The organism is Shinella sp., assembly GCF_035998705.1.
Classification (GTDB): domain Bacteria; phylum Pseudomonadota; class Alphaproteobacteria; order Rhizobiales; family Rhizobiaceae; genus Shinella.
The window spans coordinates 571,832-686,803 of the sequence record NZ_DASYHH010000027.1; the positions used below are offsets into that span (position 1 = coordinate 571,832).

Genomic DNA, 114,972 nt, shown 5'->3' on the forward strand with positions numbered 1-114,972 from the left:
GCGAGCGTCTCGCGGCACTTGAAGCGGAAAACGCCGAACTGAGAGCCCGGGCCGACTGAATTGCGCCGGCTTCATCTCTCCAGGCCTATTTCCGCGAGCATCAGCCGAGGCTTCTAGCGTTCTCGGGCAACAAGCCTACAAGCGCTATCTCCCGGACGCCCAGGTTCTTGATACGGGCCGCTTTGCACTTGAAACCCATGCCGACGAAATCGCTGACGCGATCAGTGTCTTTCTCAGGGCCTGAGATAGCGGCGAGCGCCAGCCCTTGGCCGGCGCTCGTTGCCCATCAGAGGCCGAGCGCGATGCCGTCCTTGCGCGATTCGGAGCCGCCGGTCAGCGTGCCGTTCTCCCAGTCGATGCGGATCGCCTGCGCGCCGCCGATGGGATCCTCCGCCGGGGCGATCGTGAAGCCGCGTCGGCGGAGCTCTTCGGCGGTCGCCGCCGGCAGCGTGTGTTCCGCCTCGACAAGCGTGCCGTCGGATTTCGGGATCAACCGCGGCAGGTCGATCGCCTCCTGCAAATCCATGCCGTAGTCGAACACCTTGGAAATCAGGTGCGCATGGCCCATCGCCTGGTAGTAGCCACCCATCACGCCGAAGGGCATCTCGACCCTTCCGGCGCGCGTGACCATGCCGGGGATGATCGTGTGCAGCGGCCGCTTCAGCGGCGCCACCACGTTCCGATGGCCGGGTTTCAGCGAGAAACTCTGGCCGCGATTGTGCAGGACCACGCCCGAGCGCGGCGCAACGAGACCAGTGCCGAAACTGTCGAAGACCGAGTTGATGAAGCTGACGGCATTGCGATCGCGGTCCACCACGGAAATATAGACCGTGTCGCGATGGAGCGGCATGTCGAAGGGCGGCAAGTCAGTCAACGCGCCGCGAAGGTCGATCATGCCGGCCAGCCTGTCGGCCAATGCGTCCGACAGTAACTCTTCAACCGGCACATCCGCCTTGTCCGGATCGGCGAGCCAGGCGTCGCGCGCGGCATAGGCGAGCCGCGTCGCCTCGATCTCGATATGCAGCCGGTCGGGCGATTGCGGATCGCCCTTCGCCTCGAAGCGGCTCAAGATGTTGAGGATCAGGAGCGCGATGATGCCCTGGCCGTTCGGCGGGCATTCATGAATCGTGTATCCGCGAAAATCGGTGGTGACCGGCGTGACATAGGCCCCGCGCGCCGTCGCAAAATCCTCCATCCTGTGCAGTCCGCCGAGCGAACGGAGATAGGACACCATGTCTTCCGCGACGGGCCCGGTGTAGAAGCCGTCGCGGCCATCGACTGCGATCCGCTTCAGCGTTTCGGCGAGTTCCGGCTGACGGTGGACCTCGCCGATTTTCGGCGCGCGACCGGCGGGCAGGAAGATGCGCGCGGCGGTCGGATCGGCCGCCAGCAACTCCTCCTCCAGCGACCAGTCGCGATGCACCCGCGGCGTGATCGCATAACCTTCCGCGGCAAAGCGGATTGCCGGGGCCAGGACATCGGCGAACGGAAGTCGGCCGTGATCGGCGTGGAGTTGCACCCAGGCATCGATGGCGCCGGGAATGGTCACCGCCGCCGGCGACTGGCGCGGCACCTCCGTCAGGCCCCGCTCGATAAACCAGTCGAGTGTCAGCGCCACCGGCGTGCGGCCGGAACCGTTAAAGGCGACGACCCTGTCGGAGCCCTCCGGCGCGAACAGCACGAAACAGTCGCCGCCGATGCCGGTCGAGCCCGGCTCGACGGCGCATTGCACGGCGGACGCGGCAATGGCCGCATCCATGGCATTGCCGCCGGCCTCCATGATCTGCAATGCCGTCAGCGTCGCGGACGGATGCGATGTCGCCGCCATCGCCTGGCGGGATACGGCGACGGACCGTGTCGGCTTCTCGAAATTGCGCATGCTGTTCCTCTTCTTCGTGGCCAGCCGCTGGAATCAGCGCCGGCTCGGGGTCGCGAAATCGGCCAGCAGGGGCGCCGTGCCGAGAATATGCTCCTGCATCACCTGTTCGGCGTGGCGCGCATCGCCCGAACGTAGCGCCGCAATCAACGCCGCATGCTCCTCCCGGGCGGAAAGCGGCTTGTCGACATAGTCGAACCAGATGCGCATGTAGGGCTCGATGACCACATGCAGCGCCGAGATCTGGTGAATGAGTTTCGGCCGGCCGCTCAGCGCATAGATCCGGCCGTGAAACTCCTGGTGGCGCACGACCCAGTCGCTGCTGCCGCTCTGGCCGGCGCGTTCCATGCGCGCGAGCAACCGTTCGAGTTCATCCAGCATATCCTCGTCGATGCGGGGAACCGCGAGGCGCACGGCAAGTCCCTCCAGCACGGAGCGCATCTCGAAGGCTTCGTACAATTCGTCGAGCGTGAGGCCGGCGACGATGCAGCCGCGATTGGGACGCAGAACCACGAGACCGTCCGAGGCAAGCCGCCGGAAGGCCTCGCGAACCGGCATGCGGCTCATGCCGATCTCGGCGGCAATATCCTCGGGGATCAGCCGTTCGCCCGCCTTGTAGCGGCCAAGACGCAGCGCCTGCTGGATATGGCGATAGGCTTCCTCCTCCGCGGTCGCGGCGGCATTCGGCTGGCTGGAGAAACCTGCGGACATGGCATGGAACCAAAAAGTATTTTTGTATCCACTTATCCAATCACTGCCGATGTGCACCGTCAAGCCGGCGCGTGCCGAAATAATCAGCCGGCGTTCGCTGTCGGCACAAAACCCTTGCCGAACCGTTCCCGCACCCGGCTGGAGAAGGCAGAAACGGTGGCGCGGTTGGCCGAGGCCGCGGTGACGAGCACGAACTCGACATCCTCCAGAACAGGCAGGTGGGGCGGGACGATCTCGCGAAGCCCGGCCGGGGCGAGGCTGCGCGGCTGGACGAGCACGCCCATGCCGGCCCGCGCCGCCGCGGTCAGCCCGCTGAGGCTGTGACACGAGCAAACGATGCGCCAAGGCATGCCGCTGCGTTCCAGCGCCTCCATCAGCAGCACACGCGTCACGCTCGGCGGCGGGAAGACGATCAGCGGCAGGGCGGGTTTCGCAAGCACCGCTTCGGGATCACTCGCCAGCCAGACAAGCGGCTCGCGCAGCACCCCGTCGCCCCTTTTGTCGCCGATCCGACGCTTGGCCATGACGAGATCGAGCTCGCCGCGATCCTGCATTTCGGCGAGCGACTTCGACAGCGCGACCGAAAGCTGGAGATCGACCGAGGGATAATCGGCGATAAAATCCTCGAGCAAGCCCGGCAGCTGTCCGCTCACCAGATCCTCGGAAACGCCGAGCCGGAAGACGCCGCGCGGCGTTTCGGCCTCGAACTGCGCGACGGCCTGGCGTTCCAGGGCGAGGAGCTGTCGGGCGTGCGGCAACAGGGCTTCCCCGTCGGCGGTGAGCCGGACCGTGTGCGTGTCGCGATGGACGAGGCGTCGGCTCAGGCTGCGCTCCAGCCGTTGCAGATGCTGGCTGACGGTCGACTGGCCGAGGTCCAGCCGTTCGGCGGCGAGCGTGAAGCTCTTGAGCTGGGCCACCGTCACGAAGCTGCGCAACTGCACCATGTCAAGCATATCGCGATCCTCGATAACTGTTATTCCTTGCATTGTGAATCAGGATATCAAAGATCGGCAGCCTGTCGAGACTGATGGATTCCGGACCGTCCCATGAAAAGCCTTCTCCCCGATACCTTCACCCTGCTTCTCATCGCCGCCGTGGGCCTTGCCTCCCTTCTGCCGATTTCCGGCGAGCCGGCAGCGTGGTTCGGGATTGCCACCAATATCGCGATCGCCGGCCTGTTCTTCCTGCATGGTGCGCGCCTTTCCACCGACGTGGTGATTGCCGGCTTCCTGCACTGGCGATTGCAGATCTTCATCCTGGCGACCACCTTCGTGGTGTTCCCGCTGCTCGGCCTCGGGCTCGGCATCCTGTCGCCCTGGCTGATCACGCAGCCGCTCTATCTCGGCCTGCTTTTCCTGTGTGTGCTGCCGTCGACGGTGCAATCGTCGATCGCCTTCACCTCGATTGCCGGCGGCAACGTGCCGGCGGCGATCTGCGCCGCCTCGACTTCCAACATTCTCGGCATCTTCCTGACGCCCGCCCTTGTCGCCATGCTGTTTTCGGCCGGCGGTCATGTCGGCGTGTCGTTCGACATGGTCTGGAAGATCATGCTCCAGCTCTTCCTGCCCTTCGTGGCCGGCCAGCTCTTGCAGCCCTTCATCGGCAAGTGGGTGCGCGCGCGCAAGTCACTGCTCACGCCCTTCGACCGCGGCTCCATCCTGATGGTCGTCTATCTCGCCTTCTCGGATGCGGTGACGGAGGGCGTCTGGCACCAGCTGGAGGCACAGGACCTGGCCATGCTCGTCGCGCTGGACGCCCTGCTGCTCGTGGTCGTGCTCCTCGTCACCAGCCTTGGCGCAAAGCTCTTCGGCTTCAACCGCGAGGATCGTATCACCGCCGTCTTCTGCGGCTCGAAGAAAAGCCTGGCGAGCGGCGTGCCGATGGCGGGCGTGATCTTCGCCGGCCAGCCGATCGGTGCGATCGTCCTGCCGCTGATGCTGTTTCACCAGATCCAGCTGATGGTCTGCGCCTGGCTCGCCCGGATCTACGCCGAGCGCAAGGCGACCGCGATACCCGACGCCGTCTAGCGGATTTCGCGGCTTAGCGCTTGCAGCCGGGTGAAGGCATCGTATCGCTTGGCGTGTTGGGCAGCCGTTTCGCCTTCCGCCGGGTGATAGGTCCGATCGGTCCTCGAAAGGGCCGCCATCGCCGAGCGCGCATTCGGGAAGGCGCCGCCCGCGACGCTGCCGAGAATGGCGGCGCCGAGCAGGACGGGTTCTTCGGCGCGCGTTGCCAGCAACGGCTTGCCCGTCGCATCGGCCAAAAGCTGGCGCACGAGATCGAGCTGGCCGGCGCCGCCGCTGATCACGATCTTGTCGATCGGCGCACCGGCCGCGGTCTGTGTCTCGATGATCTGGCGCAGGCCGTAGCCGATGCCGCAGAGGCCGGCAATGTAGAGCGAGATAAGGTTGTCGAGATCACGCTCCATGCCGAGGCCGACGATCGCCGCGCGGGCGTGCGGATCGGCGAAAGGCGCACGATTGCCGAGGAATTCCGGCACGACATGTACGCCGTCGGCCAATTCCACCACGGCTGACAACGTTTTTGCCTTTTCAGCCGCCAGTTCGGCGAGCAGAACCGGCAGCGAGAGGCCGCGTGTCTTTGCCAGTGCGGCCGCTTCACCGGCCGCCGGATGGAAGGAGAGGAGTTGTTCGATCGCGGCGCCGGCCGCCGACTGCCCACCCTCGTTCAGCCACATGCCGGGCACCATGGCGGAAAAGTAAGGCCCCCAGACGCCCGGCACGAAGACCGGCTCATGGGTCGAGGTCATGGTGCAGGACGACGTGCCGAAGACGTAGCCGAGATTGTTTTCCGGCGGGCCATCGACACCCACCGTGCCGATACCACCCGCATGGGCGTCGATCATGCCGGCGCCGACCGGTGTGCCGGCGGCAAGGCCGAGTTCTTCCGCCGCGCGCGCGGTGAGGCCGTTGCCGAGCGGTGTGCCGGGCTCGACGACCTGCTGGCCGATGCGGGAAAAATCCTCGTCCGCCAGAATGCCGAGACCGATCTCGCGGAAATAGCTCGGGTCCCAGCGCTTCTCATGCGCCAGATAGGTCCATTTGCAGGTGACAGTGCAGGTGGAGCGGGCGAGATCGCCTGTCGCGCGCCAGGTGAGGAAATCCGCCAGGTCGAAGAACTGCCAGGCGGCGTCGAAGACATGCGGACGGTTTTCCTTGAGCCAGAGCAGTTTCGGCGTTTCCATCTCCGGCGAGATGCGGCCGCCGACATAGCGCAAAACCTCGTGGCCAAGCGCATTGATGCGCTCGACCTGATCGACGGCCCGGTGGTCCATCCAGACGATGATGTCGCGCTCGGGATTTTCCGACGGCCCGACGGGCAGCGGCGCCCCTTCCTTGCCGAGCACGACCAGCGAGCAGGTCGCATCGACACCGATGCCGGCGACTTGCTCCGGTGCCACACCCGCCTTGGCGACGGCCTCGCGCACCGATGCGCAGACGGCCGCCCAGATTTCCGTGCTCGACTGCTCGACCATCGCGCCCGCCTCGCGAAACAGCGAAATGTCGCGCTTGCCCGAGGCCAGCATGCGGCCGTTGAGATCGAAGAGGCCGGCTCTGGCGCTTCCCGTGCCGACGTCGACGCCGACCAGGTAGCGTTCGGAGGAAGGGGTGTTCATGGGGCTACCGCCTGCAATCAGAAATGTTTCCGGCAAACGGCCTCATGCCGCCCGCCGCTTGTTTAGAGATCGACGCTGTTGGGCAGGATCACCAGGTCGCGGATCGTGACATTACGCGGCCGGGTCAGCATGAAGAGCACGGCATCGGCCACTTCCTTCGGCTGCATCAGGCTGCCATTGGCCAGCGCCTCGTCCATCTTTTCCTTCGGCCAGTCGTCGAGCAGCGCCGTCACCACCGGCCCCGGCAGGACCGCGCCGACACGCACGCCATGCTGCGACACCTGGCGGCGGGTCGAGTGCACGAAGGCCTGCACGGCGAACTTCGAGGCCGTGTAGATCGGCTCCCAGATGACGGGCACGACGCCGGCAATCGAGCTGGTGAACAGGATATCGCCCGTCTTCTGCTCGATCATGTAGGGCAGCACCGCATGGACCGAGCGGAAGGCCGCGTTGATGTTGAGGTTCAGCATGCGGTCCCAGGCATCCGGATCACCCTCCGCCACCGGGCCGCCGATATAGGCGCCGGCATTGGCGTGAAAGACGTCGAGCCCGCCGGCAATGTCGAGGATGCGCGGCAGCATGCCGGACACCTCGGACGGTTTCAGCAGATCGACGACGAGCGGCAGGGCGTTCGGGCCGAGCTCCTTGCAGAGCTGTTCCAGCTTGTCCTGCGCCCGGTCGACGAGCACCACCTTCGCGCCTTCGGCAAGCAAGGTCCTGGCGCATTCGAGGCCGATGCCGGATGCGGCACCCGTGATGGCGGCAATCTTGCCCTTCATGAGGTCAGCCATGGTCTAGAACTCCATTCCAGTATGTTAAGCGCGACCGTGGCTGACACGGGAGCGACGGGCAAGCGAATCGACGATAACCGCGATGGCGAGAACGCCGCCGGTGATCATATAGCGCAGAGACGACGAGAGGTTGAGCAGCGTCAGGCCGTTCGAGATCGCCTGGATGACGATGATGCCGAGCAGCGCGGAATAGGCGCTGCCGCGTCCGCCGAACAGGCTGGTGCCGCCGATGACCGCTGCGGCGATCGCATTGAGGTTGACGTCGCCCGTGCCGGCCTGCTGGCTGGACGAGGCAAGCCGCGAGGCCGAGAGGATACCGCCGAGCGCCGCGAGCGTCGAGCAGAGCATGAAGGCGCTCATATAGATGCGGCGGACATTGATGCCGGAGCGGCGCGCGGCCTCTTTGTTGCCGCCGACGGCGAACATCGAGCGGCCCCATTTGGTGCGCGTCAGCGCGTAGTTGAGGATCACGGCGAGCGCGATGAACAGCGCGAACATCCACGGAATGCCGCGGCCGAGATTGAGGTAGAACACGGCCGCTTCCAGCACCACCGTCAGCACGACGGCCTTCAGGATCAGCGCCCGCATCGGCTGGGCGGAGAGGTTCGCGGCAAGGCGCTGGGTGCGCGTGCGCAGTCCCCGGCCGATCATCACGAGGCCCGGCACGAGCGCCAGCGTATAGGACAGCCAGTCCGGCATGATCAGGATCTGGCCGAAGCGCACGAGCGGCGAGGCATAGGGCAGGTTGATCGAGCCGGTCGGGCCGAGGATATAGAGTTGCAGGCCAAGCAATGCCAGCAGGCCGGCAAGCGTCGCGACGAAGCTCGGCATGCCGAGGCGGTTGTAGAGCATGGCGTAAAGCATGCCGACGCCCGCACCGACCACCAGCGCGACGATGATCGCACCCGCGACCGGCCAGCCCATATTGACCCAGATGACGCCGACCAGGGCCGAGGCGAGCCCGCTCATGGAGCCGACGGAGAGGTCGATTTCGCCGAGCACCAGCACACAGACGATGCCGAGCGAAATGACGCCGACCGTGGCGCAGTCGAACAGCAGGTTCACCAGGTTGTTTGGCGCCAGGAAGATCGGGTTCAGCGCCGAGAAGACGATGGAGATGACGACGAGGCCGACGGCGACCGGCAGCATGCCGAGGTCGCCGGAGCGCACGCGATCGATGAACCCTTTCGCCATGGCGGAAAGGCTGTCGTCGTGGCGCACGCGCTCGTCGCTGCGGTCGAGTGTCGGCTGGGAAGGATTCTGGCTCATGCGGCACCCCCGTGATTTTCCTGGACATGCGACTTGCGTTCAGCGCGGCGCGAGACGGAATTGTCGGTGGCACCGGTGATGGCGGAGACCAGCTCCTGATTGGAGGATTCGGGCGTGAAGACGCCGTTGTTCTTGCCCAGCCGCAGCACGACGATGCGGTCTGCGACGGCGCGCACGTCTTCCATGTTGTGGCTGATGATGATGACGCCGAGGCCGCGGTCGCGCACGCGCTCGATGAGGTTCAGCACCTCCGCCGTCTGCGCGACGCCGAGCGCCGCCGTCGGTTCGTCCAGCATGATGAGCCGCGGATTGAGCAGCAGCGAGCGCGCGATGGCGACCGTCTGCCGCTGGCCGCCGGAGAGCGAGGCGATCGGCTCGCGCACGGAGGGAATGCGCGCGGCAAGCTCGCGCAGCAGCGTCCAGGCGCGCACTTCCATGGCGACTTCGTCGAGCGCCCAGGGCGACATTTCGTGGCCGAGAAACAGGTTCGCCACGACGTCGAGATTTTCACAGAGTGCCAGGTCCTGGAACACGGTGGCGATGCCGAGGTCCAGCGCCTTGGCGGGACTGTCGAGCGTCACCTGCTCGCCACAGAATTCGATCGTGCCGGAGGATGCCTGGTGCACGCCGGCGAGCACCTTGACCAGCGTCGACTTGCCCGCGCCGTTGTCGCCGACAAGGGCGACGACTTCGCCGGCCTTCACGTCGAGATCGATATCCGTCAAGGCGGACACGGCGCCGAAATTCTTGGATATGCCGCTCAGGCGCAGCACGGATTCTCCCTTGGCGGGGATGTTTTGAAGCGTGGCTGTCATGGCCTCTGGAACCTCTGGGGCTGACCTCGACTGATCGGGTGTCCGGCCGCGTCAAACGGCCGGACACGATGGGCAGGTTAGTTGATGATGCCGAGTTTACGGCAACCTTCAACATATTCGCCGGTGCAGACTTCTTCCGGCTTGTTGATGCCCTTGTCGAAGATTTCGGCCTTGATGTTCTCCGCCGTCACGACAGCCGGCACGAAAAGCTGCGAGGGCGTTTCGTAGAGCTTGTGGGTCGCTTCCGGAGTTTCGCCCTTGAGCAGCTTCACCGCAACGCCGGCCGCAGCCGCCGCGACGATTTCGGAGGGCTTGGAGATCGTGTTGTACTGGTCGCCCGAGATGATCAGCTGGAGGGCCGCGATCGTCGCGTCATTGCCGGTGACCGGCGGCATTTCCTTGACGCCGGCCGCCTTCAGCGCCGCGATCGCGCCGCCACCCGTGCCGTCGTTCGCCGCGACGATGCCGACGATCTGGTCGCCGAAGCGGGTGATCTGGCCGGCCGCCCATTCCTGCGCCTTCGGCGGCGCCCAGTCCGGCGTGTCGAATTCGGCGAGCGTCTTGTAGGGCGAGGCGTCGAGCGCGGAGTCGATGCCGTCGCGGATAAGACCGGCGGCCGCATCGGTCGGCGAGCCGTTGATCTGGAGCACGCCCGCACCATCGGCAACGCCCTTGGCTTTCAGATGGTCGACCAGCGACTGCGCGATGGCCTTGCCGATGCCCTGGTTGTCGAAGGAGACATAATAATCGGCCGGCTTGTCGGGGATCGGGCGGTCATAGGCGATGACCTTGACGTCCTGTGACTGGGCGATTTCGACCAGTGCTGCGGCCGCGGCGGAATCGACCGGATCGAGTATGACGACCTTGGCGCCCTGCGCGATCACCGAGTTGAACTGCTGCTGCTGGAGGGCGACGTCGGCATTGGCATTCTGGTAGATCACGGTGCAGCTCGGGCACAGCTTTTCCATCTCGGCCTTGAAGCCGGGATAGTCGTGCTGCTCGTAGCGGGTCGAGGCCTGGTCGGGCATCAGGAAGGCGACGGTCGCCCCTTCCTGGGCAAGGGCGGCGCTGCTAAGCGACAGGACGAGGCCGGTCGATGCGAGCAAATAGGTAAGCGTCTTCATTGGGTTCCTCCACGGTTGATTTTTCGCCAGCGTCCTCAAGCCGACAAGGGCGACAGGACCGACGCCTTCCGCGCACGCGAGGCGCGCAGATCATCGTTCGCTGCGGCACTGCCGCAACGTCCGGTTCGTCGATGCTCCGTCTGACTCCTCCCTTGGGTCAGCCTTGCTGTTCAGGCAACTTCATCGATGAAGCAAGCCTGCTCAATCGATGAAGCAAGAATTGCCACCAATCATCATTGGTGTCAAGGTGGCTCTCGAAACGGAGAGGAAATGTGAAGCGGACGACGCAGACGAAAAGGACGACCATCTATGATCTGGCAGAGCTGGCGGGCACCTCGGCCAGCGCCGTCAGCGCCGTTTTGAACGGCAACTGGAAGAAGCGCCGCATTAGCGTGAAGCTCGCCGAAAAGATCACCAAGCTCGCCGAGGAACAGGGCTACGCGCTCAACATGCAGGCGAGCGTGCTGCGCCGCGAGCGGTCGAAAATCATCGGCATGATCGTGCCGAAATACGACAACCGCTATTTCGGCTCGATCGTCGAACAGTTCGAGGCGCTGGCCCGCGAACGCGGCCTGTTTCCGATCATCACCTGCACGATGCGCGACCCGGCTCTGGAGCTGGAAGCCGCGCGCACCATGCTGTCCTACCAGGTCGACTGCCTGATCGCGACCGGCGCCACGGATCCGGACCGCGTCATGGAACTGTGCGCTGCCGCCGGCGTGCGCACCATCAATCTCGACCTGCCCGGCGCGCGCGCGCCCTCGGTCATCTCCGACAATTACGGCGGCGCGCTGGCGCTGACGCGCCGGGTGCTTGCCAATTGCGAGAAGGAATATGGCGAGAAGACCCCTCTCCTCTTCGTCGGCGGCCGCGGCACCGACCACAACACGGTGGAGCGCGTGCGCGGTTTTCGCGATGCCCATGCGGAGGCCGGCGTCGCGTTCGACGAAACGCTCGTGCAAGCGGTCGGATATGCCCCCGAAAAGGCGGAAAACGCCATGCGGCAACTCGCCGAGCGCATGAGCCCGCTGCCGCGCGGCATGTTCGTCAACTCGACGATTTCGCTGGAAGGCGTCATGCGCTGGATCCGCCGCTCCGGCCACTATGCCGACCGCGTGCCGCAACTCGGCTGCTTCGACTGGGACCCCTTCGTCGCCATGCTCGGCGATCATATCGAGATGGTGCGCCAGGACGTGCCGAAAATGCTGGAAGCGGTCTTCGGAATCATCGATTCAGGGGCGACGGAGCTGACCGTCGTGCAGATTCCGCCGATCGTCGAGAAGATGGGCTGACCTTTAGAGTGTGTCAGGGAAAAGCGGGAACCGGTTTTCCCGAAAAGACAAACGAAAACAAAAGAAACCAGAGTATGTCCGGTTCAGTCTGAACCGGACATACTCTAGTTGCCAGCCGCTGCCGTCGCACGCACCACCTCGAAACCCGGTCGTTTTGCGGTCTCGGTTTCGCTGTCGGCAACGACGTCGAACGCGGCCTTCAGCAGGTCCTGCGTATACTGCTCCTGCGGCACCGAGAAAATGCGCTCCGCGGGTCCGCGTTCGACGACCTTGCCCGATTTCATCACGATGATCTCGTCGCAGAGCGCCTTCACCACCTTCAGGTCGTGGCTGATGAAGAGATAGGCGAGGTCGTGTTTCTTCTGGAGATCGCGCAGCAGGTCGATGATCTGGGTCTGGATCGACATGTCGAGCGCCGAGGTCGGCTCGTCCAGCACGACGAAGCTCGGCTTCAGGATCATCGCCCGGGCGATCGCGATGCGCTGGCGCTGGCCGCCGGAGAATTCGTGCGGGAAACGGTGGCGGACGGCGGGGTCGAGACCCACCTCGTCGAGGATCGCCGCGATCATGGCGTCGCGCTCGGCCTCCGAGCTCCCGATACCATGGATCCTCAGGCCTTCGCCGATGATGTTCGCGACCGATTTGCGCGGGCTCAGCGAGCCGTAGGGGTCCTGAAAGACGATCTGGACTTCCCGCCGCAGCGCCCGCAATTCCTCGCGGGATAGGCCCTGCACGTCCCTGCCCCGATAAAGGATGGAGCCCTGCGAATTGACGAGGCGCAGGATGGCGTTGCCGAGCGTCGACTTGCCGGAGCCGCTCTCGCCGACGACACCGACGGTCTGCCCGCGCCGCACCGTCACGTCGATGCCGTCCACCGCCTTCACATGGTCGACGACACGGCGCAGGAACCCGCCCCGGATCGCGAACCAGACCTTCATGTCGCGCGCTTCCAGCACGACCGGCGCGTTGGGACCGGGCTTTACGGGGCTTCCCTTCGGCTCGGAATCGAGCAGGTGTCTGGTATAGGCATGCCGGGGCGCATCGAAGATCTGCGCCGTCCTGCCGGCCTCGACGATCACCCCCTTGTTCATCACGCAGATCCGGTCCGCCATCTTGCGCACCACGCCGAGATCGTGGGTGATGAGGAGCAGCGCCATGCCGAAGCGCTTCTGGAGGTCTTTCAGGAGCTTGAGGATCTGCGCCTGCACGGTGACGTCGAGTGCTGTGGTCGGCTCGTCGGCGATCAGCAGGTCGGGCTCGTTGGCGAGCGCCATGGCGATCATCACGCGCTGGCGCTGGCCGCCCGAAAGCTCGTGCGGATAGGCGTTGAGCCGCTTTTCCGGCTGCGGCAGGCCGACGAGATGCATCAGTTCGAGGATGCGCTTGCGCGCCGCCTCGCCGCGCAATCCCTTGTGCAGCGCCAGCACCTCGCCTATCTGCTTTTCCAGCGTCTGAAGCGGGTTGAGCGAGGTCATCGGTTCCTGGAAGACCATGGCGATCTTGTTGCCGCGCAACCGCTCCAGGTCGCTTTCCGCCGCACCGATGATGTCGCGACCGGCAAAGCGGATGGTGCCGGCGATCCTGCTCTTCACCGCATAGGGCAGCAATTGCAGGATCGACAGCGCCGTGATCGACTTGCCCGAGCCGGATTCGCCGACCAGCGCCAGCGTCTCGCCCTTTTTCAGGCTGAACGACACGTCCTTCACGGCCGAAACCTCGCCGTCGATCGTGATGAAATCGACGCTCAGGCCGTGGATGACGAGCAGATCGTCAGTACCCTTTTCAGGTGCCATTGTTTTAAACCTCTTTGTCCAGCTTCCACCAATCACTGGCGATGGGCAACCAGAATGGCGTCCGTTGCGGCGTCCAGCTTGGCGCTCGCCGTCGCTATGCGGGCATTTTCAGCGCGGTGCCAGCCAAGACCGCTGGCAAGCCTGCCGCGCGCGACCTCGACCATGCGGTCGATCTCGCTGGGCGCAACGCTGCCGACCGTCATGCGGGTCTTCACGAAAATATCGGGATCGAGCGCCGTGCGCAGCATTGTCTCGTCCATGCCGAGCCTTCGCCCGAGGGTCTCCTCTGCCGCACGATCGAGAAGCTGCGCGGTAACGGTCTCCGGCGTGATCTTCTCCGCAAGCGCTATCCGCACGAGTCTCGCGACGGCGTGGTGGACCTGGCGGAAGGAAAGGCCGGTCTCGCGCACGATGACATCGGCTAGGTTGCTTGCCGTGCACCAGCTGCCGTCGAGGGCGGCGCGCATGCGCTTCTCGTGCACGATCAGCGTCTCGATGATGCCGGTGAAGAGATCGAGCACGCCCTCCACCGTATCGAAGGCGTCGTCGATGAGCGGCAGGTCGCGCACCGCCTGGTCACCGGTGCCTTCCGCGCGGAAGGTGGCGAGCGCCGTGGCAAGCCAGGTGATGGCGCCGCCCGCCGCCTTCTTCACGGTTTCGAGGCCGGCGGGATTCTTCTTCTGCGGGAAGATGCTGCTCGTGCCGCAATAGGCATCGTCCGATTCGACGAAACCGAATTCCGTGCTCGACCAGATGTGCAGGTCGGTCGCAAGGTCGTTCAGCGTCGACATGACGAAGGAAAGGGCGGCGATCGCCTCGGCGGCGTAGAAGGCCTCGCGGCCGAGCTTCGAATTGTCGATGAGGCCGCCGAAGCCCAGAAGCTCCGTCGTGCGCCGGCGGTCGAGCGGCCAGGACGTGCCGGAAAGGCCGACCGCGCCGAGCGGATTGAGGTTCACCCGGGCATAGGCTTCGACCAGCCGGTCGAAATCATCATCGAGCCGGCTGACGATGCTGAGCAGATAGTGCCCGAAGACCCAGGGCTGCGCCTGCTGCATATGGGTGTAGCCCGGCATGATGGCATGCGAATGAAGGGCCGCCTTGTCGATGAGCGCCGCGCGAAACCCGTTCATCCGGTCGAGCACGGCGAGAAGCCGGTTGCGCTTGTAGAGCCGGCGCACGGTCGCTCCCTGGTCGATGCGGCTGCGCCCGGTATGCATCTGGCCGCCGACATCCTCGCTCATGCGCGCGAAGAGGAAGGATTCGATCTGCAGCAGAAAACTGCCTTTCATCGGATCCATCGGGAAGGTCTCCGGGTCCATGCCGCGGATCTCGACAAGACCCTCAAGGATAAGGCCGGCCACCGCGGGCGGCAGGATGCCCTGTTCGGCGAGCATCACCGTATGGGCCCTGTCGACCGCGTTGAACTCGCGGAACTGGCGCTTCTCCCGGGCAAGCGCCGGAATGTCGTGGTATTTGATCAGCGCCTGCGAGGGAGGCGTGCCAAGGCGGGCCTCGGTCAGAAGGGTCTCGTGCTCGCCCACCGGCTTGTTCATCGTCATCTCAAATCCAGCATCTGTATTCGGCAAAGGCATGGCTCCGCCGTCGGCGGCCACGACGGCCCCGATTGTTTCTCTTCTGAAACCCGCCGCGGGCCGAAAGCGCGGCGGATCGGTTTAGGTTTTGATGCCGGGCGGCCTATTCTTCCTTGGTAACCTGGTCGAGCCGCACGATCTCGTCGCCGAAGATCTCGAGGCCCTTGATGCCGGGCCCGACCCCGATCAACTGCACCTGGTCGAAGAGCGAAAGCGCGTTCGGCGCCTCGTTCCAGACGATCGCCTGCACGTCGCCATAGGCTTTCATGCGGGCGTCGTAGTTCATCTCGGTCGCCGCCATGTCCATCAGCGCGTCGACCCTGGGATTGTTGTAGCCCGTGAGGTTCGAGCTGTCGGAGGAGTAGAACTTGCGGTGCAGGCGCCAGTCGGCATTGGTGACGCCCGTGCCGAGCAGCCACATGTTCGCTTCGTTCGTCCCCTTGCCGGTTCCGCCTTCCTCGGCCCGGTAGAGCGTCTTCTGGTAGGTCGCCCATTCCCAGACCTTGAACTCGGTCTCAAGCCCGATCGCGTTGAGATAGCTCTGCACGGTCTCCGCCACCTCCTTGTCCTTCATGTAGCGGCCGGCGCTGGTCCAGATGACGACCTTCTCCTTGAAACCGCCGGGGAAGGCTTCCGCGAAGATCGCCTTCGCCTTGTCGGGGTCGTAGGCATAGGCGGCCTGCTGGACACGACCCTGCACGCCTTCCGGGAATATGCCTTCCGGCACCTTGCCGTAGCCGCCGAGGATCTTGTCGATGATTGCCTGGCGATCGATGGCTTGGTTGATGGCGAGGCGCAGGCGCGGATCGTTGAAGGGCGGCTTCGTCGTGTTGAGTTCGAAGAAGATCTGAAACGAGCTCGGCGCCTCGACAAGCGTCGCACCGTCGCCCTGTTTCAGCTCGCCCGCCGATTCCGGCGCGATGTTGAGCGCGATATCCGCATTGCCGGTCTGAAGCTCGATCAGCCGTGCGCCCGCTTCCGGAACCGGCCGGAAGGTCATGGTCTCGACCTTGCCGGGCGTGCCGAAATAGTCGGGGTTGCGCGTCAGCGTCAGGCTCTGGCCCGGGATCCATTCCGAAAACACATAGGGGCCGGTGCCCACGGGCTTGCGGGAATAGGCCCGGCCGGCGCCCTTGACGGCCGTCGGGCTGTTCATCGACGAATATTCGTCGGCCAGCGTCTCGAGCAGGATCGGCGACGGCTCCTTCGTCTCGATTTCCACCGTCAGCGGATCGACCACGGTCACCCTGGAAATGCCGGTGAACAGCGACCGGTTGGGCGAGCCGAGTGCGGGATCGAGAATGCGCTCGATGTTGAACTTCACCGCTTCCGCATCGAAGGGCGTGCCGTCGTGGAATTTCACGTCCTTACGCAGATTGAAGGTCCACTTCAGGCCGTCCTCGCTCCTCGTCCAGGATTCCGCCAGGTCCGGCACGAGTTCGGTGAGCTTGGTGTCTTTCCAGCGCACGAGTGTCGAGAAGATATTGTTGAAGACGAGCTGCGACGGCGTCGAGCGCGAAACCGCGGGATCGAGCGTATCGACGTCGGCGCCCTGGACGATGCGCAATTCGAGGCCCTGCTGGGCTGCGGCACCGATCGGCAGCGCAACGGAGGCGAAGAGCGCGAGCGCCAGCTTGATATGGGTTCGGCGTGTCATGGAGAATGGATTGGACATGGTTCCCTCTTTTCTTGGTTTGATATGCGGTTGGTCTCAGAGCGCCTTCTTCGAGCGCGGATCGATGTAGTCGCGCAGCGCATCGCCCACGAGGTTGAAGCTCAGGATCACCAGGAAGAGCGCAAGGCCGGGCACGAGGATCACGTGCGGATGGCTCGTGATATGCGCCCGCGAGGCGGCGATCATCGCGCCCCATTCCGGCGTCGGCGGCTGTGGCCCGAGGCCGAGGAAGCTCAGCCCCGCCCCGATCAGGATCGCTTCGGCGAGCGACAGCGTGCCCTGGATGATGACCAGCGACATGGTGTTCGGCAGGATGTGCGAGAAGAGAATGCTCGAATCCTTCGCGCCGAGCGCCTTGGCCGCCGTCGTGAACTGGCGGCGCTTCAGCGCCAGCACCGGGCCGCGGAAGAGCCGCACATTCGCCGGCACCGTGGAAATGCCGATGGCGAGGATGAGGCTGACGACGCCGGAGCCGAAGATCGTCACGATGATGATCGCGAAGAGCGTACGCGGAAAGGCGATCATGAAGTCCATCAGCCGCATGACGGTGCTGGAGAGCCAGTTCTCGTAGTAGCCGCACAGCGCGCCGACGACGACGCCGACCACCATGGCGATCGCAACACTGACGACGCCGACGACGAGCGTGATGCGGGCGCCCCAGACCAGGCGGGCGACCATGTCGCGACCGAGTTCGTCGGTGCCGAGCGGATAGGCCATCGAGAGCGGCAGCAGGGCCTTGTCGAGCACCACGCGGGTCGTCGTCTCCCAGTCGTAGAGGAGCGGTGCGGCGAGTGCGGCGGCGACGAAGACGACCATGACGGCGGCGGCGGCGAGCACCGTGTAGTTCCTGCGGCGGATGAGGTAGCCGAGGAAACCCTGACGCCGCCTGGGGTCAGGAGTAGACGATGCGAGGGTCAAGGGCGCCATAGATAACATCCACCAGCAGATTGATGACGACAACGGAGGCGGCGAAGACGAGGATGGTCCCCTGCACGACATAGATGTCGCGGACCATGATCGCATCGACCATGTAGCGGCCCATGCCGGGCCAGGCGAAAACCTTCTCGACGATCACCGCGCCGCCGAGCAGGCGGCCGAAATCCAGCCCCAGCATCGTGACGAGCGGGATCGAGGCATTGCGCAGCGCATGGCGATAGGTGAGCTTGCGCCAGGAGAGGCCCTTGGCGCGCGCCGTGCGGATGAAGTCTTCGGAAAAGACATCGAGCATGCTGGAGCGCGTCAGCCTTGCGAAACTCGCCACATAGGGCAGGCCGAGCGTAAGGCTGGGCAGGACGAGATGGGCAAAACTCCCCCGCCCCGTCGGCGGCAACCAGTTGAGCATCGACGCGAAGACCAGCATCAGGACGAGGCCGAGGAAAAAGCCCGGCATCGAGATGCCCAGCACCGCAAGGCTCGTGACCAGCCGGTCCGCCGTGCCGCGCGGATGGAGCGCGGAATAGATACCGATCGGCACGCCGAGAACGACCGCGATCAGCATGCCCGCCACGGCGAGTTCGAGCGTTGCCGGAAAAGTCCGGGCGATGCCTTCCGTCACCGGTGCGAGTGTCTGGAAGGATTCTCCAAGATCACCGCGAATAATCTTTTCCAGATAGATGCCGTACTGAACGACAATCGGCTTGTCGAGGCCATGATTGACGCGGATTTGCTCGATGTCGGCCTCGCTCGCATCCGGTCCGGCAGCCATTCGTGCAGGATCACCTGGAATGAGATGCAGAACGAGAAATACAGCGACCGATACTCCCAGCAGCATCGGTATCAGCATCAGAAGGCGTCTGATTATATAGTTCGCCATACTCGGCGCCCCTTCTCTTATTTTTCAGCTTGATGACAGTTTTATTGAGAGCGCCCGTCTGTTCAACTGCAGGAGTCCTACTGCCTCCATAACAAAATGTTATGCGGATAGGATGAAATGCCACGGCAAGCTCTTGTATTCGCTTCGCTTATCGCTGCTTCGCGCCGGCCGGGCTGTCGCCGGGATTCCCGCCTATGCCGCGTCGCCGGCAGACGAATTCGCGGCATGAATCTGCCTGAACAACACCCGTGTGATGCGGACGAACTCGTTGCTCAATCTGGAGTTATGATGATGGCTCGGCGTGACGGCCAGGATGTCGAAAGTCAGGGCCGGCCGGAAAGGCCGCATGACGAAGCGGTCGCTCGCGAAGGCGGTTGCGGAGAAAGGATCGACAACCGAGACGCCCAGCCTCGACGTCACGAAGGCGACGACGCTTGCCGCGAGCGAGGTTTCGAGAATCTCGTGCCGGCGAACGCCGGCGGCCTCGAAGGTCCGGTCCACCTTCAGGCGGAAAGGACTGTTCTTGCCAAGCGAAATGAAGGGCAGGTCGCGCAAATCCTCCGGCACGATGACCGGCTTCCTGGCGATCTCATAGTCGGCGGGAATGACGCAGACCGCCTCGACGGGCGGCATGGGGCTCAGGTCGACGCCCGGAAATTCCCCGCCCACCTGCGCAAAGCCGATGTCGAAATGGCGGCCGGCGACGAGTTCGAGGATCGACAGGGAATTCAGGCTTTCGAGCGTCACGTCGACGGCCGGCCGGTCCGCATGGAATTGCCGGATGGCCTCCGTCATGCAGCTCAGGGAAAGCGAGCCGATCGCCGCGATGCGCAGCGACCCGGATCGGGTCTGGCGCAGATTGGCCGCGATCTTCTCGATCCGGTCGAAGCCGGCGAAGAAGCGGTCGACCTCGGCAAAGAGGATCGTTCCCTCCTGGGTCGGTATCAGCCGGTTGCCATCGCGCCGGAACAAGCGGAATTCGAGATCGGCTTCGAGGTCCTTGATCAGGCGGCTCACCGCCGGCTGGGTGATGCGCAGCAACTCGGCCGCGACCGTCATGCTCCCGGTCATCATCACGACCCGGAATGCTTCGATCTGCCTTGGATTGAGATGCATCGACGCTTTCCCTGGTCACGCAAGCCGCGGGCGAATCCTATTGCCAAGCCCGATGGATACCAACAACTTTGGGCATTGTCGCGGCGAGCGGCAAGCTCATTATCGGGGCAAAGGACCGCTCGCAAGAGATGCAACCGGCCTTTTATTTATGCAAAGAAAACAATTGACTACAAAGCGGCCGTATTCTAGCTTTTTCTTCGAAAACGGCAGAAACTGCCACGGCAAACGAGCCCCGATACCGCAGGTCCTGCGGTGCGGGGTTTTTTTGTTTCGGGCACTCCGCTGATCTCATGCGTCGAGGCGCAAGCGTGGACGGGAACCGGGCAATGAAGCCATGGGACATGCCGATGAACGCGGAATGGAGCGGGCAGCCGCTGCCGAGCGGACGGTCGCGATGAAGCGCGAGACCGTGCCGGTTTCCATCCTCTATTCGACGACCGGAGCCTATGCGGCCGTCGGCCGGGAAGCCGTTGCCGGCGCCTTTGCGGCCATATCCGAGATCAATGCGGATGCCGCCTTCTCCTTCCGCATCGAGCCGAAGATCGACGACCCGGCCGGGCGGGCGGAGCGCTATACGCTGCTTTCCGAGGCGGCGATCCGCCAGCACGGCTGTCGCCATGTCATCGGCACGATCACCTCGTGGAGCCGCAAGGACGTGCTGCCGGCAATCGAGCGCCATGGCGCGCTTCTCTGGTATGCCTTTCCCTATGAGGGCTACGAGGCGAGCGACAGCGCCATCTATCTCGGCGCCTGTCCCAACCAGCATCTGCTGCCGCTGTTCGACCATGTCCTGCCGCGCTATGGGCGCCGCCCCTTCATTGTCGGCTCGAACTACATCTGGGGTTGGGAAATCAGCCGCATTGCCCGTGAGATGACCGAAGCGGTCGGCGGCCAGGTGGTGTCCGAGCGCTTCGTTCCGCTCGGTTCCGTCGAGGTCGATCACCTGATTGCGGAAATCGCGCAGAAGAAGCCTGACTTCATCCTGAGCAACCTGGTCGGTGAATCGGCCACGGCCTTCCTTGCCGCCTATGACCGGCTGCGCGACGGAGATCCGTCCGCCGCGCCGGTGGTCGCCTGCAACCTTTGTGAGATCGAGCTTGGCGGCCTCACATCTTCGGCCTCTGCCGGGCACATTTCGGCATCGCCCTATTTCAATCGGCTGGACACCACCGAAAACCGGGATTTCAAGGCGCGCATGGCGCCGCGTCACGGCAGCGACCACCGGCTGACGACGCCTTTCGTGGCCGCCTATATGAGCGTCTCGATCCTTGCCCAGGCCATGCAGGATGCGGCGACCGACGCGCCGGACGCGATCCGCCGCGTCGTCACCTCCCGGCTGTTCGACACGCCGCTCGGCCCCATCGCCATCAATCCGCGCACCCACCATGCGGCGCTACGCCCGCACCTGGCGATCTCGAATGCGGACGGCGAATTCGAGATTTTCCACAGCGCCGCAAACCCGGTCGAGGCCGATCCCTATCTGGTGCATTCGCTCAGCCAGCCGCTTGCCGCCGACGGGGCGGACGCCGTCGGCGGAACACCAGCCGACAACATCTTGAAGGTGATCAAATGAGCCGCGCAGACCGCCCTGCCTTGGCGACATGGCGCGCCGTCATCCTGCACCGGGAGCACCCCTCCGTGGATGCCCTGAAACGGCAGCTCGAACTGCTGCACATCCGCGTCAACGTCGTCTGGCCGCAGATCGACGGGGCGGATGCGGCAAGCGATATCGTCTTTTTCGATGCGGATATGGGCCATGACGGCCAGTTCCCCTGGCCGCCCGGTTTTGCGCCCATGCCGATGATCGCGCTCATCGGCTCCGAGGCGCCCGGCCGCATCGAATGGGCGCTGGCGCAGGGCTCCAATGCCCATCTGCTCAAGCCCATCGGCTCCACCGGCGCCTATAGCGCGCTGCTGATCGCCACCCATGCCTACCAGATCGCCCGCAACCAGGCCGACGACATCCGCGCCCTTGAAGACAGGCTGCGCCAGCGGCCGATCGTCGTGCGGGCGATCCTTCGGCTGTTGCAGCAGGATGGGCTCGACGAGGCCGGCGCGTGGAAGCGCCTGCGCAAGATCGCCATGGATTGGGGCATGACCATCGAAGAGACGGCAGACGCCATCTGCCGCGACGACCGGCGCACGAAAAGCGGCGCCTGAAGGACAAGGGAGAAGGAGCATGACGCGTGTCGATCACTGAAGGCTACGCCCCGTACGGGGACTACAAGACCTGGTACCGCATCACGGGGGATCTGACCTCCGGCAAGCCGCCGCTCATCGTCGCCCATGGCGGACCGGGCTGCACGCATGACTATGTCGACAGTTTCAAGGACATAGCCGCGACCGGCCGCGCCGTCATCCACTACGACCAGGTGGGCAACGGCAAGTCGACCCACCTGCCGGAAAAGGGTGGTGACTTCTGGACGGTCGATTTCTTCCGGACCGAGCTGCACAACCTGATCGACCATCTCGGCATCCGCGATGCCTATTGCCTGCTCGGCCAGTCCTGGGGCGGCATGCTGGGGGCCGAGTTCGCCCGGGAGCGCCCCGCGGGCCTGAAGGCGCTCGTCATCGCCAACTCGCCGGCCGCCATGACGACTTGGGTCTCGGAAGCCAACCGCTTGCGCGACGCCTTGCCGCCGGAGGTTCAGGCGACGCTGCTTCGCCACGAACAGGCCGAAACCACCGACAGCGCCGAGTACATGGAGGCGACGGAGGTCTTCAACCAGCGCCATGTCTGCCGCGTCGTGCCCATGCCGCCGGAGGTCAAGCGCACCTTCGATGCCATTGCCGACGACCCGACCGTCTACCACACGATGAACGGCCCGAACGAATTCCACGTCATCGGCACGATGAAGGATTGGTCGATCGTCGGCCGGCTTGCGACCATCGAAGCCCCGACGCTGCTGATCTCCGGCCGCTTCGACGAGGCGACGGAGGCCTGCGTCCAGCCCTATGCGGACGAGATCCCGGACGTGCGCTGGCGCATCTTCGAACAGTCGAGCCACATGCCGCATGTCGAGGAGCGCGAGGCCTGCATGGCCGAAGTCGCCGGCTTCCTCGACGAAAAGGCACCCTGACCATTCCAGAAGAAGAAACCGCGCGCCCCAAGGGCGCGATCACCGACCACCAGAAAACCAGAGGGAAACCGCATCATGACCATAGATCTGAAACCTTCCATCCGCCGAGCCGGCCTCCTTGCCGCCGGCATCCTGCTTGCGCAGACGGCGCTCTCCAGCCCCGTTCTGGCCGACGAGCGTGCCGACCTGATGGCCAAACACCGCGGCGGCACGATGACGCTCGCCGCCGTCTCGGCCGCCGGCACGATCGATCCGATGATCAACTACACCGCCCAATACTGGCAGATCTACCAGATGACCTATGACGGCCTCGTCAAGTTCAAGCAGGCCGGCGGCACCGATGGCTTCGAGATCGTGCCCGCGATCGCGGAAGAAATCCCCCAGCCGACCAATGACGGCAAGACCTATGTCTTCAAGATCCGCAAGGGCATCAAGTTCTCCAACGGCAAGGACGTGACGCCGGCCGACGTGGTCGCCTCCTTCCAGCGCATCTTCAAGGTCAAGGGCCCGACCACCGGCAGCTTCTACAACGGCATCGTCGGCTCCGACAAATGCATCGCGGATGCCGCGACCTGCACGCTCGACGGCGGGGTGGTGGGCGACGATGCGGCCGGCACGGTGACGATCAACCTCACCGCGCCGGATTCGGAGATCTTCTCCAAGCTCGCCGTTCCGCACGCCTCCATCCTGCCGGCCGATGCGCCGCTGACGGATGCCGGCACGACGCCGATTGCCGGCACGGGCGCCTATTATTTCGAGAGCTACAACCCCACCGAACAGCTCGTCATGAAGCGCAATCCGCACTTCAAGGAGTGGAGCGCGGATGCCCAGCCGGACGGCTATGCCGACGAGATCATCTACAAGTTCGGCCTGACCGAGGAGGCGATGATCAACGCGATCATCAACGGCCAGATCGACTGGATGTACGACACGCCGCCCTCCGACCGCCTGCCGGAAATCGGCGCGAAATATGCCAGCCAGGTCCATATCGACCCGCTTGCCGCCTTCTGGTACGCGCCGATGAACACCAATCTCGCGCCCTTCGACAACATCAAGGTGCGCCAGGCGGTGAACTACGCGCTCGATCGCGATGCGCTGGTCGGCCTGTTCGGCGGCGAGGTCCTCGCCCAGCCGACCTGCCAGATCCTGCCGCCGGATTTCCCCGGCCATGTCGACGATTGCCTCTACACCACGGAGGCAAGCCCGGAATGGATCGGCGCCGACATGGAGAAGGCCAAGCAGCTCGTCGAGGAATCCGGCACGAAGGGCCAGAAGGTCACGGTCATTGCCGAGGATAACGCGACCTCGCGCGGCGTCGGCACCTATATCCAGAGCGTGCTGTCGGAGCTCGGCTACGATGCCTCGATGAAGGCCGTCTCGCCGAACATCCAGTTCACCTACATCCAGAACACCAGCAACAACGTCCAAATCAGCATCTCGCAGTGGTACATGGACTATCCGGCCGCTTCGAACTTCCTGAACGTGCTGCTCTCCTGCGCCTCGTTCACGCCGGGCAGCGACGCCTCGATCAACATTTCGGGCTACTGCAACAAGGAACTCGATGCCAAGATGAAGGAAGCGATGACCCTTGCGCTGACGGATGCCGATGCGGCGAATGCCAAATGGGCGGAGGTCGACAAGGGCTTCATGGAACAGTCGCCGATCGCACCGCTCTTCACGCCGAAAAGCGTGAACTTCACCTCGGCACGGCTCGGCAACTATCTGTTCAACAAGCAGAACCGCTGGATCACCTCGCAGTCCTGGGTGAAGTGAGGCCCACCTGAAAAAGCCTCGGCGGGCGGCAAGACAATTGCCGCCCGCACGCCGCATCGAGCCGATCAGGAAACAGATGACCGATATCACAGAGGCAACACGCATCGACGCGCCAGCCGTCTCCTCCCGCCCGTCCTCGGGCCCCTGGCGGCGCGCCTGGCATATCCTGAAGCGTGACCGCGCGACGCTGCTCGCAGCCGCGGTGTTCGTGCTGATCATCCTGTCGACCCTCGCTGCCCCCCTCTATGCCAGCTACGTCTCCGGCACCGATCCGTTCCGCTCCAATCTCAGCGCGCGCATCATGGTCGATGGCAAGCGCGTGAAGGTGATGCAGGCCTCGACGGAGGGGCTCGGCCTCGGCGTCACGCCGATCGGGCCGACCTGGGGGGCGCAATATATGCTCGGCGCCGACACGCAGGGCCGCGACGTCGCCGCCCGCCTGCTTTATGGCGGGCGCAACTCGCTGCTGATCGCCGCATCCGCCACCGTCATCTGTCTCTGTCTTGCCGCCCTTGTCGGCATTTCCGCCGGCTTCTTCGGCGGCTGGGTGGACAAGATCCTGTCTCGCATCCTCGATATTCTCTGGGCGTTCCCGGTCTACCTGCTGGCGATCTCGCTCTCCATCGTGCTGATTTCCCAAGGCATCGTCATCGGCCCGATAGAGATCGGCTCCGACAGCCTGCTGTTGCCGATCTTCATCATCGGCATCATCTACGTGCCCTATGTCGCGCGCCCCTTGCGCGGCCGCGTGCTGTCGTTGAAGCAGAGCGAATTCGTGCTGGCGGCGCGCGGGCTCGGCATTCCGGCCTGGCGCATCCTGCTGCACGATATCCTGCCCAATGTCTCGACCATGCTCATCGTCTTCGTCCCACTGATGATGGGGCTCAACATCATCACGGAATCCTCGCTCTCCTTCCTGTCGATCGGCGTGCAGGCGCCGGATGCGAGCTGGGGCACGATCATCCAGGACGGCCAGACCCTGCTCTACACACGGCCCGTCGTGGCATTGGCGCCCGGCATCGCCATCGTCCTGACGGTGCTGTCTCTCAACGTCTTGGGCGACAGCCTGCGTGACGCGCTCGATCCGCGCACGAAACTGGTCTGAGGAGGCTTTTCATGTTTTTCGCCATCCTGCAGCGCCTCGGCCAGATGCTTTTCGTGATGTTCGGCATCTCCGCGCTCGTCTTCCTCATCTTCTTCGCCACCCCCGGCTCCGACCCCGCCGCCCGTCTTGCCGGCCGCAATGCCTCGCAGGAGACCGTCGAGGCCATCCGCAAGGAATTCGGCTTCGACCGTCCGCTCCCCGTGCAATATGTGGTCATGATGAAGCGGCTCTTCGTGACGCAGGACCTCACCTCCTTCGTCAACCGCGGCTATCGCATCGTGCCGGCCGTGGTCGCCGCAGCGCCCGTCACGATCTCGCTCGTGGCCGGCGCCGCCATACTCTGGATCGTCGGCGGCATCTTTGTCGGCGTGATCGCGGCCCTGACGCGCGACACATTGATCGATCGTGGCCTGATGGCACTCGCGCTGATCGGGGTGTCCATGCCGGTCTACTGGCTGGGCGAGGTGATGAACCTGATCAGCCAGAGCCGTTTCCACGACACCTGGATGTTCTCCTGGGTGCCCGCACTCGGCTACAAGCCGCTGATGGAAGATCCCGCCGGCTGGTTCAAGACGCTGGTCATTCCATGGTTCACGCTGGCCGCCCTCTATATCGGCATCTACGGCCGGGTGCTGCGCGCCAACCTCGTCGAGGCCTATCAGGAAGACTTCATCCGCACCGCCCGCGCCAAGGGCCTGTCGCCAGCGCGCGTCATGTTCCGCCATGCGCTGCGCACGTCGCTCATTCCCTTCGTCACCATGTTCGGGCTCGATTTCGGCGTGCTGGTCGGCGGCGCCGCCTTGTTGACGGAGGTCGTCTTCGGCCTCAACGGCGTCGGCCGCCTCACCTACCAGGCGCTGCTCAATCTCGACCTGCCGATGATCCTCGGCACCGTGATGTACGCCTCGTTCTTCGTCGTCGTCGCCAATGCGCTGGTCGACGTGGTCTATGTGCTGATCGACCCACGGGTCAGGGGAAACTGACGCATGGTGCAGGACAAACCAATCCTCCTCGACGTCAACGGGCTGTCGGTGTCCTTTGCCAGCGATCGCGGCCTGGTACAGGCCGTGCGCGACGTCTCGTTCCGCGTCCATGAGGGCGAAATCCTCTCGATCGTCGGTGAATCGGGCTCCGGCAAATCGGTGACGCTGCTCTCCCTGCTCGGCCTGCACGACAGGAAATCTACCCACGTGGAAGGTGCGGTGTCCTTTCGCGGAAAGACGATCCTCGACCTGCCGGCAAGCCAGATGCGGGCGATCCGCGGCAGGGAGATCGGCCTGATCTCGCAGGACCCGATGACGGCGATGACGCCGGTCTACACGATCGGCTGGCAGATCGCCGAACAGATCCGCGCGCACGAAAATATATCGGCCCGAGCCGCCCGCCGCCGCGCCATCGAACTGCTCGGCGAGGTCGGCCTGTCCAATCCGGGCGAGGCGGTCGACCGTTATCCGCATCAATTGTCCGGCGGCATGCGCCAGCGCGCCGTCATCGCCATGGCGCTCTCCTGCAATCCGGTCCTCCTCGTTGCCGACGAGCCGACCACGGCCCTCGACGTGACCGTGCAGGCCCAGGTGATCGACCTGCTTCTGCGCCTGCGCAAGGATTTCGGCTCCGCCATCATCCTCATCACCCACGACATGGGCGTCGTAGCCGAGGTCGCCGAACAGGTGGCGGTGATGTATGCCGGGCGCATCGTCGAGCGCGGGCGCACCGAGGAAATCTTCTCGGCGCCGCTCCACCCCTACACCTGGGGCCTCATGGCCTCCATTCCGCCGCTGACCGGGCCACGGCTCACCAAATTGCGCTCGATCCCCGGCATGCCGCCGACGCCCGAGACGGTTCCGGACGGCTGCGGTTTTGCACCGCGCTGCGCCTTTGCCCGGCCCATCTGCGCCGAGAGGCCGCCACTGCGCAAGGTCGGCGGACAGTCGGCACTTTGCGTTATCGACGATGACGAGCGACCTGCACTCCGCCGCGCCGCCCTTCCGCAGGAGGAACTCGCATGAGGTCCGAAACCCCTGCATTGCTTTCCGCCCGCAAGCTCACCAAGAATTTCGTCGTCGGCAAGACCATGCGCCCCGGCTCGGGCCGTGTCCTGCATGCGGTGGATGCCATCGATCTCGACGTCTACCCCACCGAAACTCTCGGCCTCGTCGGCGAATCCGGCAGCGGAAAATCCACGCTGGGCCGGTGCCTCACCCGGCTCTACGACATCACGTCGGGCGACCTCACCTTCGACGGGCAGGACATTGCGAAGGCAGACGCGGCAACCCTGAAGCCGGTGCGACGCAAGATGCAGATGATCTTCCAGGATCCCTCCGCCTCGCTCAATCCGCGCCGACGCATCCGCGACATGCTGTCCGAGGTGCTGCACGTGCACCGCATCCGCGAAGGGGCTGCTGTCGAGGAGCGGTTGCAAGAACTCATGGAACTCGTCGGCCTGCGGCGAGAGTATCTCGACCGCTACCCGCACGAGTTTTCCGGCGGCCAGCGCCAGCGCATCGGCATTGCGCGCGCCCTTGCCGTGGAGCCGAAGCTGATCGTCGCGGACGAACCGGTCTCCGCACTCGACGTTTCGGTGCAGGCGCAGGTGGTGAACCTCTTCGACGAGTTGCGCGAACGGCTGAACCTCACCTATGTCTTCATCGCCCACGACCTGGCCGTGGTACGCCATGTCTCGACGCGGGTGGCGGTGATGTATCTCGGTTCGATCGCCGAGACGGGCGAGACGGACGCGCTCTATGCAAAGCCGCACCACCCCTATACGCGCGCGCTGCTGTCGGCCATTCCGCAGCCCCACAACCGGGGCAAGCGCGAGCGCATCCTGCTTTCGGGCGAAATTCCAAGCCCGCTCTCGCCGCCCCCCGGCTGCAAGTTCTCCACCCGTTGTCCCTACGCGAAGGACATCTGCCGGGAACAGCGCCCCGAGCTCGCCGCCATTGCGACGGGCCGCAAGGTGGCCTGCCATTTTCCGCTGGACTGACCCCCTCGGCATCAGGAAAGCCAGAAAGGATATCCGATGTGCGTCACCTGCACCCACACCATCCACCGCGCCCGGCATCATTTCGGCTGGAACCGGGACTTTGAACCGGCAATCGTTGCGAAATCCGGCGAAACGATCCTGTTCGAATGCCTCGATTCTTCCGGTGGCCAGATCGGCCGCGATGCAACGCTCGAAACCCTGACGGCGCTCGATTTCGCCCGCATCAATCCGGTCACCGGGCCCGTCTACGTGGAAGGGGCCGCACCGGGGGACGCCCTGAAGATCACGCTGCGCGCCTTCCATCCCTCGGGCGGAGGCTGGACCGCCATCATCCCCGGTTTCGGTCTGCTCGCCGATCAGTTCAAGGAGCCCGCGCTGCATGTCTGGTCCTACGATTCCGGCACGCTGGCACCTGCCGCCTTCGGGCCGAAGGGGCGCGTGCCGCTGAAACCCTTCGCCGGCACCATCGGCGTCGCGCTGGCCGAACCGGGCCTGCATTCCGTGGTGCCGCCGCGCCGCGTGGGCGGCAACCTCGATATCCGCGATCTCTCCGCCGGCGTGACGCTCTATTTGCCGGTCGAGGTGGAGGGCGGGCTGCTTTCCATCGGCGATACGCATGCGGCCCAAGGCGATGGCGAGGTCTGCGGCACGGCGATCGAGAGCCGCATGGATGTCGAAGCGACGGTCGAGCTCGTCAAGGATCCCCGCCTGCCCGCGCCGCGCTTCACCACGCCCGGCCCGGTCACCCGCCATCTCGACGGCGCCGGCTACGAGGTGACCACCGGCATCGGCCCCGACCTGATGACCGCTGCGCGCGAGGCCGTCATGCGCATGGTCGATCTCCTCTCCGCCGAACACGGCCTCGATCCGAACGACGCCTACATGCTCTGCTCGGTCTGCGCCGATCTCCGGATCAGCGAGATCGTCGACCTTCCCAACTGGGTGGTCAGCTTCTATTTTCCGAGGATCGTCTTCGACTAGAAAGAAGCGGCCGCCACCCTGGCGTCGAAGCCCGTTATCGCCACATGCGCAACCGCTTCCAGTTCCGCGCGCCCGGCCCCGTCGCGCGCCAGAATGGACATGCCGAACTGGACGGTCTGGATGAAACGCGCCAGCGCCGGAACGTCGGCAGCGATGGGAACTTCACCATCTGCCACCGCTTGTTCCAGCCGCGCCTCGATACGCTCGAACGTGACCGCACGGGCGGAGCGGATCAACTCACCCAGTTCCAGGTGGCCCTGGCTGCCGACAGACGACAGGGCCACCATGCAGCCGGTTGGAATGTCTTCAACACCGCCGGTCAGGACCGCGGCCGAATCCAGCAGGAACGCCGAAATGGCTTCGCGCGCCGTTTCAGCGCGCTGGAATTCACCCCAGACGAAGGCCTCGTAGCTCTCACGATAAAAACCCACCGCTTCTACATAGAGCGCTTCCTTCGAACCGAAGGCGGCATAGAGGCTGGGCGATCCGATGCCCATTGCCTCGGTCAGGTCCGTCATCGACGTGGCCTCGAAGCCCTTGAGCCAGAAGAGCCGGGTCGCCTGCGCCAGCGCAGCCTTTCGATCGAACGCGCGTGGGCGCCCCCGCCGGCGGGTCGGCGAGGATTCAAGGACTTCAGGGGCTTGGTCCGATTTCTGCATCGATCATTATATAAACCTCCCAAGCCATTTCGACAACGCTTCGCATTTATTGTGCCGATCGATACATAAATCCCTTGACGCGCTGCGCCCGCATCCCCAGCTAATTCTATGTCGATCATTACAGAAAGGTTCAATCCATGAATGAATTGTCGGGAAAGCGCGCGCTCGTCACAGGCGGGTCGCGTGGCATCGGCGCCGCGATCGCATTGGCGCTGGCTGAAAAAGGGGCGGATGTGGCGATCACCTATGAGCGTGCAGCCGATCGCGCCGCAGAGGTCGTGCGCGAAATCGAAAAGAAGGGGCGCAAGGGGCTGGCCATACAGGCGGACAGTGCCGATCCCGTCGCGGTGAAGCGTTCCGTAGAGGAGGCGGCCGACGCACTGGGTGGCCTCGACATCCTCGTCAACAATGCCGCCATCGCGCTCTACGATACGATCGCCAATATCAGTGCTGAGCAGATCGATGCGCTGCTGGGCGTCAATGTGCGGTCGCCCATCCTCGCCTCACAGGCCGCCATTCCGTATCTTAAAGCGGGCGGCCGTATCCTCACGATCGGCTCGGCCGGCGCCGAACGCATCGTCGGCGACACCGGGACGGTGTATTTCATGACGAAATCCGCGCTCCACTCGTTCAACCGGGGCCTTGCGCGCGAACTCGGACCTCGGGATATCACCGTCAACCTGGTGCAGCCGGGATCGACGAACACGGATATGAACCCCTCCAACGGTGAATTTGCCGACTTTCAACGCGCCCTGATACCGCTTGGCCGATATGGCGCGCCGGAAGACGTGGCAGCCGCCGTAGCCTTCCTAGCCAGCCCCGCCGCCCGGCACATCACGGGAACCATCCTCACGGTGGATGGCGGCATGACGACCTGATTGGGCAATCCCGCCGTTAAGAGCGGCGGGATATTCTACTCGCCGACAACCCTGACCGACTTAACCCCATAATATTTTGCGTAGCATCTGTTCTCCCAATAGTCCGGGTCGGTGGTCAACTCGGGCTTGAAAAACAGGCGTGGAGGACGGGACAACCTCTTGAAGGTGAGATCTGCGTCATCAGGCGCATTTCCAATTTCTGTTTTGCGCGCCTCGATGACCGGGCGATATTCGGCAAAATTGAACCGAAGATCGTTGATCGCGGCCGATGTGTTCGGTGCAGCGATCAGGCTCACCGACAACAGGAGCAACGCGATCGAAGCCGTTTGTCTGGGCCAATTGGCAGGCCCCATCGATCTGCTGCTCAGCCATCTGAGAGCGGGCGGAAGCAGAAGCAGGATTGACGCGATAAACACCGCAAAGAGCACATTTGACACACGGCCCGGCAGGATAGTCCCCTGCGCGAAGGAAACGACAAACCTTCCGCAGAACCACGCGAGCAAGGCAATGCAAAGCAGAACGGGAAGATGCAGCATCTTGTGTTCCCCGCTCGGCCCGCCGGGCGGCCAGCTTGCTTGAGTGCCTTCTCTGCCCATATGAGCCAGGAGTGCGATCGTCAGAAAAATGAGCGCCGGATTTATCATCCAGGCAATGAATGAGTGCTCCGGATCGTAGAGAAACGCCAGAACTGCCGGCACCAGACGCATGGAATTTGGAAACTCGCCGGCCGAACGCACGGCGTTTCCTGGCGCGGACACGCAAATATACCAGGCGACGACAGCCACTGAAAACACGATAGCGAATAGAACCGTGGCGCGCCTGTCGCTCCGGATGATCGCCAGCATCAGTTGCAACGCGCAGAACGCAACGAAATAAAGCCCGAGAAGCTCGTTCAAGCCGCTCAAGGCGACCGCGCTCACCATCGCCAAGCCCGCGAGAAGCAGGTCCACGTTTTTCGAATAAAGACCTCTCGTCACGGCGAGAAGCGATGCCGACGCTATGACCAGGAGAAAGAACGGGAGCTGGTATTCGACAATGCCCGTCGCCCAATACCATAGCTCACCGATTGACGGCATATAGGCCCAGAATATCGCCGTGATCGCGAGCGAGATGAAGAACGACGTGGTTCTATTGATAAGCGGTGACAGGATAACGCGGGCCATGATGTAAAACGAGGCAACGGACATCAGCGGCGCGAGCAGCAAAAATATGCTGTAGTTTATCGTATCGATCCCGAGGCGTGGGAAAAAATAAGGATAGATCGACATGGCGAGCCAGCGGCCCGTCCATTGAGAATATTGCAGCGCCGCATAGGAATGCCAGAAGCCCGCCGTTTGCGGCAAACTCGCACTGCAATAGTCATCCGCGGAAGCCTCCGCGAGGAAAGTATAGGTGAGCGAAAGTATCATCACCAAAACGCAGGAAATTACGATCGCGGCCAATGAAAGCAGGTAAAAAACGTCCGCTTTCTTCGTTGAAAAATCGCGCATTTTACGCCTCTTGCCGCCAACGGTTTCGCGGTCAGATTTTTTGACGAAATCCTGCCGGGAAAACCGGTCCGCTTTGGTTGGCAGCCGACCTCCGCACGATGTATCGCGGCCTCATCTTTGTCTCTCGGTAAATTCTTCCGATATACTCGCCGATAATTCCGATACCGAGGATTTGAACGCCGCCAAAAAACATGATCGCGGCGAAAATCGAGGGATACCCTGGAACGCTGTTACCGAAAAAGAGCTTGTCCAGAACAATCCACGCACCATAGATGAAGGCGATCGTTGAAATGAACAGGCCGATATAGGTCCATATTCTCAAAGGCATGGTCGAAAAACTCGTGATGCCTTCGAGCGCCAGGTTCCACAGCTTCCAGCCGTTGAACTTTGTCGTTCCGGCAACGCGCTGCGCGCGTCTGTATTCGACGACTTCAGTGCGCCCACCGACCCAGGAGAGAAGGCCCTTCATGAAGAGGTTTCGCTCCGGCAGGAGCAAAATTTCGTCGACGATCGGGCGGGATATCAATCGGAAATCACCGACATTCTCCTCGATCCTGGTGTCGCTGATGAAGTTGTGCACGGCGTAGAACGCTTGTGCTGTCCTTCGCTTCAAAAAATTGTCGCTGGATCTGTCCTGGCGCTTGGCGAGCACGACTTCCGCACCGCATCTCCACTTTTCCAGCATTTTCGGGATGAGCTCGATAGGATCTTGCAGATCCACATCGATGGGGATCACCGCATCGCCTTTTGCATAGGCCAGGCCCGCGAATAGCGCCGGCTCTTTTCCGAAGTTTCGAGTGAAGTCGACAAGCTGGACCAGCGGATCGGTGCTCATGATCTGCTGGACGATTTCTGCGGAATGGTCCTTGCTGCCGTCATTGACGAAAACAATCTCGATCGATTCATTCTTCAACGTGTCTTCCGACCTTACAGCCGCGTAGAAGATCGGGATTGTCGCCTCTTCATTGTAAATGGGTACAATAAGGGAAATAGACACGCGTCACCTCATCTGAACACGAGAAAACGAGAACAGGCATAACCTGTGACCAAGCTTATTGCGGAGAACGTCACGAGTGCCACGACGGCCGGCAGCGCCAGATAGTCTGTAAGGCCACCGATCGAATAGGCGATCAAACCGAGAGAGCCGAAATACAAAGCAAATCTTTTGGGTGAAGAGTCGGTTTGGAACGTTAGTCGAGCGTTGGCGAAAAAACTGAAGGTGACTGCCAGGGCGAATGCCGAAACATTCGACCAACTCTGCGGCATTCCAACTCCCGCATAGAATATGGAGAACGTCGTCCAGTGAATGGCCGTATTCAGCACGCCGACGGATGCATATTTCAAAAACGGCGTCAGCATTTTCGACCAGCCTTTGTCATCCGTTACGCCACACTTTGCGGGGCGCCCCGCGGTAAGCCGCCGTCGTTCAAGTTGTCTCGGTGCCTGCGTGCCGGTCGCATGCCGGCGTATAGAAGGCCGGGAATGAGGAACACCGCCATGTGTACCCAGGCAATGACGATCTCATTTGTAAAATGCGTAATGGCAAGCATCGCCGGCGTCGCGGAGAGCATGTAGAGGAGTCGCATGGAGGTGTTGCCCTGCATGGCGCAGAAATAGATCCAGCTTAGAATACCTGCCATGAGTGCGAATTTCAGGCAGCCGAAATAAGAGAACGACGCGAAGGAATCCATCATTCCGGTCGGCGTCGTGCCCGGCGCGGGATCGTAATCCCTCGAATAGACCGAGGGTGTATCGATGTAGAGGCTCTCTTTGATCTTCGACCCGACGAGTTGCGCGGGGACATACACGAACACGACCGAGTTCCAATGCGATATGCCAAAATCATACGCCTGGTTTTCCGAGATCGACGCCATGGAAAACACCAGGTTTCGAAATTCCGGCCCTCCCTGCTTCAAAAGCTTTTGCCAATTCTCGACGGGATTTATTTCAAGAACCGCGCGCCAATCGGGCGCGCCGTTGTAATAGGTCGCGGCTCGATACTCTCCAACGCTGACCAGGCCGGCCATGGCGAACACCAGGCTGAGGGATACGAGGGACCGCGGCACCGCCCACCCCCTGTGAAACCAGAAGGCAAGGGCGACCATCAGCCCCAGTTCAGCGGCTTCCGAACGGCGGCCCGCGATCACGATGCGATCGAAGTAAAAGGCAAGACCGAAAAGGACGATGCAGAGTGCAAGGGTGGAGCGGCGACGTGCGAAACACAACAGCGCAATCGCAAGACCGTAGGTCAGCAATTTGGCGAAGAACAGATAGGCCACCGCCGTCCCTGTCAGAAAGCCACGAAGGCGCTCCTCATCGGCAAGCTGGCCGAACCGATAAAAGAAGTAGGCTCCCACCAGTGATAAACCAGCAGCGTAATACAGCAGCCGCTTTTCGCTGAAGACCAGATCCGGACCCAGTTTCGAGTGTTTGCCAAGCCACCACCCGACAGAGCACATGACGAGGCAAAGCCAGGAGAAAAAGACAGCACGCGCCAATGCGGAATTCTGCGGCAGGAAACGGTCGTCGATCAGGCCGGGTATCTGCGGCAGGACGAATGTCAGGAACATCGCTGCGGCGAGAAAGGGAAAACCGAAGAACCCTCCGCGTCTCCACAGGCCCGAGACGAGCATGGCGATGGACGTGATGAACAACAGAACGACCGCAAGCCATGCCATGTCAGCCCCTCGACCCCTAGGACCCGCATGCTGGCCATGACCACGGACTTAAGCAACTTACTCATCAGGCGTAGACAGTTCTCGGGGGCAAAGCCCTGCGCGTAGTCTCGGCAAATGACGCAAGCGCAATCACCTTTTGATGGAAGGTCTCTACCGCTTTTGGATGAGCATACTGCCACAGCGATCCGCTCTGTCGCCGGCTGGAATATGGCTATCAACCAACCGTCGCGGTGGGAATGTAAACGGGCTTAAGCCCTCCAAGGCTGTCGGCGAGGATGTCCTCCTGCACTGTCAACCTCTTGCGGAAATCGGCGTTTACGCCGAGTATGTGGCTGCGAATTGCTGCTCGATCACCGAACATCCGCTGGAATTGCTGCTTCAAAAGGTCGAGGTCCAGATCCTCGATATGCTGGCAAAAATCTCCCAGGCCCATTTCATCCATCAGGGCCCGGTTCTTTTGTGAATATTCGATCGAGATTGCGGGGCGGCCGAGCTTCAGGGCACTGACCAGATTGTGATAGCGCGTCACGACGACGGCGCTCGTCTCGTTGATCTCATCCATCAGGCCACGCAGATCGCTGGTTCGCACCGCCGTGACGCGTTCGAGCCCGGAATGCACTATTGCGTCGGATGAGGCGATCCGCTTGCGCAGATCTTCGACGGCCGGCCAGTCGCCGACATCCCCCGTCAGAAGCCTGATATAGTAGCCCTGGTTGAGCAGCCAGACGATGAACGCCTCCAGTTTTTCCAGGTATGTCTGGTAGATACCCTCGCCGTTCGCGTTTGCCTTGAGCCAGCCGAAATAGGACATGACGCCAACGCCGACGACACGGGGGTCGTTGGCAGGATAACGCTCCAGGCCCGATGGCAAGCTGAAGACGATGTCCGGGTATACACGGTCGTCGCTCACATCGAGGCCGAGGCTTTGCATGAATTGCCACGAGTTCTTGTCGCGATAGGATCGGTAGCTCGCCATGCGCGCCACGCTGACCAGGAAGAACCGGCTGAGCGGATGCCGGATGGGACCCGCCCCGATACTGACCAGGAAAATCTTCCGCCGCCAGATCCAGGCGGCCAGGCACCACTTGAACGCCATGAACGGCCAGCCGAAAGGGTTGTCCTGAAAGTCGTCCAGAAAACCCGTCCCCGGCACGATCAGGATATCTACTGTGCGGGCAGATCGAAACGCGTACCACACGCCCATGACCCGGCGCGGCAAGTGCCAAAGGAGGCCGTCCATCCAGCGGGATATTGACGTTGCAAAGCCGGCGGGGCTGCTTTCAACGGACGGAACACCGTGATCGCGCGCCACAGCGCCGGGATTCGGGCAAATGCAGGTTATGGAATCGACGGGGCAAAAACGGCGCAGGAAAATCAACATCGAATCCAGGGATGCATCGTTACCGCTGTTGCCGCATCCGAAGAGCCCAAAAAGCCCGATTTTCATGCCGACCTCCAAGCGGAACGTCAAACTCGCCATTTGCGGTCGGCAAGCACGTTCCTGGCGCGCAACACTTCGTATAATAAGGCTTTGCTGAAATGACCACCTGTCCTTTCGGCGAATGGTCGAGCGCGCGAAAAGGCACCGCGGGCTGCGCCATAACTTGTTGATTTCAAATGTGTTCAGGCAGAATCTCTGCAAGGGTATTTCGCAAGAGGCGGCTAACCGCCGACTGTTTCCCCTACTCCCTATGGCCGCGTTCCCGTTGGGGCCAGTTCATATACTCTGACATGCTCGCAGCCATTGAGGGCATTGCAAGAATGATACGGGTTCGCAGCGCATTTCTGATGGCGACGCTTGGGCAGTATCTCGCGCTGGTGGTCAGCTTCGTGACCATCGCCGTCGTTTCTCACCTGATGACGCCAGCCGAGATTGGTCTTTCGGTGATTGGCGCCAGCGCTGTAACGATGATCTTCTCGTTGCGCGAGTTCGCCACATCCGATTTCCTGATTCAGCTCGACACCGTTGAACGCAATGATGTGCAGACCGCCATGACCATGATGGTCATCCTGACGGTCCTGCTGTCCCTCGCCTTGATCATGGCCCTTCCCTGGCTCGCCAATTTCTACAAGAGCGACGTGCTGAAGTCGTTCTTCCTGCTGATGATCCTGGCGGTCGCTATCGAGGGCGTCTCGTTTCCGGGCATGGCGCTTTTGCGCCGGGAGATGTTGTTTGGCAAGGTCACGGTCATCAAGACCGTCGCGGCAGCGGTCAATGCCGCAGTCACGATCCTGTTTGCCGTGCTGGACTGGGGCGTCGTCAGCTTTGCGCTTGGTGCGATCGCCGGCAGCGTCACGATCACAGGGCTGACACTCATCACCAGAAAGGACTGGTGGAGTTTCAAGCCGTCGCTGAAGTCACTTGCCGCCGTGACCGAATTCGGGCGCTACAAAGGCGCCACGAACGTCGTCGACCGGTTCTACGATGCCCTTCCGCAGATCCTTCTCGGCAGCATCATGCCTTCCGCCGCGGTCGGCAAATACAGCAGGGCGGTCACCATTTCCGGCCTGGCGGATCGCCTGGTCCTGTCGGCGGTCTTTACGGTGGCATTTCCGGCGCTGGCAGCCGCGGTTCGCCAGAAGGTCGACATTCGACAGTCGTATTTGCGCGCGATCAGCTTCATTACCGTCGTCTACTGGCCCGCGCTGCTCATGCTGGTCATCCTGATCACGCCCATCTCCGAACTCCTTCTCGGCGCCGGCTGGGACGAGGTCATCCCGGTCGCCCGCCTTTTGGCCCTGTCGGCCGTGTTCTGGTTTCCCGTCGTCTTGACCTATCCCGTGCTGATCGGGCTCGGCGCCAATCGTTCGGCCTTCACCTTCAACATCGTGTCGCGCTCCCTGTCCGCGATCATCATCTGCGGTGCCGGCTTCTTCGGGCTCATGGCGATCGCCTACAGCCAGTTCTTCGCTCTGCCGATGCAGATGATGCTCGCGCTGATCTATGTGCGCCGCCACGCCTACTTCGCCTGGTCGGAACTGTTCGCGGTTCTGTGGCCGAGTTTCGTGGTTTCGCTCGCGACCATATCGGGGCCTGCCACACTCATCGCATGTCTTGGCTTCCGGCTGAATTTTTCAGGCGCCGAGGCGATCTACATCAGTTTCCTGGGCGCTGTCGGCTGGTTCGCTGGCATCCTGCTGACGGCCCATCCCTTTCGCAACGAGATCCTGGCGACGATGGGCGATGGCAGTCGATGGCTGCGCGGGTGGTCGCCGTCGTCTTTGCGAAGTGCGCCGTCGGAGGTTGGCGAGCGCACCAGGATAGGAGGGTAGAGCCGTGGCGCGCTTGGACATAGCGATACCGAACTACAACTACGGCCGTTTCCTGCATGATTGCATCAAAAGCGTCTATCGGCAGGACATCGACGACATCCGCATCCTCATCATCGACAATGCTTCCACGGATGAGAGTGCCGCAATAGCGCGCGGCCTTGCGGCTAAAGACCCGAGGATTGAACTGTGCCTGCGTCCGGAAAACCTCGGCCAGCACGCTTCTTTCAACACCGCCGTCGATTGGGCGCAGTCGGACTACTTCGTCATCCTGTGCTCCGACGATTACCTGCCGGATGGCGCGCTGGACCGGGCGGTAGCGGCACTGGATCGGCACCCCGAGGCACATCTGGCATTTGGCGAGACGCTTTTCCTCGAGGATGGCTCGATGCCGCCGCGCAGCGACCGGGCGACGCTGCCGGCCGACGAACGGCTGTGGAGCGGCGAGCGCTTCCTTCGAACATCCTGCGAGAGAGGCCGCAATCTCATTGGCGGCCCGATGGCGGTGGTGCGAACGAGCGCCCAGAAGCGCGCCGGGCATTTTCGACGGGACCTGCCGCATACGGACGACATGGAAATGTGGCTGCGCTTCGCGGCCATCGGCGCCGTTGTCGAGATCAAGCATATCCAAAGCATCGTGCGCATCCATGGCTCGAACCAGTCCGCCGTGGTGTCGAACGTTCACCATTGGAACGTCGCGTCCGAGGCTGCGTTCGAAGCCTTCTTCTCGGATTTCGGTCGCAGCCTGCCGCAAGCACGTGAGCTTCTCGCGCTCGCCCGGCGGAGCCTCAGCGACAGGGCCTACTGGTGCGCGGTCTCGCATGTCCTGCGGGGAGAACCGGGCGTGCGGGACCTTGCCAGATATGCGGTAAAACTTCGACCGGCGAGCGCCGTCTTTCCGCCGCTCGGCTACGCCTGGCGCAAGGCGGGCCTATGGCAGCGGATGGCCCTCGCGCTATCCGGCAAGACACGCTTTCATACCCAACAAGCCGAGCCTTGATCGATCCACTTCAGACTGAGCCGCTATGCGTAACGGCGCCACGATGTGCCGCCATCCACATTGTGTGCATCCGCCAGTTCGCTTATGGCCAGCCCAGACTTCTCGAGGATGAAGTACGCATAGCGTTCATCATCGACGAGATTGTCCTTGGGCCGAAGGGAAACGTATCTCGGCGTAAACGCGGCCGTTTCCGCCCTGCGCCAGAAATCGTCGATCGGATAGGTCGTCATGTTCGCCAGGTTTCTGCGATATCCCCACTTTCGCGATTGCGTGCGGCGTTCATGCGTTTGGTATTTTATCTGGATGATCGCAAACCCGCCTGGCCGCAAAAGCTTGTAGGCCAGGTCCAGAATGCGTTGGCCGTATTCCTGTGAGGGAAGCAGTTCGAAAACATAGGTGCATAGAAAGACGTCGGCCGTTGCAATTAGATCTTCGGCAGATTTTTCCGGCTCCGAAACATCGACCAGCAGTCGCGAAAAATTGTCCTGCCCGACGCTTCGCAACACGTTTTCGCACTCGTCGAGAGACGCACTCGACACATCGACGCCGACGAACGACTTGGCAAGCGGAGCGAAATGCACCGCATTCGCGCCGCCCCCGCACCCCCACTCGATGATCCGCTCCAACGGAGCCGACTGGCCGCGAATTTTCATATACTCCTGGAGAAGCTGGACATGGGGCCTGCCAAGTTCCGACCAGACCTCTTCGCGCAGCCCTCCGCTACCCTTCCAGTGAGAATTCGATTGAAACGCCGTTTGCGCCGGATCCTCCCAGTATTTTTGAGCGTCGTGGGCAAGGCTCAGGTCTGACGGCGATCTGGGGAGGCGCTCAAGCAGTTGATAACCCGCCCGTCGAAGCGCCCGGAATATCTTTCTCATCTCGCGTCCTTTCGCAGCCAAACCCATTGGTGGGCATTCGCGCGCCTGCCTTCAGGCAGAAGACCAGCCTAATCCCCTGCAAATGCCGGTAAAGATGGACAAAATGGAGAGCCACCGTCCTCTCTAAGCCGAAAGGTGGTGTCGTATCGGGCAAACGCGCGCCTCGGCACAGCGTTCGGGAATGGCCCAACGCATTCACGGCGCAAACGCGCCGTGAACGAGGATATGGGATGATTGCGGACGACCCGCTCGCCTCAGGCGTCCTTCAGATAGGGTGCGATGAGGGCGAGATCGGCGTCGCTCAGGCGATCGTTTGCCGTATTCCTCTGGTGCCAGTAGGGGTATTGAAGCCAGGGCTGGCTGATCTTGTCGAGCCTCGCGCGCTCTTCGTCGGTCAGCTTCAGTTCGGCGGACGCGAGATTGTCCTGGAACTGCGCTTCCGTGCGGCCGCCGATGATGACCGAGGTCACGCCCTTGCGGCCGATCAGCCAGGCGAGCGCCACCTGCGCCGCGGACACGCCGCGACCGTCCGCGATCTCCACCAGCGTCTCCACGATATCCCATAGCCGGTTTTCGTCGCGGATCGGCGGTTCGGTCCAGCCGGCGAACTGGCGCGTGCCTTCGGGTGCTGCATGATCGCGGCGATGTTTACCGGACAGCAGGCCGCCGGCGATCGGGCTCCAGACGAGGATGCCCAGACCCTGGTCGATGCTGATCGGAACCAGTTCGTTCTCCGCGTCCCGGGTTTCCAGCGTGTAGTGGATCTGCTGGCTGACGAAGCGCTGGAAGCGTTCGCGCTCGGAAACGCCCAGCGCCTTCATGATGTGCCAGCCGGAGAAATTCGAGCAGCCGATATAACGCACCTTGCCCTGGCGCACGAGCGTATCGAGCGCCTCCATGGTTTCTTCGAGCGGTGTCTGACCGTCCCATTCATGCACCTGGTAGAGGTCGATGACATCGGTCTTCATGCGCTTCAGGCTGGCCTCGCAAGCCGCGATCAGATGCTGGCGCGACAGGCCGCTCTGGTTCGGACCATCACCCATCGGAAAGCGTGCCTTGGTGGCGATCAGCACGCCGTTCTTGCGCGGCCCACCGATGATCTCGCCGAGGATTTCCTCGCAGACACCCTGCGAATAGGCATCCGCCGTATCGATCAGGTTGACCCCGGCATCGAGGCATATGTCGACCAGACGGCGCGCGTCGTTGACGCCGAGATCTCCCACGGTCTTTGCCCAGCCGACGCCACCGAAGGTCATCGTGCCCATGGTGATCGTCGAAACCTTAAGGCCGGAGCGGCCCAGCAAACGGTATTCCATTATCGCTCTCCTTGCGTAAGTCAGGGGTCGTCAGAGCAGTTCAATCGCAAATGTCCTGGCGGCGAAATCCTATCAGGCCTCGCTTGCGACACCGCGCCAGAGATCGATGCCGCCTTCCGTGGCGTGGGTATCGATTTCCTTCAACTCGTCGTCGGAGAAGGCGAGGTTGTCGAGCGCATCGAGCGAATCGTCAAGCTGCGCGATGTTGCGCGCGCCGATCAAGGCGGATGTCACACGGGCATCGCGCAGAACCCAGGCGATCGCCATCTGCGCCAGCGACTGGCCGCGCCGCTTGGCGATCTCGTCGAGCGCCCGCACGCGCGAAAGATTGTCGTCACTGAGCAGCTTCTCGTTGAAGGACCCTCCCCGCGCCGCGCGGGCATCCTGCGGGACGCCGCCGAGATATTTGGAGGTCAGCAGGCCCTGCGCCAGCGGCGAAAAGGCGATGCAGCCGACACCGAGTTCGCCGAGCGTATCGAGAAGCCCGTCCTCGATCCAGCGATTGAGCATGGAATAGGATGGCTGGTGGATGAGAAGCGGAACGCCTTCGGCGCGCAGGATGGCCGCTGCCTCGTGTGTGCGTTCAGGACCGTAGGACGAGAGGCCGACATAGAGCGCCTTGCCCTGGCGCACCATTTGTACCAGTGCCGCCATGGTTTCCTCCAGCGGCACGTCCAGCGTGGGGCGGTGGGAGTAGAAGATATCGACATAGTCGATCCCCATTCGCTGAAGGCTCTGGTCGAGCGATGCCATGAGATGCTTGCGCGAGCCGCCACGGCCATAGGGACCGTCCCACATGTCCCATCCGGCCTTCGACGAAATGACGAGCTCGTCGCGATGGTGCTGGAAATCCTTGGTCAGGATGAGGCCGAAATTCTCCTCTGCCGAGCCATAGGGCGGGCCGTAATTGTTGGCGAGGTCGAAATGCGTGACGCCACGGTCGAAGGCCCGGCGGATGACGCTGCGGCCGGTCTCGAAGACGTCGGCGCCGCCGAAATTCTGCCAGAGACCGAGCGAGATCGGCGGAAGCTTGAGGCCGGAACGACCGGTGCGGCGATAGTCGATGCCGTCATAGCGGCCGGGATTGGCAAGATACATGGTCGTCTCCATTGCAGTACGGCCGGCGTGAAAAGCTTTCGGCTGCTCGCAACAAGGAGTACGCACCGGCGATCATTGAATCAATCGCCACCAATTCAACGGATCATTGATCTCAATTCAACGATCCGTTCGCTGCGCTTCCCGGATGCACTGGATCAGCACCTGCAGGCCGTAAGGCAACTGCCGGCGGCTCGAATAATAGAAGGCCAGCGGCGGACCGACGGACGACCATTCCGGCAGCACGAGTTCCAGACGACCCGCGCGCAGGTCCGGCTCCGCCAGCCTTTCCAGGCAATAGGCAATGCCCATGCCCGAAAGTGCGGCCGAGAGCGAAATGTCGGTGGAACCGGAAATGAGGGAACCCGGCACATCGATCTGGCGCCGCTCGTTGCCCCGGTCGAACTCCCAATGATAGATCTGCCCTCGCCCCGTTCGAATGCGCACACAGTTGTGAGACAGGAGATCGTCGGGTTTGGCGGGCCGTCCGAAGCGTTCCAGATAGGCCGGCGAGGCAACGGCGACCCAGTTCAACGGCTCCGTCACCGGAACGGCGATCATGTCTTCCGGGATGGTCCCCGCATATCGGAGACCGGCATCAAAGCCTTCCGCGGTGACATCGACGAAATAGTCGTCGGACGCGACTTCCAGCTCGATATTCGGAAACCGTTCGCGAAACAGCGGCAGGACCGGCGCCAGCAGGAGATCGACGGCATCGCGCAGCACATTGATGCGAACGCTGCCCGAGATGCCGCGAAACTGTCCCTGGAGCTCTTCGAGACCCGTTTGGATGAGATCGAGGCCGGCCGCGACCTTCTCCGCCAGCGCCGACCCGGCGGCGGTCGGCGAAACGCTTCTGCTCGTACGATTGAGCAGCCGGACACCGAGGCGCGCCTCAAGCGCCTTCATGCGGTGGCTCAGAGCCGAAACCGAGATTTCGAGCTGATCGGCCGCCTTGCGGAAGCTTCTGTGCCGGACGATCTGGAGGAAGACGGCCAGATCGGAAAGCTCGTTTCGGTTGGAGACCATGTTCACCGCCACTCCATCGCTCCCCGTCATAGAGGGAGCGGCGCAGCCCGTCAAAGAGGGCTCGTTACTGCTTGGCGGTCCGTTGAGGACGGTCTGGATCCGATCAAGCGAAGGTGAACAGTCTTTTGCGGAAAGACAGGCCAACGCACCGTATAGTCTGCGCAAACCATAACCGCCGCGGGTATCGTCGCGGCGTCAAAGGGAGAAAGCGTTTGTCCCATAGCCGCTTCATCGTCGGGTTCTGCCTGTGCCTGGCGATCCTCACAGGGTCCGCCGTTGCCCAGACGCCGGACGCCGGGAGCCGACAGCAGCCAACCTCGGAAGCGGGCATCTTCAGCCTCATTCCCGGCGATTCCGTCACGGAACACACGCTGGGAACACAGGACGGTCCGCTTTCCTACACGGCGACGGCCGGCACGCTCGACCTCTACGGCCAGGACGGCAACCGGACGGCGAAGGTCTTCTACACCGCCTATGTCGCCGGCAAAACCGATCCGGCACGCCCGATCACCTTCGTTTTCAACGGCGGACCGGGTGCGGCGTCGGCCTATCTTCATCTCGGCCTCGTCGGCCCGAAAGTACTGGAATTCGGTGAAAGTCGCGACGACGGCACGCGCCCGTCACTCAAGGACAATCCGGACAGCTGGCTTGCCTTCACGGATCTTGTCCTGGTCGATCCCGTGGGCACGGGCTGGAGCCGTGCAGCGAATGACGATGCGGCAGGCCAGTTCTACGGCGTGCGGCAGGATGCCGAAAGTCTTGCCAAGGTCATCGCGCTCTACACGCAGAAGAACGGGCGCATCGCCGCCCCCATCTATTTGCTCGGCGAGAGCTATGGCGGATTTCGCACGGCGAAGGTGGCCTCGGCGCTGAAGGAGACACAGGGCATTCTCGTCTCGGGTGTCCTGATGGTCTCTCCGCTGGTTGAAGGCCGCTTCCTCTTCGGCGCGGCCGACGATCCGCTGAACGCCGCCCTCCAGCTTCCGGCCCTTGCCGCCGCCGAGATGGAGCGGCGAAACGCTTTCGATCTAGACAAACTTCGGGAAGCCGAACGCTTCGCCATGACGGACTATCTCGTCACGCTTGCCGGCCCCGCCCCATCCGGCCCGCAGGCCGATGTCTTCTACCAGCGTGTTGCAGACCTCACCGGAATTGCCAAAGCGGATGTGGCGCGGGCGCGGGGTTTCCTGGACGGCCTTTACGCCAAGCTGTCCGGTGAAGACGGCCGGGTCGTCAGCCCCTATGACGCCGCCTACTCGGTGCCCGACGCCTATCCGGAATCGAGCACGAGCCGCAATGACGACCCGATCCTCGACGGCTTCACCCGCGCCTATGGTGGCGCCTTTGCGGATTACGCGCGCAACACGCTCGGCTTTCATACCGAGATGACCTATTCCCTGCTCAGCACAGGTGTTAACCGCCGCTGGGAGTGGAACGGCGGAAGAGGTGGAGACGGACGGGCAAATGCCAGCGCCACCGGCGATCTGCGCGACCTGCTTTCGACCATTCCGCGGTTCCGGCTAGCGATTTATCACGGCTACAGCGACGCGCTGACCCCTTACGGATCGAGCCGCTACGTGCTGGACCACCTGCCGCCGAGCCTCGCGGCAGGGCGCACCGAACTCAGGATCTATCGTGGCGGCCATATGTTCTACGTCGATCCCGCCTCCCGGCGGCAGATGATGATCGACGCGCGGAGGTTCTACGACGCGCCGGGGACCGACTGATCGACACCTCTCCCTCCTCACGAAACGCCAAATCGCTCCAGCATCTTCTTGAGCTGAGCATTCTGCACGAGGAGCGCATCTGCCAATTGGCGCCTGAGCCGCCGGACCTCCGCATCCACATCTTCCACGCCGGTCTGGAAGGCGTCCTGCGTTTTTTCGGCGTTTTCTGCCTGGTTCTTCGGCGCTTCGACGCTTTGCGCTATCGTGTCGATCGCAGGCTTCTTCGCCCGGCCAGCGCGCTTCGTGCGCGTTGCGACCTCTTTGACAGCCACGTTTCGTTTCGATGTCGCACGGGCGTTGGAACGGGCCTGAAGAGGCCGCTCAGGTGCCGGCGCCGGCGCCTCGTCTGCCGGACTTACTGCGCCCGCCTCTCCCGGTTCCGTTTGGCCTTTCGGCGAAACGTCATCGGCAGATGGCAGGCGCACTGTACTTTCCTGCGCTCGGTCCGGGCGTGCCCTTGCTTCGTCATCACCTGAATTCCGGCCGTCTTCCGGGCCCGCTGACCCGCCCCGCGAGAACAAGTTCCCGATAAGCTTCCATGGTGATTTCATCGTGCTTCAACCTCGAGCATCTGCGTCACGACGAGTGTGACGCACCTATCCGACTCGCGACGTGAGCCTGAGCGCATTTTCGCTACCGACGATGTCATGGCTAGGGCTGATCTTATCCGGGTGCCCGTATATCTTTCCGCCGGCTAGGCGAGACCAAGCTTTTTGCGAAGGTCGGCGTTTTCAGCACGAAGCTTATCAGCCAGCGTCTTGCGAAGCCGCTTGTTCTCTTCCTCGAGTTGAAGAAGATCGGCCATTTCATCGCTGGCCGAAGCAGGCGCCTTAACGACAGCTGCGGGCTGCTTCTTCGTAGCAACATTGCGTCGACGCTTGGCCGCAACGGGCTCGACTGCGACCGCAGGCGTCGCCTCGACAGTCTTCGCGGCGCGCTTCTTGCGCCCGACGGAGACCTCTGCCGTCTTGGCGGGGGCCGATTTTACCTTGGCTTCCACGGCTGCTTTTTTTACTCTCGGCGCGCGCTGCTTCCTGGCCGCTGGCGCGGTCGCGTCAGGAACCACCACTGCAACGTCGGAATTGGTGCCGGGAATTTGTTCGTCAGCCATCGGTTACCTCCTATGATCGCTCAAGCTATGTTTCAGGTGCGCTGGTCAGGGAGTCAATATCCGACCATCATCCAGAGCGTTATTCCGAGGTCAATCTCATGTTTTCGACCGTAAAAACGGTTTTCCGGCAAGTAGAACCCGGCTTTATGCCCAGCAGCTAGGCAAGCCTGGCGGCGAACCGTTCGAGCAGGCGGTCGATCTTCAGGGGTGCAAAGGTGTTTTCCATCACGAGATAGGCGGCGCCGAACAGGGCGCTGTCTTCCTGCGCGGTGGAAAGCACGATGGAAAGGTCGCGCGTCGCCAGCGGAAGACAGCGCTGGTAGACGAGTTCGCGGATGCCCGACAGCAGGAAATCGCCGCCGCGCGCCAGCGTACCGCCGATGACGATGAGGCTCGGATTGACGATGCTGACGGCGTCGGAAATGACCTCGCCGATGGTCCGCCCGGCGGCGCGCAGCAGCATCAGTGCCTCGGGCTTGCGCTGTTCGACGAGGTCGATCACGTCGCGCGCCGTCTCGGCATGGAAGCCGCGTGCGGAGAGATCGCGGGCGATCGCCCAGCCGGCGGCGCGCGCCTCCACGCAGCCGAACTTGCCGCAGCGGCAAAGGGGTGCGTCATCCGACAGGAACTGGATGTGGCCGATATCCCCGGCAGCGCCCTGCGCGCCGCGGAACATGCGCCCGCCGGCAATCATGCCGCTGCCGATGCCGGTGCCCACCTTGACGAACAGCATGTCGTCGACGGTCGGGAACCGGCGCTTGTGCTCGCAGATCGTCATGAGGTTCACGTCGTTTTCGACATAGACCGGCACCGCGAAACGCGCCTGCAACTGCCCGATAATGTCGAAATCGTCCCAGCCGTGCAGTACCGAGGGACCGACGACGCAGCCGCGCTTGAAATCGACGGGCGTCGGCAGGCTGAGGCTGATGCCGATGAAGAAGCCGTGGGTTTTTTCCGCCTCCGCCGCAAGCGACGCGAAGACATCCCCCACCTGCGCGAGGGTCGCCTCCGGCCCGCTCGTCACGGAAAAGGGCAAAGTCGCCTGGGCGATGATGGCCGGCGTCAGGTCCATGGCGGCCAGGTGAATGTGGGTTTCGCCGATATTGGCGACCAGCAGGAAGCCGCTTGCCGCATTGATGGCGAGAACCCGCGTCGGCCGCCCGCCGCTCGGCAGGGTTTCCTCGGTCTCGCGCACCAGGCCGCTCGAAAGAAGCGCATTCAGCCGCTGGGTGACGGTGACACGCGAAAGGCCCGACGCCTGCAGCAACTCGGCCCTCGACAAGGCCTGGCCTGTCGCGATCAAGGAAAGAATGCCCCCCGCGCCGTCCAGCGTCGGCCCCTCATGCCCCTGCTCATGCCGTCCCATGCAAAACTCCTGTTGCCTCCCCGCTTTAGCGGCAAAGCACAGCGAGATAAAGCGGCAGTTTCCAACGCGACCCGCACTTATGTATAACATAATACATAAGATTGCGAATTATGTTTTATTTTGTATATATGCACCGTACGGTCAGACGGAGACGCCCCTTGGACACCTACCTTATCGGATTGGATTACGGCTCGGAATCAGCGCGCGGCGTGCTGATCGAGGTCGTAACCGGAATGCAGGTGGCAAGCCATGTCCATGCCTACCGGCACGGCATCCTCACCCGGGCGCTGCCCGACGGAACGCCCCTGCCGGCGGATTTCGCCTTGCAGAACGCCGACGATTATACCGAAGCGGCCTTCGAAATCCTCTCGCGGCTGGGGCGGGACCGCAAAGTCGAGGGCATCGGCATCGGCTTCACCGCCAGTTCCCCGCTGCCCGCCCGCGCCGATGGCGCGCCGCTCTCCCGCCTCCGCCCGTCCGATCCGCATGCCTATGTCAAGCTCTGGAAGCACAATGCCCAGGCCTATGCCGACGCGATCAATACCAAGCCGGCGCCCTTTCTCGCCAATTTCGGCGGGCGGCTTTCCGGGGAGTGGCTGCTGGCCAAGGCCGCGCAGATCGCCGCGGAGGCGCCCGCCGTCTGGGCCGAGACGGACCGGTTCATCGAAGGCGGCGACTGGCTCGTCTGGCAGCTTACAGGCAGGGAGGGGCGCGGTCTCGGCTTTGCCGCCTACAAGGCGCAGTTTTCCAGCGATGCGGGCTATCCGCAGGGCGTGGTGTCGGGCCTCGAGCGGCGCCTTGCGACACCCCTTCCCGTCGGGTCTGCGGCCGGCCCGCTTTCGCCGGAATGGCGCGACCTGACCGGCATTCGCGGCCGCGCGACCGTCGCGGTCGCCGTCATCGATTCCCACGTGGTGCTCCCGGCGATCGGCGCCGTTTCGCCCGGCTGCTTCGTCGGCGCGCTCGGCACCTCGGCCGCCTATCTCTACCTCAGCGACATTCAGCGCCCGCTGCCGCCCGGCATCGAGGGCATGGCCTTCGACGGCTCGATGCGCCAGCTCTGGTGCTACGAGGCGGGCCAGCCGAGTTTCGGCGATACGCTTGCCTGGTTTGTAAAGACGTTCCCGCGCGGCGGCGACATGCAGGAGAGTTTTCGCGCCTATAACGCGGAGGCTGCCACGCTTGCGCCTGCGGCCGGGCGGGTCGTCGCGCTCGACTGGTGGGGCGGCAACCGGGTTCCCTTCGCCGACGGCAATCTTTCCGGCCTTTTGGCAGGGTTGACACGGCGGACCACAGCGGCCGAGATCTATCTCGCCCTGCTGGAAGGCCTCTGTTTCGGCGCAAAAGCGATCTTCGACCTCTTCCCCGAGAGCGGGCTCGTGCCGGAGCGCGTGCTGATGGCAAGCGGCCTTGCCCGCGCCAATCCGCTGCTCATTCAGATCCTGGCCGATGTGCTCGACCGCCCCGTCGACATCCCGGAGATCGCCAATGCGACCGCCGTCGGCGCCGCCATCCACGGCGCCGTTGCCGGCGGTACGGTCAGCACCTATGCGGAAGGCGCGGAGCGGTTCGGCGCGCGCGACATCGGCCGCGTCCTGCCGCGGCGTGATCATATCCAGGCCTACCGCTCGGCCTACGCCATCTACCGCGATCTTTCCCGCCAGAAACCCGTCCATGCCGCCATGCATGCGCTACGCCGCCTGGAGGGTTGACCTGACAAAACGGGGGCCAGCCATTTATGAATAAAAATATACAAAAGAGAAGTTATTACTATTTGACTTTATCCAAAAGGAGTGCCCTAATCCATCATGGCCTTTGAGGAGAGGCCGGCCCGCCCAGAGCCAAAGGCTCGGCGGTATCGTAGATTTTGGGAGGATTTCATGACGTTTCATCGCATTCGCACGTCCACACGTTCCAAAGCTCTCCAGGCCGGCATCAGCGCCCTCGGCCTGATGCTCGGTGTCGCCTTCGGCGCTGGCTCCGCCTCGGCGCAGGAGGTCATCGTCGGCCTCGTCACCAAGACGGAGGTCAACCCGTTCTTCGCCAAGATGCGCCAGGCCGCAGAAGCCCGCGCCAAGGAAAAGGGCGTGAAGCTGATCGCCCGCGCCGGCAAGTTCGACGGCGACAACGAGGGCCAGGTCGCCGCCATCGAGGATCTGATCAGCGCCGGCGCCAAGGGCATCCTGGTGACGCCGAACAACTCGTCGGGCATGCTCGACATCATCAAGAAGGCCCGTGAGGCCGGCGTGCTGGTGATCGCGCTCGACACGGCGACCGACCCCGCCGACGCGGTCGATGCCACCTTCGCGACCGACAATTTCGAGGCCGGCGTGCAGCAGGGCGCCTATGCCCGCAAGGCGATGGGCGACACGAAGGCGGTCGTCGCCATGCTGGACGGCACGCCCGGCGGCACGGTCGATACGTTCCGCCACGACGGCTACCTGAAGGGCTTCGGCATCGCCGAGGGCGACCCGTCGATTGCCGGTGCCGCCATCACCAACGGCGCGCAGGACAAGGGCCAGGTCGGCATGGAGAACCTGCTCTCCAAGAACGGCGACATCAACGCCGTCTATACGATCAACGAGCCGGCGGCGGCCGGTGCCTATGCGGCGCTCAAATCCTTCGGCAAGGAAAGCGACGTGATGCTGACCTCCATCGACGGCGGCTGCGCGGGCGTGCGCGACGTCAAGGACGGCAAGATCGCCGCAACGGTCATGCAGTTCCCCTACAAGATGGCGGCCATGGGCATCGATGCCGTGGCGGAATATGCCGCGACCGGCAAGAAGCCGAGCGGCTTCGTCAACACCGGTTCCTTCCTGATCACCGACAAGCCCGTCGAGGGCCTGGAATCGAAGGACACGGCCTGGGGCCTGGAAAACTGCTGGGGCGATTGAGCGCCCTTCTCCCGGCGGGATCACGCATGGTCCCGCGCCTCTTTTGGCGCGGTGCCGTCGTGATCCCGAACGGGCGTCCAACGGTCACGGCGCGACAGCGCCACGGCAATCCGTCGGGGTGCGGCGCCCCCGAAGCATGAGGTTCCCATGAACACAGCCACCGCCTCTCCGCCCGAGACATCCCCGAGCCTGAAGGCCCGCATCATCGGCGCCCCTTCCGCGGGGCCGCTGCTGGTTCTCATCGGCTTCTGCGTGATCTTCTCGCTCACCAATCCGCGTTTCCTCGCCACCCACAACCTGTCGATCATCCTGCAGCAGACGGTCATCATCGGCGTGCTGGCGATCGGCCAGACGCTGGTCATCCTGACGGCCGGCATCGACCTTGCCGTCGGCGCGATCTGCGTGCTCGGCACCATCATCGCCGGCAAGCTGGTCAATCTCGGCTATGATCCCGTCCTCTCTATGGGTTTCGCCGTGCTGGTCTGCACGGCAGCCGGGCTCGCGGCGGGCGGCCTCGTCAGCGGGCTCAGGCTGCCGCCCTTCATCGTCACGCTCGGCATTCTCGGCATTCTGACCGCGGCCTTGCGCCTGATCTCCGAAGGCGGGGCCTTCGCCGTGCGCGACCCGTTCCTCTCCTGGACCGGCAACACGATGAAGCTCGGCGGCTTTGTGCTGACCTACGGCGTGCTCATCATGTTCACGCTCTATGCCGTGGTCTGGTATTTCCTGAACCAGACCAAGTGGGGCCGCCACGTCTATGCCATCGGCAACAATCCGGAGGCCGCCCGCCTCGTCGGCATCCCGGTGCGCCGCCACCTGCTCTCGGTCTATCTCGTCGCCGGCCTCATCTACGGCATCGCCGCCTGGCTGGCGCTCGGCCGCATCCCGAATGCCGATCCGAACGCGATGCAGACCGCCAACCTCGATTCCATCACGGCTGTCGTCATCGGCGGCACCAGCCTGTTCGGCGGACGCGGCGGGCTGATCGGCACGCTGATCGGCGCCCTCATCGTCGGCGTGCTGCGCAACGGCCTGACGCTCGCCGGCATCGACCCGCTCTGGCAGGACCTCGTGACCGGCATCCTCGTCATCATCGCCGTCGCCCTCGACCAGATGTCGCGGAGGAGGAGCTGATGTCCTTCGAAACCAACACCGAGACGCCTCATATCGTGCTGGAAGCGCGCAACGTGGTGAAGACCTACGGCCATGTCACGGCGCTCGCCGGCGTCGACTTCGAACTGCGCGCCGGCGAAATCCTCGCCGTCGTCGGCGACAACGGTGCCGGCAAGAGCACGCTCATCAAGGCGTTGACCGGCGCGCTGCATCCGACGAGCGGCGAAATCCTGCTCGATGGCGCGCCCGTCCACTTCCGCGGGCCACTCGATGCGCGCCATGCCGGCATCGAGACGGTCTACCAGGATCTCGCCATGGCGCCGGCGCTCGACATCGCCTCCAACCTCTTCCTCGGCCGCGAACTGCGCGCACCCGGCATCCTCGGAAGCGTCTTCCGTCGCCTCGACAAGAAGCGGATGCGCGAGGAAGCCCGGCGCGCCATGAGCGAATTGAAGTTCCGCCTGCCGTCGATCGACAATGCGGTGGAAGCGTTGTCCGGCGGCCAGCGGCAGGGTGTCGCCGTCGCCCGCGCAGCACTCTTCGCGCGAAAACTCGTGATCATGGACGAGCCGACGGCGGCGCTCGGCGTGCGCGAGACCGGCCAGGTGCTGGAGCTCATCCGCTCGATCCGCGAACGCGGCCTCGCCGTCGTTCTCATCAGCCACAACATGCCGAATGTCTTCGATATCGCCGACCGCATCCACATCATGCGGCTCGGCCGCCGCGCCGCCGTGGTGACCCCGAAGACCCATTCCATGAACGACGTGGTCGCCATCATGACGGGGGCCGCCACCGCCTGATCCTTCCCGTCCGGTTCCCGACGGGCCGGACCATACCGAACGGAGCCAATCCATGTATCGCCTCGACCAGAAGCTCGCCCGCATCCGCGCCGGAAAATACACCCGCAACGACTTCATCATCGCCGACGCCAAGGACGGCGACATGGGGCCGAGCATCACCTCCTGCGGCCCCAGGCGGGCGAAGGACGGCACATGGTCGCGCCACTATACCCGCCCGGAATTCCTCGAGAACATCCGCGCCGTCGTCGAGCAGGACATCGTCGACATCATGCTGACCTCGGCCTCCAACATGGAGGCGCTGATCGATATGGGCGTCTATCGCGGCAGCGCCGTGAAGCCGGCGATCCGCGCCAACGACACGACCGACGTCTGGGTCTGCCGCGGCGCCACCTATTCACAGCAGGCCTCCCGCCCGTTCCGCAGCGCCTCGCTGTCGCGCGTCGCCACCGGCACCATCGATCCCGCCCCCGGCGCGCCGATCACCGGCACGGATCTCGGCCTCTACTCCATCACCTTCAACAACGATCTCGACCGCGACTACCAGGCGCTGGAAGCCTTCGGGGCGTTTCGCGAGGACGCGGCGCGCAACAATTTCAAATACTTCCTCGAAGTCTTCAATCCCAATGTCGATTCTCGCATCGCGCCCGAGACCGTGCCGCATTATGTCAACGACGTGCTGATGCGCTGCATTGCCGGGGTCACAAAAGCGGACCGCCCGCAATTCCTGAAGATCCCGTTCAACGGCGCCAAGGCGATGGAGGAGCTTGCCTCCTACGACCCGAGCGTCATCGTCGGCGTGCTCGGCGGTGGTGCGGGCACTACCCGCGACTGCTTCGAGCTGCTGCACCAGGCCGAACGTTTTGGCGCACGCGTGGCGCTGTTCGGCCGCAAGATCAATCTGGCGGAGGACCCGCTGGCGATGGTGCGCTTCATGCGCGAGGTGGCCTCCGGCAATATTTCCCCGGCTGAAGCCGTGAAGGCCTACCACGCGACACTTGCTAAGGACGACATCACGCCGATCCGCGAATTTGCCAAGGACAACGAGGTGACGGAAGCCGTCCTCAAGCCGGAGCAAAGCAAATGACGAGCGCGCGGCGAGGTTTCCTCACCGGCGGAACGTGGTGCGCCGACTATAATCGCAGCGTCAGCCACTGGCCGGGTGAGGACGGCCTTGCCGAGCTCTTCGAGGAGGAGCGCCACGGCGGCGGATCGAGCTGCAATCTCGCACTCGACATGAGGCGTCTCGATCCGTCGATGCCGGTCGAGACCGTCGGCCTCGTCGGCGACGACGACGACGGTCGCTACCTGAAGGCGACGGCCGAGGCGGCGGGTATCGACACGCGCCAGATGGTGACAACCGATGCCGCCGCAACTCAATTCTGCGATGCCTATGTCTCGCGCAAGTCGCACCGGCGCACTCACATCTTCCATGCCGGCACGGGCGCGCTGCTGACGCCGGACCATTTCGACTTCTCCACGACCCGCATGCGCTATCTCCATCTCGGCCTGCCGGGCGTTCACAGGACGCTCGACAGCCCTTGGCATGATGATCCCAACGGGTGGGTCACGGTGCTCAAGAAAGCCCGCGCCGCAGGGCTTGAGACGAACCTAGAACTGGCCAGCATCGAAAAGAGCCTGATGGCCGCGCTCGTGGCACCCTGCCTGCCCCATCTCGATTTCCTGATCGTCAACGACATGGAGATCGGCGCGATTGCCGGCGTGGAGACCATCGGTGCGGAAGCCACCGACAGGCAGGCCTGCGAGCGCGCCGCGCGCATAACGCTCGAACGCGGCGCCATGAAAATGGTCGCCGTGCATTGCCCCGCCTTCGCGATCGCCGTCACGCGCGACGGAGAGACCGCGACGCTGCCGCCCGTGGCTATCCCGCAGACGGAAGTCTTGGGGGCGAATGGTGCGGGCGATGCCTTTGCAGCCGGCATGCTCTACGGCATTCACGAGGGCTGGAGCATGGAGCAATGTCTCCGCCTCGCCCACGCCACTGCCGCCGCGTCGCTGCGCAGCATCTCCACCACCGGCGCCATCGTCCCCTGGCAGGAATGCCTTGCGCTCGCACGGGGCTGGGGCGAGCGCGCGCTGTAATCCGCGCTGTCGGCTATGCAGTGCGGCCGCCAATCATTCCTTTGGTGAATCCCGCCAGGCCCGCTCGAACGGCAGGCGCCAGGCATGCGGGGCGATGAGCTGGTGGATCGACTTCGGGCCCCAGCCGCCCTGATCGTAGAGACGCACCGGCGGCGGGTTCTCGAGGAGCTGGCTGGAGACCTCCCACAGGCGTTCGATGCCCTCGGCGGTGGTGAACAGCGTGTGGTCGCCGCGCATTGCGTCGAGGATCAGGCGCTCATAGGCCTCCAGAACTTCGCCGATCATGCCGGTTTCGCTCATGGCGAATTGCAACGAGAGCTTGTCGAGCCGGAAGCCCGGGCCGGGGCGCTTGCCGTAGAAGGAAAGCGAGACCTTGGAGGCATCCGCAAGGTCGAACGTGAGATGGTCCGGGCCCTGCGCGCCGACGCCGGAGCCCGCCGGGAACATCGATTTCGGCGGCTCGCGGAAGGCGATCGAGATGATGCGCTGCCCTTCGGCAAGCCGCTTGCCGGTGCGCAGGAAGAAGGGCACGCCGGCCCAGCGCCAATTGTCGATGGCGCATTTGAGGGCGATGAACGTATCGGTGTCGCTCTCCGGGTCCACCCCCGGCTCCTTGCGGTAGCCGATATATTGGCCGCGCACCACGTCGCGCGGCTCGATCGGCAGCATGGAGCGGAACACCTTGTTCTTCTCCTCCGAGATCGGCGCGGGCTCCAGCGCGGTGGGCGGTTCCATCGCCATGAAGGCGAGGATCTGGAAGAGGTGGGTCACGACCATGTCGCGATAGGCGCCGGTCGTCTCGTAGAAGGCGGCACGGGTGGAAAGGCCCAGCGTCTCCGGCACGTCGATCTGCACATGGTCGATGAAATTGCGGTTCCAGATCGGCTCGAACAGGCCGTTGCCGAAGCGGAACGCCAGGATGTTCTGCGCCGGTTCCTTGCCGAGGAAATGGTCGATGCGGAAGATCTGCTTCTCGTCGAAGACCTCGTGGAGTTTCTTGTTCAGCTCCACGGCGCTGGCGAGGTCCGTGCCGAACGGCTTTTCCATGATGATGCGGCAACGCTCGACCAGCCCGGCCTCGGCGAGCAGTTGCACGGCCGGAAGCGCTGCCTTCGGTGGCACAGAGAGGTAATGCACGCGTCGTGTCTCGGGCCCAAGCGCCTCTTCGGCCTTGTCGACCGCCTCTTTCAGCGCGCCGGCGCCGGCGCCCAGCGGCACGTAATCAAGCGACGCGGCGAATTCCTCCCATTCGGCCTGCGTGAACTTGCGGGTCAGGAACGTGTCCAGCGATTGCCGGGCGATGGTGCGGAAGGCGTCGGCATCGATATCATCGAGCGAAACACCGATAATCCGGCAGCCGGGAATGAAGCCGGCGGTGACGAGATGGAACAGCCCCGGCAAAAGCTTGCGCCGGGAGAGGTCGCCCGTCGCGCCGAAGAGCACGACGAGCTGTGGAAAGCCGGGGCCGACCCGCGTGGAATTCTTCCGCAAAATAGCCGTCCCCAAATCTTCAGTTGCACCCTTTGCCTGGGGCGGAGCCGCGACTGCACCAGCCCTGCGCCGCCGCGAAGCAGCCGTCCTCGTGCCTGAAACCGTCACGGCAAATCCCCACACCGATTTAGAGTTGGATAGAGGCATGGAATGCGAGGGGGATCAAGGGGCGACAGCAATAGGAAGCGGGTGGCCGGCATCAAATGTCGTTGCGGATGCAGGCCTTGGCGTGGCCCACCCCGACGGGCTCGAGCGCCGGCACCACTTCGGCGCAGGCCGGGATGGCATGCGGACAGCGCGTGCGGAAGACGCAGCCCGATGGCGGGTTCGACGGCGATGGAATGTCGCCCTTCAGGATCTGCCGGTGTTTCGCTTTCCCGACCTCCGGCGACGGGATCGCCGACAGCAAGGCGCGCGTATAGGGATGGCGGGGGTTGGCATAGAGGTCGGCGCTCGGCGCGATCTCCATGATGCGCCCGAGATAGAGCACGATCACAGTGTCGCAGATGTATTCGACCACGGCGAGATCATGCGAGATGAACAGCATGGTCAAGCCGAGCTTCAATTGCAGGTCGCGCATCAGGTTGATGATCTGGGCCTGCACCGAAACGTCCAGCGCCGAGACCGGCTCGTCGGCGACGATGAAATCGGGTTGCAGGGCAAGCGCGCGGGCAATGCCGATGCGCTGGCGCTGGCCGCCCGAAAATTCATGGGCATAGCGATCGAAGGCATCCGGCCGCAATTCGACGGCGGCAAGGGCGGCGCGTGCCCGCTCGATGCGCTCCGCGCGGTTGCCGGTGCGCTGGATGTCGAGGCCCTCCATGAGGATCTGGCCGATGGTCATGCGGGGCGACAGGCTGGCAAAGGGGTCCTGGAAAATATATTGCATGCGACGCCGCGCCTTGCGCATCTCTGCCGCTGGCAGCTTGGTGAGATCGACGCCATCGAAATTGACCGCGCCCGAGGTCGGCTCGATCAGCCTGAGCACGCTGCGCCCGATGGTCGTCTTGCCGGAGCCTGACTCACCGACCAGACCGACGACCTGGCCGCGCGGCACCGTGAACGAAATGTCCTGCAACGCCTTGACCACCGCGCCGCGCGAAAACGCGGCCGGCGGAAAATGCTTGTTCAGCTTGTCGACGACCAGCATAGGTTCAGCCATCACGCGATCTCCTGCCAGCGGATACACCGCGCCATCTGCCCGTTTCCAACCTCGAACAGCGGGGGCACCGCCCGAGTACAGTCGTCGATCGCAAACTTGCAGCGTGGCGCGAAACTGCATCCCTGCGGCAGGTTGATCAGGCTCGGCACGCTGCCGGGGATCATCGGCAAGGGCGCGCCCGCGGCCTTCAGCGCGGCCATCTCGCCGAGTTTCGGCACGGAGGCCATGAGACCGAGCGTGTAGGGATGGCGTGGCCGGGCAAACACGTCTGCCACCGTGCCCGTCTCGACGACGCGGCCGGCATACATGACCGCCACCCGGTCGGCGACCTCGGCGACGACGCCGAGATTGTGCGTGACGAACAGGATGCCCATGCCGCGCTCCTTCTGGAGCCGTTTCAGGAGGTCGAGGATCTGCGCCTGGATGGTGACGTCCAAGGCGGTGGTCGGCTCGTCGGCGATCAGCAGGGTCGGGTCGCAGGCGAGCGCCATGGCGATGGTGGCACGCTGGCGCATGCCGCCCGACAGTTCATGCGGATATTGCCGCGCGCGCCTGTCCGGATCGGGAATGCCGACATCGGCCAGCAGTTGCACCGCATCCGCCATGGCCTCTCGGCGCGGCTTGCCCTTGTGGATGCGCACGGGTTCGGCGATCTGCTCGCCGATCGTGTAGACCGGATTGAGGCTGGTCATCGGCTCCTGGAAGACCATGGCAATGTCGTTGCCGCGCAGCCGCCGCATGCCCTCGTCGTCCAGTGCCGTCAGCTCCGCCGGCCCCGCCTTGCCACGAAAGCCGACCGTGCCGGCCGCGATGCGCCCTACCCGCCTGGTCAGCAGGCCCATGATCGACAGGCTGGTGACGGACTTGCCCGATCCGGACTCGCCGACCAGGGCGACGGTCTCCCCCGGCGCAACCGTCAGGTCGAGGTCTCGCACCGCCGCGATGTCGCGGCCGCCGATGCGGAACACCGTCGTCAGGCCGGCAATGTCGAGGATCGGTGCTTGCATAGCCGTCGCCTTTGGGTTGGGTTCGCCGTCAGGCGAGCCCGGTTTCCTTGAGTATCGTCTTGATGGCCGCGGCTTCCTCGGCGTTCAGCGTGCGCTGCGGACGCGCCATGGTGTTGCTGTCGATGACGCCGAGCGCCTGCATCGCGGTCTTGAAGGCGCCGACGCCGGCGGAGCCCGGGCTGGTGCGGCCGGCGGCCACCCAGACCATTTCGAACAGGCGGCAGAGCCGCTCCTGCTCCTTGCGCGCCTCGTCCCACTTGCCGGCCTTGGCCAGTTTCCACAGCTTCACGTAGCCCTTGGGATCGACATTCGCCAACCCCGGCACGACGCCGTGGGCGCCCATCAGCGCGCAATTGTCGACGACGATCTCGGAGCCGGTCATTGCGAAGAAATCCGGCTTGTCCGCCATGTCCATCGCCACGAACCGAAAATTACCGTCGTCGCCGCTGGAATCCTTCAGGCCGGCGATGGTGCCTTCGCGCGCCAGCGTCGTGGTCGTTTTGCGCTCCAGCTTGATGTGCACGCAGACCGGAATGTCATAGGCGATCACCGGGGTCTTCACGGCATCGCGGACATAGCGGAAATGGTCGATCGTCTCGACCTGGCTGGTGCGGGTGTAGAAGGGCGCGGTGACGACCAGGGCGTCGGCGCCGGCGGCTTCCGCCACCTTGGCATGTTCGATCACCCGGTCCGTCGTCGGGTCGATGACGCCGGCGAAGATCGGCACCCGGCCATTCGTCACCTTCACCGCATGCTCGATGATCTCCCTGCGGGCCGCGTCGCCGTGGAACACAACTTCGCTGGTCGAGCCGAGCACGAAGAGGCCGTCCACGCCGCCATCGATGAGGTATTCGATGACGCGGGTGAAGGACGGGAAGTCGACCTTGAAATCCTGCGTCAGCGGCGTGACGACGGGAGGGACGACACCATGAAAACTGGACATTGCAAACCTTTCCTATGGGTTCAATTCAGATCGGAGCGAGGGTCGAAGGCGTCGCGCAAACCGTCGCCGACGAAGTTGATGGCAAGCACGGTCAGCACCAGGGCACCACCGGCGAACATCCATTGCGAGGGATGCTGTTCCAGCACGACGGTCGAGCGGGCGGCGTTCAGCATGTTGCCCCAGCTCGCCTCCGGCGGCGCGATGCCGAGGCCGAGAAACGACAGGCCGGCCTCGAGCAGGATCGCGTTGGCGATCTGCAGCGTCGCGTAGACGACGAGGATATCGATGGAATTGGGTAGCGCGTGCCGACAGAGCAAATGCCAGAACCCGGCGCCCATGCCGCGCGCGGCAACGACGAAATCGCGTTCGCGCAGTTCCAGCAGGCGCGCGCGGATCATGCGTGCCAGCACCGGCCATGACAGAAGCGAGATGACGAATATGGTCGGCACGATACCGGTGCCGGCGATCGACGCCAGCACCAGAAGCAGGATCACGGGCGGCAGCGTCATGCACAGGTCGACGAAACGCATGATCAGGCCATCGGCAAAACGCCCGCCGAACACCGCAAAGGCGCCGAGCATGAAGCCGATCACCGAGGAGATGACGACGGAGACGGTGGCGACCATCAGCGAAACGCGGCCGCCCTGCATCAGCCGCGCCAGCGTGTCCCGGCCGACACCGTCGGTGCCGAACCAATGGCGTCCGCTCGGGCCGGAATTCATGGCGCGCAGGTCGATGCTGTTCGGCCCGTAAGGCCACCAGAGATGATAGGTCAGCACTGTAATCAGGATCGGCGCGAGGATCACCAGGCCGGCGATCGCCGCGCGGTTGTTATAGAAGCGGGTGAGCGAGCGCCGCAGCGGGCTGTTGCCGGCGGGTGCCGTGATCGTTGCGGTCCCTGCCATGTCACGCCACCTGGATGCGCGGATCGATCGCCGCGTAAGTGAGATCGGTCAGAAGATTGACGACGATGACGCCGGCGCCGATGACCAGCGTGCCGCCCATGATCACCGGATAGTCGCGTGTCTCGACCGCATTGACCATCAGCAGCCCCATGCCGGGCCAGTCGAACACGCTTTCGATGAAGATCGCGCCGCCGATGGCCACGCCGATGGTCGAGCCGATCAGCGTGATGACCGGCAGCAGCGCGTTGCGCAGCGCATGTTTGGTGACGACCCAGAATTCCCTGACGCCCTTGGCGCGCGCGGTGCGGACATAGTCCTGGTTCAACACTTCCAGCATCGACGAGCGCATGTAGCGCATGATGAGGGCGGCATAACCGATCGACAGGAGGGCCGCCGGCAAGATCAGGTGGGAGAGCAGATCGCCCCAGGAGAACGGCGCACCCGGCGTCAGCATGCCGCCGGACGGCGCCCAGCGCAGTTGCACGGCGAAGAAATAGAGCCCGAGAAGCGCCGTCAGGAAGGCAGGGCTGGAAATGCCGACGAAAGCGAGGACCCCGAGGCCGAGATCGATGGCCGAATTGCGCTTGACGGCACTGATGATGCCGGCGGCGATGCCGACGACGATGGCAAGCGCCAGGCCCGTCAGCATCAGCAGGAGCGTCGGCCCGATGCGCTCGCCGATCAGCGGCAGCACGCGCACACCGGCGCGCTGGATCGAGAAGCCGAGATCGCCGTTTGCAGCGGCCCACAGCCAGCCGAGATACTGCACCGGCAGCGGCTGATCTAGCCCGAGCCGGGCGCGCAGCATCTCCATCTCCGTCTGGCTCAACGGGGCGTTCGGATTGATATAGGCGTCGATCGGATCGCCCGGCGCGAAGCGCAACAGCACGAACACCATCAGGCTGAGCGCGATCAGCATGAGCATGCCGATGGCCAGCCGTCTCAGGCAATAGAGCAGCATAACGATGTCTACCGTTTCGGGAGGAGGAGCGGCCGCATCGAACGCAGCCGCCCGGTTCGCGATCGCCGGCCTATTCGGCCAGCGACCACTTTTCAGCATCGGTGTCGAAGGGGCCGCCGCCGGGTGCCGGCGTCCAGACGAAATCCTTCAGCTTGACCGAGGCGACGCCATACCGGTTGGTCACCCACATCGGCGCCCAGGGCAGATGGGCGTTCATCGCCTTGCAGACGTCCTGATAACGGGCGTCGCGTTTCGTATCATCCGTCTCGGCCAGCGCGGTATCGAGCGCGGCGTTGAGCTCCGGAACGCGGATGTGCAGGAAGTTGTTGCCGACCGGCGGTATCTGCGTCTCGTTGAGGCCGATATTGATCGAGCTTGGATCCGGGCCGTTGCCGAGACCAGCATAGACCAGCGGGAAGTCTTCCGGCTTCGGCGTCTTGGCCAGGATGATGCCGTTATAGGTGGCGGTGTCGACGGCGCGCGGCACGACATTGATGCCCACCTCCGCCAGCATCGCCTGGATCGCCGCCATGACATTCGTCGCCAGCGGGTTGGTATAATAGGTCAGCCAGACGATCGGCTTGTCGCCGTTGACCTCGTCCCATCCCGCTTCCGCCAACAGCGCCTTGGCTTTCTCCGGGTCATAGGCGAAGGTCTCGAGGCCCTGCGGCACAAGGCGATCGACCACGAAGCCGCAATTGGCTTCGGTGGCGGCGCCCTTGTACAGGCTCTCGATGATCGCCTTGCGGTCGATGGCGTGCATCACGGCCTGACGCACCTTCAAATCCTTCCACAGCGCCACCTCCGTGTTGAAGCCGATATAATTGGCGACGTAGGATGTGCCTTCGATCACCTTGTAGGCGGAATCCGCGGCAAAGGTCGGCACGTCGTCGGTTTCGACATAGCTGAACTGGATCTCGCCGGCGCGAAGTGCTGCCACCGCAGCCGCCGAGCTTTCGAAATAGCGGTTGATCAGGCGGTCGACCTTCGGCCGGCCGTCGCGATAGTCTTCATCGGCGGCCAGTTCGACGAAGCGATCGGTTTCATATTTGGTGAACTTGAACGGGCCCGTTCCAACCGGCGAGGTCGACCACCAGGCATTCTTGGACAGTTCGGCGGCCGGGATTTTCGAAACCGCATGCTCGGGCAGGATCAGCACCTTGGTGAGCGAGTCGAGAAACGCCGCATTCGGCTCCGACAGGGTCACCACGACGGTGCGCGGATCGGGCGTTTCGACGCTCGCGACCGTCTTGAGACGCGCGCTGAGAACGGAGGCAGCATCCGGATTCTTGTTCAGTTCGATGGTGAACTTGACGTCGGCGGAATCGAAGGCCTCGCCATCATGCCAGGTCTCCTCGACCAGCTTGAACGTGTAGGTCTTCTGGTCGGCGCTCACCTCCCAGCTCGACGCCAGCGATGGCACGAACTTGCTCAAACCGGCATCATAGGTGACGAGCGGCTCGAAATAGATGCTGAGCCAAGTGAAGCCGCTGGTGGCAGCCATCGGGTTGAAATTGCCCTGGAAGCCGCCCGGACCGACGTCGAAGCCGCCGGTGATCGTCTTCGCGTCCTCAGCAAAGGATGGCGCGGTCAGCGCCGAACAGCCGAGCAGTGCCGCGCCGAGCACGGCGGCGCGCATGAATTTCGATGCCATGTGTGTCTCCTCCTAAGACTGCGTTTCTTTGTTCTTCGTGATGGTTCTGGAAATGCCATGGTAGTGATGGTCGAGCCGCTGGCGTGCCGCTTCGGCATCCCGCGCCGCGACGGCCTCGACGATGTCGTGGTGATCGCGCCAGGTCTCCAGCGGATCGACATTCTCGAGGTTGACGAAGTTGGACGCCTTGTAAAAAGCCATCCAGAAGATATCGATCAGCTTCACCAGCATGCGATTGTTCTGGCAGCGAAACAGCAGCTGGTGGAACTGCTGGTCTTCTTCGGGAAAGCCCTTGCCCTGCTCAGCCATGCTTCGCATGCGCGCGGTGACTGCGCGCAGCTCGGCAATGTCCTCGTCGCTGATGAGGCGGATGGTTTTCCCGATCAAGGCGACTTCCAGCGCCTGGCGTATTTCGAGCAGGTCGTCGATGTCCTCCAGCGACCCGCGCATGCCGAAGGCGAGATTGTCGAGCAACGGCGCAAACGAAAAATCGCTGACGAAGATACCGATGCCGCGGCGCGTTTCCAGGATGCCGACCGACTCCAGCGCCTTGATCGCCTCGCGCACGGAATTGCGGCTGATGCCGAGCTGATGCGCCAATTCGCCTTCCGGCGGAAGCGCCGAGCCGGGCTTCAGGCCATTGTCGTTGATGTAGGCCTTGAGGCTCTCCTGTACGGAGACATGGAGTGACTGCGGCCGTTTCAACGGCCTGATCGAGGTTGTCACGCGCTACCTCCTCCCGGACATTGCGATCTATTTCGCTACCAGCACCCCGCCAATGAACAAACAGGTCGTCGTCATCGGCGTTCTTGTCATTCTCATACTTGTAGGATATCCACTAAGTCAATATCTATTTTGGAGGACGGGTTGCATGGCGGGCAAGTTGGAGAGAGCCGATTGGGGGCCGCTTCGCGGCAACTGGGCGACGCTGCTTCTGCCGATTGGCGAAGACGGATCGATCGACATGGCGCGGCTGGGTGACGAGATCGATGCGGCCATTGCGGCCGGGGTCGACGGTATCTATTCCAACGGCACGGCCGGCGAATTGCACAACCAGACCGAAGCCGAGTTCGACGCGATCCAGCATCTTCTCGCCGACAAATGTGCGACCGCGCGGATGCCCTTCGTCATCGGCGCCTGCCAGCCCGATCCGACACTGGCGTTAGAACGCCTGACGCGCACCGCCTCGCTGAAACCGCAAGGCTTTCAGGTCATCCTGCCGGACTGGTGGCCGCTCAACGATCTGGAGGCCATCGACTTCCTGGCGATGGCATCGGACGCGGCCGGCGACACGCCGTTGATCCTCTACAATCCGCCGCATGCCAAGCGGGTGCTGGCGCCTGCCGAACTGGCCCGCGTGCTCCAGACCGCGCGCCGATTCGTCGGCGTAAAGCTGGCCGATGGCGACGCCGCCTGGTACGCCGAGGCGACCGCCCATCTCGACGCCTGGGCGCTGTTCGTGCCGGGCCATCATCTGGCGACCGGCGTAAAAGCGGGCGTTGCTGCGGGCGCTTTCTCCAATGTCGCCTGCCTCAACCCACGCGGCGCGCAACTCTGGACCGAGATGATGCACACGGACATCGCCGCCGCGCTCGACATCGAAAGACGCATCTGCGCCTTCATGGACGAGCACATCGTACCGTTCCGGCGTGACCATGGCTATTCGAACGCCGCACTCGACAAACTCCTCGCCGCCATCGGCAATTGGGCACCCGTCGGCACGCGCCTGCGCCGTCCCTATCGCTGGATCGACGAAGCGGAGGCGGAGCGCCTGCGCCCGGTGGCGCAGCGGATGATCCCGGAAATCATGTCGGCACGCTGATCGCACAGGCGATTGCCTCTTCGCGCTTTTTCGGCTTCAATAAGCAGGCCGATGAGCGGACCGAGGTGCCGCGCCTGCGAACCGGGTGCGCGTAATGCGGAGCAGAAAGCATGCAGGGACGTCCCGAAAGACATGCAATCCTCCACTTTCTCACCACGCTACTTCTGCTTCTGATTGCTGGCATATCGACCGCCAGAGCACAGGTGGCCGCTTCGCATGGTGCATTCGACGGCGTCGCCCTCGTTATCGGAAACGCCAGCTACCAATCGGCAAGCCGGCTCGCCAACCCCGCCAATGATGCGAAGGCAATGGCCGAAAAACTCGGCGGCCTCGGTTTTCGCCTGCACACGGCGATCGACCAACCGAAGGACGCCCTACAGGAGACGATCCGCCGCTTTGCCGACGATCTTTCCAGCGCCGACGTGATCTTCGTCTTCTATGCCGGCCACGGCCTCCAGCTGGATGGCCGAAACTTCATCGTGCCGGTCGATCTCGCCCGCGACGGACGCCGGGACGACCTCATCGCGGTCGACACGATCCTCGCCGCCATCGAGGCGGGAGCAAAGCCGGACGCGGCCAAGATCATCGTGCTCGATGCCTGCCGCGACAACCCGTTCAGCGGCCTGGTGCACGGTGCCGGCGGATCGCGCGGCCTTGCCCGGATCGATCTGCCCAAGCCCGTCGCCGGGGCAGCGAGTGCGGGATATTTCCGCGTCGTGGCCTTCGCCACGGCGGCGGGCCAGGTCGCCTCCGACGGCCGGGGCGAGCATAGCCCCTATACCGAAAGCCTGCTGCGCTTCATCGACCAGCCCGGGCTGGAAGTGTCGGAAATGTTCCGCCTTGCCGCCGGCGACGTGCTGGCCAGCACCAATGGCGTACAGAAGCCCGAATATCTGGTGCAGACGAGCCGCACGCTGTTCTTCCGCCCGCCGAACATTACGGAGTGCGACCGGCTTGCGGTCGATGCGCGCAATTTCGTCGGCCTCAAGGGCATCACTTTCGAGGATATCGACGCCGTGAAGGCCGTGCCCGCCTGCCTCGATGCCGTTGCCGGCGAACCGCAAAGCGCCCGGCTTCAGCACAATCTCGCCCGCGCCCTGGAAAAGGCCGAGCGCCTGACCGAGGCGCTGGAGCACTACCAGGCAGCCGCCGACAAGGGCCATCCGGCCGCCATCAACGCGCTCGGCATCATGTATCTCGCCGGATGCGGCATGGCGAAGCCGGATGTGGCTCACGCGCTTCAGCTGATTTCGCGAGCCCGCGATCTCGGCGATCTCGAAGCCGGCTCGACGCTCACCTCGCAGGACCTGCTGCCCTACCTTTCCGATAACGGAAAAACGGCGCTCACCCAGGCACTGGCGCAGACGGGAATAAACGTCGCCAATGCCGAACAGCTGCCCGACGCGGTCGGGACCTTCCAGCAACAGGCGCGGCTCAAGCCAGGCGGGCTGACGCTCGAAACGATCCACGCGCTCAAGATCTATGACGCCGTGCCGGCGGGTTTTCGATGCCATTGACGGTGTGTGAAGGGAGAAGACGATGAAACGCCTTGTCATAGCCGTGCTGCTCGGCGCACTCGCGGAACCGGCGGCGGCCGGCGGGATCGTCGAAAATTTCGAGACGCCGGCGGAATGCAAGGACACCGGCAATCTGAAAATCGAAGCCTGCCTGGCGGCCATGGGCGGCGGGCTGGACGGCGAGGTGGAAAGCCGGCTTGCCGCCGTGCTCGCCGCCTCGTCGGAACCGGACGCGGTGCTTGCCACCCAGGAGGCCTGGCTCGCCTATCGCAAGGCAACCTGCGACTATTTCGCCGGGCAGGAGGGCATCGTCGGGGTCATCCAGGGCCTGCAATGCCTGCGCTGGACATCCTGGCAGCGGATGAAGGAACTGGACGGGCTTCTCGGCATCGTGCCGCCGGAAGAAGGCGAGGCGCAGGCGGAAGGCGGGCTCGAACCGGATTTCGACACGCTCGCCGACTCGCAATATTCCCCGCGCGCCTTCGGCTTCGGCGACTACACCTGGTATATCAAGAAGCGCTACGGCGCGGCGCTGGTCGAGACGGCTTTGGCGGCGCGCGGCTTCGAGGCGGAGACCGCGAAAGCCATCGCCACCGACTGGGACGCCTGGCGATACCACCCGGAAAACGGCCAACCCCTCATCGAGAGCGCACCGATCAGCGCCAGCGACGCCGACCTGCAGGCGCTCGCCGCCAACCTTCCCGAATGCATGCGCGACCTCGGCAAGGCCGATTGCCGCATCAACTATTCCATAGAGCTCGGCTGCCGACTGGACCCGCCCATCGCCAAAGCCTGCCAGAGCGTCTTCGATATCAAGCGCGCCATTGCCGCCGGCTATCAGCGCGATGGCCGCACGGCGTCGCTGTTCTCCAGCTTCCAGGCCCATTCGGTCTACGGCATGGCGGGCTGCATCGCGGAAGGCGGCAAGGGTGCGGGCCTCGCGGTCTTTGCGCCGGACAATGCGGAAACCGTCAGCAAGCTCACCTTCATCGCCCAGCCGGCGGGCGGCGACGCGCAGGTGAAGACGGTCGATATCGAGACGCTTCCCGAGCGAGAAACCGCACTTTGCAGCAAACTCGTCGGCTGGACGTTCGACGAAAACAACAATGCGATCGGCTCGGGAGACACCGAACTCTACGCCCTCTCCGTGGAAAGCGCGTTCTCGCAGGTTCGCGAGGATGCCGCTGTCTCCGATCCGGCACGCGACCCGGATTATGCCGATCACCTGCAACGCGTCGTCAAAGCCCTTGAGGAGGCCGGCCTATGAGCCGTTTTGCAACCGGCCTGTTCGTCGTTCTGGTCTTAATGGCGGCTCCGGCGCTTGCCCAGGAGGTCTCCGATTGCGAGAAACACGCCCTGGCGCCGGAGCGGTGCGAGGCCTGGCGATCCGCGGCTCAAGCGGAAGCCCTCGCCCTCACCCTTCGCCAGCTCGATGCCCATATCGCGGACCTCGCCGCCACCGGCCGGATCGCGCAGGAGAAGGCTGCGGCGCAACGTTCGAGACTGGCCGCATCGCAAGCCGCGTGGGAGACCTTCAGCGAGCGCCAATGCGCGCTTGCCGGCGCGAACCCTGCCAGCCCCGAGGCCTGCCGCCAGGCGATGGTCGAGGCGCGGCTCGATGAATTGCTGGATCCCGACATTGCGGAAGCGGGCCTTGCGGACAAGAGCTGGTCCGAACGGCGCGTGCAGCAAAGCGCGTTCCAGCGCGATGCATGGGTCATGCTGCGGCTCGGCGTGCCGCCGATGCGCACCGTTGCCGACCGCGTGGCACTCGCTACGGGACCGCGCAAGGTGCAGGACTGGAGCTTCCGCAAGGATGTCAGCGAATTCCAGGCGAAGATCCGCCAGGTGAGCGGGTTCGGGCCGTTGACATCCGGCTTCATCGCCGCCGAATGGGACATGCTGCGCTACGATCCCGAGACCGGCGCGCGACTGCACCAGTCGCCGGAAACGATCGAGGGCAGCCCCGCCGACAACAACTGGGACAAGAACGAGGCCGAAGCCTTCGCCGCGCGGCTGCCGGCCTGCCTCAAGAACCTCGCCGACCCGCAATGCAACGTGCAATATTCGACCGAACTCGGCTGCCGCTACGACGCGGGCATGGCGACATTCTGCCAGGCAAAGCTCGATGGCCTTCGCGGCATTTTCCAATCCTTCTCCGCAACGAACCCGGAGCATCGCGACCGTTTCTACAAGGCCGTCGCCTGCCTGACACCCGCTCCCTTCGATGAGACCTTTTCCCAATCCTTCCTCACCGGCAGCGGCCTGCAAACATCAAACCCGTCCGGCGGCGAGAACAAGCTGTGTTCGGAACTCGGTCTCACAGCGGATGGCGACAGCTGGTCGGCCCGCAATGTGCCGGTCTTCGGCACGACGATGGACTTGGAAATCCGCTGAACTCCATCATCTGCACCAGCGTTCGACGGCAAGGGCGATGGCTTTGGTGCAGTCGACGAGATCGCGCACGGAGACGCGTTCGTTGGGTTGATGCGACTGTGCCGGGTCGCCCGGCCCGAAATTGACCGTGGGCGTGTTGCCAAGCCCGCTCGGCAGGCCGATGTCGCTGTGGGCACCGAAACCCGAAAGGGCCGGAGACAGGTTTGCGGCCTTCACCGCCTCCTGGAACGTCTGCACGAAGGGATTGTCGGCCGGGATTTCCGCGCAATCGGCGTCGAGGATCCATTCCACCCGCGCCGGGTGAAGGCGAAGATAGGGATCGGCCTGGCAGACGTTGGAAACGTGTTCCTCGATTTCCCGCTTGACGTTTCCGCCAAGGGCGAACTCGTCCTTCTCGCTCGGCAGATATTGAGCGTCGATGATGATTTCCGCCCGGCCGGCCATGGAGGACGGGTGTTCTCCGGCGCTCACCTGCGTCACGATGATCTGGTTCGGCTGGTCCATCAGCGGATGATTCTTCTTCGGGTCGAACATCCAGCGGCGGTTGAGGATGTCGATGCCGTCGAGCATCTGCCGGCAGAGCTGGACGGCATCGACCGGGCCGCCCGAATACCAGGCATTCGGCGTCAGTTCCGCATGGCCGCCGATGCCGTCGATGATGATTTTCCCCCAAAGGATGCCATGGCAAAGGGGGGCGATCTTGTTGGCGGTCGGTTCCGTCATGATGCCGGCATCGGCATGAAATCCGCGGTCGACCATGGCGAGCGATCCCATGCCGCCGATCTCCTCGTCCACCACGGTGGTGAAGACGATATCGCCGGAAAGGGGCACATCGAGGCCCTTCAGGATCTCGACCGCCATCAGCATGCAGGCGACGCCGCCCTTCATGTCGATTGTGCCGCGGCCATGCACGAAGCCGTCCTTTAGCACCGGTTCGAAGGGGTCGGTCGTCCAGTGTTGGGCGGCACCCGGCGGCACGACGTCGATGTGGCCCGTCAGCATGATCGAGCGGCCGCCGCCGGTGCCCTTGAGGACGCCGCCGAGATTGGGCCGGCCTTCGAAGGTGCGGCCCTTGTTGGCGCCGGGGCGGCCCTGGTACTTGGCATAGAGCGCGGGGCCGTCCGGATCCCACAGGTCGGTGGTGAAGCCCAGCGCCTCCAGCCGGCCCTGGAGATAGAGCTGACAATCGCGTTCGCCGGGACCGGCCTCCTTCGGATTCGATTTGACGATCGAGGGGAAGGCGACGAGAGCGCTCAGGGTTTCGACGATGCGGTCGGCCTGGGCTTCGACCCGCTCGGCGATGGTTTCTTCAAGGGACGCCATGAACTATCTCCAGTGTTGCGAAAGACGATCGGCAAGGAGCACGAAAATCAGCAGGGTGCCGACGATACCCACCTGCCAGACCGTATTGACGTTGAGCTGCAGGAGCCCGGTCCTGAGCGTGACCAGCAGGATGACGGCCGCGAGCACGCCGCCGACGCCGCCTCGCCCGCCGGTGATCGCGATGCCGCCGAGCATGGCCGCCGTCAGCGATTCCAGTTCCAGGTTCTGGCCGATATTCGCCCTTGCGCTGCCGAGCCAGGCGACGGAGACGAGGGCCGCCGCCCCGCCAAGCGCCCCGCTTGCCGCATAAAGGATGAGACGCGCGCGATCGACCGGGATGCCGACGAGCCGCGCCGAACGCTCATTGAAGCCCATGGCGTAGATCCAGCGCCCCCAGGCGGTCCAGACGAGGACGATGCCGGTTATGGCGAAGGCCGGGAGGGCGATGGTCAGGAAGGTCAGGGGGATGCCGGCCAGCGTGCCGCGGCCCCAGCCGAGCAGCCAGGCCGGCACGCCCGACTGCGCCGCCCCGCCCGTCAGCGCCAGCGCCAGCCCGGAATAGATGAAGAAGGTGCCGAGCGTCGCGATCAGCGGCAGGAGAGTGAGCTTCGTGACCAGGATGCCGTTCAAGGCGCCGAGAAACGTGCCGATGAGAATGCAGGCGGCCGGCAGCAGCACCGGCGGAAGGCCGAGCTTGACGAGCAGCATGGCGACGATTGCCGACAGCGAAACGATGCCGCCGACCGAAAGGTCGATGCCCGCGCCGCCCGCCATGATGACCAACGCCTGCCCGAGCGAAACGAGCGCCAGGATGGTGGAGAACTGGATGATCGATGTCATCGTGCCGAGGCTGAAGACCGAGGGTTTCAGCGCGAGCAGCGTGACGAGCACGACGACCCAGAGAAGTGCGAGCAGGCTCAGCGTGAGGGCCGGACCTTGAAGCGTGCGAAGGCGGGTCATTTGCGCACCCATCCGGTTTGCGGGAAGGACAGGCGGCCGGCGGCCACCTCGAGCACGAGCACGCCGATCAAGAGGCCGCCGGTGAGGACCGGTTGCCAGAGCGATGGCACGCCGACGAGGAGCAGGCCGTTTTGCAGGATGCGCAGCAGGAGCACGCCGAGCACGGTGCCGAGCAGGCTGCATTTGCCGCCGAGGATGCTCGTTCCGCCGAGCACGACCGCGGCAATCGCGTCGAGCGCCAGCGTCGTGCCGATCGTCATTTCCACGTTGCGATAATTGGCGACGTAGAAGGTGGCGGCGAGCCCCGTCAGCGCGCCGCTGACGATGAAAGTGGCAAAGCGCACGCGCACGACCGGAATGCCGGAGAGGCGCGCCTTCTCCTCCGAATTGCCGATCGCCAGCAGGTGGAGCCCATAGGGCGTGCGCCGGAGCGCCAGCCAGACCGCCAGATAGGCGAGCGCGATCAGGAAGGCTGCGACCGGGATGCCGAGGAACGTCGCCACCAGCACATCGGTGAGGCCGGTCGGCAGGCCGGACAGCCATTGCCCGCCGAGCAGCACGAAGATCGCGGTGCGATAGACCCCGAGCAGGCCGAGCGTGCCGACGATGGCCGGCACGCGCCCGAGCACCACGACGGCTGCTGTGACGAGACCGAGCCCGGCGCCGATGACCGGCCCCGCCATCGCTGTGACACCGACCGGCAGGTCCGCGCCGAGCGCTCGCCCGACGCCGATTGCCGCCAGCCCCATCACGATGCCGACGGAAACGTCGATGCCGCCCATGGCAAGCAGAAGCGTCATGCCGAGCCCCACCAGCAACAGTTCCACACTGTTGCGCAGCAGGGTCGCGGCATTGCCCGACGTCGCGAAATAGGGCGATGCGACGGAGAAGACGATGATCGCCACGATACAGGCGGCCAATAGCGACCACTCCCGACCGTTCCTTGTCAAAACACCGTTCATCACCGGTCGCATCCTCCCTTCACGCCGCTTCAGAAGTCGAACTTGTCGACGTTTTCCGCCGTGAAGACGGCCGGCGGTCCAAGCAGCAGGATGCCGGTTGCGGCATCGTAGGTGACCGGCTGGGCGAAGCCCGGAACCGTGTTCTCCGCCTCGAAGGCCTTGCCGTCTATGAGTTGCTTTCCGGCCCAGACGGTGAGGTAGCCGAGCTCCGCCGGATCCCACAGGACGGTGAAGCCGAACGCGCCGCTCTTCAGATAGGAGCGGGCCGTGTTCGGGCTGCAATAACCGGCACCGATGACGCTGCCGATCTTGCCGGCAGTCTCGATCGCCTGCGCGACGCCCGGGCATGTGGTCGAGGCGACCGCGATGATCGCCTTGATATCGGGATTGGCCGCCATCAGGTCGCCGGAGATCTGCGCTGCACGTTGCGCCGTGCCGCCGGCATATTGCGGTTCGAGCAGTTGCAGCTTGGGATATTTTGCTGCCGCCTGCTTCTGCATGAAGCCGATCCAGGCATTCAGGTTGGAGGCCGTCGCCTCGCCGGACACGATGCCGATCTTCGCATCTTCGCCGACGCGCTTGACCAGTTCATCGATGATCGTGCTGCCAAGCCCCTCGTCGGTTGCTTGCGCGACATAGACGGCGCGGCCGCTGTCGGGCGCATCGCTGTCGCTGGTGAAGAGCTTCACGCCCTTGGCAGTCGCCGCCTCCACGACCGGTGCGATGCTGGAGGCATCCAGCACGCTGACCGAAATGGCGCCGACACCCTGGTCGATCAGGTTCTGGACGATCTGCAACTGGTCGACCGGGTTGGTATCGACCGGGCCGCTATAGATGAAGTCGACACCGAGCTCCTCGGCCGCCTTCTTTCCACCGGCCTCCATGGCGTTGAAGTAGGGAATGCCGATCAGCTGCGGGACGAAGGCGACTTTCGGCTTGTCCTGGGCAAAGGCGGCGGTTGCGACGGTGAGCGACAGCGCGAACACCGTCAGCATGGTCTTGATCTGTTTCAGCATGGCGATTTTGAACCTCTCTGGACGTATTGGACGTGCTTTTTAGTTTGTTCTTTCCAGCGCCCGCACGTCGGGATGGGCGCCCGTTATCAGCGAAACGATCTCTTCGGGATTGGTGTCGGCGCGCAGCCTTTCGGCGACTTTTCGCCCGCGGCGGAAGACCACCATGCGGTCGGCGACCTCGAAGACATCGGAAATGTTGTGGCTGATCAGCACGACCGCGCAGCCGCGCTCGGCAAGCCGCCGCGTCAGCGACAGGACCTTGCGGGTCTCGGCCACGGCGAGTGCCGCCGTCGGCTCGTCCATGATGACCAGCCTGGCGTTCAGGTTGAGCGCCCGGCAGATGGCGACCGCCTGCCGCTGGCCGCCCGACAGGCTGCCGACCGGCGCTTCCGGATCGGAAATATGGGCGTCCAGTTCGGTCAAGAGCGCATCCACCCGCTTGCGCATCTCCCCGCGCTTCAGGAACGGAATGCCGAGCACCGAGCGTTTCAGCTCGCGGCCGAGAAAGACGTTTTCGGCAATCGACAGGTTCTCAGAGAGCGCCAGCTCCTGGAAGATCGTGGCGATGCCCGAGGAGGCCGCATCCTTTGGCGAGGCGAAGGAGACCGGCGCGCCCTCCACAAGCAGTTCGCCGCTGCTCTGGGCATGCGCCCCGGCGAGGATCTTGATGAAGGTCGATTTGCCCGCCCCATTGTCGCCGAGCAGTGCCAGCACCTCGCCGGCATTGATGTCGAGATCGACGCCGGACAGCGCCGTCAGGGCGCCGAAGCGCTTGGCGATGCCTCTTGCTGCGAGAAAGGGAGCGGTCATGTCGGCGGCCCTCTCGGTCAGGATGCCTGCCGGGCGGCCCAGCCCAGCAGGTTCTTCCAGAGCTTCGCGTAACCCGGCCATTCGACGAAGGTGTTCGGCAGCCAGTGCGGACCGATATCCGACGTCCAGGCGACGGTGCGGCCCTTGCCGTAGGTTCCGGTCACCAGCAGCGGATGCCCGCCCTGATCGTCGGGAAGGGAGGCCAGGACCTCGACATCGTCGCGCTTGCGGGCGACCACCTCGTTGGCGCCGAGAAGCACGGGCCATTCGCCGTCGATGCCGGCAAAGATCGCGTGGTCGGCGTTGATGACGGGGCGGAAACCTTCGGGGATTTCCAGGCGGTCGTCATAGGGAAGGCAGGTGACGGGGAGTGCGTCTTCAACGGCCGTGCGATGCCAGCGCGCCTTGCCGTCGATGCCCTGGAAGCTGAAATAGCCGCCGATCATGATCAGTCCGCCGCCGGCCGCCGTCCAGTCGCGCAGGAGCTTCAGCCGGTTGGGAATGGTCTTGCCGTGCAGCCAGACGTCGGGATGCAGCAGCAGGGAGTTCGCGCCGATATCCGACAGGATGATGACGTCATATTCCGACAGGCCTTCGAGGGTGAACGGCAGCTTTTCCACCGCCTCGTGGGCGGTCATGTAGTGAAGGTCGAAATCGCTGTCCTTCAGCGCCGCGACAAGCGGTTCGGCGCCGAGATGAAAGGTCACGCTTCCGAACTGGTCGAAACCCTTGTAGTGGGTCGCCGAACTCACCCAGCTCTCCCCCACCAAAAGCACCTTCGTCTTCGTCATATCCGTTCTCCTGTTCTCGACAGAGCGCCGGTGTGTTTCACCGGGCCATCATGGTTCGTTCGGGCGCGCGGGCTGCTTCCAGCTGCGCGAAGTTCGCGATGTATCCTTGGGCGCCCTCCACCGTCGTGGTCAGGCTGCCGCCGATGGCGGCGTAGCGCGCGGCGTCTTCCAGCGACGCGCCATGCAGCCAGAGGCTGAGGAAGATGCCGGCAAAACTGTCGCCGGCGCCGGTGGCGTCCACCCGGTCGACCGGCAGGGCCGGAACCTCGATCTGCGGCGCCCCGGTCTTGCGGAAGACGACCGCGCCGAACTCGCCGAGCGTCAGCACCACGTCGCCACGTTTCCTGATCTGCGACAGCATGGCGTGCGTCTGCTCGATCATCGTTGCCATCGGCGTTCGGAAACCGAAGATTTCGCGCAGCGTCACGTCGTTGATGAAGGTCAGGTCGATGCACTGGATCATCGCGGTGAAGGCATCCGGCGTGCGCACGCTCGCCGGCAGGCCGGCGGAATGCAGGCTGACCTTCCACCCGGCCTCGTGAAAGCGGGCGATGGAGCCGGTCATGCTTTCGTAGTGGAAACCCTCGATATGCAGGCACGCGGGTCGTGTTTCCGGCTGGATGTCCATATTGGCCGTCAGGTCGACCTCGCTCAGCTCGAACGGTTCGCTGATGATGGTGCGGCTGCCGTTGCGCTCGATGATGACGATCGCCTGCGAGAGGCGGCTGTTGAAGGTGCGCCGCAGCGGCAGTGCATGCACGCCGAGTTTCGAGAGGGATGCCAGCGCCCAGTCGCTTTCGGGGTCGTCGCCGACAGCCGTCGCAAGCTCCACATCGAGCGCGTAGGGCTCGCCGACGGCCGCGGCCGCCACGGCGAGGTTCGCTGCCGGTCCGCCGAGCGCCTTCTCGATGTGCTGGGCCGTGATGCGATCATCCCGGTGCGGCAGCACGTCCACGCGGCAGAGGAAATCGACGCTGACGCGGCCGACGACCAGCAGGCGGGGCAAGGTCTGAAGGCCGGGCTTGCGCAGGGTCCGGCCGGGAAGCGACCGGGCGATCGCACTCGGCCGGTACATCAGGTCGGAAATGGCCTTCTCGATCCGCTCGCGCGTCGCCTGCTTGATCGTCGCCGTATCGTTGATGAAATTCGACACCGTGCCGATGGAAACACCGGCGGCGTGGGCGACATCTGCAATGGTTGGACGCTTGCGTTGCATGACGATCGATCCAATTGAAGCGCTTCAACGCTAGTGCTGGACCAACCTGAGAACAACAGAATTTTATTCTAAATCCTTCCGGAAAGCACGCCGATGACGTGAGGTTTTGGCGCCGATCCGAGAATTTCCTACGACAAGGAAGGCATTTTTGAATTTATTTCAAAATACGATTTCCCCGGGTGGCGTGGCTCCTTGAAGAACACGGATGGAACTTCGCGGGGCGATCCGCGGTTACGCCGACAGCCTCAATCTGTTTCGGGGAGAACCTGATGAATCGTTTTGTTCCAGCCGTTCTGGCCTGTTGTGCCGCGATCCTGTTTTCCACGGGGACGAGTGCCAGCGAAGCACAGTTCCTCGGCGGCCTTGAGGGCAAGTATGCGGGTCACGGCCAGGTTCGGCTCCGCACCAACAAGAAGCCCATCAACGTCAACTGCACGTTCACCTCGACCGCATCTGCAAATTCGCTGTCCCTGAAGGGGCGATGCCGCGGCCTGCTGGTCGTGTCGCGAGCCGTTGGCGTCGATCTCAAGATTTCCGGCGGGTCCTACCGCGGGTCCTATATCGGCGCCGGTTCCGGAACGGCATCCCTGTCCGGCAAGCGCAAAGGCGACACGCTGAACCTCGCCATCGGCTGGGCAAAAGAGGTGAACGGCGATCGACGCGCAAATCTCTCCTTGGCGAAAGCCGGAAACGACGGTTTGACGCTCACGACGACCGACCGCGACCCTTCATCGGGCAAGATGGTGACGACCAGCCGGATCACACTTGCGCGCCAATAGCTGCCGGGCGCGGGGCTGGCGTGCCGGGCCAACTCAAGCCCGTTCGGCACACGCCCCTTGAATTGCCGCCAAGCAACCGATATCCGACGCGCATCGACAGCGCGAAACCATCGAGAGTTTGACCGGCATGGCCCCAGAGTTTCTTGTCACCCATTCCGGGGGATTCCACGCCGACGAATTGCTGTCGAGCGTCGTCCTGACGCGCCTGTTTCCGGCGGCCCGCCTCGTCCGCACGCGCGCGCCCGAGTGGATTGCGCCTGGCACCGACAGGATCATTTACGATGTCGGCGGGGCCTACGATCCCGATGCCGGCATCTTCGATCACCATCAGCGCGGGGCTCCCTTGCGCGACGACGGCCAGCCGTTCAGCTCCTTCGGCCTGATCTGGCGCCAATTCGGGTGTGACTACCTGGCCGCTTTTGGCGTTCCGGCCGGAGATATCGAAGCCGTACACGCCAAATTCGATACGGACTTCGTCCTGCCGGTCGATCTCATGGACAATGGCGCGCTTAGTCCATCAGCGGCCGGACAGATGGCCAAGCTGACGCTGCCCACGCTTCTGGAAACCTTGAAGCCGGTCTTCGACGACAGGGCGCCGGACGCTGACGACCGGGCGTTCCACGCCGCGCTCTCGATCGCGCGGACGTTCGTAGAGGCGACGCTGGCGCAAAGTGCCGCAAAGTTGCGGGCCGAGTCGGTCGTGCGCCAGGCGATCGAATTGACCGGGGACGGCCATGTGCTGGAACTTCCGATGGGCATGCCGTTCCGGCCGGCGATCGTAAAATCCGGCGCGGATCATCTTCTGTTCGTCGTCCATCCGAGAGAAACCGATTGGTGCCTGACGGGCATTCGCCGATCGAGCGAAGGGTTCGAGCTGCGCGCCGACTTGCCGGCGGCCTGGGCGGGCCTGACGGGAAAGGATCTGGAAGCGGCCTCAGGCGTGACCGGTGCAACCTTCTGTCACAACGGCCGCTTCATCGCCGCGGCCAAGACACGGGAAGCGGCCCTCGACATGGCGAGGATCGCAGTCTCGCACGCCCTCGCCTAGAGTTTGCCAGGGAAAAGTGGGAACCGGTTTTCCCGAAAAGACAAATTTTAGTCCTTTGCGCAGGGCCAGCCTGTCGGCACCGTGAGGCCTTTCGGAAGCTTCGTCTCGGCGTCGCCGCAGGCAATGTCGATTTGGGATTGGTCGAGCCCCGTCGCGCGGGACAGATCCAGTCCCTCGATCCGCGTCAACAGCATGAACGCCCTGTCGAAACCGAGCGTTCCCTCCACGTTCGCCTGGCTCAGATCGGCGCGCGAGAGGTTGGCATAGGCAAAGCTGGCACCCGAAAGGATCGCGTTATCGAAGTCCGCGCGGCTGAGGTCGGCTTTCGCGAAATTCGCGTGGCTAAGGTCGGCACCATTGAACGAGGCACGCTGGAGTTCGGCGGATGCAAACGAGGCGCCCTGCGCAAAGGCGTTCTTGAAGCCGGATCGATAGGCTTCGACCCTTGCGAAATTCGCCTTGTCCAGACGCGCATCATTGAACCAGGTCCGGATCAGGGTCGCCTTTTCCAGATCGGCGGCCGTCAGCGTCGTATTGCGCATGTCGGTGAGGCTCAGATCGGCACCACGGAAATTCGCGCCCGTGAAATCGTTGCCGCTCAGCATCAGGTTCTTCTTCGTGCAGTCGCTCCAATCGACTTCGGGCGCGGCGTCTGCGCGGCAATCCGCGGCCTCGGCATCGCGCGGGGAAAAGCTCGCTGCCATCGCCAGAAATGTCGCGACCAAGCCAAAAAGCAGGCCGTTCTGCAGTCCACTCACCGATGTAACTCCCGTTGCAAATATTACCTCTAAGCTGGCAGTTCTATAAATATGGTGATCAGGAGCCGAATGTCATCAGCTACCTCACTATATATGCGTGACAGAAGAGCCCTCACGGTGGCTATCATGGCGCTACATAAGGAACAGGATCGCCGCGATGCAGGGTGCTGGCAAGGTAAGAATTTCGCCGTCATAATCGCGCCAGATCGAGAACGACAGGTCTCCGGCGGACACGCCATTTCCTCCAGGAAGGAGTTGCTATGCAGATCGGCATGATGGGTTTGGGGCGCATGGGCGCCAACATGGTGCGGCGTTTGATGAAGGACGGCCATGAATGCGTGGTCTACGACATCAATCCGGCGGCCGTTGCAGCCCTTGCATCGGAAGGCGCAACCGGCGCGAACGCGCTGGAGGATTTCGTTGGCAAGCTTTCCAAGCCCGCATGCATATGGCTGATGCTGCCTGCCGCGATCACCGGCAGGATCGCCGACGAGGTTGCGGCGCTGATGCAGCCCGGCGACATCATCATCGACGGGGGCAACTCGCATTACCAGGACGCCGTCGACATCGCCGGCAAGCTTGCACCGAGGGATATCAGCTTCGTCGACGTCGGCACCAGCGGCGGCGTCTGGGGCCTCGAACGCGGCTACTGCCTGATGATCGGCGGTCCGGTCGCCGCGGTGCGCCATCTGGATCCCATCTTCGCAAGCCTTGCCCCTGGTGCCGGCGCGAGCACGCCGCACGCGGCGGATCGAGACACCGCCCCCTTCGGCTACCTTCATTGCGGACCGAGCGGCGCCGGCCATTTTGTCAAGATGATCCATAACGGCATAGAATATGGCATGATGGCGGCCTATGCCGAAGGCATCAATATCCTGAAAGCCGCCAATGCGGGCAAGCGCAAGCGCGAGGCGGATGCCGAGACGAGCCCGCTGAAGAATCCGGAATATTATCAGTTCGACATCGACCTTGCCGCCGTCACCGAAGTCTGGCGGCATGGCAGTGTGATCGGTTCATGGCTGCTCGACCTGACGGCAGGCGTCCTGAAGGACGATCCGGCGCTTGCCAATTTCGGCGGACGTGTCTCGGATTCCGGTGAGGGCCGATGGACGCTGAAGGCAGCGATCGACACCGGCGTGCCGGCCCCCGTGCTCTCGTCGGCGCTGTTCGATCGCTTCAGTTCGCAAGGCGAATCCGAGTTTGCCGACAAGCTCCTGTCCGCCATGCGCTTCGCCTTCGGCGGCCATGTCGAGAAGAAAAAGGACTGATCGCATTGCGAGAAACGAAGATGGCGGACGATCGCTGCGGTGTGCCGGGCCGATGGACGGCTTGAGGTTCCTTTCGGACGAGGCGCTGGTCACCCGGCTCCAGCGGGCAGCCTTTTCCTATCTGGTCGACTATGCCGATGAGGAGACCGGCCTCGTCGCGGATACGTCCCGCCCGGGATCGCCCTGCAGCATTGCCGTCGTCGGCTTCGCTCTGTCCTGTTATCCCGTCGCCGTCGAAAACGGGTGGATGTCGCGCGCCGAGGCTGCGGCCCGCACGCTCAAGGTGCTCAGGTTCTTTTCCCTGAGCGCGCAAAGCGAGGCGAGCGACGCCACCGGCTACAAGGGCTTCTACTACCACTTTCTCGACATGAAGACGGGCAAGCGTGTCTGGCAATGCGAACTCTCGCTTGTCGATAGCGCATTGCTGATCGCGGGCATCCTCGTGGCGGCGGGCTACTTCGACGGCGGGGACGAGGAGAGCGAAATTCGCGATCATGCCGACGCGCTCTATCGCCGTGTCGACTGGTGCTGGGCGCAGAATGGAACCGCCGGCCTCTCGCAGGGTTGGAAACCCGAATGCGGTTTTCTCCACTATGGCTGGGAAGGCTATAACGAGGCGCTGATCCTCTATGTCCTCGGGTTCGGCTCGCCGACCTTCCCGCTGACATCGGAGTGCTACGAGACATGGAGCCTGACCTACCAGTGGGAGAACCTCATGGACCGGAACGTGCTCTATTCCGGCCCGCTCTTCACGCATCTGTTTTCGCATGCCTGGATCGACTTCCGCGGCATCCGCGATGATTTCATGCGCGAGAAGAACAGCGACTATTTCGAGAATACAAAAAGAACGATTGCCATCCACCGCGACTATGGCGAGCGCAATCCACACGAATTCGAGGGCTATAGTCGCGATTTCTGGGGTGTCACGGCGGGAGACGGCCCATCGGTGCCGGCATTGCGGCAGAACGGCAGGGACCGCCGGTTCTACGGTTATATGTCGCGCGGTGTGCCCTATGGCCCAGACGACGGCACGATCTCCCCCTGGGCAATGCTGGCGACATTGCCCTTTGCCCCCGATGCCGCCCTTTCCGGCACGCGCCATCTTCTCGAAACCTACCCGCAGGTCTGCACCCGGGACCGGTTCTCGAGCGGCTTCAACCCGACGCTGCGCTGCGGCTCGGAAGGATGGCTTTCGGAAGGATGGTACGGGCTCGACCAGGGCCTGCTCGCGATGACGATCGAAAATCACCGCACGGGCTTGATCTGGGACATCATCCGGCGCTGCGGATATGTGCGTGACGGTCTTGCGCGCGCCGGGTTCAAGGGCGGGTGGTTATAGACATGCAGAACAGTGCACCACAGGCAAGGCCCGGCGACGAAAGCCTCTTTCTCGAGCGCGTGCGACCGCGGGACTGGACCAATCCCGAACCGAAAAGCGTCTACGATCTCGTCGTCGTGGGCGCCGGGCCGGCGGGCCTGGAGGCGGCGGAATGGGCGGCGCGGAATGGCTTCTCCGTGGCACTTGTCGAACGCGGGCGCATCGGCGGAGACTCGCTGAACACCGGGTCCGTGCCTTCAAAGGCGATCATCCGCAGCGCGCTGGCCTATGACCTGTTGCGGGAAACCGACGGGTTCGGCGTGCCCATCCCGGCCGAGGCCGTTCTCGACTTTAACGCGGTGATGGCGCGCATGCGCCGGATCCGGACACGGATATCGGAATATCATTCGGTCCATGAACTCGCAGCACTCGGTGTGGACATCTTCTTCGGCGCCGCCCGGTTCGCGAGCGCGAATACGCTCCTCGTCAAGGACGTCAGCCTGGCATTCAAGAAAGCGCTCGTCGCCACCGGCGCACGGCCGAGAATTCCCGACATTCCGGGTCTCGACGGGATGGATTATCGCACGAGTTCGACGATCTTCGACATGACGGCACTGCCGAAACGTCTCGTCGTCATCGGCGGGGGGCCGCTCGGCTGCGAACTGGCGCAAGCCTTCTGCCGACTGGGGTCGCATGTGACGATCGTGCAGAACAGCCCGAAATTCCTTCCCAGGGAGGGACGCGACGCGGCCGAGATCCTGTCATGGTCCATGGCGCGCGACGGCATGAACATCCACCTGAACACCACCGTCACCGGCGCCCGGCGCGACGGTGACGCCAAGGTCCTGGAAACCCTCAACTACGATGTCAGAGGCGAGATCGCGGCCGATGAAATCCTGGTCTGCGCCGGGCGGGTGCCCAATGTCGAGGAACTCGATCTGGCGGCGGCGGGTGTCGCGGTCGATCCCGGCTGCGGCATCAGGGTCGACGATTTCCTGTGCACCGGCAATCCCGACATATACGCCGCCGGCGATGTCTGCCTGTCGCTGAAGTTCACCAACGCCGCGCAATCGTCCGCGCGCGTGGCGGCGCAGAACGCACTCATGAACGCACGGCAGCGGCACGACAGTTCGCTCATTCCCTGGTGCACCTACTGCGACCCCGAGATCGCCCATATCGGCCTGCATGTCTGGCAAGCCCGCCGGCAATCCATCCCGATCAGGAGCTTCACCGTGATGATGAACGACGCCGATCGCGCCATCACGGACGGACAGGAGACCGGCTTCGTCAAGATCCATGTCGCCGAGGGCAGCGACAAGATCCTCGGCGCGACCATCGTCGCCTCGCGGGCGAGCGAACTGATCAATGAAATAGCCGTCATCATGAGCACCGGCATCGGCATGATGGCGCTTGCCGAGGTGGTCCACACCTACCCGGCGCAGTCCGGCGCGATCATGCTCGCGGCACAGGCCTACAAGCGCGAGTTCGACAGGATGGCCCGGCAGGCCGCCCCATACGGAGAGCCATCGGCCTGATCGATCGGCGGTCTACCGGCCGCCAGTCCCCGGCACGAGGCGCAGGGTGCGCGCAAACAGGTCGACGCGGCCTTCTCCCGTCCCCATCGCGACGATCGCAGCACTTGCCAGGTCTTCGCGGAATATGGAGACCACCCGCTCGCCATTGTCGCCATCGGTCAGGTCGCCGATGTCGTCGATCACGATCCAGCCCGGGCGGTGAAGGAGCAGTTGAACGATGCTCAGCATCCGGCGTTCGTCATTGCCGAACTCGCGTTCCCAGCGGTCGACGCGATCGCGCGACGGCGCCAGGCGCTCGAGCCCTGCCCGTTGCAGGCCGCCCAGAATGTCCTCGGTCGTGTAGGCGTCGGCATCGCGCGGATAACAAAGGGCCGCGCGCAGCGTGCCGGGCGGCAGGTAGGGATCGCGCACCACAAAGGCAATTCCGCCATCGCGTGGCAGGCTGATGCTGCCCCTGCCCCAGAGCCACAGCCCGGCGATCGTGTGCGTCAAAAGCGTCTTGCCGGCCCCCATGGCGCCTGTGACGAGCACGCGGTCGCCGGGACGAACCTCCACGTGCGGCTCGGACAGCCGCACCGGCCCCGACGGCACGTCGATTTCCAGATCGTCGAAGACCATGACGGGTTCGGGCGACGGGACGAAAGCGATGCGCTCCGCCGTTCCGTCGGCAGTCTCGGCATCCATCAAGGCGAGCCGGAAGGCCGCGACCCGCCCGAGCGTCGCGCGCCAGTCCGCGATGGAGCCGATATTGTCGACGAACCATCTGAGCGAGGCATGGAACTGGTTGAACGCGCCGACAGCCATCATCAGCCCGCCAAATGTCATGTCGCCGCCGAAATAGACCGGTGCCGCGATGATGATGGGCGCAACGATCGTCACCCAGCCGTAACCCGACGTCACCCAGGCGAGGCGCGTCATCGCAAAAACGATGCGACGGGTTGCGGCCATGACCGCGGCGAGGTCGCGCTGAAGGCGCCTGGCCTCGTCCACCTCGCCGGACGAGACCGAGATCGCATCGAGCTGTTCGTTCACCCGCATCAGGGAATAGCGCAGGTCCGCCTCGCGTGCGTAGCGGTCGCCATTCAGCGCGATCAGCGGGCGGCCAACCATCCAGCTGAGCCATGACGCGGTTCCCGAATACAGGATCGCCGCCCAGACCATATAGCCCGGGATCAGGAAGGCAGCACCCCACAGATGGAAGACGAAGCCCGAGGACAGCGCCCACAGAACGCCGACGAAGCTTATGAGCAGGATGCCCGCCTGCAACAGGCCGACGCCCAGATCGACCGAGAGATCGCTCAAATGGCGCGCATCCTCGTGCAGCCTCTGGTCGGGATTGATGCCGATCTGCCCCCTCCGCGCCACACGAAAGGCACGCCCGGGACGAAGCCACTCGTCGATCATGTCGCGCGTCAGCGCTTCCCTGAGCTTCAGGTGCAGCATCTGGTTGAGCCACAATTGCGCGACATTGAGAACGAGCAGCGCGCCGGCGATCTCGAAGAAGACCAGCAACTGGGCGAGGAAGACCGGCATGTTGCGCTGCTGCAGCGCGTCGTAGAACGGCTGGTTCCAGCGATTGAGGACGATCTGCCCGTAGGCGGTCGCAAGAATGACCACGAGCACGCCCACGGCAAGCAGGACCAGGATGCCCCGAAGCGGCGAACCGTTGAAGGCCGCCGCCATGGTCGCCACGTATTGGCGCAGTCGCGGCTCTTCAGCCCCGTCGCGCATCAGCTTCGGATCAGCCATGCCCGCCGCCGCTATGTCGAGGTGCCGTTGCATGAACCACGAAGCCGACACCATCCCTGATCATACTCACGCTCCGCGCAGAAATTCCAAGCAGACTATAGTGCGACAGGGGGCGCCGTCCATTCGATCGGCATAAGTTGACGACACCATAACGATGTTGCCGTCAACGCGGCTTGTTCAACGCCTTTGACTGGATACGCGCGAGAACGGCGGGATTGGATTGCGGTGGGATATTGGCCCATGCGCGCTTCAACTCCGCGAAAGCCTCGTCCGTGGCGGCGAGCGTTTTGGCGATATCCGCTTCCGTCAGCGCCGAGGTCGCGAACATGTTGTGATAGGGGTGCAGGTAGACGCCTCTTCGGACCGCGGCGGCGGCCCAGAAATAGCCGATGCGCATATCCGGGTCGTCGTCGAAGAAGATTTGCGGCATTTGCGCAGGGCCGGTCTGGCGGATGCCGAAGCCGTGCGCGGCGGCCTGCGCGGCAATGCCTTTGCGCATCTCCTCGGCGCGCGCGATCATGCGTTCCAGGTAGTCCGATGTCCGGACGACCGCGAGTGTCGCGACGGCGGCGGCCATCGGCACGGCGGAAAACCAGAAGGAGCCCGTCACATAGATGCTGGACGCCGCGGCGCGCAGCTTCTCGCAGCCGAGAAGCGCCGAGATGGGATAGCCGTTGCCGAGAACCTTGCCCCAGGTGGTGAGGTCGGGCTCCACGCCGAGAAGGCTCCAGCTCGCGTCCCGCGCCAGGCGGAAACCGGCCCGGACCTCGTCGACGATCAAGAGCGCATCCGCATCGTCGCAGAGTTGCCGCGCGCCTCTCGCGAATTCGGCCGACGGCAGGAACTGGTCCTCGAAAACCTCGTGCCGGAACGGCGTCGCGAAAACACCGGCGACATCTCCATCGGCCTGGTGGAAAGCATCCCGCAGGCTATCGAGATCGTCGTAGCGGAAATAGAGGATATGCGCCCGGTCTTCCGGAAGCGTGCCTTTCGGGTTCGGCGTGTTCCAGGGCGAGGCGCCGTGATACGCGCCCTGAGCGACCAGGATTTTCCGCCGCCCGGAACGGGCGCGTGCCAGCACCATCGCCATGGAGGTCGCGTCGCTGCCGTTCTTGCAGAACATCGCCCAGGCGGCATGGCTGATCATCGAAACGAGGTCTTCCGCCAGCGTCACCATCGCCTCCGACGGTCCGGTCAGCGTATCGCCCATCGCGGCCTGCGCGCTCGCGGCCTCTTCGACGGCCGGGTTGCGGTATCCCAGAAGGTTCGGGCCGAAGGCGCACATATAGTCGACATATTCGTTGCCGTCGGCGTCCCATATGCGCGCGCCCTCGCCCCGGGAGAAGAACTGCGGGAAATCCTCCGGCAGAAGTGCCACGGATTCATGGCCGTACATGCCGCCCGGAATCACCGCGCGTGCCCGTTCCCTCAATGCGCGGTCCCTGGAATTCGTCGTCATCGATATGGCCTCCCCTGTTTAAATCCAACCTTGTGCCTGTCAGGCGAAGACGTGACCGTCGCCGTCGTTCCAGCCGATCAGGATGTCCTCGCCGATTACCGGCGGGCGGGCAAAATCCTGAAGCGGCTTGCGGACCACCATCGTCTGCCCCATGCCGATATCCACGAGCGCGCGCAGATGGTCGCCGAGATAGGTCGTGTCGGCGATCTTGCCGGAACATTGATTGAGGCGATCGCGCGCCGGGGTGCCGATCACCAGGTTTTCCGGCCGCACGGCGAGTTTCAAGGGCTTTTCGGTGTCTGCGAAGCCGGCGGACGACTGCATGCGGACCGACTGGCCGCAATCGAGGACGACAAGGCCGCGCCCGCTCTCGTCCCGCCCCCCGGACTTGCCGGAGAGAATGTTGTTCTCGCCGATGAAGCCTGCGACGAAGACGCTTGCCGGTTGCTCATAGAGTTCCTGCGGGCTTGCGATCTGCGCGACCGCACCGGCCTGGAAGATGGCGATGCGGTCGGACATGGCGAGCGCCTCGGACTGGTCGTGCGTGACGTAGACCATCGTGACGCCGAGGTCGCGGTGGATCTGCTTGATCTCGTATTGCATGTGTTCGCGCAACGTCTTGTCGAGCGCGCCGAGGGGTTCGTCCATCAAGACGAGGTCGGGCTCGAACACCAGCGCGCGGGCCAGCGCCACGCGTTGCTGCTGGCCGCCGGAAAGCTCGGCCGGCCGGCGGTGCTGCATGCCTTCGAGCCGCACCATCTCGATGGCCTTGTCGACCTTCATCTGCGTCTCGGCGCGGCTTTTCTTGCGCATCCTCAGCGGATAGGCGAGGTTCTGCGCCACGGTCATATGGGGAAACAGGGCGTAGTTCTGGAAGACGACGCCGATGCCGCGGCGATGCGGCGGAAGGTGCTCGATCGGCTCGCCCTTGACGAGGATATGGCCGCGAGTCGGCGTCTCGAAACCCGCCAGCATCATCAGGGTCGTCGTCTTGCCGGAGCCGGAGCCCCCGAGCAGGGTGAGAAATTCACCCTGCCTGACCGACAGGTCCAGATTCTGGATGACGACCGTGTGCCCGTCATATGTCTTCTGCACGCCGACGAACTCGACGATAGTGCCGGATTCCATATAAGACCTTCCATGCGCACCGCCGCGCATTCGTTGTTTCCAAGTGTTTTCCCGCCGCGTCCGATGCGCGGCTTCTAATCCCTGTAGGCAACCTCGGTGCCGAGCCAGCCTTCCTCCTGGCGCCGCCAGTAGAGATCGTGCAGGCGGGTGGTGAGCGCGCCCGGCTTGCCATCGCCGACCGTTTTGCCGTCGATCGTCGTCACCGGCATGATGCCGCCCGCCGTGCTGGTCATGAAGATTTCGTCGGCGCCGAGGATCTCGTCGATCCCGACGGTGCGGACATCGCAGCGCAGCTGCAATTGCTCGCAAAGCTCGACGACCGTGCGCCGGGTCATGCCCTCGAAGACGCCGCTGACGGGCGTGCAGAGAACATTGTCCTTCACCACGAACACGTTGAAGCCCGCGCCTTCGGTGATGTTGCCCTCGCCGTCGCGCAGCACGGCCACGAAGGCATCCCGGTCGTAGGCCTCGAAAATACCCATGGTGAGATCCAGCCAGTGGAAATTCTTGATGCGCGGGTCCACGGCCTGCGGCTGGATCCGCTGGACGGAACTGACGATCATCGGGACGCCCTGCCGGCGCTGGTCGTCGTTGGCGATCCAGACGAAGGGAGCGGCGAACGCGTAGAAGCGCTGCGTGCACAGGCGCGGATCGCGGCTTCCGACCGGCGGCATGCCGCGCGTGCAGGTCATCTGCACATAGGAATCACGCAGGCCGCTCAGGCTCACGCATTCGATGAGGATGTCGGCGATCTGCTGGTGGGTATAGGGCAGCGACATGCGCAGGCCCCGCATCGAGGCAAAGAAGCGCTCGATATGGTCGTCGAGGCGGAAGAACCGTCCCTTCCACACATGGGCGACGTCATAGGTGGCGTCGGACCGCACGAAGCCGCGATCGAGGATCGGCACGCTCGCCTCTCCGATGGGCATATACCTGCCGTCCATGAACGCGACACCGGCCTGCGGATTGGGGATATGGATTTCGTTCTGCTGGGTCATGTCAGGCCTTTCCGAGGTTTCTGGCGTTGCGGTTCACCAGGAACAGCGCGGCGACGAGGCTGAGGACGGCAATGAGCATCAGGAATGTCGCCATTGCCAGAATGGAGGGTTCGATGTTGTCGCGCAGCCCCTCGAACATCTTGAGTGGCAGGGTGCGCTGGGTCGGTCCGGCGAGGAACAGCGTCACCACGACCTCGTCGAACGACGTCATGAAGGCAAAGAGCGCGCCCGAGATGATGCCCGGCGCTATGACGGGCACGAGAACGGTCATGAACGCCTTGGCGGGTGACGCGCCGAGGCTTGCGGCCGCGCGCAGCAGCCCCATGTCGAAGCCCTGCAGCGTCGCGGTGACGGTGATGAGCACGAAGGGCGCCGAGAGAACCGTGTGCGCGATGATGACGCCCGGCATGCTGGCCGTGAGCCCCACCTTCGCCATCAGGAAATACATGCCGAGGCCGCTGATGACGGGCGGCACGATCATCGGCGCGATGAGGAAGCCGAGGATGGCGGTCGGCATCGGCAGGTCGCGCCGGGCAAAGGCATAGGCGGCCAGCGTGCCGAGAATGGTCGCGGCGACCGTTGAGACCGCGCCGATGATCAGGCTGTTCTTGAGCGAACCGAGCCAAGGCCCATCCTGGAAAACGCGCTCGTACCATTGGGTCGATACGCCCGGCAGCGGATAGGACAGGAAACTGCCGGAGCTGAAGGACAGGGGAACGATGGCAAGCAGCGGCACCACGAGAAACAGCATCATCGCGACGCCGAAGGCGTAGTAGAGGGCGCGCAGGGCCATGATTTTATGGCGGTACTGCATCATTTCAGCCCCGCAAGCTGGCGCACGCCGACCGTGCGCGCCGCAAGGAAATAGACGGCGACGGTGCAGGCGAGCAGGATGATGCCGAGCGCGGACGCCATGCCCCAGTTGATGGTGGTGTTGGCGAAGAAGGCGATGAAATAGCCGAGCATCTGGTCGCGCGCGCTCGCCACCAGCGACGGCGTTATATAATAGCCGGCGGTGACGATGAAGGTCAGCAGCACACCCGCCCCGACGCCCGGCAGGGTCATCGGCAGGTAGACGCTCAGGAAACCGCGGACCGGATGCGCCCCCAGCGATGCCGAGGCCTTCATGAAATGCGGCGGGATGCCCTTCATCGCGGAATAGAGCGGCAGGACCATGAACGGCAGCATCATGTGGATCATGACGATATAGAGCCCGGTGGTGTTGAAGATGAGTTCCAGCGGTTCCCGGATCAGCCCGAGATAACCGAGAAGCGAGTTGACCAGCCCTTCACGCTGAAGAAGCACGATCCAGGCGGAGGTGCGCGCCAGCAGCGACGTCCAGAACGGCAGCATCACCGCAATGATAAGCGCGATCGAGAACGGCCGCGGCGCTACGACCATCAGGTTGGCGAGCGGGTAACCCAGGAGCACACATACCGCCGTGACGATCGCCGCTGTCTTGAGGGTGCGCAGGAGAATGTCGATATAGGTGCGCTGCTCCTCCGGCGCCTGCACGACCTGTCCGGCATCGTCGATGCCAAGGTCGACCGCCGCCAGCATGTAATATGGCGTGTAGGTGGAGGACGCCCGCTTCATCGCGTGCCAGTAGGCGGGCTCTTCCCAGCGCGCGTCGATGTCCGCCATGAAACGCCGCGCGGCACCCTCTTCGCTGAGGTTTTCGGGCAGGGTGCGCAGCTTGCGCACGGTGCTGGTGAGAAGCGTGCGATAGCCGCTCACCTCATAGTTCAGGCGTCTTGCCGCTTCGCCGACAAGGTTGCGCGGGGCGGCCGAAATTTCGTTCAGGAATGTCGTGAAGACGATATCGGGCGGTAGCTCGTCCGGGCTCTCCGGCTTCCATTGCCCGAGTGCGACGGTCGTTTCCGGGACGGCCCTGATCAGCTCGACATTCTCGACAGCCTTGTAGAGCATCAAGCCGATCGGCAGCATGAATGTCAGCAGGACATAGACGAACAGCGGCGCCACCAGCAGAAGCGAGATGGTGCGCCGGCGCTTGCCGGCCTGGCCCCAGGCGTGGCGCAGTTTCCGCGTCTCGGCGCTGTCTTGAACGGTCAGGGTCATCTGGCTTCGAGCCTCCGGAAATCCTGCCGGACAGCGACTGCCCGACAGGATTTCAGACGTTGTTGCGACGGATTACTGGGCAACCCAGCTAGCAAAACGCTCCGCCAGTTCCTCGCCGTGGTCGATCCAGAATTCCGAATTGAACCGGACGGCATTCTTGAGGTTGTCCGGCGCGGAGGGAAGCTTGGCAAGGCGGTCGGCCGGCAAAGCTTCCATCGCCTTGACGTTGCTGACGCCGTAGGCGATGGCGTTGGCGAAGGTCACCTGCGGGTCCTTCGACATGAGGAACTCCACGAAGGCAATGGACTGGTCGAGGTTCGGCGTGCCCTTCATGACCGCCCAGAACTCGACGGAGTTGATCTGCCCGTCCCAGATGATCGGGAAGTTCTTGCCTTCCTTCTGGGCATTGTCGACGCGGCCGTTATAGGCGGACGTCATCACCACGTCGCCGGACGACAGCCATTCCTGCGGCTGCGCGCCGCTTTCCCACCACTGGATATGCGGCTTCAGCTCGTCGAGCTTCGCAAATGCCCTGTCCTGTCCCTCTTTCGTGGCGATGACCTTGTAGACGTCTGCGGGCGCTACGCCGTCGGCCATCAGGGCCACTTCCATGGTGAGCTTCGCCGTCTTGCGCAGCCCGCGCTTGCCCGGCCACTTCTCCACGTTCCAGAAGTCTGCCCAGTTCTTCGGGCCGTCGGTCAGTTTGCTTGCATCATAGGTCAGGATATTTGCCCAGCTCAGCGCACCGACCGCGCAATCCTTGAACTGGGAGGGGTCGATTTCATCCGCATGCGCGCGGGTCGACCAGTCCATGTCCTCGAGCAGGCCCTGCTCGCAAGCCATGGTGACCTCGTCGTCCTCCATCTGCATGACGTCCCAGGTGACGTTCCCGGCCTCGACCATGGCCTTCTGCTTGGCGAGGCCGCCATTCGTGGTGTCCTCCAGCACCGTGATGCCCTTTTCCTTGGCATAGGGCGTGAAATAGGCTTCGCGGAACGCATCCTGTACCGCGCCGCCGAAGCCGACGACCGTCAGGTCGCGCGCCTCGGCCGCCGAAAGGCCGGCCGCCGCCACGACGCCGGCGGCAAGAAGCGTCTTCATATATTTATGCATGATCATGTTCCTCTCTTTCATTGTTGATCGTTCGTACGGCTTGATCTCAGACGAGAATTTGCATCGGGTTCTGGACGAGCTCCTTGAAGCGCGCGAGCCACTGCGCCCCGACCGCGCCGTCTATCGCGCGATGATCGAGCGACAGTGTCACGCGCAACATGCGTGCGCTGAGCGCCGTACCGCCTCGCGAGACGATGCGTTCCTCGATCGCGCCGACCGCCAGGATCGCGGCCTGCGGCGGGTTGATGATCGCGGTGAAATCGCTGACGCCATGCATGCCGAGATTGCTGATGGTGAAGGACCCGCCGCGATACTCCTCCGGCTTGAGCGCGCCGTTGCGGGCACGCAACGCCAGTTCCGCAATCTCGCGGGAGACGACGGAGAGCGACTTGTTGCCGACATCCCTGACGACAGGCGTGATCAGCCCGCCCTCCGTCGCAACTGCAACGCAGATGTCCGTCCGCTGCAATTGCAGGAGCGCGGCCTCGGTCCAGATCACATTGCAGGCCGGCACCAGACCGAACGCCGCCGCCGCTGCCTTCACCAGGAAATCGGTCACGGACAGTCTGCCGCTGTCGGGCCTCTCGCCGTTGATCCGGGCGCGCAAGGCGATCAGCGCGTCCATGGCGATGTCTGCATTCAGATAAAAGTGCGGAATTGTCCGCTTGGCCTCCGAAAGGCGCTGCGCGATCGTGCGGCGCATCGGCGAATGCGGCACCACCAAGTGCGGGATGTCCACGGCGGTGGCCGGAGCTAGCTCCTCAGCAATGACGACCTTGGCGGCCGGCACGGCTGCGGGCTTCACGAGACGTGCAGCGATAATGGCCTCCACATCCTCCCGCATGATGCGCCCGCGCGGTCCCGTTCCGCTGATATCGCCGAGGGAAATACCGACCTCCCGAGCAAGGCGTCGGGCAAGCGGGCTGGCGAAAATCCGATCGGATGTTGCCGGTGCGGGAATTGCTGCCGCGGGAGCAGAAACCGCCTGCGGCGCTTCCTCGACCGGTGCAGCGCCCGACAGGAAGGCCGTTATTGTGGCATCATCCTCGCCGGCTTCTGCCAAGACGCCGATATGCGTCTCGACGGGAACCGTGGCGCCGTCGCCGTGCAAAATGCGTGCGACGCGGCCGGCCTTCGGGCTTGGAATTTCGATGACGGCCTTGTCCGTTTCGATCTCGGCAAAGGCCTCGCCGGAGGCGACCAGGTCGCCCTCGGCCTTCAGCCAGCGGGCGATCGTCCCGTCGCGCGCATTAGCGACGACGGAGGGGAGGACCAGGAACTCAGCCATTGCGGCGCTCCGGCAAAGCCTTCAGGGCGGTCGCGATTTCCTCCCGTCCGGCATAGGCCGCCCGCTCCAGAATCTTGGAGATCGAAGGCGACGCTTCCCGGCCGGTCACCCGCTCGATCGGATGATCCAGCCAGTCGAACAGGCGTTGCTGTATCTCGTCGGCAAGCCAGGCGCCGTAGGACGAGCCGCGTGGTCCCTGCTCGACGATCATGACCATGTTCGTCTTCTTCACGCTGTCGGTGATCGTGTCCCAATCGATGCTTGCGCGATCGAGGCACCTGAGGTCGATGACCTCGGCATCCAGTCCCGTCTCCGCCACGGCATCGAGCGTCGCCTGCACCATGGCGGAATAGGTCAGGATCGTCGCCGCCGAGCCCGCCCGCCGCACGGCCGCCTTTCCGAACGGGATGAAATAATCGAGATCGCCGGCCGCCGCCGGCCCTGTCGTCTGGTAGAGATCGACATGCTCGATCACCAGAACGGGATCGTTGGAGGCGAGCGCCGTGTTCATCAGGCCGACATAGTCGAAGGGTGTCGAGGGCGCGATGATCCGCCAGCCCGGCGAAGTCACGAAAATGCCGGCCGGGTCCATCGAATGTTGCGACCCGTAGCCGGTGCCGATCGCGATCTTGGTGCGTAGCACCAGCGGCATGGCGATATCGCCGCCGAACATGTGGCGGGCCTTGCCGACCTGGTTGAACACCTGGTCCGCGGCGACCCACATGAAGTCCGGATACATGAACTCGACGATGGGGCGGTATCGCCCGTCCATGGCAAGCCCGCCGCCGAGCCCCATGAAGGCGTTTTCGCTGATCGGCGTGCCGAGAATGCGATCGGGATATTTTGCCTTGAGGCCGCGCGTCGCGCCGTTTGTCCCGCCCTTCAGGCGGTGGATGTCCTCGCCGAGAATGATGACGCTATCGTCCGTCTCCATGCGCCGATCGAGCACTTCGGCAATGACGTCGACGAACTTGCGCTGTTCGATCCTGCCGGCATAGCCGGATTGCTCGACATAACGCAGCTTCGCCAGTTCCGACCCGTCGCTCCGCACGCCGACATCACAGAAGTCGGGCTTAGGCCACAGCTCGGGCTTGATCGACCGGCGATTATCGACCCTATCCGTCAGTTCTTCGGTCACCGCCTGCATGACCTGCTTGCATTGCGCCCTCAGCGCATCGACGGCAGGCTGATCGATCAGGCCGCGCACGATCATTTCCTTTGCCACCCGGTCCAGCGGGTCGCGCGCCTTCCAGGCCTCTTCCTCTTCCTTCATGCGGTAGCCGAAGGCACTGCCGGGAAAGGAGCCGTTCTGGTGGAAATAGCGGTAGACATCCGCCTCGATGATCGTCGGCCCCTTGCCGGCGCGCATATGCGCCAGCGCCTCTTTCATCGCGAGGTTGACTGCAAGCGGATCCATACCGTCGACATGCCAGGAGGGAATGGCGAAGGCCTGTCCGCGCGCCGCCAGGCGGGTTTCCGCCGTCGATTCCTCAAGGCTGGTGGAGACGGCGTAACGGTTGTTCTCGATGAAGAAGCACAGCGGCAGGCGCCAGATGGCGGCGAGATTCATCGTTTCCAGAACCGACCCGATGTTGATCGCGCCATCGCCGAAATAGCTGACCGCAACGGCATCCGTGCCGGATTGCTTGTGGGCGAAGGCGGCACCCGCCGCTAATGGCACGCCACCGCCGACGATGGCATTGGTGCCGAGCGCCCCCGCCTCGTACCACCGCAGATGCATGGACCCGCCGCGCCCGCCGCAAAAACCTTCCGCAAGCCCCATGATCTCGGCGAGCGAGCGGCGAAGAAGCGCCACGACGGACCGGTCGAAATCCGCGCCCACGGGCAATCCGCCGGGCGCAACATAGTTCAGGGCCTTTGCCAGAAACTGGTGGTGCCCGCGATGCGAACCGTTGATCTGGTCGTCGGGCCTCAGCGGCAGGATGGATCCAACGGCGCCGCCTTCCTGGCCGACAGAGGAATGCGCCGGTCCGTGGACCAGCCCTTCGTTCGCCAGTTCGAGCACCGCTTCCTCGAAGGCCCGGATGAGGTGGAGGGACGACAGAACGGTTTCCAGCTCGGCGGCTTTCGCGCCATCCCAGTCTTTTTTGGTGGTCCCGAAATCGAGCCAGCGCGTGGAACTCGATACGTTCTTCGTTTGCGGCATTTCTTCCCTCAACGGACAATAGCGTAGCCACGGCTTGCAAGAGGCTTGCAAACGACAGGCGATATGAAGCGTCACGCGCTCGGTGTCGGACGACCCGGATTTTCCCGGCTGAGCCGGTGTGGTTCCCACGTTTCTGATGGTCTTGTTATGCCAAGGCTTTCATTTTCCTCGTTCGATGTCAACGGATTGTATCCACAAATATTCAGAGATCGATATTTAACGGCGATAATCGGCAAATTATGCAGTTTAATCGCTCGACAAACAGATAAATGTATCCAATCATTTGAAAATGGATTCATTGCCGATTTTGCTTGGAGGAGCACCCGAATGCCCGACGACGACAAGAGCCACCGGAACGACGGCATTCCGGCCGGGCGCGGCCTGCCGGGCCTGAGGGGCACGGAACATATCGGCTTCACGGTTCCGGACCTGGATCAGGCGGTGGATTTCTTCGTGAACGTCATCGGATGCGAACCGTTCTACGAGCTCGGCCCGTTCGCGTCGGATGGAGACTGGATGGAGACGGCGCTCAACGTGCATCCGCGCGCCGTCATGAAGCGGCTGAAATTCCTGCGCTGCGGGAACGGCTCGAATTTCGAGATCTTCGAGTACACTTCTCCCGACCAGAACAGGCGCCAGCCCCGCAACAGCGATGTCGGCGGGCACCATCTCGCCTTCTATGTCGATGATATCGATGCCGCACTCGACTATCTGCGCGCAAAGGACGTCCGCATCCTCGGCACGCCCGTGGTGCGGACGGACGGCCCGAGCGCCGGCCAGACCTGGGTCTATTTCCTGGCACCCTGGGGCATGCAGCTCGAACTCGTTTGCTTTCCACGAGGCAAAGCCTATGAAGCGGGCACATCACGCCACCTCTGGCACCCTGCCGGCCCGGCGACCTAGATGAAAACAAATGCAGGGCTTGTCGCGAAACAGTGGTGGACGGGTGACGGATATTGTCTGTTATATCTGCGGTGCCGCCCCACGGCATACGGAGGAGCCCGCCTTTATGACTGACACCACCTTGGGCTTGCGGGTCGCAGGAGAAATTCGCGAAAAGATTCTCACCGGCGAATTCGCGCCGGGCCTGCGCATTCGCCAGGAAGAGCTTGCCGCGCAATTCGGCACCAGCCGCGTGCCGGTACGCGAAGCCCTCAAGCAGCTCGAGAGCGAAGGCCTCGTCGTCATCGTGCCCAACAGCGGCGTGTGGATCGCCCGCGTCGATATCGCGGAATGCGTGGAGATGTGGAAGATCCGCGAGCGGATAGAGCCGCTTGCACTCGGGGAAAGCCTGCCGCACCTGACCGACGAGGATATTCTCGGCCTGGAAGAGATTTGTGCCGCCATCGACAGCACGACCGATGTCGAGGAATTCCTCAGGCTCGACCGGCAATTCCATCTCGCAAGCTATCGCGCAACGGCCATGCCGACGCTCATTCCGATGATCGAACGCATCTGGAACACGACCCAGCATTATCGCCGGGCCTATACGATGCTTCTCGGCCGGGAACGCTTCTGGATCATCCAGTGCGAGCATCGCCTTCTCATGGAAGCGATCAAGCGGCGGAATGTCGAGGACTCGGAGAGAGCCCTCTACAGCCACATTCGTCGAACCCGCATGGAACTGGAACGAAACCGCAAGGCCTTCAGCAACATAACCTTCTAAAGCAGGCGCCTTTTCGGTCATCCGAAGGCCGTGCCGATGCTCATGCCGACGCCGGCCGTGTGTCCTTGCCGAGCACATTGCCCGCCATCATCTCGCCCGCTACGAACAGGTTGGGGCTCGGCCTCTCGGCGAAGCGCACGGCTGCGGTGTCGTCGACCTTGAGCGAGAGGTAGGTGAAGGTGATACCGGGCCTCAGCGCATAGGCATAGAAGGACGCCGTATCGATCCTCTGTGCTCAGTGGGACTTGGCGGGCGTCACGCCTTCGGTCATGCAATCATCCAGGACCGTGTGGTTGAAAGTGCCGGGCTGACAGGCGGCGTTATAGCCGTCGAGGATTGCCTTTATCTCCTCGAAGGGCTCGCGCCAAGAGAACGGCGCGCCGTGTGCATCCGACGGCAGGCCACCGACCCGCGAACTCGCGTGCGTCGGCTGGAGCACGACGAACCCTCGCTTCGCCCAGAATTGTGAAAGTGGAGCGTAACCGTCCTTTGACGGTATATAGTTGGTTGGGCCGAACCCATGCGAGAGGACCACGATCGGCAGCCCGTGCCGGTTGCGGGCGCTGTCAAACGCAGTTCCAGCGGCTGACGGCCTGGCATCGGAAGACGGATCGGAGTGTAGGCCACACTGAGAACGGCGTCAGGCGTCGGAAAATGCCTTGCGAGATTGATGAGATTGTTCATGGTCGCGGCCGTCAAGGGCGGAATTTCGGGTAATAGCTTCTCAGGCCCTGACAAACTCTAGCGGTCCATGCAGAACATCCTGCACATCTTTAACCACTATAAAATAGCGATAAGTCTTGCTGTTTGATAAGATTTTTCGAAAGCTTCCAGCGGGAGGAATTCGAATCTCGAATGAAAATTGTGCGCGCCGGTGAAAAAATTCGGCGTTGCTATGCCCTTCTCCGCCAGCGCCGAACCATCCGTTCCCCCCCGCATTGCCAGGCTCTTAGGGGTTATCTGCAATGCATCCAGTGCCCGAAGCAGTCGTTCAGCCGGGCGAGGATCGGCATTCAAGGACCGGGCAATGTTACGGTAGGTGTCCGTTATTTTGCACCTGATCGCCCCGGATGGATACAGCGCCGCAATGGACTTCGCCACCTCCTCAAGCCGCCCCTTCCGCTCTGCCAACCCATCGTCATGGAAATCTCTGATGAGCACCTGAAGGTGCGCGCACTGATCATTGGACGTCAGGCTCTTAAACCAGAAGAATCCTTCTAACTCCGCAGTTCTCTCGGGTGTATCGCTCCGGTCGAACCGGGCAATGAAGTCGGTCGCCATAAGCAAAGGATTGACCAGGACACCTTTTGCCGACATCGGGTGAGCGCTGACACCTGTGAAGATGATTTCCGCCGCGGCCGCGTTGAAGGTCTCCAGAACGACCTCGCCCAGTTCGCAGCAGTCGATCGTGTAGGCAAAATCGCAGGCGAGGCGCGTCAGATCGAGCGCCTTGGCGCCGCGCAGGCCGATCTCTTCGTCCGGAACCAGGGCGACATGAACGTCACAGTGGTCGCCATCCCGCGGAAGCCGGGCCAACAGCGTCATGATGACTGCGATCGCAGCCTTGTTGTCGGCGCCAAGCACGCTGGTACCATCGCTGAAGATGATGTCCTGGCCAATCCATTGCATGATCTCGGGGTGCTCAGCGGTGCGCAACCAGATATCCTCACCTCGATTCAGGCACAGGTCGATTCCCTCGAAACGCAGAACCTGCGGCCGAATGACCGGGGACAGGCCGACATCGACCGTATCGAGATGGGCGATGAATCCGATCTTGGGCAAACCTGGTCTCCTTCCCCGCCTGACCGCCGTCACGGTCGCGCGGTCGTCGAGAACGACGTCTTCCAGCCCCAGTTCCCGCAACTCGATTGCCAGAAGGGCTGCAAGACGTTGTTGCCCCGGCGTCGAAGGCAGGGTGGTAGAACGGGCATCGCTCTGGCTTTCGACGGCGAGATAGCGAAAGAAGCGTTGTTTTAGTTCATCGCGGAGATCCATGGGGCCATCCTGTTGCGCTATAAACATCGGTCGAGTGATTTCTTCCAAGCTGAACCTGGCCGAGCCCTTCAACGATCTCGATTTGCGAGCCGTAATAGGCGGAGGATGCGGTAACCCTGTTGAGAATTCGCTCCGCGGAAGCGCCAGTTGCGAGATGCGGCACCAGCCGGTTCTCGATATTTTCGTCCTGAAGTCCTGCCTCGCCGCCCACTATCAGCGGATGCAGCGTCAGCGATGTAAGCCGGTTATCAGCGTCGAATGTGCAGCTCGCGACGACACTTTCCCATACTTCCCGATGCTTCCATAGCGCGATCTCGGATCGTGTGTGGAAGATGAAATTGCCGAGACTGTGGAATATGGGACGTCCGCGATAGACCTCGATCGGCAGGAGAACTGGTACGCCATGGCTCACAAAAATGGCGGCGCCGGCATCGATGCATTGACGCGCGAAGTCACTGATCCAGTCCGGTGAGAGGAGCCAGTCGCTCGACCAGTGGTGATGATGCAGATAGGCGATCACAAGTTCACCCTCGTCCGCTGCTGACCGGATGGCTTTCAGATTGGCATCGAGATCGTCCTTGTCGATCCTCACCGTCTTCTTGAACCGGTCAGAATTGCGGAAGATCGCCCGTCCGATGCCGAGTTCGCCTTCCTCAAGTGGCGGTTCGTCGTCAGGCTGATTGTCCATCAGAAGGTTGAGAGCCGAATACTCCGCCTTGTCGAGGATGGACTGCAGCTGCTCGAAGGCCTTGCCTTCGAGTTCGAGAATGCGCGACATGCGGATGCGGTTGACGCCTGGCCTGCCGCTTCGTTCTCCGTCGGCGTCTTGGGCATACATAAAATCGGGGCCCGGCCCGCCATCCATCGCGACCATCGCAATGCGCCTGCCGTTGAAGGAGGCGCTTGCGGGACCCCGTGCCTCGCTTTTGCTGCGCCCGATACCCGCATACAGGAAACCCCGCCTGCCGACTTCCTCCAGGGTCGAAAGAATGCCCGGCGGCCCAAGATCGAAGGAATGGTTGTTGGACAGTGACATTGCCCTGAAGCCAATATCGTCCAGAGCATCGAGCACTTCGGGCGTGCTGCTGCCAAAATAGAACCCTTTCAGCGGCCAGCCACCATGGCTACCATATATGGTGCCTTCGAAATTGGTAAAGGCGAGGTCCGCACTTCGCAGAATCGCCTTGATGCGATCGAATTCCGGGCTTCTCACAGCTCTCGTGTCATGCTTGATCAAGGACTGGCCCGTCACGGCCAAGGTAAAGTGGTCGTTCATTTGATTGCCTTCGTCATGTTTTGTCATTGGCAGGGAGAGAAGCTACCGGGTCAGATTTTCGGTCGCGCTTCGATCAGATGGCGGGTGTAGGCATTGTCGGACCGACCGAAGATGAAGTCGGATGAACCGTAATCCTCGATCCTGCCGTTGCGCATCACGCAGACCTCGTCGCAAATGTCCTGGACCACGGCGAGATCGTGGGAAATAAAGATCATCGAGAGGCGGTTTTCCGACACCGTCTCCTTCAGCAACGACAGGATTTCCGCCTGAACGGAAACATCGAGGGCCGAGGTCGGTTCGTCGGCGATGACGATTTTCGGCCGGGCCAGCAGCGCGCGCGCTATGCACACGCGCTGCTTCTGGCCGCCGGAAAGCTGGTGCGGAAAGCGGTCAAGATGGATCTGCAGCAGGCCCAGCCTTTCGATCGTCTCGATGACGCGGGCGTGGACCCGCTCATGGCGGGTATCGTCCGCGGATCGTGCGGTTTCCCTCGCGCATTCGATCAAAGCCTGTGCCACGGTCAACCGCGGGTTCAGCGAGGAAGACGGATCCTGGAAGATCATCTGAACCCTGCCGAGCAAGCTTCCCGCCCTGCCCTGACGGCTTATGTCATATATCTTGTCGTCAAGTTCGACCCTGTCCGCCCTGCCGGTCTCAAGACCGGCCAGGATGCGGCCGATCGTCGATTTGCCGCTTCCGCTCTCGCCCACAATGCCGAGAACCCCGGCGCGGGGCAATCGGAGCCCAATATCCCGCAGCGCGAATCCGGGTTTTGCGGTGTTGAACATGTCGAGGATGCTCGTGCCGCCGAATGTCTTCGACAGGTTTTCGACGACGAGTATCGCTTTGCGATCGGCCCCCTTTTTGGGAGGGGTATCGGCCGGCGCGGAGCGCAGCTTCGGCACCGCCGCCAGGAGCTTGCGCGTGTAATCGCTCTGCGGCGTCTCCAGCAGCGAACCGGTCGGGCCCTGTTCGATGACCTCGCCGTCCTTCATGACGACCACCCGGTCGGCGATCTCAGCAATGACACCCATGTCATGGGTGATGAGGAGAATGGAAAGGCCGTTATCCACGACCAGCCCCTTCAGAACCCGCAGGATCTGCTTCTGGACCGTGGCATCGAGCGCCGATGTCGGCTCATCGGCAACGATGATGCACGGAGACCCGGCCAATGCCGTGGCGATGACCACACGCTGTCGCTGGCCGCCCGAGAGCTGATGCGGATAGCTGCCGTAACGCCGTAAGGGATCCGAAATGCCGACCCGATCGAGAAGTTCGATGGCCCGCGCACGCACGCCGGCACGGGAAAGCTCGGGCGCCAGCGTGGAGATCGTCTCAGCAAGCTGAGCCCCGACCGTCATCAGCGGATCGAGCGAGGAGGTGTGATCCTGAAAGATGCTGGCGATGGCCCTGCCCCTGAGCGCGCGCCTTGCCTCGTCGGCGGCGGTATCAAGCACGGTTCCGTTCATCCGGATAGAGCCCCCGGCCTGGGCTATGCCGGGTGCCAACAGGCCGATCACGGCGTTTCCGATCGACGATTTTCCCGCTCCCGATTCACCGATGATGCCCAGTACCTCGCCCCGTTTCAAGGAGAAGCTGACATTGCGGACGATCTGTGTGGAACCTGCTTCTCCCCTGTAGGTCAGCGACAGGTCGCAAACGTCCAGCAAAGGCGTCTTGTCTTTGTCAGCCGTCATAGCGATCTGCTCCTCGGATCCCATAGCCGGCGGATATCCTCGCCGGCGAAATTGATGGCGGCGATCAGTGTGAATAGGGCAAAGCCCGGAAACAGGCTGATCCAATACTGGCCGGTCAGAAGATACTGGAAGCCGTTAGCCACCGTGGAGCCGAGCGAAGGCTGGTCCATCGGGACGCCGAGCCCGAGAAAAGACAATGTGGCCTCCAGCGCCACCGCGTGACCGATCTCGATCGGCAGCAGCGTGATGGCCGGTGCGATGCTGTTTGGCAAAAGATGGCGCAGGATGATCCGTCCGTGCGACAACGGCATGGTGCGCGCCGCGTCGACATAAGGCTTGCCCGCCTCGCTCAGCGCCACGCTGCGGACCACCCGCGCATAGGTGGCCCATTGCACGATGATCAATGCCAGGATGATCCGATCGACGCCGGGCCCCAGGATCACGATCGCGATCAGCGCCACGAGCATGGTGGGCAGACTGAGCTGCAGGTCGACCACCCGCATGATCACCGCATCGACCCATCCGCCGAAATAGGCCCCGATGACGCCAAGCGTCAGACCCACTGCTGCTGCCACCACGGCACTGACGATGGAAACCACAAGGCTGATGCGCAGCCCGAAAAGGATGCAGCTTGCGATATCGCGCCCGAGCCCATCCGTGCCGAGCAGGTAACGGTAACCGTTGCCGCTCATTGTGCCTGGCGGGGAGGACGCCTCCCAGCCGATGATCTGGAGCAGGTCATAGGGGTTCTGCGGCGCCAGGAAAGGTGCTGTCAGCGCGGCCGTCACGAACAGCGCAAGGATCGCATTGGGCAGCGTCACGGCACGCCGGACGCGGCGCGGCGGGAATGTCATGGTATTAATGATCTTCATCTCCGCTCCTTCATCAGGCTGAAATACGGATGCGTGGATCGAGCACGGCATAGAGCAGGTCGACGATGGCGTTGAGGATGACGAAGGTAAGCGCGACCAAGGTCAGCGTCGCCACCACGACGGGCCGGTCGAGAAGCTGGATCGAATCGATCAGCAGCTTGCCGATGCCCGGCCAGGCGAAAATGCTCTCCACGACCACCGCAAATGCCAGCATTCCTCCAAACTGCAGGCCGACAATGGTAATGATCGGCAGGCTGATATTGGGCAGTGTATGCCGGAGCAGGATGCGCTGGTCGGACAGACCCTTGGCGAGGCAGAAACGGACAAAATCCGCTCTTTGCACCTCGACCGTGCCGGCACGCGCCAGCCGGGCGATCAACGCGATGTTGGGAATAGCAAGCGCAAGCGCCGGCAGAACCAGGTGCCTCAGCCCATCGGCGGTGAGGAAGCTCCAGTCCCATCCGAGGATCGTGGCGGTACTGCCCCGGCCCCCCGAGGGAAACCAGCCGGTCGTGACCGCACCGAGGAGCACCAGCATCATGCTCAGCCAGAATGACGGTACGCTCAAGGCATAAACGGTCGCCGTAACGATGACGCGATCGATGAGGCTCCCCGGCCGCGTCCCTGCGATCAATCCCAGCCCAGTCCCCGTCGCCGCAGCGGCAACCATCGCGAACGCGGCCAGTTCGAAAGTGGCGGACAGCTTGCTGAGGACCAGATCGAAGGCTGGCTGATGGTAGATGTAAGATGTTCCGAAACTGCCGGTGGCAAGGTTCTCGATGAAAACGAAATACTGGCGCCAGAGCGGCTGGTCCAGACCCAGGAGTTCGGTCGCCCGTCTGATATCGTCCGGCGTCGCCGTGTCGATATTGACGATGTTGTAGACCGGATTGCCGACACTGTGGATGCCGACGAACCCGAGCAAGGACATGACCGCGAGCAGCAGGAAGGCGTGGTAGAACCTTACCGCGATGAATTTCAACAACGCCATGGCTCAGTTCGCAGCCGGCGTTGCCTGCATGGCAGTGGTCCAGCCGCGCGGATGCATGAGATAGCCGCTCACCCGCGGGCCGTAGCTGGAGATGTGATGGAAGTGATAGAGCGGAATGATCGGCTCGTCGCGCATCACGAAATCCGTCAGGTCCGCCAGCGCCTTGTCGCGCTGTGGCCCGGCATCCACCGTACGGGCCTTGTCGAGCATGTCGTCATAGGCCGCATTGCTGTACTGGCCGAAATTGAGCGCTCCGGCGCCGGTCGCGGCGTCGGGTGACTTCAGCACGGCTTCCATGCAAACATCCACCGCCTCGCCGGAACATCCTCCATACCAGATGCTGTATTCGCCGGCGGCGCGCTTGGTATCGAACACGGAAAACGGAACCCCGACGGGCTGTGCGGTAACGCCGATACGCGCCCAGCTCTGCGCGACGGCCTGCAGCGATTCGCCGTCGCCGGGATAACGGCCGGCCGGCCCGTTAAGCACCACCTTGAAACCGTTCGGGAAGCCTGCTTCCGCAAGCAGCGCTTTCGCCTCTTCGTAGCGTGCCGTCTGCGGCGTCAGGTTCGCGGATGTGCCCGCCAGCCCGTTGGGGAAGAATTGAGCAGCCGCCGTGCCGTATCCGTAAAGAATCTTGTCGACTATGACGCTTCGATCAACTGCCATGGCAAGAGCCTTGCGAACCCGCGCATCACGGAAAGGGTTGGGGATGGCGCGATCCGATTTGTCGGTTACACCCGGGACCGTTTCCTCGCCGAGTTCGAACTGGAAGAAGTTCAGTCGCGCGGCGGGCACGCTTTCGACCTTGGCTCCCCTTCTTTTTAGCGTCTCGACATCCCGCGCGGGCACGAAGTCCGCGATATCGACGTCACCGGCGACAAGAGCCGCGACCCGGGCAGCCGGGCTCTCGACGATCCGGAAGGCAACCTCCGACCAGGCAGGACGAGTGCCCCAATAGTCGTCGTTGCGGGTCAGGTTGAGGGTTTCTCCGGAGCGCCACGCCTTAAACTTGTAAGGTCCGGTGCCAACAAGGGCGGAGCCCGCATTGAGCGCCTCGGTCGTCGCGAAACCCTGCGAACCGCGCGGCATGATGAAGATCGCCGATAGCGCGAGCGGCAATGTCGGCTGACTGCCGACTGTCTCGACAACCACGGTAGACGGATCAGCGGCCGAGACCGAGGCTATGCCCTTGGTATAGGCTTGGAACCCGCCGCTCGGCGGTTTCAGGAAACTTCGGATGCGTTCGATCGTGGAAACGACGTCATCGGCGGTGAAAGCCGAGCCGTCGTGAAAGCGCACATCATCGCGAAGCTTGAATTCCCATCGGGTATCGGAAACCCGGGTCCAGGATGTGGCGAGCCCGGGCTGCAGGTTGAGCTTTTCGTCCTGATAGACGAGACGCTCGAAGACGTGGGAAAGCAGCGAGGAGTTTTCGTTGAGGGTTGAGAAATGCGGGTCGAGCGTCATCAGCTTGTATGATGTTGCAATCCGCAAGTCTTGCGCGGAGGCAGGAGCTGCATCCACGGTGAACAGTGTAATTAATACCGAAGCGACCGAAAGGCTGCCGGCGCTAAAACGCGTCGTGAATTTCATCCCAATTCCCCATTTATTACCGCCGTTCATGTGAAACATGAGCCGGAGCCGCTTCCTTGTGAAAGCCAAGAAATTCTGATCTCAAAATCCATAATTCCGGCCAGGCCGTCAATTTATTAAGTTTTTTCGCCACCCTATTAGTTCAGCTGATATCCTTTCGGTCAGACGTATGATGAGGAGAACAACAGTTGGACAAGCCGAAGGATGAAAGCGGCATCGGGCTCAGGCGCGCCGAGATTTTCCGGGAGATCATACGCTCGGGTTCGACGCGGCGCGCATCCAAAGCATTGAAAATCACTCAGTCAGCGGTCAGCCAGCAGCTTAAGCTGTTCGAGGAACTGGTTGGAGAAAAGCTGTTCGTCAGGGATCGGCGGGGCCTCATTCCGACCACACGCGCTATCGAAATCTACAACAGGATCGACCGCTATTTCGAAACGCTCGGGCATATCGAACGGGAGATTCTCGGCTCCTTCACCCTGGCTCAAAACAGCTTAACCATCTCCGCTCCACATTTCGTCTGCCTGTCCATGCTCCCCAGGCTAGTCGCCGAGTTGAAGCAGACCCATCCATCCCTGGAATTTTACATCAGAGCTCAAAGTTACGATCAGATCGCTCAGCATGTTCTGACGGGCGAAGCGGATGTCGGAATCTCGCGCCTGCCACTCGATGAGCGTTTCTTCGAATGGCAGACGATATCAATCAGCAAAACAATCTGCCTGATGCGGGCAGGACATCCGCTTGCGAGCAAGGATTTGATCACGGCCGAGGATATCGCCACCGAAAGTCTGATCACTCTCGATCGCGAGTTCTCATCCAATCTTCTGGGCTTGAATGCCTTTGCCCACAAAGGTCGCAATCCGGCAGTCAGGGTGCGTACGGATGCGATCGGCTTTGCCGCCGCCTTCACTGCCCATGGTGCGGGCATAACCCTGATGAACGAATTCATCGCGAGACAATGCGGCATGTTCGATCTCAAGATCGTTCCACTCCACCCCACCATCACCTATGAACATGTGGTGTTCTGGCGCCGAGGCAGCGACAAGGTGATGCGGCAAACCGACTTGATCGATGCGGTCGTGGAATATGCGAGAAAACAGGCCTCAGCCTAGACGCTGCTGAGAAGCAAGCTGGCCTCACTGTTGGATACACCGTCAATCATCCTGACTTCGCGTAGAACGCGATCGAAATCGAACAAGGTGGCGGCGCGTATATTCGCGATCAGATAGCGATGCGTCTCGTACATCGGGTTGGCTTGGAGGCTGTTGATTGTCGGAAAACGGCATTTCGAAGTGTTAGAAGCGGGACAACAGCAGACGGAAAAGTGGGTGAAACCCTGCTGAAAATCGACAGTCAGCCCGCATCCGGCTGGCAATCGAACTCCAGCACCAGAGCGACTGTCTAGCGCAGGTTTCTGACGAGGCTTCGGACCGTTCGTGTCCTAGCCGTCGAGACCCCATAGTTCCGGGTTCCGTTTAAAATACTCAGTCAGCATTTCGGTGAGCACCCGCACTTTCCGCGTGGGATGCTGACCCGGCGGGCGGACGACATACGTGGCCCCCGGAGGGACTGGATAGCGTATCATGATCGGGACCAATGCGCCGGAGGTCACATATGCATATGTGATGCAATCGGGGAGCCAGGCGATGCCGAGACCTGCTGCCGCCGCGGCGGCAAGCGCCGTGGCGCTATCGGCCTTGAACCTGCCCTGCGGCTGAACCGTGACGATCTTGTCGCCATCCATGAACTGCCAGGCTTCCGTTCCCTGCATGAGGGCCTGATGGATGACAAGTTCGTCCGGTCTCTCGGGTGACCCATGCGCTTTGATGTAATCCGGGCTGGCGACAAGCTTTCCATGGATCGGCCCGACACGCTTCGCGATCAGGTTTGAGTCCTGAAGGTAGGCACCCCGGATCGCGCAATCAAAACCCTCCGCAATGAGATCGACAAAACGATCGCTGTAGGAGGTATGAATGTGAAGCTGCGGGTGCTGGCGCGCCATTTCCGCCAGCACGGGCGCGAAGTGGGTTGGGCCGAACGTAAGCGGCATGGCAACCCTGAGGCGGCCGCGAAGGTCGCCGGTCGGGAGGATCGTTTCCCTGGCCGTGTCGATCTCGGCGCTGGCCCGGGCCGCATGATCCCTGAACGTGACCCCCGCTTCCGTGAGTGCGGCGCCACGGGTCGTTCGTGCAAGCAACTGAACGCCAAGCTCCGCCTCGACCCGAAACAGCCGTCGACTGACGATTGACTTGGAAACGCCAAGCCGGCGCGCGGCGGCCGATACGCCCCCGGCATCGGCCACTGCGACGAACGTCCGTAGATCTTCGATGTCCATTCCGGCGTTCCTCATTTCGCGACACAGCTCGTCCAACTATGGCACTATCGCACCACCGAAAGGAACAGCAAATTGCATCCAGGCAACGCCGCCTGCGGGCGCATGTCTCCTGTGAACCCATTGCCGTTCATAGCGGCAGAGAAAGGAAGTCTTGATGACCCTTCGCAACGGCCTCGATTCGCTTCTTCGTCCCGAAGATTCAGTCCTCGTTCTGATCGACCACCAGCCTTATCAGCTCGCGAACTTGAACAGCCACGATCCGCAAGCTGTGGTCAACAACACGACCGCGCTGGCGAAGCTGGCAAAAGCCTTCAATGTTCCGACCATTCTTACCAGCGTGATCGCGGCCCGCGGTGGACTTCTCTTTAAGCAGATCACCGACGTATTCCCCGACCAGGAAGTCATCGATCGCACCTGGGTAAACACATGGCAGGACGAGAATGTGGTGAACGTCGTCAAGGCGACCGGCCGCAAGCAGCTGATCATCGCCGGCCTGTGGACCGAGGTCTGCGTCGCAATGCCTGTGATCCAGGCCGCCGGCGAAGGCTGGGACGTGACCGTGATCACCGACGCGTCGGGCGGGATTTCGAAAGAGTCTCACGAAGTTGCCATCCAGCGAATGATCGCGGCCGGCGCGAACGTGATGACCGTGATGGCGCTCACTGGCGAGTGGCAACGCGATTGGGCGCGCACCGAACATGTCGAGGAACTGACCGAAATTCTCATCCAACACTTCGGCGGCAGCGGCATCGCATATCTTTGGGAGCAGCAGCTTCTCAACACGCCAGTAGCTGGCTGATCCCGGCCGGCATGGCGCATTTCGGTGAGGGTCGGAATCGATCCGTTTCCCGGCCCTCGCCGTAGTCACCCCACAGCGAAACCTTCTGCCGACGCAAACCGAATTTCGGACGGCACTGGCCGGGAACCGTGTCCATGAAGACGTGATCCAGAACCGGTGTCGTGGGATCCTGACAGTGAACGCTTATGTGCTGAACACCGACCTTCTTGAGCACGTCCCGATATCGATGAATCGATTGTGATGTGGCGCCCTGGCTGATTTTTGCTTCAACATCCGCTTTGACGGAAGTTGGTCATGGCCAGAGCACTGCGAAGATTTGCGGTTGCGTGTCTTGAAACCTGCGGGTGAAGGGGCATCGGCCCGGCAGGCGGCATCCCGATTTGGCGTTGGAATATCGAGCGCGATCCGCTGGATCGCCCGGTAAACTACTTGCTCTTCGGAATGGCCGGTATGGGGCGGTAAACCGGCCTGTCTACTTCCAGTCGCAAAGTAGTTGGTATCCGTCGCGTCGATCTTATGTTCCGATGTCTTCAATCGGCCTTTGTGGGTATTGACGGCGACGAAGAGAGCGCATTTGGTCCCGCAGCATAGGAATTCGCACGCCTCTGCAATATTAGGACTTCGACGAAGTGGCGGACGAAAGCCGCTGATGCTTTTTTTTTCCTTCAGGACAGCGACCGTCTGGGGAATTTGAGAAAACTCATCGGGCAGTATCCGAAACGCGGTATCGCTCAGGGCCAGGACCTCGAGGGATTGCCTCAATCCTGCGGCCGCATCGCAATCACCGGCCTTCAGTTTTTCCACCGCTGCCGACGGGGAGTCGGCATAGACGATCGTCGCTTGCTTCACTTGGCGCTCGATCTCTTTTGTATAAGCGGCGCCCCGAGCAGCTGCTATCCTCCGGCCGAACACATCCACATCCGCTACAAAGCAGGCATCAGACATCGCCGGGACCAAGTAGGTGGCCGTCACAAACGCATAGGGTGGGGAAAATGCAAACCGGTCCGTTCTGGAGGGGTCCGCCGCGATGAGGGCAATGTCCCATTCGTTCCGGTCCGCCGACGCCAGGATTGCTGCCGCCGATTGGTATTTTACCACCGAAAGCGGGCAGCCGATTTCCGCCGCCAAGGCATTCGCCAGATCGACGCTCGGCCCGGCCGGCGCCCCCGTGCGTTCATCGGTACGGACAAGGGCGGCATTGCTGCCGTTCACCGCCGCCCGTATAATCCCGGTCGGTGCAAGTTCGACGATAACATTGTCTGGAGCCGCCATTCGTCAAGCCCGATCCACAAACCTGCCTGACAAGGCTTCCGCACCGCGTGCCAGCACCGCGACATCGACACCGACCGCCGTGAACAGCGTTCCCAGTTCCATGCAGCGCGCCGCGAATTTCTCGTCCGGCGTGAGAATTCCGGCCGGCTTACCAAGTTGGTTCAGCAGAACGATGGCCTTCTCAATGGCCTCAACCACTTCCGGGTGGCCGGGCTGCCCGGGATAACCGAAACTGGCAGCCAGGTCCGCCGGACCGATGAAGACGCCATCCACGCCCTCGACCGAAGCGATGGCTTCGATATGATCCAGCGCTTCGCGCGTTTCCACCTGGATGAGAACGCAGAGTTCGTGCGCTGCCTGCTGCGCATAATTCTTCACCCTGCCGAAGCGCGTGGCGCGCGTCAGCGCCGAAACGCCCCTGATGCCTTCAGGCGGATATCGGGTTGCGTCCACCGCTGCTTTTGCCTCAGCCGCGTTCTGGACATAGGGAATGAGCAGCGTCTGAACGCCGATATCGAGAAAGCGCTTGATCAGAACCGGATCGTTGGCCGCGGGCCGAACGACAGGCGCGACGTCATAGGCTGCCACGGCCTGCAACTGCGGCAAAACCGTCAGCACATCGCTGGGAGAATGCTCGGTGTCGAACAGCAGCCAGTCGAAACCGGCCGGCGCGACGATTTCCGCCGCATAGCTTCCCGGAAGTCCGCACCAGAGACCGATCTGACTTTGCCGGGCGCGCAGCTTCGCTTTGAACTTGTTGACTGGAACATCCATCTGCCACCTCACAGGAAAGAAACGCCGATGGACCCGACAGGGCCGTAGTCGGCCTGTATGACATCGCCCGCAGCGATATCGACGGGTCTCGTGAACGAGCCGGCAAGAACGATCTGTCCTTTTTTCAAGCCACCGCCAACGGCATGCAGCTTGTTGACGAGCCAGGCGATGCCGGCCGCCGGATGCCCCATGATCGCCGCCGAAACACCCGACTCCTCAATAATGCCGTTCTTCGACAGGGTCGCCCCCACCCAGCGGATATCGATATCCATGGGGCGAATGACACGCCCCCCGACCACGATGGCTCCGAACGCGGCATTGTCTGCAATCGTATCGGTGATTGCCCGCGGCACCTCTGTCCGATAGTCGATGATCTCGAGTGCGGGCACGACGAATTCGGTCGCGCGCATCACGTCGTAGATCCGGGTGCCCGTGCCAGAGAGATCCTCGCCCATTATGAATGCCAGCTCGACTTCAAGCCGCGGCTTTATGAAGAGCTCCGCCTTGATCTGCGCTCCGTCGTTGTAGAGCGCGTCATCCAGAATCACGCCGTAGTCGGGCTCCGTCATCTTGGACGCCATCTGCATCGCACGGGACGTGAGGCCGATCTTGTGGCCGACGATCCGCGCGCCACGGGAAATGCGCGACTGCGCCCAGAGCGCCTGGATACGATAGGCGTCCTCCAGATCCAGATCCGGATAGGTCTTGCTGGGTTGCACGATCGGCTTACGCTCGGTCTCGGCTTTCAATATGGCGTCTGCCGCCGTCTGACGTTGCTCTTCGGTAATCATGAACTGGCTCCGGACGTGATGTTACTTGATGGGCGCGCGCGGCAGGACGGCCTCGCCGGGCTCCATGACATAGGTGTAGTCGAGCGAAAACCACGCCCCCTCGATGTCGCGGTCGGTCGGATGCGGCTCGTCGTGGCGGACAAAATCGCCCGTGAGTGCGGCGGTTACGCCGAACTGCACATCCGATGCAATATGAGGATCGCTGGGATCGAAGACTTGTGAAATCAGTGTCTTGTAGCCCTGTCTGAAGATCAGGGCGTGCAGATGGGCCGGCCGGTAGGGATGACGGCCCTGAGCCTTGAGCAGGCGCCCGACGACACCGTCGACCGGGATTGGATAGCCGACCATCTTCACGGTGCGGAACCAGAAGCGCCCGTCCGCATCGGTCAGGAACTTGCCACGCAAATTCATATCCGCCTGGTCCGGGTCCTGGTTTTCGTAAAGACCGACAGGCGACGCGTGCCAGACATCCACCTCGGCGCCGGCAATCGGCTTGCCCTCCCGGTCGACGACCCGGGCATGCACGAAAAGCGGCGTACCGGGCGTATCGGAGCGAATGATCGTTCCGCCGTTCTCGACCCTTGGAGAATTCAGGCGCCAGAACGGGCCGAGAAGTGACTGGGATGTCTCGGTCTGGCCCTTGTCACCGTTGTTGAGCAGACAGACGAGCGAAGAAACCCCCAGCGAGCCGGACATCAGCACGAACTCGTTGTGACTGTCGGTCTGAAGTTGCCCGATTTCGTTCAGGATGGCGGTAGCCTCCCGAAATTCCGCCTCCGTCAGCCGCACTTCGCGCACGAAGGCATGAAGATGCTTCACAAGGGCCACAAGGATTTCGCGCGCCCTCGGGTCCGACGTCTGCTGCATGGCCGCGACCACGGCGGACGTTACATCGCGTTCAGTTTTAATGACCATATGCCACCTCCCGATAGCCGACCGATACAGCGATAATCGATTATTTGTCAAGCGAGTGGGGCGACACAGCCACTTTCATCTCACGGCCGAGAGAAATGGACCATGTCAAGTCGCTGATTTAATTCGATTTATATAAATAATCGGGAGAACATCGGCCAAAGTGACCCGAAAATTTTCCTGACAGTTGACACTAATAATCGTTTATTCTATCCATCATCGACGACGGACGATTTCTGTTCGGGAGGATTGAATGAAGCAGCAGGTCGGCGCCCCTAGCCCAGCCGAGATCGGCAGTTTTTCCGACGACGGGAAAAACACGATCGGCAGCCAGTTGGCGTCCCGCCTGCGGGAAGCGATCATCTCGGGCAGCCTGGAAGCCGGCAGCAAGATCAACCTCGACAAGGAACGGCAGGCGTTCAATGTCAGCCTGAGCCCGCTGCGTGAAGGGCTGGCGCGCCTCATTTCCGACGGATTGGTGGAATTCGAGGACAACCGCGGCTATCGGGTTTCTCCCGTGTCGCTGGCGAATCTCGAGGAAATAACCGTCCTTCGCGAGGAGTTCGAGGTTTTCGCGCTCAAGGAATCCATTCGGGTCGGCGACGTGGAATGGGAGGGCAACGTCATGCGCGCCCTTCATAAGCTGAACCGCGCCGAGCGCGATGCGAGCAAGCCGGAAACGCTGGAGCACTGGGAAGCGGTCCACCGCGACTTCCACCTCACCCTTATTTCAGGCTGCGGCAAGCCGCTTCTTCTTCATTTCTGCAAGACATTGCTCAATCTCAACGACCGCTACCGCAGGACATTTCTTAAGGAGACGTCCGGGGACAGGAATGTGAGCCAGGAGCATAGCGAGATTGCGCAAGGCGCGGTCGCCCGCGACAGCGATTACGCGGCCGACAAGCTGCGCCAGCATATCCATCGCACGGGTACCAATCTTCTGGCCCACCTCGCCCGGACCGGAGCGGTACGATGACGGACGCCCGGCAGATGCAGGAAAGCCCGCTCGGCGTCGCGCATTTCTCCGCGATCCGGTTGCCGCCGCAGGATTTCGTGCGGCAGGCGGCTACAGCCGGGTTCAGCTCGGTTGGGCTCCGGCTCCATCCGGCCTTTGCCGGCGCGCCTTACTACGAGCTGCCGCAGGGTAGCCGCGCCGCGTCGGAGTTCCGATCACTCCTCGACAGCGAAGGCATGAAGGTTTTCGATATCGAGTTCTTCATTGTCGGCCCGGATTTCCAGGCGGCCGCCATCGAACACATCGTTGCGGCGGCAGCCGATATCGGCGCCCAACGGCTGTCCGCCTGTGGTGACGATGCGGATCGTGGCCGTCTCGTCGACAATTTCGACGTCTTCTGTCAGCTCGCCGGGCGGCACGGCATGGCTGTCGATATCGAAAATATGGGCTGGCGCGCCGTCAGCAGCTACAGCGACAGCGCCGCACTCGTGCATGCCTGCGGACAGGACAATGCCGGCGCTTTGGTGGATGCCATTCACTTCTTTCGCAACGGCGGGGACGTCGATGCGATCGATTTCGATATCGTGCGGCATGTTCAGCTTTGCGACGTGATCGGCCCACCGCCGAAGAGCGCCGAAGACATGATGAACGAGGCGCGGACCGGGAGATTGGCGCCGGGCGATGGAATACTCGCGCTCAAAGACCTGGTTGCGAAGCTTGCCGGCAAGGCCGCGATTTCGGTGGAAGTGCCGCTGGTCGGTGACACACCGGCATCGGTACATCTGCGAAATCTCAATCTCAAAACCCGGGAAATTCTACGAGCAGAGACTTAGACAGTCTTGATCTGGCGCGGTGGAGGCTGCGCCCGGAGGAGGAAGACCTTTTCATGAATTACCAGTTCGACTTCGGTGCGGTCTTCGAGCGCGCCCCCGAATTGCTGTGGGCTACGCTCGGAACGTTCGGGCTTGCCTTTGCCGGCATGGCGCTTGCGCTGGTAATCGGCGTGCTGGGCGTCATCGGCCGGACATCGCCGAACAAGATCGTGCGTGCGCCCGTCATCGCGTTCGTCGAGATCGTGCGCAACACGCCTTTTCTGGTGCAGATCTTCTATATCTATTTCGCTTCGCCGCTGATGGGCATCCGCCTCAATCCGACGGCAACCGCCATCATTGCCCTCGGCATCAATGGCGGCGCCTACGCGATCGAAATCATCCGCGGCGGTGTCGAAAGCATCAGCAAGGGTCAGGTCGAAGCCGGTTACGCCCTGGGCCTTCACAAGTCTGACGTCTTCCGGCTCATCGTTCTGAAACCGGCTCTGCGCGCGATCTATCCGTCTCTCACCAGCCAGTTCATCATGCTGACGCTGACGACCTCCGTCTGCACATCGATCGCGGCCTATGAACTGACGTCCGCGGCGCAGAGGATCGAATCCGACACCTTCAGAAGCTTCGAAGTCTATTTCCTCGTGACCGGGATCTACCTCGTCATTTCCACCGTGATGATGGGCATCTTCGCTCTCATTTCCCGCCGCTACTTCAGCTACCCGACACGATAGAGGTTTGGCCATGGGACCTATCGGAGCAAACGAATTCCTGTTCATCCTGCAAGGGCTTAAATGGACGGCCCTGCTTGCGATCATCGGCTTCATCGGTGGCGGCGTCTTCGGCATTCTGATTGCGTTGACCCGCGTTTCCACGAGCGCCGCGGCGCGCGCTGCCGCCGCGGCCTATATCGGGCTCTTCCAGGGCACACCGCTGCTGATGCAGCTGTTCGTGGTCTACTACGGCGTCGCACTGCTTGGCATCAATGTGAGCGCCTGGCTCGCGGTGGCGATCGCCTTCACCCTGCATGCCAGTGCATTCCTTGGCGAAATCTGGCGCGGTTCGATCCAGGCTGTGCCGAAGGGACAGACCGAGGCCGCCAACGCGCTCGGGCTTCACTACGTGTCGCGGATGAAGGATGTCGTCCTGCCGCAGGCCCTGAAGATTTCCATGCCGGCAACCATCGGTTTCCTCGTGCAGCTGATCAAGGGCACGTCGCTTGCGGCAATCGTCGGCTTCATCGAACTCGCGCGCGCCGGGCAGATCATCTCGAACCAGACGTACCGCCCGCTGCTCGTCTTCGGCATCGTCGGCGCGATCTACTTCATCATTTGCTGGCCGCTCTCCCATTTCGGAACGGCTCTCGAAAAACGGATGGCCAAGGCCGCCCGCTGACCCTTCAAACGACAATTCAAAGAGGAGGAAGTGACATGCAATACAATCGCAGAACATTCATGGGCGTGGTGCTCGCAACGACGGCCTTGGTCCTGGGCGGCACGACCGCGGCATCCGCGGCCAGCCTTGAAGAGGTGAAGGCCAAGGGCACGATCGTCGTGGGCATCCAGGGCGACAATGCACCCTGGGGCTTCGTGAACTCGAGCGGCACCCAGGACGGCTTCGATGCCGACGTGGCAACGCTCTTTGCCAAGGAGATCGGTGTCCAGGTTCAGTTCCAGCCGCTCGCCGTGGCAAACCGTATCCCCGCCTTGACCACCGGCAAAGTCGATATCCTTTTCGCCACGATGGCGATGACGGAAGAGCGCGCC

102 protein-coding genes and 4 pseudogenes (2 of these 106 only partly in view) are annotated in these 114,972 nt (G+C 63.1%); 41 read left to right on the forward strand and 65 right to left on the reverse strand.

Going from position 1 to position 114,972, the window contains the following annotated elements:
- Positions 1-59, forward strand: partial view of a pyridoxamine 5'-phosphate oxidase family protein gene (locus VGN93_RS25830; RefSeq protein ID WP_327509833.1) — the 3' portion only. Its footprint begins 556 nt before the window's first position; only the last 59 of its 615 coding nucleotides appear in the window; its start codon lies off the left edge, out of view; the stop codon is at positions 57-59.
- Between the two features lie 21 nt (positions 60-80).
- A pseudogene (locus VGN93_RS25835) lies at positions 81-244 on the forward strand (alpha/beta hydrolase); the annotation flags it as partial.
- A gap of 42 nt (positions 245-286) precedes the next feature.
- Here the strand turns inward: VGN93_RS25835 and ggt are convergent.
- From ggt to VGN93_RS25850, 3 genes are all read right to left on the reverse strand, one after another.
- Positions 287-1,879 carry a gamma-glutamyltransferase gene (ggt, locus tag VGN93_RS25840; protein ID WP_327509834.1) on the reverse strand — a complete coding sequence of 531 codons (1,593 nt, stop codon included), beginning with the start codon at positions 1,877-1,879 and terminating at the stop codon, positions 287-289.
- Positions 1,880-1,912: 33 nt separating this feature from the next.
- Entirely contained in the window at positions 1,913-2,587 is a 675-nt protein-coding gene (locus VGN93_RS25845; RefSeq protein ID WP_327509835.1) for a GntR family transcriptional regulator, read from the reverse strand.
- Between the two features lie 83 nt (positions 2,588-2,670).
- The gene (locus tag VGN93_RS25850; RefSeq protein WP_327509836.1) at positions 2,671-3,540 is read right to left on the reverse strand and encodes a LysR family transcriptional regulator; all 870 of its coding nucleotides are present in this window, start codon (positions 3,538-3,540) and stop codon (positions 2,671-2,673) included.
- 93 nt (positions 3,541-3,633) lie between these two features.
- On the opposite strand from VGN93_RS25850, the gene VGN93_RS25855 reads away from it, so the two are divergent.
- Complete coding sequence (locus tag VGN93_RS25855) at positions 3,634-4,614, forward strand: bile acid:sodium symporter family protein (RefSeq protein WP_327509837.1); 981 nt, start codon at positions 3,634-3,636, stop codon at positions 4,612-4,614.
- Here VGN93_RS25855 and VGN93_RS25860 read toward each other — a convergent pair.
- The 5 genes from VGN93_RS25860 to VGN93_RS25880 all read right to left on the reverse strand — a co-directional run bounded on the left by VGN93_RS25860 (position 4,611) and on the right by VGN93_RS25880 (position 10,223).
- Positions 4,611-6,224 (reverse strand): FGGY-family carbohydrate kinase, encoded by a 1,614-nt coding sequence (locus VGN93_RS25860; RefSeq protein WP_327509838.1) that lies wholly within the window; start codon positions 6,222-6,224, stop codon positions 4,611-4,613. The genes VGN93_RS25855 and VGN93_RS25860 overlap by 4 nt on opposite strands.
- Positions 6,225-6,286: 62 nt before the next feature.
- Positions 6,287-7,015 carry an SDR family oxidoreductase gene (locus VGN93_RS25865; RefSeq protein ID WP_327509839.1) on the reverse strand — a complete coding sequence of 243 codons (729 nt, stop codon included), beginning with the start codon at positions 7,013-7,015 and terminating at the stop codon, positions 6,287-6,289.
- A 24-nt stretch (positions 7,016-7,039) separates the two neighbouring features.
- Complete coding sequence (locus tag VGN93_RS25870; RefSeq protein WP_319312461.1) at positions 7,040-8,284, reverse strand: sugar ABC transporter permease; 1,245 nt, start codon at positions 8,282-8,284, stop codon at positions 7,040-7,042.
- Entirely contained in the window at positions 8,281-9,099 is an 819-nt protein-coding gene (locus VGN93_RS25875) for an ATP-binding cassette domain-containing protein (protein WP_319312459.1), read from the reverse strand. The genes VGN93_RS25870 and VGN93_RS25875 overlap by 4 nt, the downstream gene beginning before the upstream one ends.
- Before the next feature lie 77 nt (positions 9,100-9,176).
- Positions 9,177-10,223, reverse strand: a complete 1,047-nt coding sequence (locus VGN93_RS25880; RefSeq protein WP_327509840.1) for a sugar ABC transporter substrate-binding protein — start codon at positions 10,221-10,223, stop codon at positions 9,177-9,179.
- A gap of 272 nt (positions 10,224-10,495) precedes the next feature.
- Here VGN93_RS25880 and VGN93_RS25885 point away from each other — a divergent pair, with 272 nt between their 5' ends.
- On the forward strand, positions 10,496-11,515 hold the full coding sequence (locus VGN93_RS25885) for a LacI family DNA-binding transcriptional regulator (RefSeq protein WP_327509841.1): 1,020 nt from the start codon (positions 10,496-10,498) through the stop codon (positions 11,513-11,515).
- Between the two features lie 104 nt (positions 11,516-11,619).
- Here the strand turns inward: VGN93_RS25885 and VGN93_RS25890 are convergent, their stop codons facing one another.
- The 6 genes from VGN93_RS25890 to VGN93_RS25915 all read right to left on the reverse strand — a co-directional run bounded on the left by VGN93_RS25890 (position 11,620) and on the right by VGN93_RS25915 (position 19,504).
- On the reverse strand, positions 11,620-13,308 hold the full coding sequence (locus VGN93_RS25890) for an ABC transporter ATP-binding protein (RefSeq protein ID WP_327509842.1): 1,689 nt from the start codon (positions 13,306-13,308) through the stop codon (positions 11,620-11,622).
- 32 nt (positions 13,309-13,340) lie between these two features.
- Complete coding sequence (gene argH, locus VGN93_RS25895; RefSeq protein ID WP_327509843.1) at positions 13,341-14,867, reverse strand: argininosuccinate lyase; 1,527 nt, start codon at positions 14,865-14,867, stop codon at positions 13,341-13,343.
- Positions 14,868-15,003: 136 nt separating this feature from the next.
- The gene (locus VGN93_RS25900; RefSeq protein ID WP_327509844.1) at positions 15,004-16,575 is read right to left on the reverse strand and encodes an ABC transporter substrate-binding protein; all 1,572 of its coding nucleotides are present in this window, start codon (positions 16,573-16,575) and stop codon (positions 15,004-15,006) included.
- Positions 16,576-16,611: 36 nt separating this feature from the next.
- Positions 16,612-17,502, reverse strand: a complete 891-nt coding sequence (locus VGN93_RS25905; RefSeq protein WP_327509845.1) for an ABC transporter permease — start codon at positions 17,500-17,502, stop codon at positions 16,612-16,614.
- Positions 17,468-18,388, reverse strand: a complete 921-nt coding sequence (locus VGN93_RS25910) for an ABC transporter permease (RefSeq protein ID WP_319312445.1) — start codon at positions 18,386-18,388, stop codon at positions 17,468-17,470. The genes VGN93_RS25905 and VGN93_RS25910 overlap by 35 nt, the downstream gene beginning before the upstream one ends.
- Before the next feature lie 192 nt (positions 18,389-18,580).
- Positions 18,581-19,504 (reverse strand): LysR substrate-binding domain-containing protein, encoded by a 924-nt coding sequence (locus VGN93_RS25915; protein WP_319312442.1) that lies wholly within the window; start codon positions 19,502-19,504, stop codon positions 18,581-18,583.
- Positions 19,505-19,838: 334 nt separating this feature from the next.
- Here VGN93_RS25915 and VGN93_RS25920 point away from each other — a divergent pair, with 334 nt between their 5' ends.
- The 9 genes from VGN93_RS25920 (at position 19,839) to VGN93_RS25960 (ending at position 29,429) form a co-directional block, all read left to right on the forward strand.
- Complete coding sequence (locus VGN93_RS25920) at positions 19,839-21,077, forward strand: transporter substrate-binding protein (protein ID WP_327509847.1); 1,239 nt, start codon at positions 19,839-19,841, stop codon at positions 21,075-21,077.
- Positions 21,074-21,664 (forward strand): ANTAR domain-containing response regulator, encoded by a 591-nt coding sequence (locus VGN93_RS25925; RefSeq protein WP_327509848.1) that lies wholly within the window; start codon positions 21,074-21,076, stop codon positions 21,662-21,664. The genes VGN93_RS25920 and VGN93_RS25925 overlap by 4 nt, the downstream gene beginning before the upstream one ends.
- Before the next feature lie 26 nt (positions 21,665-21,690).
- Complete coding sequence (locus VGN93_RS25930) at positions 21,691-22,584, forward strand: proline iminopeptidase-family hydrolase (RefSeq protein ID WP_327509850.1); 894 nt, start codon at positions 21,691-21,693, stop codon at positions 22,582-22,584.
- A gap of 75 nt (positions 22,585-22,659) precedes the next feature.
- Entirely contained in the window at positions 22,660-24,357 is a 1,698-nt protein-coding gene (locus VGN93_RS25935) for an ABC transporter substrate-binding protein (RefSeq protein ID WP_327509851.1), read from the forward strand.
- 76 nt (positions 24,358-24,433) lie between these two features.
- Positions 24,434-25,462: an ABC transporter permease gene (locus VGN93_RS25940; RefSeq protein WP_327509852.1), complete on the forward strand. Its 1,029-nt coding sequence runs from the start codon at positions 24,434-24,436 to the stop codon at positions 25,460-25,462.
- Positions 25,463-25,473: 11 nt separating this feature from the next.
- Positions 25,474-26,445: an ABC transporter permease gene (locus VGN93_RS25945; RefSeq protein WP_327509853.1), complete on the forward strand. Its 972-nt coding sequence runs from the start codon at positions 25,474-25,476 to the stop codon at positions 26,443-26,445.
- Positions 26,446-26,448: 3 nt separating this feature from the next.
- Entirely contained in the window at positions 26,449-27,471 is a 1,023-nt protein-coding gene (locus VGN93_RS25950; protein WP_327509854.1) for an ABC transporter ATP-binding protein, read from the forward strand.
- A complete protein-coding gene (locus VGN93_RS25955) occupies positions 27,468-28,448 on the forward strand; it encodes an oligopeptide/dipeptide ABC transporter ATP-binding protein (protein WP_327509855.1) in 981 nt (326 codons plus the stop codon). The genes VGN93_RS25950 and VGN93_RS25955 overlap by 4 nt, the downstream gene beginning before the upstream one ends.
- A gap of 36 nt (positions 28,449-28,484) precedes the next feature.
- Positions 28,485-29,429, forward strand: coding sequence for an acetamidase/formamidase family protein (locus tag VGN93_RS25960; protein ID WP_327509856.1), 945 nt, complete (start codon positions 28,485-28,487; stop codon positions 29,427-29,429).
- On the opposite strand, the gene VGN93_RS25965 is transcribed toward VGN93_RS25960, so the two are convergent.
- A complete protein-coding gene (locus VGN93_RS25965) occupies positions 29,426-30,088 on the reverse strand; it encodes a TetR/AcrR family transcriptional regulator (RefSeq protein WP_327509857.1) in 663 nt (220 codons plus the stop codon). The two genes, VGN93_RS25960 and VGN93_RS25965, sit on opposite strands and share 4 nt — an antisense overlap.
- Before the next feature lie 137 nt (positions 30,089-30,225).
- On the opposite strand from VGN93_RS25965, the gene VGN93_RS25970 reads away from it, so the two are divergent.
- Positions 30,226-30,966, forward strand: coding sequence for an SDR family NAD(P)-dependent oxidoreductase (locus VGN93_RS25970; protein ID WP_327509858.1), 741 nt, complete (start codon positions 30,226-30,228; stop codon positions 30,964-30,966).
- Positions 30,967-31,001: 35 nt separating this feature from the next.
- Here VGN93_RS25970 and VGN93_RS25975 read toward each other — a convergent pair whose 3' ends face one another.
- The 5 genes from VGN93_RS25975 to VGN93_RS25995 all read right to left on the reverse strand — a co-directional run bounded on the left by VGN93_RS25975 (position 31,002) and on the right by VGN93_RS25995 (position 36,581).
- Complete coding sequence (locus VGN93_RS25975) at positions 31,002-32,456, reverse strand: DUF6056 family protein (protein ID WP_327509859.1); 1,455 nt, start codon at positions 32,454-32,456, stop codon at positions 31,002-31,004.
- 31 nt (positions 32,457-32,487) lie between these two features.
- Positions 32,488-33,453, reverse strand: coding sequence for a glycosyltransferase family 2 protein (locus tag VGN93_RS25980; protein ID WP_327509860.1), 966 nt, complete (start codon positions 33,451-33,453; stop codon positions 32,488-32,490).
- A gap of 8 nt (positions 33,454-33,461) precedes the next feature.
- Entirely contained in the window at positions 33,462-33,815 is a 354-nt protein-coding gene (locus VGN93_RS25985) for a GtrA family protein (RefSeq protein ID WP_327509861.1), read from the reverse strand.
- 23 nt (positions 33,816-33,838) lie between these two features.
- Positions 33,839-35,134 carry a hypothetical protein gene (locus VGN93_RS25990; RefSeq protein WP_327509862.1) on the reverse strand — a complete coding sequence of 432 codons (1,296 nt, stop codon included), beginning with the start codon at positions 35,132-35,134 and terminating at the stop codon, positions 33,839-33,841.
- A 214-nt stretch (positions 35,135-35,348) separates the two neighbouring features.
- Positions 35,349-36,581 carry a polysaccharide pyruvyl transferase family protein gene (locus VGN93_RS25995; protein ID WP_327509863.1) on the reverse strand — a complete coding sequence of 411 codons (1,233 nt, stop codon included), beginning with the start codon at positions 36,579-36,581 and terminating at the stop codon, positions 35,349-35,351.
- Between the two features lie 314 nt (positions 36,582-36,895).
- Here VGN93_RS25995 and VGN93_RS26000 point away from each other — a divergent pair, with 314 nt between their 5' ends.
- Both VGN93_RS26000 and VGN93_RS26005 read left to right on the forward strand, forming a co-directional pair.
- Positions 36,896-38,407, forward strand: a complete 1,512-nt coding sequence (locus VGN93_RS26000) for an oligosaccharide flippase family protein (RefSeq protein WP_327509864.1) — start codon at positions 36,896-36,898, stop codon at positions 38,405-38,407.
- A gap of 4 nt (positions 38,408-38,411) precedes the next feature.
- Positions 38,412-39,404 (forward strand): glycosyltransferase family 2 protein, encoded by a 993-nt coding sequence (locus tag VGN93_RS26005; RefSeq protein ID WP_327509865.1) that lies wholly within the window; start codon positions 38,412-38,414, stop codon positions 39,402-39,404.
- Between the two features lie 23 nt (positions 39,405-39,427).
- Here the strand turns inward: VGN93_RS26005 and VGN93_RS26010 are convergent, their stop codons facing one another.
- From VGN93_RS26010 to VGN93_RS26025, 4 genes are all read right to left on the reverse strand, one after another.
- A complete protein-coding gene (locus VGN93_RS26010; RefSeq protein ID WP_327509866.1) occupies positions 39,428-40,282 on the reverse strand; it encodes a class I SAM-dependent methyltransferase in 855 nt (284 codons plus the stop codon).
- A 254-nt stretch (positions 40,283-40,536) separates the two neighbouring features.
- Entirely contained in the window at positions 40,537-41,598 is a 1,062-nt protein-coding gene (locus VGN93_RS26015) for an aldo/keto reductase (protein WP_327509867.1), read from the reverse strand.
- Between the two features lie 72 nt (positions 41,599-41,670).
- Positions 41,671-42,696, reverse strand: a complete 1,026-nt coding sequence (mgrA, locus tag VGN93_RS26020) for an L-glyceraldehyde 3-phosphate reductase (protein ID WP_327509868.1) — start codon at positions 42,694-42,696, stop codon at positions 41,671-41,673.
- Positions 42,697-42,813: 117 nt separating this feature from the next.
- A complete protein-coding gene (locus VGN93_RS26025; RefSeq protein ID WP_327509869.1) occupies positions 42,814-43,734 on the reverse strand; it encodes a LysR family transcriptional regulator in 921 nt (306 codons plus the stop codon).
- Between the two features lie 239 nt (positions 43,735-43,973).
- Between VGN93_RS26025 and VGN93_RS26030 the strand changes: the two genes are divergently transcribed.
- On the forward strand, positions 43,974-45,449 hold the full coding sequence (locus VGN93_RS26030; RefSeq protein ID WP_414714181.1) for a S10 family peptidase: 1,476 nt from the start codon (positions 43,974-43,976) through the stop codon (positions 45,447-45,449).
- 17 nt (positions 45,450-45,466) lie between these two features.
- Here the strand turns inward: VGN93_RS26030 and VGN93_RS26035 are convergent, their stop codons facing one another.
- The 3 genes from VGN93_RS26035 to VGN93_RS26045 all read right to left on the reverse strand — a co-directional run bounded on the left by VGN93_RS26035 (position 45,467) and on the right by VGN93_RS26045 (position 47,926).
- Complete coding sequence (locus VGN93_RS26035) at positions 45,467-45,874, reverse strand: hypothetical protein (RefSeq protein ID WP_327509871.1); 408 nt, start codon at positions 45,872-45,874, stop codon at positions 45,467-45,469.
- Between the two features lie 269 nt (positions 45,875-46,143).
- Complete coding sequence (locus VGN93_RS26040; RefSeq protein ID WP_327509872.1) at positions 46,144-46,560, reverse strand: SyrB-like regulator; 417 nt, start codon at positions 46,558-46,560, stop codon at positions 46,144-46,146.
- Between the two features lie 157 nt (positions 46,561-46,717).
- Complete coding sequence (locus VGN93_RS26045; protein ID WP_327509873.1) at positions 46,718-47,926, reverse strand: ROK family transcriptional regulator; 1,209 nt, start codon at positions 47,924-47,926, stop codon at positions 46,718-46,720.
- A 158-nt stretch (positions 47,927-48,084) separates the two neighbouring features.
- Between VGN93_RS26045 and VGN93_RS26050 the strand changes: the two genes are divergently transcribed.
- From VGN93_RS26050 to VGN93_RS26075, 6 genes are all read left to right on the forward strand, one after another.
- The gene (locus VGN93_RS26050; protein WP_327509874.1) at positions 48,085-49,638 is read left to right on the forward strand and encodes an FGGY-family carbohydrate kinase; all 1,554 of its coding nucleotides are present in this window, start codon (positions 48,085-48,087) and stop codon (positions 49,636-49,638) included.
- 168 nt (positions 49,639-49,806) lie between these two features.
- Positions 49,807-50,820: a substrate-binding domain-containing protein gene (locus VGN93_RS26055; protein WP_414714174.1), complete on the forward strand. Its 1,014-nt coding sequence runs from the start codon at positions 49,807-49,809 to the stop codon at positions 50,818-50,820.
- 147 nt (positions 50,821-50,967) lie between these two features.
- Positions 50,968-51,954, forward strand: a complete 987-nt coding sequence (locus VGN93_RS26060) for an ABC transporter permease (RefSeq protein WP_327509876.1) — start codon at positions 50,968-50,970, stop codon at positions 51,952-51,954.
- Positions 51,954-52,733 carry an ATP-binding cassette domain-containing protein gene (locus VGN93_RS26065; RefSeq protein ID WP_327509877.1) on the forward strand — a complete coding sequence of 260 codons (780 nt, stop codon included), beginning with the start codon at positions 51,954-51,956 and terminating at the stop codon, positions 52,731-52,733. Before VGN93_RS26060 ends, VGN93_RS26065 begins: the two co-directional genes overlap by 1 nt.
- A 52-nt stretch (positions 52,734-52,785) precedes the next feature.
- The gene (locus VGN93_RS26070) at positions 52,786-53,817 is read left to right on the forward strand and encodes a hypothetical protein (RefSeq protein ID WP_327509878.1); all 1,032 of its coding nucleotides are present in this window, start codon (positions 52,786-52,788) and stop codon (positions 53,815-53,817) included.
- Positions 53,814-54,833 (forward strand): carbohydrate kinase family protein, encoded by a 1,020-nt coding sequence (locus VGN93_RS26075; RefSeq protein ID WP_327509879.1) that lies wholly within the window; start codon positions 53,814-53,816, stop codon positions 54,831-54,833. Before VGN93_RS26070 ends, VGN93_RS26075 begins: the two co-directional genes overlap by 4 nt.
- Before the next feature lie 33 nt (positions 54,834-54,866).
- On the opposite strand, the gene zwf is transcribed toward VGN93_RS26075, so the two are convergent.
- The 8 genes from zwf to VGN93_RS26115 form a co-directional block, all read right to left on the reverse strand.
- A complete protein-coding gene (gene zwf / locus VGN93_RS26080) occupies positions 54,867-56,324 on the reverse strand; it encodes a glucose-6-phosphate dehydrogenase (protein ID WP_327509880.1) in 1,458 nt (485 codons plus the stop codon).
- A 199-nt stretch (positions 56,325-56,523) separates the two neighbouring features.
- On the reverse strand, positions 56,524-57,486 hold the full coding sequence (locus tag VGN93_RS26085; protein ID WP_327509881.1) for an oligopeptide/dipeptide ABC transporter ATP-binding protein: 963 nt from the start codon (positions 57,484-57,486) through the stop codon (positions 56,524-56,526).
- Positions 57,486-58,493, reverse strand: coding sequence for an ABC transporter ATP-binding protein (locus VGN93_RS26090; RefSeq protein ID WP_327509882.1), 1,008 nt, complete (start codon positions 58,491-58,493; stop codon positions 57,486-57,488). The genes VGN93_RS26085 and VGN93_RS26090 overlap by 1 nt, the downstream gene beginning before the upstream one ends.
- A gap of 28 nt (positions 58,494-58,521) precedes the next feature.
- On the reverse strand, positions 58,522-59,436 hold the full coding sequence (locus VGN93_RS26095; RefSeq protein WP_327509883.1) for a dihydrodipicolinate synthase family protein: 915 nt from the start codon (positions 59,434-59,436) through the stop codon (positions 58,522-58,524).
- A gap of 20 nt (positions 59,437-59,456) precedes the next feature.
- Positions 59,457-60,341 (reverse strand): ABC transporter permease, encoded by an 885-nt coding sequence (locus VGN93_RS26100; protein ID WP_327509884.1) that lies wholly within the window; start codon positions 60,339-60,341, stop codon positions 59,457-59,459.
- A gap of 1 nt (position 60,342) precedes the next feature.
- Positions 60,343-61,302, reverse strand: coding sequence for an ABC transporter permease (locus VGN93_RS26105; protein WP_319324646.1), 960 nt, complete (start codon positions 61,300-61,302; stop codon positions 60,343-60,345).
- Positions 61,303-61,372: 70 nt separating this feature from the next.
- On the reverse strand, positions 61,373-62,956 hold the full coding sequence (locus tag VGN93_RS26110; RefSeq protein WP_414714175.1) for an ABC transporter substrate-binding protein: 1,584 nt from the start codon (positions 62,954-62,956) through the stop codon (positions 61,373-61,375).
- A gap of 12 nt (positions 62,957-62,968) precedes the next feature.
- A complete protein-coding gene (locus VGN93_RS26115) occupies positions 62,969-63,682 on the reverse strand; it encodes a FadR/GntR family transcriptional regulator (protein WP_327509885.1) in 714 nt (237 codons plus the stop codon).
- Positions 63,683-63,827: 145 nt separating this feature from the next.
- On the opposite strand from VGN93_RS26115, the gene VGN93_RS26120 reads away from it, so the two are divergent.
- From VGN93_RS26120 to VGN93_RS26135, 4 genes are all read left to right on the forward strand, one after another.
- Positions 63,828-64,778, forward strand: a complete 951-nt coding sequence (locus VGN93_RS26120) for a dihydrodipicolinate synthase family protein (protein ID WP_327509886.1) — start codon at positions 63,828-63,830, stop codon at positions 64,776-64,778.
- 203 nt (positions 64,779-64,981) lie between these two features.
- Complete coding sequence (locus tag VGN93_RS26125) at positions 64,982-66,295, forward strand: caspase family protein (protein WP_327509887.1); 1,314 nt, start codon at positions 64,982-64,984, stop codon at positions 66,293-66,295.
- A 22-nt stretch (positions 66,296-66,317) separates the two neighbouring features.
- Positions 66,318-67,562 (forward strand): lysozyme inhibitor LprI family protein, encoded by a 1,245-nt coding sequence (locus VGN93_RS26130; RefSeq protein WP_327509888.1) that lies wholly within the window; start codon positions 66,318-66,320, stop codon positions 67,560-67,562.
- A complete protein-coding gene (locus VGN93_RS26135) occupies positions 67,559-68,692 on the forward strand; it encodes a hypothetical protein (protein WP_327509889.1) in 1,134 nt (377 codons plus the stop codon). Before VGN93_RS26130 ends, VGN93_RS26135 begins: the two co-directional genes overlap by 4 nt.
- Before the next feature lie 6 nt (positions 68,693-68,698).
- Here the strand turns inward: VGN93_RS26135 and VGN93_RS26140 are convergent, their stop codons facing one another.
- From VGN93_RS26140 to VGN93_RS26170, 7 genes are all read right to left on the reverse strand, one after another.
- Positions 68,699-70,015, reverse strand: coding sequence for an ArgE/DapE family deacylase (locus VGN93_RS26140; RefSeq protein WP_327509890.1), 1,317 nt, complete (start codon positions 70,013-70,015; stop codon positions 68,699-68,701).
- 3 nt (positions 70,016-70,018) lie between these two features.
- A complete protein-coding gene (locus VGN93_RS26145; protein ID WP_327509891.1) occupies positions 70,019-70,975 on the reverse strand; it encodes an ABC transporter permease in 957 nt (318 codons plus the stop codon).
- Positions 70,972-71,895, reverse strand: a complete 924-nt coding sequence (locus tag VGN93_RS26150) for an ABC transporter permease (RefSeq protein WP_327509892.1) — start codon at positions 71,893-71,895, stop codon at positions 70,972-70,974. Before VGN93_RS26150 ends, VGN93_RS26145 begins: the two co-directional genes overlap by 4 nt.
- A 71-nt stretch (positions 71,896-71,966) precedes the next feature.
- The gene (locus VGN93_RS26155; protein ID WP_327509893.1) at positions 71,967-72,953 is read right to left on the reverse strand and encodes an autoinducer 2 ABC transporter substrate-binding protein; all 987 of its coding nucleotides are present in this window, start codon (positions 72,951-72,953) and stop codon (positions 71,967-71,969) included.
- Between the two features lie 39 nt (positions 72,954-72,992).
- Positions 72,993-73,763, reverse strand: a complete 771-nt coding sequence (locus VGN93_RS26160; RefSeq protein WP_327509894.1) for an ATP-binding cassette domain-containing protein — start codon at positions 73,761-73,763, stop codon at positions 72,993-72,995.
- A gap of 17 nt (positions 73,764-73,780) precedes the next feature.
- Positions 73,781-74,554 carry a glutamine amidotransferase gene (locus VGN93_RS26165; RefSeq protein WP_327509895.1) on the reverse strand — a complete coding sequence of 258 codons (774 nt, stop codon included), beginning with the start codon at positions 74,552-74,554 and terminating at the stop codon, positions 73,781-73,783.
- Positions 74,555-74,591: 37 nt separating this feature from the next.
- Positions 74,592-75,770, reverse strand: coding sequence for a carbohydrate kinase family protein (locus tag VGN93_RS26170; RefSeq protein ID WP_327509896.1), 1,179 nt, complete (start codon positions 75,768-75,770; stop codon positions 74,592-74,594).
- A 269-nt stretch (positions 75,771-76,039) separates the two neighbouring features.
- On the opposite strand from VGN93_RS26170, the gene VGN93_RS26175 reads away from it, so the two are divergent.
- Together VGN93_RS26175 and VGN93_RS26180 are read left to right on the forward strand one after the other, a co-directional pair.
- Entirely contained in the window at positions 76,040-76,549 is a 510-nt protein-coding gene (locus tag VGN93_RS26175; RefSeq protein WP_327509897.1) for a hypothetical protein, read from the forward strand.
- Positions 76,550-76,676: 127 nt separating this feature from the next.
- Positions 76,677-77,597: an MYG1 family protein gene (locus tag VGN93_RS26180; RefSeq protein WP_327510035.1), complete on the forward strand. Its 921-nt coding sequence runs from the start codon at positions 76,677-76,679 to the stop codon at positions 77,595-77,597.
- Between the two features lie 47 nt (positions 77,598-77,644).
- Here the strand turns inward: VGN93_RS26180 and VGN93_RS26185 are convergent, their stop codons facing one another.
- Positions 77,645-78,301, reverse strand: a complete 657-nt coding sequence (locus VGN93_RS26185) for a pentapeptide repeat-containing protein (protein ID WP_319324688.1) — start codon at positions 78,299-78,301, stop codon at positions 77,645-77,647.
- 314 nt (positions 78,302-78,615) lie between these two features.
- On the opposite strand from VGN93_RS26185, the gene gnd reads away from it, so the two are divergent.
- The 3 genes from gnd to VGN93_RS26200 are packed head-to-tail and all read left to right on the forward strand — an operon-like array spanning position 78,616 to position 82,476.
- A complete protein-coding gene (gene gnd / locus VGN93_RS26190) occupies positions 78,616-79,623 on the forward strand; it encodes a phosphogluconate dehydrogenase (NAD(+)-dependent, decarboxylating) (RefSeq protein WP_327509898.1) in 1,008 nt (335 codons plus the stop codon).
- A 52-nt stretch (positions 79,624-79,675) separates the two neighbouring features.
- Positions 79,676-80,962 carry a glucoamylase family protein gene (locus VGN93_RS26195; protein WP_327509899.1) on the forward strand — a complete coding sequence of 429 codons (1,287 nt, stop codon included), beginning with the start codon at positions 79,676-79,678 and terminating at the stop codon, positions 80,960-80,962.
- Between the two features lie 2 nt (positions 80,963-80,964).
- The gene (locus VGN93_RS26200) at positions 80,965-82,476 is read left to right on the forward strand and encodes a mercuric reductase (RefSeq protein ID WP_327509900.1); all 1,512 of its coding nucleotides are present in this window, start codon (positions 80,965-80,967) and stop codon (positions 82,474-82,476) included.
- A 12-nt stretch (positions 82,477-82,488) separates the two neighbouring features.
- On the opposite strand, the gene VGN93_RS26205 is transcribed toward VGN93_RS26200, so the two are convergent.
- From VGN93_RS26205 to VGN93_RS26245, 9 genes are all read right to left on the reverse strand, one after another.
- The gene (locus VGN93_RS26205; protein ID WP_327509901.1) at positions 82,489-84,225 is read right to left on the reverse strand and encodes an ABC transporter ATP-binding protein/permease; all 1,737 of its coding nucleotides are present in this window, start codon (positions 84,223-84,225) and stop codon (positions 82,489-82,491) included.
- Between the two features lie 163 nt (positions 84,226-84,388).
- Positions 84,389-85,684 carry an aminotransferase class III-fold pyridoxal phosphate-dependent enzyme gene (locus VGN93_RS26210; RefSeq protein ID WP_327509902.1) on the reverse strand — a complete coding sequence of 432 codons (1,296 nt, stop codon included), beginning with the start codon at positions 85,682-85,684 and terminating at the stop codon, positions 84,389-84,391.
- Between the two features lie 39 nt (positions 85,685-85,723).
- Positions 85,724-86,812, reverse strand: a complete 1,089-nt coding sequence (locus VGN93_RS26215) for an ABC transporter ATP-binding protein (RefSeq protein ID WP_327509903.1) — start codon at positions 86,810-86,812, stop codon at positions 85,724-85,726.
- Positions 86,813-86,886: 74 nt separating this feature from the next.
- A complete protein-coding gene (locus tag VGN93_RS26220) occupies positions 86,887-87,810 on the reverse strand; it encodes an aminotransferase class IV (RefSeq protein WP_327509904.1) in 924 nt (307 codons plus the stop codon).
- A 1-nt stretch (position 87,811) separates the two neighbouring features.
- Positions 87,812-88,603 carry an ABC transporter permease gene (locus tag VGN93_RS26225; RefSeq protein ID WP_327509905.1) on the reverse strand — a complete coding sequence of 264 codons (792 nt, stop codon included), beginning with the start codon at positions 88,601-88,603 and terminating at the stop codon, positions 87,812-87,814.
- A 20-nt stretch (positions 88,604-88,623) separates the two neighbouring features.
- Positions 88,624-89,889 carry an ABC transporter permease gene (locus VGN93_RS26230; protein ID WP_327509906.1) on the reverse strand — a complete coding sequence of 422 codons (1,266 nt, stop codon included), beginning with the start codon at positions 89,887-89,889 and terminating at the stop codon, positions 88,624-88,626.
- A gap of 72 nt (positions 89,890-89,961) precedes the next feature.
- Entirely contained in the window at positions 89,962-91,008 is a 1,047-nt protein-coding gene (locus VGN93_RS26235; protein WP_327509907.1) for an ABC transporter substrate-binding protein, read from the reverse strand.
- 40 nt (positions 91,009-91,048) lie between these two features.
- The gene (locus VGN93_RS26240) at positions 91,049-92,290 is read right to left on the reverse strand and encodes a dihydrolipoamide acetyltransferase family protein (RefSeq protein ID WP_327509908.1); all 1,242 of its coding nucleotides are present in this window, start codon (positions 92,288-92,290) and stop codon (positions 91,049-91,051) included.
- Complete coding sequence (locus VGN93_RS26245; RefSeq protein ID WP_327509909.1) at positions 92,283-94,457, reverse strand: alpha-ketoacid dehydrogenase subunit alpha/beta; 2,175 nt, start codon at positions 94,455-94,457, stop codon at positions 92,283-92,285. Before VGN93_RS26245 ends, VGN93_RS26240 begins: the two co-directional genes overlap by 8 nt.
- 327 nt (positions 94,458-94,784) lie before the next feature.
- Here VGN93_RS26245 and VGN93_RS26250 point away from each other — a divergent pair, with 327 nt between their 5' ends.
- The gene (locus VGN93_RS26250) at positions 94,785-95,360 is read left to right on the forward strand and encodes a VOC family protein (RefSeq protein ID WP_327509910.1); all 576 of its coding nucleotides are present in this window, start codon (positions 94,785-94,787) and stop codon (positions 95,358-95,360) included.
- 106 nt (positions 95,361-95,466) lie between these two features.
- Complete coding sequence (locus VGN93_RS26255; RefSeq protein ID WP_327509911.1) at positions 95,467-96,123, forward strand: GntR family transcriptional regulator; 657 nt, start codon at positions 95,467-95,469, stop codon at positions 96,121-96,123.
- 328 nt (positions 96,124-96,451) lie between these two features.
- Here VGN93_RS26255 and VGN93_RS26260 read toward each other — a convergent pair.
- From VGN93_RS26260 to VGN93_RS26290, 7 genes and pseudogenes are all read right to left on the reverse strand, one after another.
- Positions 96,452-96,807 (reverse strand): annotated as a pseudogene (locus tag VGN93_RS26260) (dienelactone hydrolase); the annotation flags it as partial.
- Between the two features lie 96 nt (positions 96,808-96,903).
- Positions 96,904-98,118 (reverse strand): peptidase T, encoded by a 1,215-nt coding sequence (pepT, locus tag VGN93_RS26265; protein ID WP_327509912.1) that lies wholly within the window; start codon positions 98,116-98,118, stop codon positions 96,904-96,906.
- Positions 98,102-99,394: a CapA family protein gene (locus tag VGN93_RS26270; RefSeq protein WP_327509913.1), complete on the reverse strand. Its 1,293-nt coding sequence runs from the start codon at positions 99,392-99,394 to the stop codon at positions 98,102-98,104. The genes pepT and VGN93_RS26270 overlap by 17 nt, the downstream gene beginning before the upstream one ends.
- A gap of 50 nt (positions 99,395-99,444) precedes the next feature.
- Entirely contained in the window at positions 99,445-101,091 is a 1,647-nt protein-coding gene (locus VGN93_RS26275; protein WP_327510036.1) for an ABC transporter ATP-binding protein, read from the reverse strand.
- The gene (locus VGN93_RS26280) at positions 101,088-101,963 is read right to left on the reverse strand and encodes an ABC transporter permease (protein WP_414714176.1); all 876 of its coding nucleotides are present in this window, start codon (positions 101,961-101,963) and stop codon (positions 101,088-101,090) included. The genes VGN93_RS26275 and VGN93_RS26280 overlap by 4 nt, the downstream gene beginning before the upstream one ends.
- Positions 101,964-101,976: 13 nt before the next feature.
- Positions 101,977-102,954 (reverse strand): ABC transporter permease, encoded by a 978-nt coding sequence (locus VGN93_RS26285; protein WP_327509914.1) that lies wholly within the window; start codon positions 102,952-102,954, stop codon positions 101,977-101,979.
- A 3-nt stretch (positions 102,955-102,957) separates the two neighbouring features.
- Positions 102,958-104,550 carry an ABC transporter substrate-binding protein gene (locus VGN93_RS26290; RefSeq protein ID WP_327509915.1) on the reverse strand — a complete coding sequence of 531 codons (1,593 nt, stop codon included), beginning with the start codon at positions 104,548-104,550 and terminating at the stop codon, positions 102,958-102,960.
- Between the two features lie 188 nt (positions 104,551-104,738).
- On the opposite strand from VGN93_RS26290, the gene VGN93_RS26295 reads away from it, so the two are divergent.
- A complete protein-coding gene (locus VGN93_RS26295; protein ID WP_327509916.1) occupies positions 104,739-105,659 on the forward strand; it encodes a LysR family transcriptional regulator in 921 nt (306 codons plus the stop codon).
- Here VGN93_RS26295 and VGN93_RS26300 read toward each other — a convergent pair.
- Together VGN93_RS26300 and VGN93_RS26305 are read right to left on the reverse strand one after the other, a co-directional pair.
- Positions 105,656-105,772, reverse strand: a pseudogene (locus VGN93_RS26300) (Lrp/AsnC family transcriptional regulator); the annotation flags it as partial. The gene VGN93_RS26295 and the pseudogene VGN93_RS26300 overlap by 4 nt on opposite strands.
- A gap of 216 nt (positions 105,773-105,988) precedes the next feature.
- Positions 105,989-106,882 carry a LysR family transcriptional regulator gene (locus VGN93_RS26305; RefSeq protein ID WP_327509917.1) on the reverse strand — a complete coding sequence of 298 codons (894 nt, stop codon included), beginning with the start codon at positions 106,880-106,882 and terminating at the stop codon, positions 105,989-105,991.
- A 154-nt stretch (positions 106,883-107,036) separates the two neighbouring features.
- On the opposite strand from VGN93_RS26305, the gene VGN93_RS26310 reads away from it, so the two are divergent.
- Positions 107,037-107,681, forward strand: a complete 645-nt coding sequence (locus tag VGN93_RS26310; protein ID WP_327509918.1) for a hydrolase — start codon at positions 107,037-107,039, stop codon at positions 107,679-107,681.
- An 804-nt stretch (positions 107,682-108,485) separates the two neighbouring features.
- On the opposite strand, the pseudogene VGN93_RS26320 reads toward VGN93_RS26310, so the two are convergent.
- From VGN93_RS26320 to VGN93_RS26335, 4 genes and pseudogenes are all read right to left on the reverse strand, one after another.
- Positions 108,486-108,953, reverse strand: a pseudogene (locus VGN93_RS26320) (transporter substrate-binding domain-containing protein); the annotation flags it as partial.
- A 3-nt stretch (positions 108,954-108,956) separates the two neighbouring features.
- Positions 108,957-109,727 (reverse strand): 4-hydroxy-2-oxoheptanedioate aldolase, encoded by a 771-nt coding sequence (hpaI, locus tag VGN93_RS26325; RefSeq protein WP_327509919.1) that lies wholly within the window; start codon positions 109,725-109,727, stop codon positions 108,957-108,959.
- A gap of 8 nt (positions 109,728-109,735) precedes the next feature.
- Positions 109,736-110,518 carry a 2-oxo-hept-4-ene-1,7-dioate hydratase gene (gene hpaH, locus VGN93_RS26330; RefSeq protein ID WP_327509920.1) on the reverse strand — a complete coding sequence of 261 codons (783 nt, stop codon included), beginning with the start codon at positions 110,516-110,518 and terminating at the stop codon, positions 109,736-109,738.
- Positions 110,519-110,539: 21 nt separating this feature from the next.
- Positions 110,540-111,433: an intradiol ring-cleavage dioxygenase gene (locus tag VGN93_RS26335; RefSeq protein ID WP_327509921.1), complete on the reverse strand. Its 894-nt coding sequence runs from the start codon at positions 111,431-111,433 to the stop codon at positions 110,540-110,542.
- A gap of 250 nt (positions 111,434-111,683) precedes the next feature.
- Here VGN93_RS26335 and VGN93_RS26340 point away from each other — a divergent pair, with 250 nt between their 5' ends.
- The 5 genes in view from VGN93_RS26340 to VGN93_RS26360 are tightly spaced (at most 53 nt apart) and all read left to right on the forward strand, a layout consistent with a single transcriptional unit that may run on beyond the window.
- On the forward strand, positions 111,684-112,406 hold the full coding sequence (locus VGN93_RS26340; protein WP_327509922.1) for a GntR family transcriptional regulator: 723 nt from the start codon (positions 111,684-111,686) through the stop codon (positions 112,404-112,406).
- Positions 112,403-113,218: a sugar phosphate isomerase/epimerase gene (locus VGN93_RS26345; protein WP_327509923.1), complete on the forward strand. Its 816-nt coding sequence runs from the start codon at positions 112,403-112,405 to the stop codon at positions 113,216-113,218. The genes VGN93_RS26340 and VGN93_RS26345 overlap by 4 nt, the downstream gene beginning before the upstream one ends.
- A 53-nt stretch (positions 113,219-113,271) precedes the next feature.
- The gene (locus VGN93_RS26350; RefSeq protein WP_327509924.1) at positions 113,272-113,940 is read left to right on the forward strand and encodes an amino acid ABC transporter permease; all 669 of its coding nucleotides are present in this window, start codon (positions 113,272-113,274) and stop codon (positions 113,938-113,940) included.
- 10 nt (positions 113,941-113,950) lie between these two features.
- Complete coding sequence (locus VGN93_RS26355; RefSeq protein ID WP_327509925.1) at positions 113,951-114,601, forward strand: amino acid ABC transporter permease; 651 nt, start codon at positions 113,951-113,953, stop codon at positions 114,599-114,601.
- Positions 114,602-114,636: 35 nt separating this feature from the next.
- On the forward strand, positions 114,637-114,972 hold the beginning of the coding sequence (locus VGN93_RS26360; RefSeq protein WP_327509926.1) for a transporter substrate-binding domain-containing protein. The gene runs 489 nt beyond the window's last position; the window shows 336 of its 825 coding nt (coding positions 1-336); it begins with the start codon at positions 114,637-114,639; its stop codon lies beyond the right edge, outside the window.

Excerpts from the sequence above, each read along its gene's own strand:
- ggt (WP_327509834.1), bottom strand. The coding sequence starts at position 1,879 with ATGCGCAATTTCGAGAAGCCGACACGGTCCGTCGCCGTATCCCGCCAG.
- VGN93_RS25845 (WP_327509835.1), bottom strand. The coding sequence starts at position 2,587 with ATGTCCGCAGGTTTCTCCAGCCAGCCGAATGCCGCCGCGACCGCGGAG.
- VGN93_RS25850 (WP_327509836.1), bottom strand. The coding sequence starts at position 3,540 with ATGCTTGACATGGTGCAGTTGCGCAGCTTCGTGACGGTGGCCCAGCTC.
- VGN93_RS25855 (WP_327509837.1), top strand. The coding sequence starts at position 3,634 with ATGAAAAGCCTTCTCCCCGATACCTTCACCCTGCTTCTCATCGCCGCC.
- VGN93_RS25860 (WP_327509838.1), bottom strand. The coding sequence starts at position 6,224 with ATGAACACCCCTTCCTCCGAACGCTACCTGGTCGGCGTCGACGTCGGC.
- VGN93_RS25865 (WP_327509839.1), bottom strand. The coding sequence starts at position 7,015 with ATGGCTGACCTCATGAAGGGCAAGATTGCCGCCATCACGGGTGCCGCA.
- VGN93_RS25870 (WP_319312461.1), bottom strand. The coding sequence starts at position 8,284 with ATGAGCCAGAATCCTTCCCAGCCGACACTCGACCGCAGCGACGAGCGC.
- VGN93_RS25875 (WP_319312459.1), bottom strand. The coding sequence starts at position 9,099 with ATGACAGCCACGCTTCAAAACATCCCCGCCAAGGGAGAATCCGTGCTG.
- VGN93_RS25880 (WP_327509840.1), bottom strand. The coding sequence starts at position 10,223 with ATGAAGACGCTTACCTATTTGCTCGCATCGACCGGCCTCGTCCTGTCG.
- VGN93_RS25890 (WP_327509842.1), bottom strand. The coding sequence starts at position 13,308 with ATGGCACCTGAAAAGGGTACTGACGATCTGCTCGTCATCCACGGCCTG.
- argH (WP_327509843.1), bottom strand. The coding sequence starts at position 14,867 with ATGACGATGAACAAGCCGGTGGGCGAGCACGAGACCCTTCTGACCGAG.
- VGN93_RS25900 (WP_327509844.1), bottom strand. The coding sequence starts at position 16,575 with ATGTCCAATCCATTCTCCATGACACGCCGAACCCATATCAAGCTGGCG.
- VGN93_RS25905 (WP_327509845.1), bottom strand. The coding sequence starts at position 17,502 with ATGGCGCCCTTGACCCTCGCATCGTCTACTCCTGACCCCAGGCGGCGT.
- VGN93_RS25910 (WP_319312445.1), bottom strand. The coding sequence starts at position 18,388 with ATGGCGAACTATATAATCAGACGCCTTCTGATGCTGATACCGATGCTG.
- VGN93_RS25915 (WP_319312442.1), bottom strand. The coding sequence starts at position 19,504 with ATGCATCTCAATCCAAGGCAGATCGAAGCATTCCGGGTCGTGATGATG.
- VGN93_RS25920 (WP_327509847.1), top strand. The coding sequence starts at position 19,839 with ATGGGACATGCCGATGAACGCGGAATGGAGCGGGCAGCCGCTGCCGAG.
- VGN93_RS25925 (WP_327509848.1), top strand. The coding sequence starts at position 21,074 with ATGAGCCGCGCAGACCGCCCTGCCTTGGCGACATGGCGCGCCGTCATC.
- VGN93_RS25935 (WP_327509851.1), top strand. The coding sequence starts at position 22,660 with ATGACCATAGATCTGAAACCTTCCATCCGCCGAGCCGGCCTCCTTGCC.
- VGN93_RS25940 (WP_327509852.1), top strand. The coding sequence starts at position 24,434 with ATGACCGATATCACAGAGGCAACACGCATCGACGCGCCAGCCGTCTCC.
- VGN93_RS25945 (WP_327509853.1), top strand. The coding sequence starts at position 25,474 with ATGTTTTTCGCCATCCTGCAGCGCCTCGGCCAGATGCTTTTCGTGATG.
- VGN93_RS25950 (WP_327509854.1), top strand. The coding sequence starts at position 26,449 with ATGGTGCAGGACAAACCAATCCTCCTCGACGTCAACGGGCTGTCGGTG.
- VGN93_RS25955 (WP_327509855.1), top strand. The coding sequence starts at position 27,468 with ATGAGGTCCGAAACCCCTGCATTGCTTTCCGCCCGCAAGCTCACCAAG.
- VGN93_RS25960 (WP_327509856.1), top strand. The coding sequence starts at position 28,485 with ATGTGCGTCACCTGCACCCACACCATCCACCGCGCCCGGCATCATTTC.
- VGN93_RS25965 (WP_327509857.1), bottom strand. The coding sequence starts at position 30,088 with ATGCAGAAATCGGACCAAGCCCCTGAAGTCCTTGAATCCTCGCCGACC.
- VGN93_RS25970 (WP_327509858.1), top strand. The coding sequence starts at position 30,226 with ATGAATGAATTGTCGGGAAAGCGCGCGCTCGTCACAGGCGGGTCGCGT.
- VGN93_RS25975 (WP_327509859.1), bottom strand. The coding sequence starts at position 32,456 with ATGCGCGATTTTTCAACGAAGAAAGCGGACGTTTTTTACCTGCTTTCA.
- VGN93_RS25985 (WP_327509861.1), bottom strand. The coding sequence starts at position 33,815 with ATGCTGACGCCGTTTTTGAAATATGCATCCGTCGGCGTGCTGAATACG.
- VGN93_RS25990 (WP_327509862.1), bottom strand. The coding sequence starts at position 35,134 with ATGGCATGGCTTGCGGTCGTTCTGTTGTTCATCACGTCCATCGCCATG.
- VGN93_RS25995 (WP_327509863.1), bottom strand. The coding sequence starts at position 36,581 with ATGAAAATCGGGCTTTTTGGGCTCTTCGGATGCGGCAACAGCGGTAAC.
- VGN93_RS26000 (WP_327509864.1), top strand. The coding sequence starts at position 36,896 with ATGATACGGGTTCGCAGCGCATTTCTGATGGCGACGCTTGGGCAGTAT.
- VGN93_RS26010 (WP_327509866.1), bottom strand. The coding sequence starts at position 40,282 with ATGAGAAAGATATTCCGGGCGCTTCGACGGGCGGGTTATCAACTGCTT.
- VGN93_RS26015 (WP_327509867.1), bottom strand. The coding sequence starts at position 41,598 with ATGGAATACCGTTTGCTGGGCCGCTCCGGCCTTAAGGTTTCGACGATC.
- mgrA (WP_327509868.1), bottom strand. The coding sequence starts at position 42,696 with ATGTATCTTGCCAATCCCGGCCGCTATGACGGCATCGACTATCGCCGC.
- VGN93_RS26040 (WP_327509872.1), bottom strand. The coding sequence starts at position 46,560 with ATGGCTGACGAACAAATTCCCGGCACCAATTCCGACGTTGCAGTGGTG.
- VGN93_RS26045 (WP_327509873.1), bottom strand. The coding sequence starts at position 47,926 with ATGGGACGGCATGAGCAGGGGCATGAGGGGCCGACGCTGGACGGCGCG.
- VGN93_RS26055 (WP_414714174.1), top strand. The coding sequence starts at position 49,807 with ATGACGTTTCATCGCATTCGCACGTCCACACGTTCCAAAGCTCTCCAG.
- VGN93_RS26060 (WP_327509876.1), top strand. The coding sequence starts at position 50,968 with ATGAACACAGCCACCGCCTCTCCGCCCGAGACATCCCCGAGCCTGAAG.
- VGN93_RS26065 (WP_327509877.1), top strand. The coding sequence starts at position 51,954 with ATGTCCTTCGAAACCAACACCGAGACGCCTCATATCGTGCTGGAAGCG.
- VGN93_RS26070 (WP_327509878.1), top strand. The coding sequence starts at position 52,786 with ATGTATCGCCTCGACCAGAAGCTCGCCCGCATCCGCGCCGGAAAATAC.
- VGN93_RS26075 (WP_327509879.1), top strand. The coding sequence starts at position 53,814 with ATGACGAGCGCGCGGCGAGGTTTCCTCACCGGCGGAACGTGGTGCGCC.
- VGN93_RS26085 (WP_327509881.1), bottom strand. The coding sequence starts at position 57,486 with ATGGCTGAACCTATGCTGGTCGTCGACAAGCTGAACAAGCATTTTCCG.
- VGN93_RS26090 (WP_327509882.1), bottom strand. The coding sequence starts at position 58,493 with ATGCAAGCACCGATCCTCGACATTGCCGGCCTGACGACGGTGTTCCGC.
- VGN93_RS26095 (WP_327509883.1), bottom strand. The coding sequence starts at position 59,436 with ATGTCCAGTTTTCATGGTGTCGTCCCTCCCGTCGTCACGCCGCTGACG.
- VGN93_RS26100 (WP_327509884.1), bottom strand. The coding sequence starts at position 60,341 with ATGGCAGGGACCGCAACGATCACGGCACCCGCCGGCAACAGCCCGCTG.
- VGN93_RS26105 (WP_319324646.1), bottom strand. The coding sequence starts at position 61,302 with ATGCTGCTCTATTGCCTGAGACGGCTGGCCATCGGCATGCTCATGCTG.
- VGN93_RS26110 (WP_414714175.1), bottom strand. The coding sequence starts at position 62,956 with ATGGCATCGAAATTCATGCGCGCCGCCGTGCTCGGCGCGGCACTGCTC.
- VGN93_RS26120 (WP_327509886.1), top strand. The coding sequence starts at position 63,828 with ATGGCGGGCAAGTTGGAGAGAGCCGATTGGGGGCCGCTTCGCGGCAAC.
- VGN93_RS26130 (WP_327509888.1), top strand. The coding sequence starts at position 66,318 with ATGAAACGCCTTGTCATAGCCGTGCTGCTCGGCGCACTCGCGGAACCG.
- VGN93_RS26135 (WP_327509889.1), top strand. The coding sequence starts at position 67,559 with ATGAGCCGTTTTGCAACCGGCCTGTTCGTCGTTCTGGTCTTAATGGCG.
- VGN93_RS26140 (WP_327509890.1), bottom strand. The coding sequence starts at position 70,015 with ATGGCGTCCCTTGAAGAAACCATCGCCGAGCGGGTCGAAGCCCAGGCC.
- VGN93_RS26145 (WP_327509891.1), bottom strand. The coding sequence starts at position 70,975 with ATGACCCGCCTTCGCACGCTTCAAGGTCCGGCCCTCACGCTGAGCCTG.
- VGN93_RS26155 (WP_327509893.1), bottom strand. The coding sequence starts at position 72,953 with ATGCTGAAACAGATCAAGACCATGCTGACGGTGTTCGCGCTGTCGCTC.
- VGN93_RS26160 (WP_327509894.1), bottom strand. The coding sequence starts at position 73,763 with ATGACCGCTCCCTTTCTCGCAGCAAGAGGCATCGCCAAGCGCTTCGGC.
- VGN93_RS26165 (WP_327509895.1), bottom strand. The coding sequence starts at position 74,554 with ATGACGAAGACGAAGGTGCTTTTGGTGGGGGAGAGCTGGGTGAGTTCG.
- VGN93_RS26170 (WP_327509896.1), bottom strand. The coding sequence starts at position 75,770 with ATGCAACGCAAGCGTCCAACCATTGCAGATGTCGCCCACGCCGCCGGT.
- VGN93_RS26175 (WP_327509897.1), top strand. The coding sequence starts at position 76,040 with ATGAATCGTTTTGTTCCAGCCGTTCTGGCCTGTTGTGCCGCGATCCTG.
- VGN93_RS26180 (WP_327510035.1), top strand. The coding sequence starts at position 76,677 with ATGGCCCCAGAGTTTCTTGTCACCCATTCCGGGGGATTCCACGCCGAC.
- VGN93_RS26185 (WP_319324688.1), bottom strand. The coding sequence starts at position 78,301 with ATGGCAGCGAGCTTTTCCCCGCGCGATGCCGAGGCCGCGGATTGCCGC.
- gnd (WP_327509898.1), top strand. The coding sequence starts at position 78,616 with ATGCAGATCGGCATGATGGGTTTGGGGCGCATGGGCGCCAACATGGTG.
- VGN93_RS26195 (WP_327509899.1), top strand. The coding sequence starts at position 79,676 with ATGGACGGCTTGAGGTTCCTTTCGGACGAGGCGCTGGTCACCCGGCTC.
- VGN93_RS26200 (WP_327509900.1), top strand. The coding sequence starts at position 80,965 with ATGCAGAACAGTGCACCACAGGCAAGGCCCGGCGACGAAAGCCTCTTT.
- VGN93_RS26205 (WP_327509901.1), bottom strand. The coding sequence starts at position 84,225 with ATGGCTGATCCGAAGCTGATGCGCGACGGGGCTGAAGAGCCGCGACTG.
- VGN93_RS26210 (WP_327509902.1), bottom strand. The coding sequence starts at position 85,684 with ATGACGACGAATTCCAGGGACCGCGCATTGAGGGAACGGGCACGCGCG.
- VGN93_RS26215 (WP_327509903.1), bottom strand. The coding sequence starts at position 86,812 with ATGGAATCCGGCACTATCGTCGAGTTCGTCGGCGTGCAGAAGACATAT.
- VGN93_RS26220 (WP_327509904.1), bottom strand. The coding sequence starts at position 87,810 with ATGACCCAGCAGAACGAAATCCATATCCCCAATCCGCAGGCCGGTGTC.
- VGN93_RS26225 (WP_327509905.1), bottom strand. The coding sequence starts at position 88,603 with ATGGCCCTGCGCGCCCTCTACTACGCCTTCGGCGTCGCGATGATGCTG.
- VGN93_RS26230 (WP_327509906.1), bottom strand. The coding sequence starts at position 89,889 with ATGACCCTGACCGTTCAAGACAGCGCCGAGACGCGGAAACTGCGCCAC.
- VGN93_RS26235 (WP_327509907.1), bottom strand. The coding sequence starts at position 91,008 with ATGATCATGCATAAATATATGAAGACGCTTCTTGCCGCCGGCGTCGTG.
- VGN93_RS26240 (WP_327509908.1), bottom strand. The coding sequence starts at position 92,290 with ATGGCTGAGTTCCTGGTCCTCCCCTCCGTCGTCGCTAATGCGCGCGAC.
- VGN93_RS26245 (WP_327509909.1), bottom strand. The coding sequence starts at position 94,457 with ATGCCGCAAACGAAGAACGTATCGAGTTCCACGCGCTGGCTCGATTTC.
- VGN93_RS26250 (WP_327509910.1), top strand. The coding sequence starts at position 94,785 with ATGCCCGACGACGACAAGAGCCACCGGAACGACGGCATTCCGGCCGGG.
- VGN93_RS26255 (WP_327509911.1), top strand. The coding sequence starts at position 95,467 with ATGACTGACACCACCTTGGGCTTGCGGGTCGCAGGAGAAATTCGCGAA.
- pepT (WP_327509912.1), bottom strand. The coding sequence starts at position 98,118 with ATGGATCTCCGCGATGAACTAAAACAACGCTTCTTTCGCTATCTCGCC.
- VGN93_RS26270 (WP_327509913.1), bottom strand. The coding sequence starts at position 99,394 with ATGAACGACCACTTTACCTTGGCCGTGACGGGCCAGTCCTTGATCAAG.
- VGN93_RS26275 (WP_327510036.1), bottom strand. The coding sequence starts at position 101,091 with ATGACGGCTGACAAAGACAAGACGCCTTTGCTGGACGTTTGCGACCTG.
- VGN93_RS26280 (WP_414714176.1), bottom strand. The coding sequence starts at position 101,963 with ATGAAGATCATTAATACCATGACATTCCCGCCGCGCCGCGTCCGGCGT.
- VGN93_RS26285 (WP_327509914.1), bottom strand. The coding sequence starts at position 102,954 with ATGGCGTTGTTGAAATTCATCGCGGTAAGGTTCTACCACGCCTTCCTG.
- VGN93_RS26290 (WP_327509915.1), bottom strand. The coding sequence starts at position 104,550 with ATGAAATTCACGACGCGTTTTAGCGCCGGCAGCCTTTCGGTCGCTTCG.
- VGN93_RS26305 (WP_327509917.1), bottom strand. The coding sequence starts at position 106,882 with ATGGACATCGAAGATCTACGGACGTTCGTCGCAGTGGCCGATGCCGGG.
- VGN93_RS26310 (WP_327509918.1), top strand. The coding sequence starts at position 107,037 with ATGACCCTTCGCAACGGCCTCGATTCGCTTCTTCGTCCCGAAGATTCA.
- hpaI (WP_327509919.1), bottom strand. The coding sequence starts at position 109,727 with ATGGATGTTCCAGTCAACAAGTTCAAAGCGAAGCTGCGCGCCCGGCAA.
- hpaH (WP_327509920.1), bottom strand. The coding sequence starts at position 110,518 with ATGATTACCGAAGAGCAACGTCAGACGGCGGCAGACGCCATATTGAAA.
- VGN93_RS26335 (WP_327509921.1), bottom strand. The coding sequence starts at position 111,433 with ATGGTCATTAAAACTGAACGCGATGTAACGTCCGCCGTGGTCGCGGCC.
- VGN93_RS26340 (WP_327509922.1), top strand. The coding sequence starts at position 111,684 with ATGAAGCAGCAGGTCGGCGCCCCTAGCCCAGCCGAGATCGGCAGTTTT.
- VGN93_RS26345 (WP_327509923.1), top strand. The coding sequence starts at position 112,403 with ATGACGGACGCCCGGCAGATGCAGGAAAGCCCGCTCGGCGTCGCGCAT.
- VGN93_RS26350 (WP_327509924.1), top strand. The coding sequence starts at position 113,272 with ATGAATTACCAGTTCGACTTCGGTGCGGTCTTCGAGCGCGCCCCCGAA.
- VGN93_RS26355 (WP_327509925.1), top strand. The coding sequence starts at position 113,951 with ATGGGACCTATCGGAGCAAACGAATTCCTGTTCATCCTGCAAGGGCTT.